Genomic DNA, 115,343 nt, shown 5'->3' with positions numbered 1-115,343 from the left:
TGGCACTGGATAAAGATCTCATCCTGCGCCGTTTCAAACACGACCCTAAGAGTTTTGAGTCGGCCAAACAGGCATTTATAAAAGGCTTAAACGATTTCCCGCAGGTCCTTTAATACTTCTGTAAAACGTTGCGTTCTATTTCAAACAACCATTTTGCACGTTGTTGTCATGATGTTGCTCGTTTGACTGGGTAAACTAGGCCTAACATTTGTTAATTATGTTAAGGGAAAATGTATGTCGTTAACTGTTATGGATACCCCTATTCGCTACGGAGCGATCAGCCGTTTGCTGCACTGGGGGATGGCGCTGCTGTTTGCGTGGCAATTTACCAGCGCGACGGCGCACTGGCTGTTCCCAGATACCCCCTTTGAAGATTTTTTTTGGGGTACTCACTACCCTATAGGCGTTTTGCTGCTTACGTTAGTCGTGCTGCGTGCTATGTGGACATTAGCCAATGCGTCGCGCCGCCCGTCTTCATTGAGCGTCATGGCGAGGCTGGGACACTTTGCGCTCTACGGCTTAATGATCGCTGTGCCCACCATTGCGCTTATTCGCCAGTACGGTTCAGGTCGTTCGCTTGATGTCTTTGGCATTAATTTAATGACAGGTTTTGAAGGAGAGGAAATTACCTGGATGACGGATCTGGGCGGTTTGCTCCACGGTGAGCTGGGCTGGACACTGCTAGCGCTGATCGTAGGGCACATCGTGATGGCCATTTTGCATCGCAAGCTGACTCACCATGATGTGCTAACGCGTATGGCCAGATAGGCCGACTACTTCTTTGCTAGCTCGCGCATGGCGGTTTCCAGGCCCTCCATGGTCATGGGGTACATGCGGTCATCGATGATCTCGCGAATCAGTTGGGTAGAGTAGGTGTACTCCCAGGCCCGGGGCGGCATCGGGTTAAGCCACGCCAGGCGGGGAAACGTTTCGCATAAACGCTTCAGCCACACGCCACCCGCTTCGTCGTTAAAGTGCTCAACGCTGCCGCCTGGGTGGGTGACTTCATAGGGAGACATGGCCGCATCGCCGACAATCACTACCTGGTAATCCGCACCGTAGGTGTGCAATACATCCATGGTCGGGATGCGTTCATTACCCCGGCGCATGTTGTTACGCCAAACCCCTTCGTAAAGGCAGTTATGAAAGTAGTAGTGCTCCAGATGCTTGAACTCTGAGCGGGCGGCAGAGAACAGCTCTTCGCAGACGCGAATATGGTCATCCATCGAGCCGCCCACATCCAAAAACAGCAGCACCTTCACCGCGTTATGGCGCTCTGGGCGCATCTGCACGTTGAGGAGGCCGGCGTCCTTGGCGGTTTCACGGATGGTGCTATCCACGTCAAACTCATCTAACGCCCCTTGGCGGGCAAACTTGCGCAGGCGGCGCAGCGCCATTTTGATGTTGCGCGTGCCTAACTCCAGAGAATCATCGTAATCACGGAAGCGCCGCTCGTCCCAGACCTTGGTGGCACGGCGGTGACGAGAGCCATCCTGACCAATACGAATGCCCTCCGGGTTGTAACCGTAGGCGCCAAAGGGACTGGTGCCGCCGGTACCGATCCATTTATTGCCCCCCGCGTGGCGCTCTTTTTGCTCCTCCAGGCGTTTTTTAAACGTCTCAATGAGTTCTTCAAGGCCACCCAGAGATTCGATTTTGGCTTTCTCTTCGTCGGTAAGCTGCTTCTCAAATTCCCGGCGTAGCCAGTCATCGGGGATCAGCGCTTCAATGGCGGCGTCCATGTCCTCAAGGCCTTTAAACCAGGCGGCAAAGGCACGATCAAAGCGGTCAAAGTGGCGCTCGTCCTTGACCATCACCGTGCGTGCCACCTGATAGAAGGCCTCCATATCGGCGAACACTACACCTCGCTCCACCACGGCGTGAAGATCCAGTAGCTCGCGTAGCGATACCGGAACGCCCGCACGCTTTAGTGTTTCAAATAGGCCAATAAACATGACTTAGCGGCCTGTGCCTTTCTGGCGACGAATCATAAACGCCAGGCGCTCAAGCAGTTGGGTGTCCTGCTCGTTTTTGACCAAGGCGCCGGCCATGGGCGGAAGTGCTTTGGACGGATCGCGGTTGTAGAGCGCTTCTTGAGCAATATTGTCAGCCATTAGTAGCTTGAGCCAGTCGACTAGTTCAGACGTGGAAGGCTTTTTCTTAAGTCCGGGGGCTTTACGTAGCTCGAAAAATACCTCTAAGGCTTCGCTGACCAGCCGGGGGGCGATATCCGGGAAGTGCACATCGACAATCGCCTGCATGGTCTCGCGGTCGGGGAACTCAATGTAGTGGAAAAAGCAGCGGCGTAGGAACGCGTCCGGTAGCTCTTTTTCATTATTCGAGGTAATAACAATAATCGGGCGCTGTTCGGCGCGAATGGTTTCGCCGGTTTCGTAAACGTGGAACTCCATACGATCCAGCTCTTGAAGCAGGTCGTTGGGGAATTCGATATCGGCCTTGTCGATCTCGTCAATCAGTAGCACCACCCGTTCATTGGCGGTAAACGCTTCCCATAGCTTGCCGGGCTTGATGTAGTTGGCGACATTCTCTACACCTTCAACGCCTAGCTGAGAGTCACGCAGGCGGCTGACGGCATCGTACTCGTATAAACCCTGGGCCGCCTTGGTGCTGGATTTGATATGCCAGGTAATTAACTGAGTATCGAGAGATTCAGCCAACTCTTCAGCCAGCAGGGTTTTGCCAGTGCCTGGCTCGCCTTTGATCAATAGCGGCCGTTCGAGCACCACAGCCGCGTTCACCGCCTGTTTAAGCGCATCGGTTGCGATATAAGAAGAAGTGGATTCAAACGCCATGGGAGAGCCTCGACTTGTCGGAAGCGGGTTTATAAATGGATAAACGGATTCAAACAAGTGTACGTGAGGGGCGCCCTTAAGGCCAAGGGGAGGCTTCTGCCTTTGATCAACTGTCCATTTTATTACTCCTGCCAATTCGGCGGCACTATGCCTTGGCGCTGCATTTGCCGGTATACGGTAGGCCGCGAAACCCCGAGAGCGCGAGCAACGGCGCTAATGTTCCAGTGGTGCTCCTTGAGCATTTCCAACAGTGTGTGATCGCTGTTGCTACCAGCATTTGCAGTCAGGGAAGGTGCCGGCCGCGTGATGCGTTGGCTAAGGCACTGCTCGGGTAGGTCATGGACGGTTATTTCTTCGCTTTCTGAGGTGGCCAGTGCAAAGGCCAGCGCATTTTTTAGCTGGCGGATATTACCGGGCCAAGCGTAAGCGAGTAGGGCGCTAATGGCATCGGCCCGCAGGCGGGGTGATTGCCTGGTGGCGCGTTCGTGGATGATGTCATCAAAGACGCGGCGGATAACGTAGAGCTTATCGGCGCGGTCGCGTAGCGCGGGAAGGCGCAGCTGAGCCCCGTTAAGGCGGTAATAGAGATCTTCGCGGAACTCGCCCTGTTGGATCATCGCGTCGATGTTGCGATGAGTGGCGGTAATCACCCGGATATCAACCTTTTCAGGTTTATTGGCCCCAAGAGGCATCACTTCTCGCTCGGCCAATACGCGCAGCAGGCGGGTTTGCAAGGCCAGTGGCATATCGCCGATTTCATCTAAAAATAGTGTGCCGCCGTGGGCTTGGGGAATCAGCCCGCGCATACCTTTGGCGCGCCCGCCGGTAAAGGCGCCGGGCTCGTAACCAAACAGCTCGCTTTCGATCAGCGCTTCGGGAATGGCGGCACAGTTTACCGCGATAAAGGGGCCCTTAGATCGGTTGCCGCTGTCATGCAGGGCACGGGCAACAACCTCTTTGCCGGTGCCGGTTTCTCCGCTAATCAGTACATTTACGCTGGCTTCGTTGCGCAACCGCTCAGCCAGCTTCTGCACTTTGCGCATGGCGGGGTCGTCGGCACCGAGGCGTACCAGTGGTTCCGGTAGGCTGGAGGCGAGAGGTTGTGCTTGCTGAGCAGGGCGCGGGCGGCGTGGCTCCAGCAGGCTAATAAAGTAAATGGTGTTGTCGACTCTGGCGCGAAAAGCACGCAGTTGATCGTCGGTGGCGCTATTAATGCTGAGCACATCGGCGATCTCGCACTCGAATAGCTCCCCCAGCATGGGGGTGTGATGGGCTGACCAGGGTGGCCAACGGCGCTGGTGTTCACTTATCAGATCACGACCCACTGCATTGGCGGCAATCACCTGTCCGTTCTCTTCCATGGCGATGAGTCCGCGCCCGTTTACATGCACAAACTCTCGCGAGGTATCCAGGCGCACCATCAGGCAGTCACGGTAACGCTGGAGAAAATAGGCGTCCTCGATCATCCGTGCGTAGAGCGTTACCAGCGAGAGGCTGAAATTTTGGCTCTCATGCTGGGTAGGCGATTGCAGCGCGGAGATATCCAGCACGGCCATGACATTGCCCTGGGGGTCGGCGATGGGCGCGGCAGTGCAGGTAAGCGAAATATGTGAGGCGTCGAAGTGCTCCTGGCGGTGGCAAATAATCGCCTGGCGGTCATGCAGGCAGGTGCCCACGGCACAGGTGCCCGTAAAGCGTTCGTCCCAGTCAGCGCCGAGATAGAGGCCCGCTTTGCGCAGTTGCTGGTCTTGGTTGGAGTCGCCACGAAACTCAACGGTTATCCCGCGGTGATCGGTGAGCAGCAGCACGTAGCCTAGTTGCGCAATTTGCTGATAAAGCTGGTCAACCCCGGCTCTTGCCACGTGCAGTAGTTCATCCACGGATTCCCGGTGCTCGATCAGGATTTGTTGAGGCACCACCCGGGCTGGGCGTGGCTGGGTGGGATCGAGCTGGTACTCGTTTAGGCAGCGCAGCCAGGAGCGTCGAATCGTCGGCTGGGCCGGTAGCTGGGGCATTTCCAATCCTTCGCCGAGCTGGAAAATATGCTCGATATGCTGGCGCTGGACGGATTGCAGCCGTGCAGGTAGAGACGATTGAGTGGGCATGGCGTGGTTCACCGTGGGGCTTGTTATTGTCCTTTCAGCCTATGCACTCTGGCGTGGGTGTCAACGCAGCGCGATTACGCCGTTAGTCGTGCGTTACACCTGTAACGTTGTTTACAACTAGATGTGACAGGTGTACGCCTTGTGCAACGCTTAATCGACAACCATTTTTAAAATTTATTTATATTTTTCATATGTTTATGATTTATCTGAAATGATTGGCACGGCGGGTGCTTAGAGTTGGGTGTCTCACCAGCAATTCAACAATAACAAACAATGGAGTACTCGCTATGTCCGAGATATCGGCACAAACCCAGCAAACCGCCACAGCCACTGTCCAAGGGTGGCTGAGTGATTTTGATAAAGCGCTGCAAGCCCAGGATATTCAGCGTGTTTTGTCGTTATTTAATGAGGAGTGCTACTGGCGCGACTTTGTAACCTTTACCTGGAATTTAAAAACCTGTGAGGGAAAAGATGCTATTCAGGCCATGCTCAATGCCACCCTGGAGAACGTGCGTCCTTCGAACTGGCAGCTAGAAGGCGGAGCGACCCAGAACGGCGATACCAGTGAGGCGTGGTTTACCTTTGAGACAGCGGTCGCCAGCGGCAAAGGTTACCTGCGCCTTAAACACGGCAAATGCTGGACGCTGTTAACCACCATGCAGGCATTGCACGACTTCCCCGAGCCGCGTAACCACAACCGCCCAAAAGGGGCCGAGCACGGCGCCAACAAACAGCGTGAAACCTGGCTAGAGTCACGGGAGCGCGAAGAGGCAGAGCTTGGCTATACCCAACAACCTTACTGCGTGATCATCGGCGGAGGCCAAGGTGGAATTGGCCTTGGGGCGCGGCTGAAGCAGATGGGCATGCCGACCATCATCATCGAGCGAAACGAGCGTGCCGGGGACTCCTGGCGCAAACGCTATAAATCCCTCTGCCTCCACGATCCGGTCTGGTACGACCACCTTCCTTATATTCCTTTCCCAGAGAACTGGCCGGTGTTTGCCCCCAAAGACAAGGTGGGCGATTGGCTGGAGATGTACACCAAAGTGATGGAGCTCAATTATTGGAGTTCCACCGAGTGTCAGAATGCGCGCTTCGATGAAGCCGCAGGGGAGTGGGTAGTAAACGTCAAGCGTAACGGCGAAGAGATCACTTTACGGCCCAAGCAACTGGTGATGGCGACAGGGATGTCGGGAATGCCCAACGTGCCGACATTCCCAGGCGCGGAAAGCTTTGAAGGCGAGCAGCAGCACTCCAGCCAGCATCCGGGGCCGGATGCCTACCAAGGTAAAAAGTGCGTCATTGTGGGCTCAAATAACTCTGCTCACGATATTGCCGCGGCACTCTGGGAGCACGATGCCGATGTGACCATGCTGCAACGTTCATCCACCCATATCGTTAAGTCGGATTCATTGATGGAAGAAGTGCTGGGGCCGCTCTATTCCGAAGAGGCGGTGGCAGGTGGGCTGACCCACGAAAAAGCCGATCTGATCTTTGCCTCCATTCCTTACAAGGTATTGCCCGACTTCCAGCGCCCGGCGTTTGAGGCGATCAAACAGCGCGACGCCGAGTTTTATCAGAAGCTGGAGGATGCGGGCTTTCTGCTCGATTTCGGTGACGATGACTCCGGGCTGTTCTTGAAGTATCTGCGCCGGGGCTCAGGTTATTACATTGATGTGGGAGCCTGCGATTTGGTGGCCAACGGCGATATCAAACTGCGCAGCGGTGTGGGCATTGAGCGCATTAACTCACACTCCATCACGCTCACCGATGGCAGCGAGTTGGAGGCAGATTTGATCGTCTACGCCACCGGTTATGGCTCCATGAATGGCTGGGCAGCCAGGCTTATCTCCCAAGAGGTGGCGGATAAAGTCGGCAAATGCTGGGGCTTGGGCTCTGACACCACTAAAGACCCCGGCCCTTGGGAGGGTGAGCTGCGCAATATGTGGAAACCCACCCAGCAAGAGGCGCTGTGGTTCCATGGCGGCAACCTGCATCAGTCGCGGCACTACTCTCACTATTTGGCGCTGCAGTTAAAGGCACGCATGGAGGGGCTGGAAACGCCTGTCTACGGTCTGCAGCCGGTTTACCATACGTCCTAATAGGAAGGGAAAGCCATGAGTCAGGTGACCAATCAGCAAACTATGCAGGCAGCGGTTTGGTACGCAGCAAAAGATTTACGCGTTGAGCAAGTCCCGGTTCCCACTATCAGCGACTCCCATGAAGTGAAGGTGAAAGTGGCTGCTGTGGTATTTGCGGCAGTGACTTACATGAGTATGCCGGCGGGCCGATTTTTATCCCGATGGGCAAGCCGCACCCCATTAGCGGCGAACAGGCGCCGATCATTATGGGCCATGAGTTCGCTGGGGAAGTGGTAGAGGTCGGCGAGAAAGTCACGCGGGTGAAGGTAGGCGACCGCGTGGCGATTGAGCCGATCCTTTCCCCCAACAAGGATGGCGCTTACCAGATGGAGCGCTAGAACCTCACGCCGCTACTCGGCTTTCACGGACTCTCGGGCGGTGGCGGCGGCTTTTCCGCGTTTACCGTGATGGGTGAGCAGATGGTGGATATCGTGGAGAAGGGGCTTTGAGGCGCTGCTAAACGACAAAGCCCAAGTGAAAATCATGTGACCCCCCAACCACTAATCTGAGGATTCCGAAGCGTAAACAAATGCATATGATGCTTTGTGATGCAAAAAGGCCTCAAAGTGCGCAATGCTGGTGCATTTTGTTTGCTGCAGTGCGTCGGAGGTTGATTCTAGAGAGGTGGTTTTTAATTAAATATATGATTTTTAATGATATTTAAAAAAGTGGCACGCAGATCGCAATATATATGGCAAAGGATGAGTGAATAGAGAGGCGCAATTAACCATCTGGCTTCTTTTCCTTCTTCATCCACGTTGCTACCGGCTGGTAGCAACAAACCGAGTGAGCTGGCGTGCTCCACCTAGGTCCCCTCCGGGGGACTTTTTTTATGTCCGTTAAAAATAAGCAAAAACTTATAGCGCCAAATTACTTATATTAATATTTCACAGGCTATTTGGAAACACTGTTTTTATACTATATACTGTACAGGAAAGTTGAATAGTAATACCGCAATCCCAAGCGCAAGGAACTAGCGCTGCCTAGGAGAGGATGACCCTGATGAGTAATATGAAACTAATTTCTGCCGCTGTAATCACTGCTGGTTTCGCACTAGCCAGTCAAGCGGCCCTTGCTTATAACGCTGGCGATGTATTCGTGCGCGGTGGCGTTGCCCAAACGGATACGGGTTCAGGTAACGGTAATGTGGATGGTGATTCACTTAACGTACAGAGTGCCCGCGGCTTCACCTTCGGTGCTGGCTACCTATTTTCCGATAAGATGGGTGTCGAGCTCAACAGCTCAGAGAAATTTGAGCACGACCTGAACACTGCCTCTGAGGGCGATGTAGGCAGTGTTGATCGTTTACCCATTAACCTGCTGGTAAACTATTACCCAATGGGTGGTTTGGATTCACGCGTACAGCCTTATGTGGGCGCTGGTCTTAACTATACGCGTTTCTCCGGTGAGCCAAGCGGCGTGAGCATAGAAGAAAGTTACGGCGCGATTGGTCAAGTGGGTGTTGATTTGGCGGTGACTGACAACGTCATGCTCAATGGGTACGCGAGCTACGCGGATGTTAATGCTGATATCAACGTTGGCGGAGAAGTCGATATTGAACCAGTAACCGTTGGTGGTGGTGTTACTTACCGCTTCTAAATAAAATTAGTTGTTTAATTGTAAATCAACGCCTAGCCATTCGCTAGGCGTTGTTCGTTTGGGGAAGTTGAAAAGAAGTTACCGAGCACTTAGGGCGTTACGTTACTGAAACCGCTTTCTGTCACCACCACATTGTCTTCGATGCGTATGCCGCCGCAAGGTGAGAGCTGGTCGACTAACGCCCAGTTAATAGGCAGTTTAGTGTTACGCAGCGGGGCGAGTAGCATGTCTATAAAGTAAAGTCCCGGTTCAATGGTTACTACCATGCCAGGGCGCAGCGTACGTGTAAGGCGCAGCGCTGGATGGTTTTCGGGTGCAGGCGCTGGGGAGCCGTCGGGATGACGCAGGCCGGCGACATCGTGCACTTGAAGGCCCAACGAATGACCTAATCCGTGAGGGCAAAAAGCCCGTGTAATGCCTTCAGCAACGGCTTGCTCGGCGGTGCCTTTATACATATCGTGGGCCACCAATATCTCACCAAGGTGGCGATGCATTTGCTCGTGCAGGGCGATAAAGCTAACCCCTGGAGCTATGCCTCTGACCAGTTCCTGTTTTAAATCGTGCATTGCCGAGACCAGTTCGCCAAACACAGCGGGGGCATCGGGGCCAGCGTAAGTACGGGTAATATCGGCGCAGTATCCGCGGAAGCGACGACCCGCATCCACTAGCAGGCTATAACGCTGTTTAGGTGCATTAAGGTCGTAATGTTGGTAATGCAGTACGCCAGCATGTTCATTTAAACCAATAATATTTTGGTAGGGCACGTTTGACTCGCGCTGGCGACTCGCTGCTAAGTATGCCAGTTGAATATCCAACTCACCGGAGGCGCCAATAAAAGCGGCTTGCGCTGCTTGGTGTCCCGCTATTGATAAGCGGTTGGCTTCACGGATACAGGCAATCTCATAAGGTGTTTTAAACAGCCGTAACTCATCAAGTGCCCTAACAATATGCTCAGGCTGACATTGTGCCTTCAATGCTTGCTGTGTACTGGCAGCGAGTTGCCCGATATCGCCAATAACGGCGGCATTGCCGACCATGGCGGGTATGGTCTTTTCGTTGCAAAAATGCATATCGAACTCTGCTACCCAAGGTTCTTCCGGCAAATGTGTGGGTAAATGCCAAAAATCGGCAGGCGCATATAAAAACAGTTGGGGGCGTTTTTCCGGCTGAATTATCAGCCAGCTATATTGCACATCGGCTAAGCCTACCCAGTGCATAAAATGCCCATAGGTCTGAAAAGGAGGCGCATGGTCGTCAGCGAAGTATTCGCTGGCATTACCACTGTAAATAGCCAGACTATCAAACTCGTGGTCATTCAAAATCTCTGCATAAGCGCGCTGTAGATGTGCTACATGATCGCGCTGCAGACTAAAGAGGGTGGTTGGCATGCACAGGTGTCCTTTCTTGAGTGCGGGCTAATCTTGATTAATAACTGAGGCTTAAGTATCCGGTCAGGCACGTGGCGGAGCGAGCTCACTCCAGAATCCGTCAAGTTCCGCGTGATGATGGCTTTGGTGACGATATAGACGGAGTTCCATGGGTACATCCCAGCGGCTATCCCCCGCTCTTACTAATGACCCCTGGGCAAGTTCAGCAGCGACGTTGCGCTCAGGCAGCCAGCTCATACCGTAACCAAGAAGCACCAGCTCTTTAATACCCGCCGCGTAGAGGTTTTCGCTTTGAGCCGTTAGATACGTGCTCTCGGGTAATCTGGCTAAGTGAGCCTTAACCGCAGACCCAAGTAGCCCGCGCTTGGGGTAGGCAAGCCAAGGCGCCGGTTGATGGCGTGACCCTGGCAGCAAAGCACAGGGTTCCCCAGCGGCAGTTAGCCCGGTCACGGGAATCAGTCTTTCGTGTCCGATCACACGGTAGGTGCAGGCACTGGTATCGATATCCAGATCGCAGCGCCCTATAGGCCAGTAGCAAATAGCAAGGTCACACTCGGCCCGTGCCAGGGCTTGAAAATAGTCGTTGGCCACCCAGCCAGTGGCCCGCAGGTAGGGCTGTACACGCTCTTGCCAACCGGTAGATGCGAGCCACTCGGGCAAAAAGTGAGGCAAAAGACTTTGCGGCGCAGCCACCATAATACGCCGCAGCTGGCCGGCATTAATTTCTCGAACACGGTCACGGGTCAGCCGCACTCGCTCGGTCACCTGTTCACACAGGGTTAAAAACTCCTCCCCGGCGGGGGTTAGCGAGAGTGGCAGCGTTTGACGATTAATTAACGTCACCCCCATCTCCTCCTCGAGCAATTTAATCCGCCGGGAGAAGGTGGGCTGTGTGACGTTTTGGTCATCTGCTGCACGCGAGAAATGGCGTGTTCTGGCCAGGGCGATAAAGTCTTCTAGCCAGCGTATTTCCATGCTCTACCCCTCAGCGTTGTTTTCCGCTGTGTTGTGAAAAGCGCCCACCTCATAAACGCCCCTCCTCAACAGCGTGACACGCCACACGCGTGCCGTCATCTTGTGTCTGTAATAGGGGTATTTCTTGCTTGCAGCGTGCATTAGCGTATGGGCAGCGGCCATGAAATACGCAACCGCTTGGCAGGTTAACCGGTGTCGGCACCTCGCCAGTAAGACGAATATGCTGTGGGCGATCATCCTTTAATCGCGGAATCGCCGAGAGCAACGCCTGGGTGTAAGGGTGGCGCGGCTTTTCAAACAATGTTGCCGTGGTAGCAATTTCACATACTGTGCCTAAGTACATGACCGCCACGCGGGTGCCAAAGTGCTCCACCACGGCGAGGTCGTGGGTGATGAACAGATAGGTAAGGTTACGCTCTTGCTGGGCTTCCATCAGCAGGTTGAGTACCTGGGCTTGAATCGAGACGTCGAGCGCGGAAATAGGCTCATCGGCAACGATAAACTCAGGATCCACGGCCAATGCCCGGGCAATGGCGATACGCTGGCGCTGACCACCGGAAAATTCATGGCCAAAGCGCTTGCCCCAATCCGGGTCGATACCTACCGAGCGCATGACCTCTTCAACCTTGTCGAGAACCTGCGGCCGTTTCCAATCCGGATGGTGCAGCCGCAGCGGCTCTTCTAACGTTTGCTGAATAGTCATCCGAGGATTGAGCGACGCATAAGGGTTCTGAAAGATCATCTGCATTCGCTTACGATAAGGCAGCAACTGTCGCGAACTTAAGTTATCAATACGCTTGCCGTCGTAGCGAATCTCACCTTCTGACGGCGTTAAGAGCCCCATTACCGTTCGCGCTACAGTGGACTTGCCACAACCCGACTCGCCTACCACACACAGTGCTTCGCCGCGTTTGATGTCCAGGTTAACGCCGTTAATGGCGTGGACGTGCTCTTGGTGACGAACCAGCTTGCCACCTTTAAAGCGCAGCTGGTCGAGAAAATCGCCCGAGAGAGAAAAGCGCTTTTTCAGATCGCGAATCTGCAGCAGTGAATCCGCGCTCTCTTCGTTCTGACGGGGGGTATGGTTAGGAATACGGTTGTCCGTCATGGCCTCAGCGGGGGCATTCATGAGGTTTCCTCCTTCAAACGGCGATCTTCAAGCATTTCAGCCACCATATGACATGCCACACGGCAGTTGCCGGATTCGACAAAGCCAGGCACTTGCTGCGTACAGGCAGGGCGGGGCTGACCATCGGCACGATTGATAAAATCGCAGCGCGGATGAAACGCGCAGCCGCTGGGCAGGTTTGAGAGCGAAGGCATGCTGCCGCGAATCTGATTGAGCTTTTCGCCGGGCGTGGCCATCTGCGGCAGGGCGTTGATTAGCCCTTGAGTATAAGGATGTTGCGGGTCATTAATAATTTCCCGTGTGGGGCCTTGCTCAATCACCCGACCAGCATACATAACCAGCATACGCTGGGTGACCTGGCTTACCACGCCTAGATCATGGGTGATCAGAATAAGGCCCACATTGTGCTGCTCGCAGAGTTCAAGCAGCAGCGCCATGATCTCGGCCTGAATAGTCACGTCGAGCGCTGTGGTAGGCTCGTCAGCAATGATAATGTCCGGGTCGAGAAGCAGGGCTATCGCGATGATAATGCGCTGGCGCATACCGCCTGAAAGCTCATGGGGATACTGATCCAAGCGCGTATCCGGTGAGGGAATCTGCACCTGACGCAGCTTGTCTAACGCAATCGCGCGGGCTTCTTTAGAAGAGATACGCCGGTGGGCTTTTAGGCACTCAACCATTTGCTCGCCAATAGAAAGCACTGGGTTGAGCGTCATCATCGGATCTTGGAAGATCATCGAAATGCGATTGCCACGCACTTTGCGTAGGCCGCGCTCAGACATGCGGTTAAGCACTTGGCCATCAAAGCTAACCGTGCCGCCCGCAATAAAGCCCGGCTTGGATATCAAGTTGAGGAGCGAGAACGCCGCGACCGACTTACCCGCGCCAGATTCTCCGACAATACCCAGGCGTTCACCACGCTCAAGGGTAAAAGTAATGTCCCGCAGGGCGTGGACTTCGCCTTGGCGCAGCGCGAAGCGGACATCGAGATTGTTGACTTCAAGTAGTGCCATGGTGTCCTCAGCCTTTGTAGAGTCGTGGGTTCATGACATCACGCAGCCAATCGCCAAGTAGATTGATCGACAGCACCAGCACGACCAGCACTGCACCCGGAATCAAGGTGATCCACCAGGAGCCAGACTGGATATAGTCAAAGCCAGACTTAATCAGTGAGCCCAATGAGGGATGCGTTTCCGGCATCCCAAGCCCCAGAAATGACAGTGCCGCTTCAGAAATAATGGCGTTGGCAATCTGTACGGTCGAGATAACAAAGATTGGCGACATGGTGTTAGGTAGCACATGGCGGAACATAATGCGCTTGCTGCGCAGCCCCATTACGCGGGCGGCGTCTACGTACTCTTTATTCTTTTCAGCCAGTACCGAGGCGCGCACGGTACGTGCGTACTGCGGCCATTCGGCCAAGCCAATGATCAGGATCAGCATCATCACCGCGTATTGGCTATAAAAGGCGCTGCCCATGGTGGCCTTGACCAGGGCGCCTACCACGATAGCGACCATCAGGGTCGAGAAAGAGAGTTGAATATCCGCCAGGCGCATCAAAATAGTATCGATGCGACCGCCGAGATAGCCCGCCATAAGACCGAAAGTGACCCCTAACAGAGCCTGTAAAATGACCGCGCCAAAGCCGATCAGCAGGGAAACGCGCGTGCCATATAACACGATTGACCACAGATCCCGCCCTTGGGCGTCAGTGCCTAATGAGTAACGCTCATCGGCACCATCAATCCAAAAAGGCGGCAGTTCTGACGCCATGATATCGATTTGGGCCAGGTCGTAAGGGTTGGTTGGCGCCAGCAGCGGGGAGGCAAACGCGGCGATGACCATACAGATAAACACGGCCAAGCAGAGCTGGGCGGTGCGGTCTCGCTTGAAGCTGTACCACATGTAGGAGTCGCGCAGGCGCTCCCAGCGGCTGGGTGAAGCGCTCGCTGGGGAGGAGTTTGTTGAGGTGCTCATGCGGGCTTCCCAGTCAGTTTAACGGTGGGGTTCACTAGACCGTAGATCAAATCTACAATCGTATTGGTGACCACAAAAATAACGCCGACAATCATTAAGTAAGTCACGATTAGCGGAATATCGGCGCGGTTGATCGCATCTAGAAACATCAAACCCATGCCCGGCCATTGGAAAACGGTCTCGGTTAAAATGGTGTAGGCCACCATGGTGCCGATCTGCACACCACCCACGGTAATCACCGGTAGCATGGTGTTTTTAAGCGCATGAACAAAATAGACACGGCGCATTGATATGCCTTTGGCACGTGCATATTTCACATACTCCGACTGCAGGACCTCCATCATTTCGGCGCGAATCAGGCGGATAAATAGCGGTAACATGATGGAGGCCAACGAGATAGCCGGCAGTACTAAATGCTGTAAACCGTTCCAGGTCGCTAGGTTGGTGTCCCAATTGCCCATCACGTTGACCAGATCATAGCCACGGCCAAAGGAGGGCATATTGCCTTCCGTCGAGAAGAAATCATTCAGCCAAGTGCCCCAGCCGGTACTTTCGGGAAACAGCGTGACCGTCACGCCGATCGCAAAAATTTGAATGAGGACAATGGCAGTCAGAAATACCGGGATTGAGATGCCAATAATTGATACGCCCATAAATAGGCGTGAAATCGGTGAGCGCGGTTTGATCGCGCTATAGACGCCAATGGGTACCGAAAACAGCACAATAATCAGTGTCGCGGCAAACACCAACTCCAGGGTGGCTGGCAAATGGCGAGCAATCACTTCTAACGCCGGTTCGCGGTAAAAATAAGAGTAGCCAAAATCACCTTGAACGGCATTTTTAGCAAAGCGCGCGTACTGCACCAGGAAAGGGTCATTCAGGCCTAAACGCTCACGAATTTCTTCACGTTCACTTTCGGGCACTGACTGGCCAACCATCTGCTGCACGGGGTCACCCAGGTTATCCTGAATGGCGAAGGCCAGCACGCTGATGACAAACATCACCAAAATCGCGTGCATCAGCCGCTTGATTAAAAAGGCAATCATGGCGTACGCCACCTATAATATGAAGGGTTCAACAAAGGAAGTAGGGGCATGTTAAGCAGTGTTCTTACAGACTCGAACCGCCAAACAAAAGGCTTCGCTCCCTAAGCGCTTAGGGAGCGAAGCATCCTTGCGGCTAACTCTCTTGCAATTAATGCTGCAGTGATTGTAATTAATCGACGATGGCGTTCTTAGTTGTCGTTGCGATTAATGACCAAGTCACCCAGGTAGGGGAAGTCAATAGCGTTGACCACCGGCTCGATATCAACACCATCGGCGGCGGCATAAGCCAGGTTCTGCCAATGCAGCGTAATAAAACCAACGTCTTCATACAGCATGGCTTCAGCTTCGCGGAGCATCTCAGCACGCTTCTCAAGGTCGGTTTCGCTATCGGCCTCGGTTACTAGCGCGTCGATCTCTTCGTTGCAGTAGTTGCCGTAGTTGTACTGGCCAGCACCGGTTTCTTCATCGTTACAGAAAGTGAGGTACTGGAAGAAGTTGGCGCTGTCTTCGGTATCGGCGTGCCAGCCGACCATTGCGATGTCCGAGGCACGTTCGTCATATTCCGGCCAGTACTGGGCCAGCGGCATAGTGCGCAGGTTCACGTTGATATTGATTTGAGCCAGCATATTAGACACCGCTTGAGCGATTTGGGCATCGTTCACGTAGCGGTTATTCGGCGCGATCATTTCAACGCTAAAGCCATCTTCATAGCCGGCTTCGGCCATCAACTCTTTGGCGCGTTCGATGTCGTAGCGTGGCGTTAAATCAGGGTTGTAACCTGCATATCCTTCAGGGGAGAGCTGTCCTGCTGGAGTGGCAAATCCACGCATCAGGCGGTCGGCAATGCCTTCCTGGTTGATGGCAAGGTCAACGGCCTGGCGTACGCGGGCGTCCTGGAAAGCCTCAACGCGATCTTCATTAAGCTGGAAGCCAATGATGCGCGTGCCGGGTACTTCAATGAGATTGACGTCTTGCGCTTCACGAACCCGGTCCAAGTCGTTAGGTGGCACTGCGTCGATAAAGTCTACCCCGCCTGACAGAAGGGCGGCTACGCGGGAGGCGTTTTCTGAAATTGGGGTCAGCACGATTTCACTGACGTTACCTTCAGATTCCGTGTCCCAGTAATCCTCAAACCGTTTAAAGTCGACGCGCACACCCTGTCGGCGGTCGGTAACAATAAACGGACCGGTACCTGATACGTTGCGCGAGGCGTAAGAGTTGCCAGCCTTAACGATCTCTGATTTATCATTACCGTTGTCGGTTTCACCGCTATAAAACTTGCTATCCATGGGGAAGATGTAGGTAGCAAGGTTGAGCAGCAGTGGGTAAGGTTCGGTAGTAACGATTTCAACGGTATAGTCGTCGATTGCTTCGGCGCTAGCAATCGGCTCGAAAATCGCCTTATAGTCTGGGCTCTCTTTCAAACGTTCTATAGTCCATACCACGTCTTCTGCGGTGAACTCATTACCGGAATGGAAGGTAACGCCTTCACGCAAGGTCATTCGCGTAGTGGTTTCGTCTACCTGCTCCCACTCGGTGGCTAAGCGCGGCTCAAACTGAAAGTCTTTGGTCCAGCGAATGAGCGGGTCAAATGCCAGGTGGGAAAAGCGCAGCATACCGCCGGAAAGCTGTTCATGAATATCAAGCGTTTCCGGGTCTGCAGCGTAACCAATACGCAGCGTTTCCGCGCTAGCGGTCATCGGCAGTAATGTTGTACCCGCAACCACTGCACCGATAACGGAAGCCAGTAGGGTCTTCTTGAGCGTCATATTCGTTCCCTTGGGTCATTGTTTATTGTTCGTTTTACCACTGTTTTCTTGGTTCAAAACATTCGTAAAAACAAGAAAACGTCAGTAAAACAGACACGGTCAGCTCGTAAGCTATTCTTACAACTAGTTTGTTTTCACCACTAGTCTGATCCTACAACCAAACTGTTATTACAACATAGGCTAACAACATAGAGAGTAGCTATTGCGTCATACAATCGAAATAATGACAGGCATCATTCGTCTGCTGAATGATGAGGCTAATAACGGCATGTAGTCGATTTTGTTTTAGACGAAAGTAGCAGTTTAAAAGTGCCTTAAAATTTAATGGAATAGCCCTATGTGGAAGAAAATTGGAATATTGGCGATAACGTTGTGGCTGCCGATCAGCGGTTTTGCCATTGAGCAAGCTACGCCTGAAAAAGTGCTTCCGGGATTATCTGGGTCGCTGGATGGTGAACCACGTGAGTGGTTTATTTTAAGCTATGGCAATGACTCAAATGCGTCGTTCGTTGAACGGGGCGACGACATTGATATTGATATCACTGGGTTTGTTGATGAAGAGGTTTGGGAAGCCCAGGAAGCCCTCTCGGTTAGCCTGACCATGCGCGAAGAGCAGTTGATCAATACGGTTGTTATTCATCCCCTGGGAGCATCGATGGCTCCGCCGCTTTATACATCTGAAGGGGGAGACGTAGTCGTAACGTTGACGGCCTATGAACGTACCAACCAATGGGTACACGTGGTTGGCAGGATACAAGGAGTGCTGGCGCTGCAAATTGAATTAGGGGAACCGCCGAGCCGGGAGGAGGGCATCGAAATAGATGTGATGTTTGATGTAAAGGCACAAAAAATAGAGTTCTAATCCCCGCGGCCGGCTTCTGCCGACCTCGGTTAAAGTATGCGCGGGTTGCGCCCTACTGGCATTGCTTAGTCAAATTGCTTGTGTAGCCAAGCATTAATCGTATCAGATTCATACATCCACTCTTCCCGCCCGTCGTCGTGGATGATTTTCAGGCAGGGCACTTTGACTTTTCCACCGCCTTCCAATAGGGCTTGCTTATGCTCGGGGTCGAGCTGGGCATCGCGCAGCTCAATGTTCAAACCCAGTCGTGCAATTTCTTTACGTACCTTGATACAAAAGGGGCAGGTACGAAACTGATACAGCGCAAGTCGCTGAGATGTTAGGTCAATATTGGCTTGCTCTTCGGGTGAGCGCTCAACAGCTTTGGGCGTGGATAGCTTTTCCGAAATCAGCATAAACGGGGCAAGCACCACGCGAAGGCCACGAAAAAAGTAGCGAATTAAAATGCGCATCGGAAGGCTCCTTTCGCTGAGGTTTAGGCTTACAACAGCGTGACGAGTGAGAAGAGAGTAATAGCTAACCTTGATAAACGGTGGCCGCATCCTGCAACAACTGAACGGATTTGTCACTTGGTGGACGCTCCGCCGCTACTAATTGCGGTTAGTGGCGATGAGTAGATGAGCAAATCGAGTCAGCATGCTAGGCTATTTGACTATTTTTACGCCATTTTTTTGGCTTTTTCATGATTTAGTTTACTGGCGATTAACGGGGCGAGAGCCATGCATCTGCACATTATAGGTATCTGCGGCACCTTCATGGGGAGCCTGGCGCTGCTGGCGCGTGAGTTGGGGCATCAGGTAAGTGGCTCTGATCAGCATGTTTATCCGCCCATGAGCACTCAACTTGCTGAGGCAGGCATTACCTTGATGGAAGGCTACCGCGCACAGCATCTTTCGCCAGCGCCGGACCGGGTGCCAGACCTTGTGATAGTTGGCAACGCTATGTCACGAGGCAATCAAGAAGTTGAGGCGCTGCTCAATAGCGGTCTGCCTTATACCTCGGGTGCACAGTGGCTAGCGGAACACGTGCTGCCTGGGCGGCGTGTCATTGCCGTGGCGGGCACTCATGGGAAGACGACAACGGCGAGCATATTAGCTTGGCTATTGGAAAGTGCTGGTTTAGCGCCGGGCTTTTTAATCGGCGGTGTACCCCGTAATTTTGGTGTGTCGGCACGTTTGGGTGCGCCTGATGCGCCGTTTGTGGTGGAAGCCGACGAGTACGACACGGCCTTTTTCGATAAGCGTTCCAAGTTTGTTCACTATCGCCCACATATTGCCATACTCAATAACCTTGAGTTTGATCATGCCGACATTTTTCCCGATCTCGACGCTATTGAGCGCCAGTTCCATCATTTGGTGCGTACCGTGCCAAGCCAAGGTTCTTTGTTAGTGGCCGATGAGCAGCCCGCCCTTGAGCGGGTGCTCGGCCAGGGCGTTTGGACACCGGTGGCGCATTTCGGCGACCAGGCCGCGAGCGAATGGCGGTTTATACTAGAGCGCGCCGACGCGAGCCGCTTCCAGGTAATTTATGGCGGTGGCGATGGCCAGGGTAGCGCTCAGGAAGAAGATGGCGTCGTTGAGTGGACACTGACAGGTGAATATAACGCACGCAATGCCCTGGCAGCGCTGGCGGCGGCGCATTTGTGTGGGGTTGATCTAGCGCGTGGCTGTGCGGCGCTGGCGCGTTTTGAAACCCCTAGGCGGCGCCAGGAAGTGCGCGGTGAGGTTAACGGCATTCAGGTAATTGACGACTTTGCCCATCACCCCACGGCCATAGCGGCCACGCTTAAAGGGCTACGTGCGGCCACCACCAAAGGGCGCCTGTTGGCCGTCATCGAACCGCGCTCCAACACCATGCGGTTAGGCGCATTACGAGAACGCCTGGTCGAAAGTGTAGCTGACGCTGACAGTGTCTTTTGGTTTCAGCCAGCAGGGTTAGATTGGTCAATGGAAGAACTCGTCGCCACACAAGGGGCGCATGCTCAGCTGTATAGCGATATTGATACGCTGGTATCGGCAGTGGTCACTCAAGCGTCACCATTAGACCGTATTGTGGTGATGTCTAACGGCGGTTTTGAAGGTGTTCATGAGCGCTTGCTTGCCGCTTTAACGACTGCCCATAAAGCCGATGCTGACGAGGGCCAAGTGTGACCAATCAAACTGAACGGTTATTTAAAAAGCCTATTACCGTCGCCCTTACCGGTGCATCTGGCGCGCAGTACGGGCTGCGTCTGATTGATGTATTGGTAGCGGCAGGCCACGAAGTATGGGTAATGGTTTCAAAAGCTGCGCACATGGTAATTGCCACTGAAACAGAGTGCGAATTGCCCGCACAGCCCCAGCGCTTAGCGCAGGCGTTAAGCGAGCGTAGCGGCGCACAACCGGGGCAAATACGTTGTTTCGGGCGTGAGGACTGGATGGCGCCGGTAGCGTCAGGCTCTGGCGCACCATCGGCTATGGTGGTGTGCCCCTGCTCAACAGGGACACTCTCAGCCGTGGCCACAGGGGCCAGCAATAATTTGATTGAGCGAGCGGCGGACGTGGCGATTAAAGAGCGGCGAACGTTGGTGCTGGTGCCGCGAGAAAGCCCGTTTTCGCCGATTCACTTGGAGCACATGCTGACATTGAGCCGCTTGGGCGTAGTCATCTTACCGGCAGCCCCAGGGTTTTATCACTGCCCGCAAAGTATTGCTGATCTGATTGATTTTATTGTGGCGCGCATCCTCAACCAGTTAGGAATCGAGCACTCGCTGATGCCTCGCTGGGGAGAGATCGGAGATAAGGATGAGTGATCTATGATGTCGTGGGCCACGCTGTCGGTTTTTGTGCCGACGTTTCTATTTGTTTCGCTGACTCCTGGTATGTGCATGACGCTTGCCATGGTGCTGGGAATGACCCAAGGCGTTAAGCGCACGCTGTGGATGATGGTGGGCGAGCTGCTGGGCGTTGGCTTAGTGGCTGCCGCCGCTGGCGCTGGGGTGGCTGCATTGATGCTGCGCCAGCCAGAGCTGTTTGTGTTGTTTAAATGGGTGGGTGGCGCTTACCTGGGCTATTTAGGCATTATGATGTGGCGCTCCCGTGGGCGCATGGCGATTCCTAGCGAGCTGGACGCTGGCCCACCCGCAAGCCCTCTGCAGTTAGCCATGCAAGGCTTCGTCACTGCAGTAGCAAACCCCAAAGGGTGGGCGTTTTTTATGGTACTGCTGCCGCCTTTTTTGGACAGTAATCGTCCATTACCAGGGCAGCTTAGCCTGCTGATCGCGGTGATTTTAACTATCGAGTTCGCCAGTATGCTGGTGTATGCCACCGGCGGTAAAACGTTACGCAATGCACTTGGCAAGAGTGGCAATGTGCGCTTGCTTAACCGCATCGCCGGAACGCTAATGATAGGCGTCGGCCTTTGGCTTGCCTTCGGCTAATAAAGCTGAAATCTAACTCTAAACGGGTGGCAGAAACCCCACGCGAGCGCTAATTAACACTAATGACGTGATGCTTAGCAGAAGCCATGGGCAGGGGCGTAATGGTGGCCGTGGTTGTTGTTGCCAGTGCAAAAATGTGAGCGCACAAACGACCAAGCCTAATAACGCGCCACCCACTAAGTCGCTAAACCAGTGCACGCCAACTACCAGCCGCGATAAAGCCATGGGGAGTGCAAGCGCTAGCGCCATCCAATAGGCCCAAAAACGCTTTTGGCGTGGCATTTCGGCCGCAATAAAGGCTGCCGCTAAGCCAAATAGTACGACAGCGGTTGAAGTATGGGCGCTAGGGTAGGAGAACGATCCCGTAAGGTAGTCGGGGGTATCGGGGCGGGCACGCCCAAACAGCGCTTTGCCTAAAATGTTTAGCACTGCTACGCCAGCAAAAGCACCACACCAGTGCAAGAGTGCATCCCATCGCTTACCTATTAGCATCCATACTGCCCAAGGCAGCGTTATAGCGATAATGCCGAGGGTGTCTCCGATTCGCGCAAAAACATTACCGACTATGTAAGAAAAATCACTCTGTAGGCTTATAACTAGGCGTTGTACAAACAGGTCAAGTTCCAGTGGCGTATCGTGAGCGATGACCAGCAGTGTCCAGCCAGACAAGCTGCCCAGGGCTAACACCAGAAGCAGCAGGGAGGCTAATGGCACATCGCCAGTTTGACTCATGGCTAGCCAGGGCCTGCGTAGCAGCGGCAAACGGCGAATACTGCCAGCTATCATTCGGTAAAGTCGGCCATGCCGTGTCGCTTGATGTCGGCCCCAGGAAAAAATAACGGCGAGCAGGATAATAATGGCGGCGAGCAAGAGTAAAGCTGTCTCTAGGCCGGGCGGTAAATTTAAATGGTGCTGCCAGGTGCGGCCTAATAAGTAGCCAGGCAGTGTGTATGCAGGCGCCCAAAGCGCCGCTGAGGTGATGTTGGCCCAAATGAAAGTGCGTGGTGGCATCCGCATCATACCCGCTACTAATGGGATGATCGGCCGCACGGGACCCACAAAACGACCGATAAAAACCGACCATATGCCATAGCGCTCGAAGAAACGCGCCCCTCGCCCCAGCCATTCTGGATGCTGTGACAGTGGCCACCGCTGAGTGACCTGCTCGCGATGTTTAAAGCCCAGTGAAAAGCTGATGCCATCGCCTAAAATGGCGCCTATAAACGCTGCACCGAGCAACCACGCCAAAGCGATGTCTTGATGTCCTGCCAGCGAGGCCGCCGTGGTGATTAACACCACACCGGGCACTAGTAATCCCACCAAGGCAAGTGATTCCACTAATGAAATTACCAGCACCAAGCAAAGTAAGAGCGGGGGTGAGGGAGTTAACGAGAGGAGCGTATCGGCTAACGGCACAGCCTTCTCCGGCAAAAAGGTGAAAGTGTTAGTACTGTTAGGCTAAACGTTGGCGAGCGTAGCGCCACGTGCTTCAAGACGCTTAACGTAGTGGTCAAAGCACTCCGTTCGATTGGGCAAGCAGGCTGCAATGCGCGCTTCTAGTTGACCGGTTTCTACCAGTACACACCGAGAGAGTGCTCGCTGTAATCGCTCGCGTACCAGTAGGGCTCCACTTTCACTCGTATCCGGCAAAACAAGCCAAAAAGTGGCGTTATCCGCTCGACCAAGTACGTCATGATCACGACACCGACTGTTCACTTCGCTGCACAATGCCCCTAGCAGCGCCGTTTGTGCACGATGTCCAAACTGTTCTCCCGCCATGTCCAGCTGTGGTAGGTGTAATACCAGTAACGCTAGTTGCTGATTAAGCATGGCCGCGCGTTGAAACTCGCTCTGTAAGCGCTCTTTTAGTGTATCAATATGATAGGCGTTGCAGTCACTGTCATTGGGATCGGTAGCACGCAGTAGTGCACGACGTCGAGCATGTTCCCAGCGGGGAAGAGCGAGCAGCAGCGTAAAGGCAACATAGCCAACAATAAAAGCCGGTGGGGCAGAGGCGACTGAAGAGAACAACCACCACAAGGGCCCTGCAGTGATATTAATCAAGAGTGCAGCCCACAGCGGCAATAGTAGAAAAGCGGCAGTAATCGGCAGGCCTAGCCAAATCGGCGAAACCTGTTCCTGGTAATGGAAGGTGCTAAGCACTACTAAGTAGGTGCAGCACAGCAGAACAATGCGCGGCAGGCAGCTTTTAAGCCCAGGCCCGATGTGCATTAGCAGTGCCGACATTAGCAATAACGTCATAAAGGCGGGGATTAGCAGGTCGCTATAGTCTCCCATGGCATAAAGCCACAACGAATAGCCCGCCATTAGTAAAATACTGCCGCTATAGGCGAGCGTCATCAATCGCTTGGAAATATGGTGCTCGGTCATATAGTCTCCTGCACCTGCTCAGTCGGTAGTTTACTCATCTCAAAAACCGAGAGCGTTGCTGGATCGATATTGATTAATTCAAGATGCTCACTGTGAATGTTGTCAGGTAGATCGGCGAGCAGTTGGTTGCGTCGTTGTGCGGCTTCTTTTGGTGAGCGTGAAAGCATTAGTGTGGCCAGCGTTGTGCTATCTAAGCGGTAAACGTTTTCGAAGTCATAGGTTAGCTCGCACAGCTTCTGAGCCGTTGGCCAAAGCTGATGGCGTTTTACATGAAGAATAAATACTTCCGCATGAACACCTTCACGCTCACAACGCGTTTGTTCACGAGTGATATCGCGTAACAGTTGCTCAGCGGCCCATAGATTAAGACCTGGAATTAATCGCAAGCGATGACGAATAGAGCCGTTCATATCGATCAGCTGCTGTGCACTGGATAAAGCAAGTAAGCCAAGTATCAGCAGTGCACAAATCAGTAGAATAAATTCAGAACCGTCCAATAACGGCGCTATCATTACCGAGCTAATCAGCGCTGCGCTGAGATTAAAGGCGGCCACCCAGCTATTTTGTGGCAACATCATCAACGCGGCCCAAGCCCAAATTAAAATACCGTGTCGTTCTGGCGCGGCGGCAATTAAGCTTAGCAGTAGCACGCCGGGCACCATCTGCCATGGCAACCCCCGAGAACGGCGGTGGCTAAAATCGAGCATTAACGCAGTAATGAATAGCCACCCGACTGAAAGCCATAACACGAGAGCCGCCGCAGGGGGAGTGGCGGGGGTCCATAATGCCAAGGCAACGGCAGCGGCTAACAGGTTGGCACGTAGTAGGCGGATTTTGTACTTGCTTTGCATGGTGACTTACTATTCGTCCTGAATAACCAGATGTATCCGAGCAAGTGGGTGCGTGTAGGATGACAAACGTACACAGCACACGTTAGCGCCTTAATCGCCCATAGTATAACGTTGAAATGGCATAACATAAGTACAAACATGTAAACGGCTTTGCTTGAGTGCTTGCCAATCGCAGAGGGCCCTGTCAAAGCCTATCTGCTCGGGCACCGTATAGTTGGAATGCCTTTAAAAAGTAACGATTGAATACCTTAAACTTAGTATGCGCGACGACGCACGGAGACAGCATGAGTGTTTCGACACCGTTCCAAGACGAAGCCCATCAGCACTTATCAGCCGGTAATGTGCCCGCCTATATGCAGGCATTGGGACAGGCGGCACGTCGCGCCGCCAGCGAACTGCGCCGGGCGGATACAGGATTGAAAAACCGTACACTGTTGGCCATTGCGCAGCGTTTGGCAGAAGCGCGGGCGCGCATACTGAACGCCAACGATGAAGATTTACAACGGGGTCGCGAGAATGGTTTGGACAGTGCATTGCTCGACCGTTTAGCTCTCAGCGATGCGCGTATTGACGCAATGATTGAAGGTTTGCAGCAGGTAGCTGGCTTGCCGGACCCCGTGGGCGAGATTGGCGATATGCGCTATCGGCCTAGCGGTATTCAAGTGGGTAAAATGCGTGTACCACTGGGCGTGATCGGCATTATTTATGAGTCGCGTCCGAATGTGACATTGGAAGCTGCCAGTCTGTGTTTGAAATCGGGCAACGCCTGCATTTTACGCGGCGGGTCGGAAGCCAGTGCATCAAATGCAGCCATTAGTAGCTGTATTCAAGCGGGGCTTGCCGATGTGGGGCTGCCTGAAGGTAGTGTCCAAGTGGTGGCCACCACCGACCGAGCGGCGGTGGGGGAATTAATCAGTATGCCGGAATATGTTGATGTCATTATTCCGCGGGGCGGTAAGTCACTTATAGAGCGTATATCGCGTGACGCACGGGTGCCGGTCATTAAGCACCTTGATGGTGTTTGCCATGTTTATATCGATACCACCGCCGACCCTGCCAAAGCGTTAGCCATCGCTGTCAATGCAAAAACGCATCGTTACGGTACCTGCAATACAATGGAAACACTGCTGATCGACGCACCGATTGCGGATCTATTGTTACCTGAACTGGTTCGCGCTTATGCCGTACATGATGTGGAATTGCGTGGCTGTCAGCGTACTCAAGCACTCCTACCCCAGGTGACGGCAGCGGTAGAGGCGGATTGGTATGCTGAGTATTTGGCGCCTGTGCTGGCGATCAAAGTTGTCGAGGGCATCGATGAAGCCATTGCCCATATCGAACAATATGGCTCTCATCATACGGATGCGATTGTTACCCAGGATTACTCATTGGCGCGGCGCTTCATGGCGGAAGTCGACTCCAGCTCCGTGATCGTTAATGCGTCTACCCGTTTTGCAGATGGTTTTGAGTACGGGCTGGGCGCAGAAATTGGGATTTCAACCGACAAACTTCATGCCCGTGGGCCTGTAGGGCTTGAGGGACTAACCACTCAAAAGTATGTCGTGTTTGGTGATGGCCAGGTGCGCGAATAAGGGGGTGGTATGAGTCAGTCAGGGCAACGTATCGGTATGTTAGGCGGCACTTTTGACCCTGTACATCTAGGTCATTTGCGCAGCGCGCTAGAAGTGCATGAAGCGCTGTCGTTAGATCGGCTGCATATGATACTCGCTCAACAGCCGCCATTACGCGGCCAACCTCAGGTCTCAGCACAACAACGATTGGCGCTTTTAAAAGCGGGTATTGGCGACACGCCTGGGCTGGTCGCAGATGATCGTGAACTGAAGCGGGAAGGCCCCTCGTATAGCGCCGATACGCTTGCCGAATTGCGGGCTGAATACGGTTATCAGTCCCGTCTAGTGATGGTCATCGGCTTTGATGCCTTCTTACGTCTAACGCAATGGCACCAGCCTGAACGCCTGTTTGAGCTCGCTCATCTGGTAGTGATTGCCAGGCCTGACTACAACGATCCGCTACCAGTATCGTTAATGGAACTGGTGGAGCATCGTAGAGTCGATAGTGTAGAAAAGTTGATGCAGCGGCCCTGTGGGGGCTATTTGCCGCTGCAACTGCCATCGCAAATGACGATTTCTGCAACCTACATTCGTCAGTGTTTGGTAGAGAAGAAAAGTGTGCGCTATTTAGTGCCAGCCCCCGTCGAAGAGGCCATTGAGTACGGTAGACTCTATCAACAGCGCGATTAGCGCTGGCAGTCATCAAAGAAGCCGTTACAATGGCCGGCTTTATCGACCGATTACCCAATGAGGTTGTCTTTAGGAGTCATGCACATCGATACATTGAAAAATTTAGCGGTTGACGCGCTAGAAGAACTGAAAGCACGTGACATTACCCAATTGGATGTTGCCAAACTAACTGAGGTTACCGACCTCATGCTGATTGCCAGCGGCACTTCGACACGTCATGTGGCCGCGCTGGCACAAAATGTAGTAGAAAAAGCTAAAGCCGCAGGGCTTGGTCCTTTAGGCGTGGAGGGTGGCGATAACGCTGATTGGGTGCTGGTTGACCTGGGTGATGTGGTGGTGCACATCATGATGCCCGAGGCCCGGACTCTCTACGACTTAGAGCGGCTATGGGCCGATCTGCCGAGTGATTCGGGTTCTATTGGAGAGTCGCTTGAGCGTTTTCAAGAGCGAGCCAGCATGTCATGAGGATCCGGCTGTTAGCGGTGGGAAGCAAAATGCCATCTTGGGTTGAAGAGGGCGTCGAAACTTACCGCAAGCGGCTGCCGAGAGATTTCAACCTTGAGATAGAAGAAATAGCGCTCGGCCAGCGGGGTAAAAATGCAGATATCGCAAAAGCGCGCGCCCAAGAGGCGCAGCGTATTCGCGATAAGCTGCGTGGCGACGAATATGTGGTGGCGTTGGAAGTCAAGGGCAAGCCATGGACAACGGAGCAGCTGGCTCAGGAAGCTGATGCCTGGCGAATGGCTGGGCGAGAGGTCGTGTTGCTTGTCGGCGGACCCGATGGTCTTGAACCTTCGCTTTCGGCGATGGCCAATACAAAGTGGTCGATCTCACCGCTGACGCTGCCTCATCCGCTAGTACGAATTATGCTGGCTGAGCAGCTTTACCGTGCCTGGACACTACTGGTAGGTCATCCTTATCACCGCTAATGGCTGAATGGTGAGTAATCACTGTTTGCGGCCTGTTGCGCCCTTTGTTTGATTTAATTGTTTGATTTGAGAGTCATTGTTGCCATGCTCAAGCGCCCCAATACGCTAAAAAACTCTGAACAAGAATTGCGTATTTTTCGTGTTAGAGCGCTGCTCGCCGTTTTAGTCGTGTTAACTCTTGCAAGCCTGTTGATGGGACGCCTCGTCTATTTACAAATCGTCCAACATGATATGTATAGCACGCGCTCCGAAAATAACCGGGTTCGTGTTGAGCCGCTACCCCCTAACCGTGGGTTGATCTATGACCGTAATGGCGTGCTATTGGCTGAAAACCGCCCAACGTACAACCTAACGCTCGTCCGTGAGCGTGTCGATAACCTGGATGAAACGCTAGCGCTACTGGTAGAGCTGCTTGAGCTACCTGAAGAAGAGATTGAGGCGTTCAATGTTCGATCACGCCAACGCCAGCGCCCCTTCCAGCCTGCTCTGCTGACCAGCGACTTAAGCGAAGACCAGATTGCCCGCTTGGCGGTTAATCGCCATCGCTTGCCTGGTGTTGAGATAGAAGCCCAGCCACTGCGATTTTATCCCGATGCAGAAATAATGGCACACGCTCTGGGCTATGTTGGTCGTATCAACGCCGAAGAGTTGGAAGCACTGGATGCGGGACGCTATGCAGGTACCCACTTTATCGGTAAAACGGGGATTGAGCGGTTTTACGAAGAGGAGCTGCACGGTCAGGCAGGCTTGCGTAAAGTAGAAACTAATGCCCGTGGCCGGGTATTGCGTGAGCTTGATCGAACCGATCCTGTGCCAGGGGAGAACTTGACCCTAACGTTGGATAAGTCGCTTCAGATGTTAGCCTATGAGCTACTTAATGGTCGCCGCGGCTCTATTGTGGCCATTGTGCCTGCAACAGGCGAGATCCTTGCCATGGTGTCGACACCTGGGTTCGACAGTAACCAGTTTGTCACCGGGATTGACGTTGCTTCTTATCGTGGGTTGCAGGAAGATCTTGATCTGCCTCTCTTTAATCGTGCTATTCGCGGCCACTACCCCCCCGGTTCTACGATTAAGCCTTTTCTGGCCTTGGCCGGTTTGGTCGAAGGGGTGATCACTCCTGATAGCACGATTAATGACCCTGGGTATTATCAACTTCCTAACGACTCCCGCCGCTACCGCAACTGGTTGCGCTGGGGGCATGGTCGTGTCGATATGGAACGCTCTCTCGCCGTTTCCAATAACACTTACTATTACACCTTGGCGCATGATTTAGGCATTGATAATTTACATGACCGGATGAGCAATTTTGGTTTTGGCCAGCGCGTGGCCCATGACGTGCAAGGTGAGAGCAACGCTTTGATGCCTTCTCGCGATTGGAAGCGCGGGCGCTTTAACCAGCCGTGGTACCCTGGTGAAACGCTTTCAGTGGGTATTGGACAGGGGTATTGGCAAGTGACACCTCTTCAGCTTGCTAGTGCCACTGCGACGTTGGCAAATCGCGGCCATTGGGTGAAACCCAGGTTGGCCCGTCAGATTGGCGATACCCCCGTGCCACAAGACCTGCCGGATACGCTGGATGATATTCAGCTAGCCAACGATAACTGGTGGGATAGGGTGTTCAGCGGTATGGAGAAAGTAATCAGCGGTAGTGAAGGCACTGCCCGTAGAACTGGCGTGGGCCTTGAATACCGTATGGGGGGCAAATCAGGCACCGCACAAGTATTTTCATTGGGCCAGGACCAGCGCTACAACGCTGACGAGTTAGCGGAGCGCCTTCGCGACCATGCTTTATTTATGGCCTTTGCACCGTTAGAAGACCCTCAAATTGCCGTATCCGTCATTGTCGAGAATGCCGGGGGCGGCAGTACCCATGCTGCCCACTTAGCACGTGCCATGACCGATGCTTGGCTGTTGAAAGATGACGCCCCCGATGCAGAGGAAGTGCGTGAAGTGCTTGAGGAAGATAATGCCAATGTGGAGGGTAACTAAACCATGCCTTGGCAGTATATAACTCGTTCCATGCGTGGTTATCCTGTACGCCCGCCCGAAAGCGGAATCGCCCGGCGTAAAAGTATCTGGGAAAGAATCCATCTCGACCCCTGGTTGCTTGGCTTGCTTCTATTATTGATGAGTAGCGGTTTGATCGTTCTTTACAGCGCTTCAGGGCAATCCATGGACGCCGTCATTGCTCAAAGCGTGCGTTTTTGCATCGCATTGGTAGGGATGGTGATTATCGCTCAATTCTCACCTTCTACTTTTTTACGTTTTGCTCCGCTAGCCTATGGCGTCGGCGTTGCCATGCTGATTGCCGTTGATGTGGTGGGTGATGTTGGCATGGGGGCCAAACGCTGGCTTGAGATTCCTGGCGTGATACGCTTTCAACCATCGGAAATGATGAAGCTGGCAGCCCCGTTAATGGTAGCGGCCTATCTTAACCGCTGTGAGCTGCCGCCGCGGCTGCGCGACATTGTAGTGTGCGGAATTATTATCGGCGTACCCGTTGTATTAACAGCGATCCAGCCTGATTTGGGTACATCATTGTTAGTATCCAGTGCTGCCCTAATTGTGGTTCTGCTAGCGGGTTTATCATGGCGTTTGATCGGTTTCATTGCGGCACTGGGAGCTGCGGGCGTGCCCGTGCTCTGGATGAACATGCACAATTACCAGCGTCAGCGGGTGTTGACGTTTTTAAACCCTGAAAGCGACCCGCTTGGTTCGGGTTGGAACATTATTCAATCCACCACCGCCATTGGTAGCGGTGGGCTATGGGGGAAAGGTTGGCTGCAAGGTACCCAGTCCCAACTAGAGTTCTTGCCGGAGCGGCATACGGATTTCATTATTGCTGTCTTGGGTGAAGAGTTTGGTTTGGTGGGAATGTTGGCGTTGCTGTTCCTGTATCTATTAATTGTGAGCCGCGGCTTATGGATGGCAAGTGCTGCTCAAGATACGTTTGGGCGTTTAGTCGCGGGTAGTATTATTTTAACCTTTTTTATCTATGTGTTTGTCAACATGGGGATGGTGAGTGGCATTCTACCTGTGGTGGGAGTGCCGTTGCCGTTGGTTAGTTTTGGTGGCACCTCCAGCGTGACCTTATTAGCGGGTTTCGGTATTCTCATGTCCATACATGCCCATCGTCGGTTGCTATCCCGCTAGTTGAAATTTGGCCAGTTCGACGCGTGAGCTGCTCATAAATGTAAGCTTCAGGAATGAATAGTTCCGGAATGGATGGTTTGAGTGTGGATAGTTCTGGAATTTAGAGTTCTGGAATTAATAGTTCTGGAATTTATTGTTCGCGAGTGGAGAGCCAATGAGCAAGGTTCAAGGAAAGACGAGCAGCTTTATGCTAGCAACGTTGATGTGCTGGGTAGCGCCAATGGTATTGGCCGGTGAGCCTTCTCAGGGTAGTCAACACGCCGCTTCCCAGCACTTTGCGCCCCAGCAGAATGCTGAAAGCCAAGCGTTGATGAAAGAGCTGATGGAAGAAGGGCTGCCACAAGCGTGGTTAGAAGAAGCCTTGGGGCAGGCGAATTATACCCAGAGTGTGCTAGATGCTATGGAAGGGGCTGCTGAGCGGCGTCTAAAGTGGCATGAGTACCGCGCGATTTTCCTAACCCAGCAGCGCATTGAAGAAGGCGTTGAGTTTATCGATGAGCATGCTGATGCCCTGGCGCGAGCCGAAGCCACTTATGGTGTGCCCGAGGAAGTTATTACCGCCATTATTGGCGTAGAAACTTATTATGGTCGGCATAAAGGCCAGCATCGTGTGCTAGATTCGCTAGCCACCCTGGCTTTTCATCATCCGGCCAGAGGCACTTTTTTTCGTGGTGAGCTAGCAGCGTTTTTACAAATAGCCTACGAGCAGCAAGTTGATCCCACTGAGTTACGCGGCTCTTATGCGGGCGCTATGGGGTATCCGCAATTTATTCCCACCAGTTATCAAGCCTATGCCGTGGATTTTGATGACGATGGGCGCCGCGATCTTTGGGAAAATCCGGTCGATGCTATTGGCAGTGTCGCCAATTATTTTGCCGAGCACCGCTGGCAGCCGGGCGCTGATATTTACCATCAAGCCAGTGGTCCAGCTGTATTGCCGGTAGAGCTAATGCAAGAACTCTCGTTTAACCAAACGTCACCGCCTGAGGTGAGTGTTGCTGAGCTTGAGGCGCACGGGTTTGAGCCGCGCAAGCAGCTCGATGATAATTTATTGGTCGTACCGTTAGCGCTTGAATACGCCGATGGACAGACCCAATACCGGTTTGGTGAGTACAATTTTTACGTGATTACCCGCTACAACCACAGCCACCTTTATGCTATGGCCATAGCTGAGTTGGCAGAAGCGATTGCCGAGCTGAACAAGGACGAGACATGAATAGCAAACTTTCCAAGTCCCGTTTTGCGAAGCCCCGTTTTACAAAGCCCTGTTTTGCAAAGCTGTGGTTGAAAAGCTCCCCGGTCACAGTGTCCCAGCGGGCAGGTGGCTTGCTCGCCTTGCTTACGCTGGTCAGTGGCTGTGCCAGTCACGAAACTCAGCGAGTGGATGCGCCCAGTGCTGCCAGCCAATCGGCTCATGCTGCTTCTCAGGCGGGCGGCACCAGCGGTGGTCGCTATGCCATGAGTGGTGATGCCTACCCAGTTGAGCCGCCGGATGTTACCAAAGTGCCTGACGCAGAACCGCGCATTGAGCAACCATCCCGAGCAGGCAATCGTTCTAGCTATGAAGTGTGGGGTAAAACCTATCACGTGCTGCCTGATGCAACTGGCTATGAGAAGCGCGGTACAGCCTCTTGGTATGGCGAAAAATTTCATGGCTACGCAACGTCTAACGGTGAGATCTACGACATGTATAAAATGTCGGCGGCGCATCGTTCGCTACCGTTACCTACCTTCGCACGGATTACTAGTTTGGATAATGGGCGGTCAGTGATTGTCAGGGTAAACGATCGTGGCCCCTTTCATAGTGATCGTGAAATCGATCTCTCCTACGCAGCTGCGGCAAGGCTTGGGTTCCTCGATAATGGTACTGGCTCCGTCAAAGTGGAAGCGATAAATCCCGAGCAGTGGTTGGCCGAGCGCGGCAAGGGCGGTAACGACACTGGGCAGGCAAGAGCACCTGAAAGAGCACCTGAAGCTCCCAGTGATGCTTCAAATGCCTCTCCCGCACTTGCTGGGCAAGCGCAGGGTACGCAAGTGCCTGCTTCACAACCATTGCACTCGCCCAGCCAGGGTAAGGTAGACGATGCGGTTTATCTCCAGATTGCGGCATTAGGCAATCCAGAAGGTGCCCAGCAGTTACAGCAACGTTTGCAAACTGAACAGCCACACGCAGTGCGGATTATGAGTGACGCTGACGTGTATCGCGTTCAAGTGGGGCCCATTACGCCGGGGCAAGAGTCCCAGGCTCGCGAAACACTGCGTCAAGCAGGGTTCCCCCAGGTCTTTGTTGTGCGATAATCCCTCCCCTATTTATTCCTTGTGGCGCGTCTTACGCGCCGCCCTGTTTTAAAAATAAGCTTTGCTAGTAAGCTTTCAAGTAAGTGAGACTGACGTTATGAACGTGTTTACATCCATTGGTCGCTCTGCGCGCCTGTGCCTTTTTGCTGCGATGGCGACGGTTGCCGTCCCTGCCTCTGCTCAGGTCATTCCGCAGCCGCAGACAATTATTCCTTCTCCTCCCCAGTTAGCGGCGAGTTCTTGGATACTCATGGATGCTAACAGCGGGCGAATTTTGGCAGAGCATAATTCAGATGAGCGACTTCCGCCTGCGAGCCTGACCAAGCTGATGACTGCCTATTTGGTTGAGCGCGAGCTGGATCGCGGTACGATCAATTTGACCGATATGATTAACATTAGTGAGAACGCATGGCGTACAGGCGGCTCAAAAATGTTTATTGAAGTGGGCGATCAAGTCTCGGTAGATGATCTGCTCCACGGTATCATTATTGTTTCTGGTAACGATGCCAGTGTCGCCATGGCAGAGCATTTAGCGGGTGGTGAAGCGCCGTTTGCAGATCTAATGAATCAGCATGCAACGCGTTTGGGCATGAATAATACTAACTTCCAGAACGCCACCGGCTTGCCGGGCGAGAATCATTACTCGACGGCCCATGACATGGCGCGTCTATCCCAGCACATCATTAATGATTACCCCGATCACTACGAAATATACTCGCAGCGTACTTTTTCTTACGGCGGTATTGATCAGCCTAACCGTAACCGCCTGCTGTGGCGTGACCCCTCAGTAGATGGCCTGAAAACGGGCTGGACAACAGAAGCGGGTTTCTGCTTGGTGTCGTCGGCTAAGCGCGATGATATGCGCTTGATTTCCGTCGTAATGGGCACTAATTCTGACGAGGCTCGCGCTCAGGAAACTCAAAAGCTGCTCAGCTATGGTTTCCGTTTTTTCGAGACGATGAAACTGTATGAACGGGGTGCCGTATTGGCAACGCCGCGTGTTTGGGGGGGCGATATTAACGAGCTGCGAGTTGGTGTGGACGAAGAAGTCTTTATGACACTGCCACGCAACCGCAATGAAGAATTGCGCGCACGCCTTAACCTTAACTCAGACTTACAGGCGCCGATTGCTATTGGCGATGAAGTCGGCACGCTGGAAGTTCACTTGGGTGAAGAAGTGGTCGGTGAGCGTCGTCTAGTGGCGTTGGAAAACATTGAAGAGGGCGGTCTCTTCAAGCGCCTGTTTGATCAGGTGCAGCGTTTCTTTAGTGGTCTGGTTAGTCGCTTTACCGATTAACCTTTGCGTAAGACGAGACCGGTGATTTTGTATCTGTAACGATGGGTTTGCTATGAAAAAAGGTACTCCTCAGGGACTGCGCGATTTACGCCAACCAGCGGCTCAAGAACCCCCTAAAATCACTTTTCCCTGTGATTACTCGTTAAAAGTCGTCGGTGATGCCGCCGAGGACTTTCCGGCTTGTGTGTGTCAGGTGATTGTCCGCCACGCGCCCGACTTTGACGCCACAACAATGCAAGTGGTAGATAGCCGAAAAGGACGTTTCCAGTCGGTTCGTGTGGTGATTAGGGCGACCGGAGAGCAGCATATTAAAGCGCTTTTTGATGACCTCAAGGCCACCGGTCGTGTTCATATGGTGGTGTAATCGTGGACGATACCACGCCGATTAGGCTGCATGATTTGGGGCGCCAAGCGTATTTGCCAGTTTGGGAGGCGATGCGCGCACTGACCGATACGCGCGATGCGCAAACACCGGATCAATTCTGGTTAGTAGAGCATGAACCGGTGTTTACCCAAGGGCAGGCTGGCAAGCCAGAACATTTACTGCTGCCTGGTGATATTCCGGTCGTGCACACCGACCGGGGCGGGCAAGTTACTTATCACGGACCTGGACAAGTCGTGCTATACCCATTGCTGGACGTGCGGCGAGGTAAAATTGGTGTGCGTGATTTAGTCACTGCGCTTGAGAACGCGGTGATTGATGTTTTAAGCAATTATGGCGTTAGCGCTCGTGCGCGTCCTGATGCACCCGGTGTCTACGTTACAACAGCGTCAGGTGAGGCGAAAATTGCCTCCCTCGGACTACGTATACGGCGTGGTGCGAGCTTCCATGGGGTGGCGTTAAATGTAGATGGTGACTTGGCGCCTTTTTCTCGCATTAACCCTTGCGGCTATGCCGGTATGCCTATGGCAAGGCTGGCCGATTTCGTGTCTCTATCAAGCGATCATGGGGTAGGGCGGCAATTGGCTGACGCGTTAGCCGTACAGCTAAAACGCGGCTTGGTCAGTATTGATAGCTCGCCATTATAAAGATTGCATTGTGCTCTCATAGAGCACAATTTTTCTTATCTCAATAGCGGCAAGCCATCTGCCGATAAATTTTTTAGCCGACGTTCAACGCGGGAATAAGGTTTGGATCTACAGCTTGGTCCTGTCCCGGAATAGCTGCCGGTGAGGCTAGGCCCAAGTTGTTTTTCTCGAATACACGGTCAGCGCGGTAACTGGAGCGCACTAGTGGGCCAGAAGGTACTTCCATAAAGCCTTTGCCCAAGCCAATGACCCGATAGCGATCGAATTCTTCCGGTGTCACCCAGCGCTCTACCGCCAAGTGATTTTTGGTCGGGCGCAGATACTGGCCAAGTGTCACAATATCCACACCAATTTCACGAAGATCATCAAACGTTTGTAGGATCTCTTCATCCGTTTCACCCAATCCCAGCATCAGGCTGGTTTTGGTGATGATATCAGGACGGTAGCGTTTCGCATGGGCAAGCACATCAAGTGTTTTGCGATAACCTGCCCGCCGGTCACGCACACGGCCTGTTAGACGTTCGACCGTTTCCACATTTTGGGCAAATACTTCCAGACCAGAATCGACAACACGCTCGACAGCCGCGAGTTCACCATCAAAGTCAGGCGTTAGGGCCTCAACGACGACTTCCGGCGTGCGGGCTTTAATGGCACGAATGCAGTTAGCGTAGTGCGTTGCGCCGCCATCATCGAGATCGTCACGATCTACTGAGGTGAGCACAATGTAGCGAAGCCCCATTAACTCCACCGATTTTGCGGTATTTTCAGGCTCCTCATGATCTAGCCAGCCCTTAGGGTTGCCGGTGTCCACCGCACAGAAACGACAGGCGCGGGTACATACCGAGCCCATCAGCATGATCGTTGCTGTGCCGTTGCTCCAGCATTCGCCCATATTGGGGCAATGAGATTCTGCGCAAACGGTGCTTAGTCGGTGGGTAGCGACGTTTTTCTTGACCGCCTCAAAGCGCTCCCCTCCGGGGATCTGGGCTCGCAGCCATTTGGGCTTGCGTTCAAGTGAAGGGGCTTCTGCCTGCGCTTTGCGCTGCTTCATGCCATCCTTGATCGCCGCCGTGCCATGTTCGTTACGGTATTTTTCACCACTAGACACGCGCTGCGAGGGGTTATTGCTCATAGGGACAGAGCCTCTCTTTTGTGCGGTAGGCCGGGTTCGTAAGCGGGTGGAAAACCCCTATATGGCCTGCCGACTGATAGGTGGTACGACCAATATTTTATCGTGCTAATAGTGACTAATATAACATATCTCGCTGTCAACGGGACACACCGTGGGACATCGCAGCACCCTAGGGTACAAGCATGGGGAGGCAGGCGACACCGTGGCTGGGTAGCGGGCTGGAAGGCGCTTGAAAATGGCGGCGGTAGTCGGGTAAATGCTCACGGATAAAACTCAGGAAGAGCTCAGCAACCGGCGTAGGAAGCCGTTCGCGGGTGTATACAGTGCACCAGGAACGGTGGATAGGGAAGTCAGGCAATCCCAGCTCAAAAAGTAACCCTTGCTCAAGTTCAAGCTGTACCGCCAAGCGTGGTAGTACCGCGACACCTAAGTGCGCCATTACACCGCCTTTAATCGCCTCATTGGTCCCTAGTTCAATACAGTGGGATAACGCGACCTGCTGATTGGCAGCCATTTGCTCAAAGGCGTTACGTACACCAGAACCGGGCTCACGCATAAGGACATAGTGACGGGCGAAGTCTGCCAGCGAGGGTTCGGGCATTGAAAGCAGCGGGTGCTCCGGCCAGACAACAGCGATTAGTTCGTTATCAAGGATCGGCATTACCACTAAGCGGTCGTCTTCAGGGACCATTGCCATAATGACAAGATCGTCTTGCTGTTCAGACAATCTTTCAAGTGCCTGGCTACGGTTACATACCTTCAGTCGAACGTGTACATCTGGATAATGCGCACGGAAACGGGCGAGCAGGTAAGGCACTACATATTGGGCCGAGGACACCGCTGCGATATTAAGTTCGCCGCTCATTTTGCCGTTAATATCGGATAGGTTCATTTGCAGGCGTGACAGTTGCCCAAAAATTTCTCTTGTCGAATGGGCGAGGGTATCGGCAGCAGGGAGTGAATGGAGCGTTTTGCCTGCGTATCTAAACAATGGCTGCCCTAGCGTCAGCTCAAGTTGGCGCATTTGTGCACTTACCGCTGGTTGGGTAAGCCCCAATTGCTCAGCCGCGCGTGAGTATGAGCGTTGACGGTGCACCGCCTGGAAAACCTGTAGTTGCCGAAATGTGAGGCGATTGAGCAGGTTAGGGGACGACATAGCAACCTCATGGTGAGCACTATTTACTGGCGATAGGAGAAATAACAACATCAGGCGTCATCGCCAGGGCAACGCATGCTATCACCGAATTTTTAACACTGCTTAAAATGGACTCTATTAATTGTATATTTGGTAATTTTCAGGGTTAAAGATCGACGCCATGCGCGTAGTGGCCTAAACTATATTGCATTGCAGCATCGTTTTGCAGAATCATTGTTTTCGGGTCTGAGGCCGGTGCATCAACCCAATGGGAGAACCTATGAATTTTCTTGCCAACCCACTCGCCAATAGTATGTTTCCTGCTAGCGCTTTTGCTGGTGAATGGCTGGAGCAACAAAATGGTTCCACAAGCGCACCAGGTAGTGAAGCGCTCGCTTCTTTTTTCGATCCCTTCGGGTTTGGTCGCGCGGCGTTTGGTTATTGGCGCGATAGTGTAGAGCGAAGTGTTTTGTATTGGGATGTTATGCGCGAGCGTGGCAACCAGTACCTTGAACATATGGAGCAAACCAAGCCCAATGTGTTGGGGTTTAATACCGAAGTGCTGGTGGATGGACGGACGCTACCGCGGCCAACCAACTATGAGTTACTACGCGTGCTACCTCACGAAGGGACTGAAATCGATCTTCAAAAACGTCCTTTTGTCGTAGTCGATCCGCGCGCGGGGCATGGGCCAGGGATTGGTGGATTTAAACCTGACAGCGAGTTGGGTGTGGCTCTCAAAGCAGGGCACCCCTGCTACTTCATTGGCTTTTTGCCATTTCCTGAGCCGGGCCAAACGGTAGAGGATGTGGTTGAGTCGGAAATAGCGTTTCTTCGTCACGTCATTGAGCTACATCCCGAGACCACCGAAAAGCCGATGGTGGTGGGCAATTGCCAGGCGGGCTGGCAACTAATGATGGCCGCAGCCCTAGAACCGGAAGTGTTTGGTCCTATTCTGATTGCCGGTGCACCGCTCTCTTACTGGGCCGGCGAACACGGCAAAGCGCCTATGCGTTATACCGGTGGTATGACGGGAGGAAGCTGGGTTACCGCGCTCACTACGGATATTGGTAATGGTCTGTTTGATGGTGCCTGGTTGGTTCAGAACTTTGAGCGTCTTAACCCAGCCAATACGTATTGGAAAAAGCAGTATCATCTTTATGACAATATCGACACAGAAGCGGGCCGCTACCTTGAGTTCGAGCGCTGGTGGGGCGGTCACGTTGTACTAGGCGGTGAAGAGATTCAATACATTGTCGATAACTTATTCATTGGCAATCGTCTCTCTACGGCACAACTGGTGACCAGTGATGGGCGTCGAATTGATCTTCGCAATGTACGTTCCCCTGTTGTGGTGTTCTGCTCGCGTGGTGATGACATTACGCCACCGCCTCAAGCGTTGGGTTGGATCCGTGATTTATACGAAGATGTAGACGATATCATTGCTCATGACCAGACCATCGTCTATTGCCAGCACGATACGACTGGCCATTTAGGTATTTTTGTATCGGGAAGTGTTTCGCGTAAAGAACATACCGAGTTCACCGCGAACATGGATTACATTGATGTATTACCGCCAGGCTTATACGAAACGGCGATAACGCCTGCCGAGGAAGGCGAAGACCCTGAACTGTACGAGCGTGAATACCTGCTTGAATTCATGTCACGTGATTTCACTGAGCTGGATAGCGCCGTCAAGCACAAGCCCGAGGATGATCGTCGTTTTGCTACCGTGGCCCGTATTTCAGAAATTAATCTAGGGATGTATCGGCTGTTTATACAGCCCTGGCTAAAAGCCACAATGACTCCCGAGGCGGCTCGCTTGATTCGTCGCATGCACCCGATCCGCCTGGGTTACAAATTGCTCTCTGATCGCAACCCCCTTTCCGTTCCGTTACCGGTCATGGCGGATGCAGTGCGCAAAAATCGCCACCCGGTGTCACAGGACAATCTGTTTAAAGCGTTTGAAAACATGGGGTCTGACCAATTGGTCGCTAGTCTCAATGCGATGCGTGATCTGCGCGATAGCAGTACCGAAAAAATGTTCATGGATATCTATGGCCAGCCGCTATTACAAGCCGCCGTAGGCCTTTACGGAGATGCACATGTACATCGCCGTCGTCCTGGAGCTGAACCTGAACATCGTCGCTTTGTTGAGCAGCGTCAAGAAGCATTACGTGAAAAAATCGCTCATGGCAGTGCCCATGAAGCGGTCATGCGTTCGCTCATTTATGTAATGGGCGGTGCTCCGGCGACAGATGAGCGTAACTTCAAACGTCTGCGCGCCTCGCGTGCTGAGCTTGAGCCTGGCATTGAGCTGAGCGAGTTTAAGCGCTTAGTACGTGAGCAGTTCTTTATCTTAAAATTGGATCGTGAAGCAGCATTGAGTTCACTGCCTAATCTGCTGGCTGGAAAAAGCAACGACGATATTGACGGCTATATTAGCCATCTTGAGCATGTATTCGCCGCCAGTGGTGAGCTTTCAGAGCATGCTGCTGAGCGCTTTGCTCAAATTAAAGCACTGTTTAACAAGGCAAGGCCCAGAAAAGCCGAGGCGATTGCTAAACCCAAAGGCGCCAAGGAAGAAGCAACGGCAGCGGCTACGCCTTCACCAGCGGCAGAAGAACCAAAGCCGACATCGGATAACGCTAGCAAATCGGGCTCTGAATCATCTGAATCAACAGCTAAGCCCAAGCGTGCTGCTGAGCGTCGAAAGACACCGCGTGACCGCTAAAACAATGCTTTAGCTTACAGCGCCCCCGCCTATTTGGTGGGGGCGTTTTGTTTGTCTTAGTACTTTTTGGGTTGCTGTAATGCTGGTGGCAGTCTAGTGTCTAGCTACTCTTTATCTGAAATCTAAGGAAACTCTCTGCTACTTGGTTGCTACTAGCGCTTAGCCAAAGGCTGGGGTAGGGTAGGCGCATTTTTTCATCCGTATCTTTTTTATAGACTGGTTCATTCCAGCGATACGGCACCGAATTCAGAGCACGCGCAGACAGTCCGTGCATTAGGAAAGTGGAGCACTATGGGCAAGTCACTGGTCATCGTCGAGTCGCCGGCTAAAGCGAAGACGATTAATAAATATCTCGGCAACGATTTCATCGTCAAGTCGAGCGTGGGTCACATTCGTGACCTGCCGACCAGCGGCTCAGGTAAGGCAGCCTCCGACCCTAAGGAGCGCGCGCGCCAGGCCGCAGCGACACGCAAGATGTCGGCGGAAGAGAAAGCAGAATATAAAAAGCGTAAAAGCCAAGATCAGCTAATTCGGCGGATGGGGATTGACCCCGATAATGGCTGGGAAGCTCGCTATGAGGTGCTGCCCGGAAAAGAAAAGGTCGTGGCCGAGCTACAAAAGTTGGCTGAGAAAGCCGACGCTGTCTATCTCGCAACGGATTTGGACCGCGAAGGGGAAGCCATTGCTTGGCACCTGCGCGAGACTATCGGTGGTGACGACAGCCGCTACAAGCGCGTGGTGTTTAATGAAATCACCAAAAACGCTATTCAGGATGCGTTCAAGGCGCCTGGTGCGCTGAATATACCCCGCGTAGAAGCACAGCAGGCGCGACGTTTTCTGGATCGTGTGGTGGGCTTTATGCTCTCGCCCCTATTATGGGCGAAAGTAGCGCGTGGGCTGTCAGCGGGCCGTGTGCAGTCAGTCGCGGTTCGGTTGATTGTCGAGCGTGAGCGTGAAATTCGTGCCTTTATCCCCGAGGAGTTTTGGGATGTACACGCGGATTTAGCCTCACCAGAAGGGGAGCTGGTGCGTTTTGCCCTGGTTCGTCAGGATGGCAAAGCCTTTAAGCCCACCTCCGAAAAAGACACTCTGGCGCGTATTGAACAGCTTAGAAAAGTCAAGCTGGCGATTACCTCACGGGAAGACAAGCCCACCAGTTCAAAGCCCACGGCACCCTTTATCACCTCGACGTTGCAGCAGGCGGCGAGTGGCCGGTTAGGCTTTTCTGTCAAGAAAACCATGACCATGGCCCAGCGCCTTTATGAGGCGGGCTACATCACCTATATGCGCACCGACTCCACCAATCTTTCGAAAGATGCAGTAGAAAGCGTGCGTAGTTACATTGGTGATGAGTTCGGTAAGCGCTATCTGCCAGAAGCGCCTAATCGTTACAGTAGCAAAGAGAGCGCCCAAGAGGCTCACGAAGCCATTCGTCCGTCTAGCGTTGAGCGTAAAGCGTCGGATCTGGCCGGTATGGAACGCGATGCAGAACGCCTTTATGAGCTGATCTGGCGTCAGTTTGTGGCTTGTCAGATGACTCCCGCTGAGTATTTGTCTAGTACGCTCACCGTCGAGGTCGATGGTTATGAGTTGCGTGCTAAAGGCCGCGTGCTGAAATTTGATGGTTATACCCGGGTGATGAAACCCAGCGGTAAAAATGAAGACCAGAGCTTGCCTGATTTGCCTCAAGGCACTTCCATGGCGCTGGAGGCGCTCGACCCTCAACAGCATTTTACTAAACCCGCACCGCGTTACACTGAAGCAAGCCTAGTTAAAGAACTCGAAAAGCAGGGGATTGGTCGCCCCTCCACCTACGCATCAATCATCTCCACGATCCAGGATCGCGGTTACGTAAAGTTGGAAAATCGCCGTTTTTATGCGGAGAAACTGGGCGACATCGTTACTGAGCGGTTGAAGGAGTCCTTCCCTGATTTAATGGACTTTTCGTTCACTGCTCGTATGGAAGATAGTCTGGATGAAGTCGCAGAAGGTGAGCGTAACTGGCAGGCCTTGCTAGATGCTTTCTATGGTGAGTTCCGTGACGAGCTTGCTAAAGCTGAAAGCGACGATGGCATGCGTCCCAATCAGCCGGTGCCCACCAATATCGATTGCCCAAAGTGTGGCCGCCATATGCAAATTCGCACGGCTTCTACAGGCGTGTTCTTGGGCTGTAGCGGCTATAATTTGCCACCCAAGGAGCGTTGCAAAACCACTATTGACTTGATTCCCGGTGAAGAGTCGGTAGCCGAAGATGCGGGTGAAGAGGCTGAAACTGATGCACTGCGGGCCAAGCGTCGTTGCCCCAAGTGTGGTACAGCGATGGACAACTACCTGATTGATGAAACTCGCAAGCTGCATATTTGTGGTAACAGCCCCGATTGTGACGGCTACGAAGTGGAAAGCGGCAAATTCAAGATTAAGGGCTACGATGGCCCGGTGATTGAGTGCGATAAGTGCGGCTCTGAAATGCAGTTGAAGTCAGGTCGCTTTGGCAAGTATTTTGGGTGCACCAATAGCGAGTGTAAAAACACACGCAAATTGTTGAGGAGCGGTGAAGTGGCTCCGCCGAAAATGGACCCCATCCCTATGCCGGAGTTGGCCTGTCAAAATGTGGACGACCATTACGTGCTGCGCGATGGGGCAAGCGGCTTATTTTTGGCGGCGAGCAAATTTCCTAAAAATCGCGAAACGCGGCCGCCACTGGTGAAAGAACTGAAAGCGCATGCTGATGAGTTGCCTGAGAAATATCACTTTATTCTCAAAGCGCCCAGTGAAGATCCAGATGGCCGACCCGCTCAAATCCGTTATTCACGTAAGAGCAAAGAGCAGTACGTGATGACAGATGAAGAGGGTAAAGCTACCGGTTGGAAAGCCATGTTTGAAGCCGGTAAATGGCACGTGGAGGATAAGCGTAAGTGAATGCACGGTCTCGAACCAACCAGTTGCTCTATCAGGCGGAGCTACTAGCCACTTCCTCAGTGGGAGAAGATGAGCATACTCCCTCACGTCAGATGGCGTTGGAGGAAGGCGCTTTGGCTCTCTTTGAGCTGGCATTAGAGTCGCTTTTGCGCGAAGTCACCGAACATGCGCGCTTGTCAGAACACCGCTGGAATGTGTTGCTGGCAAGTGATGGCCCGGCCTTGGCAGAGCTGCAGCGCCTGCGCGACTTAAAGGCTGAGCCGGAGAGTTGGTTGAATTGGCTGGCTGGCCAGCTTGAGCGCCTGCATAGTGATGAAGGTGCTGCGCGGCGCGCATCGCATAATCCCGCTATGATTACAGTGGGTGGTCAAGCGAATTTACGTCAACAATTGTTGGATAAGCTTCAGGATGCCAAGCGCGAAATAGAAGCTCTGCGCGAAACCAGCCTAGAGTGGTAAGAGACTTATTGCTCAATGGTCAAGTAAGCACCACGAAAAGGAGATCATGATGCGCTATAACCAAATTAAAGATTTAGTCGAATGGGCGGCAGGTTTTCATGCGCGGATGGCGCGTCAGTACAGTGAGGCCGCTGATAAGGCAGATAATGAGCGCTTAAAAATGGGGTTGGATTACTTAGCTAGCCGCGAATTGCAAATGAAAACGGGGCTTGAAGACCTGTTTAACGACGGTACCGACCATTCTAAGATATTAGAAACGTGGTTCGATGAATCAAGTGAATTTCCTGAGCCGCCCGAATTGGATCGAATAGCAGAGGAAACTGTTTTAGGTTCTCTCGAAGATGCGATGAAAACTGCCACCATCGCCCATGAGCGCTTACAAGCGATGTATGAGCATCGTGCTTTACGTTCGAGAATTAAACCCGAAGCAGAGTTCTTTGATTCGCTAGCCGAAGGGCATAATTCAGAAATACGCCATATGATGGCCAGTATGGAAGAGTTGCAAAGCATTTAATGCCAGAGATGACGAAATCACTAACAGCCGGTATGGGAATAGGGTATAACAGCCTCCAGATGCGCCTAATCGGACTTGTAACGGCCAATTTGTTTCGAGAAATACCATGATTCCTGTAAATCGCCGTCGTTTTTTAGCCATGGCGCTGAGCTGGCCTGCAGTTGCCAGCGCAGCTGTTAATGCACCTAGCCAAGCTGGCCCTTCTGATCTTATCGAAACAATGCTTACTCGCGCTCATTTACCGCGCCATAGTAACGAGCTTTGGGTATTGGTTGATGATAAAGAGGCAACGCTTAGCGTATTTCGTGGAAGTGCGCTGGTTGAGCGTTTTATGCCTATTTCTCTAGGGCGTTCTGGGGCGAAGACCCAGCGGGTTCGCGGTGATAACGTGACCCCAAAGGGTGAGTTTCGTATCAATCGTTTTAATTATCAAAGCCAATGGCGCACTTTTATGGGCATTGATTTTCCAACACCGCCCCATGCACGAATGGCGTTAGAAAAGGGAATTTATTCCCAAGCAGATTATGAAAATTACTTCGATTACTACCGTCGTAACGGACATCCGCCGCAAGATACGGTCCTAGGTGGGGCGATTGGTATCCATGGTCTGGGTAGTGCCGATCCCGATATACATGGGCGTTTTCACTGGACCCAAGGGTGTGTGGCCGTTACTAACGAGCAAATTGACCGCTTAACAGATTTGGTGGGTGTTGGCACCCGGGTAGTGATCCGTTAAGCTATTGCCGTTGAAGGAAGTTCGAGGTTTTAAACAAGTGGCTATAGACAACCGCTGTGGTCTATTATAAAACGGCGTTTGGCTTGCGTGCTTTATGGCACAAGTCATTGTAAAGAACCTGCACCGCAGGTAGACAAATTTAAGCTTAGCTTTTAGTCTTATTTTTGTCATACCCTAAACGTAGTACCCAAGGACGACTCAAGGAGAACATTATGACTTTGAAAACTACTCTGAAGATGACTGCTGCTGCCGCTTCACTGGCAATCCTAGCTGGCTGTGCTTCTACCAGCGCACTGGAAGAAGTTCGCATGACTGCAGAATCTGCACAGGCTGACGCAGCAGAAGCACGCAGCATGGCTTCACAAGCTATGAACACTGCTAATCAAGCACAGCGCGATGCGCAGGCTGCTCTGCAGATGTCTGAGCAGAACCGTGAAGAAATGAGCCGTCAATTCCAGCGTTCCATGCAGAAGTAATTCTGCTTGGGCTATTGAGAATGTCCTAGACTATCTTGGTAGCTGCTGGAGGATGGTGTAGTTAGTATGGCGTAAGTAAGTTAAAATGTTAGGCAAGCTTCTTTTGCCGCTAGCTACGCAAAAAACCCCGCCTCGGCGGGGTTTTTTGTTGCTGCAATTTTGTCTAGGCGTCTTTATCAGCGGCGGGGGTGGCGCTTAGTTCAATCTCATCGATCAGTTCAACGGGTTCAGGTTCGGGTTCAGGTGCCTGAGGCCCATAGAGTGCAACAAATTGGCCGTCCGGCGTTTCGACGGCGCGTTGTATCTGTTCGGCGTCGATTTCAATATCTTCGTCAGTAAGCTCATTGACCCGCTCAATGGCGATGAGCAGTGGCTCAAAGCCTTCCGCGTTTTCTTCCAGTTGAGGAAATGATTGCACGAACAGCGTGCCATCGGCTGTCCAGCCTGCTTTGAATGGAGCGTCTATCAGATTAACTTGAGTGCCACTCGGTAAACGCTCATAAAGCGATTCAATGTCTTCTGGGTACATACGAATACAGCCACGGCTTACGCGCATTCCGACACCATCAGGGCGGTTGGTGCCGTGAATCAAGTAGCTCGGCATGGCCAGCAGGATCGCGTGCTCGCCTAACGGATTGTCAGGGCCGGGCGGTACTACGGAAGGGGCTGGTTCGCCGCGTTCGGCCGCTTCGCGACGCATGGAAGCAGGCGGCGCCCAGGCGGGGTCTTTAACTTTAACCGTGGTGCGAGTTATACCTACGGGTGTGGCGAACTCTTCACGACCTACGCTCACCGGATAAGTTTCGACAATGCCGGGCTTGTCCGCAGGATAATAGTAAAGCCGCAGCTCAGAGAGGTTCACAACAACGCCTTCGCGCGGGGCAGGCGGCAATATGTACTGAGCGGGGATCACTACTTCGGTACCTACACCGGGTACCCATAGGCTGACATCGGGGTTGGCCATGCGGATCTCTTCATAGCCAATATTATGTCGACGGGCGATATCAATCAGTGTTTGCTCGGGGTCTTCGACAACGACGGTATAACGCTTCCCAATCACGTCACCGCTTTCAGGAAGGCGGAAGTGGCCACGGGGCAGTTCATTCTGATCAGACACCTGAACGGCGCTGTCGACGGCGTCGATGCTGATTTCCTGTGCCTGGCTATCGGCTTTCTCGTCAGTCGGTTGCGCAAAAGCGGGGCTCGCTAAGCTTGCGGCTAATAAAACTGCCAAGCTGGTAGGGCCCCAGAGGGTAAAAGTATCGCGTATATTCATGGTCGTTCCTAATATGTTAATCACTGCTGATGCGCGTTGTGAACCATTAAGGCATGGCTAGTGGCAAGTTTGCCCCAAGGTTCACGCCGCCGCTACTTTTTGATTAAGCGTGCTGAGTAAGTTTTCGAGCTGCTGGAAGCGCTTGTCGACACTTTCCATAGGCAATTCAAATCTTAACGTGTCAGAACCGTCTAAACGGTAATGCTTCGGAGATGTCTGAATAAGGGTGACTAGCGTTAAAGGGTCGACTTGGGTGCTGCCATCAAACAGCACCCGCCCACGGGTCTCTCCAGCCTCAATCTTGCTGATGCCTAATTGCTCAGCACGATGGCGAAGCTTGGTTTGGCGAATTAGATTTTTTAGCGGTGCGGGCAGCAATCCAAACCGGTCAATCAGCTCAACCTGCAGCTCTTTAAGCTCACTATCGCTTTGAGTATTGGCAATCCGCTTATACATGACGAGCCGTTGTTGCACATCGTGAATATAATCATTCGGAATCAGTGCTGGCAGATTAAGGCTAATTTCCACGCCGGTATTGAAAGGTGCATCGATGTTAGGTGTTTTACCAGCACGTATGGCTTTCACAGCACGATCCAGCATCTCCATGTAGAGTGTGTAACCGATGGTTTCCATCTGGCCGCTCTGCTCATCACCCAACAGTTCGCCAGCCCCGCGGATTTCCATATCGTGGCTGGCCAAGGTGAAGCCAGCGCCTAAATCATCTGAGGCGCTGATCGCTTCCAGGCGTTTGATAGCATCACGTGTCATGGCTTTGGGGGGGGGCGTTAATAGGTAAGCGTAAGCCTGATGGTGGCTGCGGCCAACGCGACCCCGTAATTGGTGCAGCTGTGCCAGGCCAAACTTATCGGCACGTTCAATAATAATCGTATTGGCGCTAGGTACGTCAATGCCGGTTTCAATAATGGTTGAGCACACCAGCACATTAAAGCGACGGTGGTAGAAGTCTGACATGATACGTTCTAGGCTGCGCTCGGGGAGCTGGCCATGGGCTACCGCCACCCGGGCTTCGGGAATTAATTCTCGGATCTTTTCTGCGCTGTTCTCAATCGTTTTAACCTCGTTATGCAGCACATAGACCTGGCCACCGCGGAGGATTTCACGCAATAATGCTTCTTTAATAATGCTGGTGTCGTGCTGCTGGACGAAGGTTTTGACTGATAGGCGGCGAGCGGGGGGCGTTGCGATAATTGAAAGATCGCGGATACCGCTCATGGCCATATTCAGTGTGCGCGGAATGGGCGTCGCCGTTAATGTCAAAATATCGACTTCAGCGCGCAGTGTTTTAAGCTTCTCTTTTTGTGCCACGCCAAAGCGGTGCTCTTCATCAATGATCAGTAAGCCCATCTTGGGTAGCTCAACGCTCTTGGAGAGCAGTTTATGGGTGCCAATAACGATATCAGTTTGGCCGCTTTTGATGCTCTCCAGTGTTTGGTTGGCGTCTTTTCCGCTGGTAAAGCGGGAGATCAAACCAATGTTGACGGCGGTGTCGGCAAAACGGTCGCGGAAGTTCTCAAAATGCTGGCGTGCCAATAGCGTTGTGGGTACCAGTACTACCACTTGGCGACCGGATTGCACGGCCAGGAAAGCCGCCCGCATGGCGACTTCGGTTTTGCCGAAGCCCACGTCGCCGCAAACAACGCGATCCATTGGCTGTGGCGATGTCATGTCGCTGATAACAGCCTCAATCGCTGCATGCTGGTCGGCGGTCTCTTCAAACGGGAAGTTGCTCGCAAAACGAACATATTCATCGCCTGGCGCTTCGTAGACAACGCCTTGCTGGGCTTCCCGGCGGGCGTAGACATCTAGCAGTTCAGCAGCAGTATCGCGGATCTTCTCCGCGGCTTTGCGGCGGGCTTTTTCCCATTGATCCGAACCAAGTTTGTGTAGCGGCGCCAGTTCGTCATCGGCTCCGCTATAGCGAGAAATGAGGTGCAGGCTATCAACGGGCACATAAAGTTTGGCGCCATCGGCGTAGGAGAGTGCCAGAAACTCACTCGCCTGGCCGCCTGCCTCTAGCGTTTCCAAGCCCAAATAGCGACCCACACCGTGGGCCTGGTGAACCACCGGGGCGCCTTCGCGCAGTTCTGATAGGTGACGAACCGCAAGCTCGTTATCATCGGTGGCTTTTTCGCGCCGACGGCTTTGGCGTACCACATCACCAAACAGCTCGGTTTCGCTAATCACCGCAACGCTGGGGTTGTTCAACCATAGGCCACTATCAACCAAACCTTCAGTAATTGCATAGGTATGCTTGCTGGCTAGAAAGTCGTGAAAGCTATCAATGTGGGGGAGGGCAAGCCCAAGAGGCGCTAATATTTCTTCCAGCGCTTCGCGGCGCCCTCTGGACTCCGCCACAAAAAGCATGCGGGTCTGGTCGTGAGATTTCAGAAACGCAGCTAGTTCGCCTAACGGTTGTTTGGCGCGGGCATTGATAGATAGCGTGGGAAGCGGCAAAGCTTCGGGATGTTGGGCATGGCGCTGTTCGCTATCGTCGGTCAGTTCTATGCGCGGCCGGGCTTTAATTGCCGAAAATACATCATTAACAGGAAAAAATGCCCGATGCGGAGGCAGGAGGGGGCGGGTTGGGTCAACGCCTAAATTAACGTAGCGGGCATCAATTGACCGCCAGTGCTGCTCGGCCGCATCAAAAACGCCCGGCAGAAGTGCCACCCGGGTATCATCGGTCAGGTGATCAAACAGCGAGGCGGTTTGATCAAAAAACAACGGTAAGTAATGTTCGAGGCCCGGCGATGGAATGCCTTTTAGCGCATCGTTGTAAAGTGGGCACTGGCGCGGATCGACATCAAACAGGGTTTCAAACTGTTCACGAAAACAGGCGATAGCGCTGCGGCTCAGCGAGTATTCGTGGGCAGGCAATAATTCCAATGCATCCAGTTTATCTGTCGAGCGCTGACTGCCTGGATCGAAATGGCGCAGCGTGTCAATTTCATCATCAAACAGGTCGATGCGAATCGGCTCATCCATACCCATCGCAAACAGGTCGATCAGCGCGCCGCGCATGGCGTATTCGCCGGGTTCGTATACCGTTTCAACGGCGCGGTAGCCCGCCCTGGAAAGTGATTCACGAAATGCTTCACGATTTAAACGCTCGCCGGTTTTCAGCGTCATTACCCGGCCAGCGATATATTCAACCGGTGGTAATCGTTGCATCAACGTATTGATGGGCACCAAAACAATACCGCGAACGCCATCCTGTAGTTGACGCAGCGTGCGTAGCCTTGCTGAAACAATATCCTGGTGTGGGGAGAAACTATCGTAAGGCAGTGTTTCCCAGTCGGGAAAGGGTAAAACCGGCACATCGCTATAAAAGTAGAGATCTTGTTCCAGGCGCTGTGCACTGGCCGTACTGGGGGTGATCACTAAGAGGGGAGCATGAGCCGCAACGCGGGAAAGTGCCAGCACAGTCGCACTGCCCGGCGGCGCTGTCCAGTAAAGTGTGTCGCGTGTCCCTTGAGGCTGGGGCGGTTCGAGCAAAGAGAAGGTCGGCATAAGCAAGATATCGTTTTTGCGCTGAAACGGAAAACAGATCATACACGATCACCCGTTTCAGTTAGAGTGCCGCGGCTTAAGGTAGCGGCTGAATCTTTTAGGATCGTTCTTTTTTGTAGTGAGATCGACGATTCTGTAATACCCCTACATGTTGTGCGACTATCCATTCATTGCGACCACTGCGCTTGCCCCGGATAATAAGCATCAATTGATTGGTCTACGACCCCGTTCCCACTTCCTGTTTCCACTACCTGATGAGGCCGCACGTGAGTCAGCAAGCGCTCGAAAACGTTTTTCAAGAATGGCAGGGCAACGAAGCCTTGGCGGAGCAAATGATCCCGTTAGTTGGGCAGCTCTATCGTCAGAACAATGTCGTTGCCACCATGTTTGGACGTTCGCTGATCAAACGGTCAGTCATCCGGATTCTTAAAGATCACCGCTTCGTGCGCAAACTGGAGGGAACCGAACTTTCCGTCGAGGATACTTACCCTATTCTCAAGAGCATGGTTGCGCTAAACCTTGGGCCTGCGCACGTGGATGTGGGCAAGTTAGGGGTAATGTTTAAGCGCCAGGGTGGCGGCGATGTTGACGCCTTCCTGCGTAAAGAGCTGGGCGAAATCATTGACGGCTACCAGCCTGGCGCCAGTACCGGCGAGCCGCAAGATGTGGTGCTCTATGGTTTTGGCCGTATCGGTCGTTTGCTGGCGCGGGTGATGGTTGAGAAAGCCGGTGGCGGTAATCTGCTGCGTTTACGCGCTATCGTCGTTCGTGGCCGCGGCGATGTAGCAAAAGACCTTGAGAAACGCGCTAGCCTGCTGCGCCGTGATTCCGTCCATGGTCCGTTTGACGGCACTATCATGGTCGATGCAGAGGCGCGTTCTTTAATAGTTAATGGCAATGTCATTCAGGTCATTTACGCAGATTCACCCAGCGAGATTGATTATACCGAGTACGATATTCATAACGCGGTGATTGTCGATAACACCGGTATTTGGCGCGATGAAGCAGGCCTAGGGCAACATCTGCAGTGCAAGGGCGCTGCTAAGGCGCTGCTGACAGCCCCGGGTAAAGGCGATATTAAAAATATTGTCTATGGCATTAACCATGAGTCCATTGGTGATGACGACCTTATCGTGTCGGCTGCTTCGTGTACCACTAACGCTATCGTGCCTGTACTCAAAGTGCTGAATGATGAGTATGGTGTGGTAAATGGTCACGTGGAAACCGTGCATGCGTACACTAATGACCAGAACCTTATCGATAACTACCATAAAGGCGATCGTCGTGGCCGTAGTGCAGCACTGAATATGGTGTTGACCGAGACTGGTGCAGCGAAAGCTGTCGCTAAGGCGTTGCCAGAGCTTGAAGGTAAACTGACCGGTAACGCGATTCGTGTGCCCATCCCGAATGTTTCTATGGCCATTCTTAACCTGACCCTGGACAAAACCACCGATGCCGCTGCGCTAAATGACTACTTGCGCCGGATGTCGATTGATTCTGCTTACCAGAAGCAAATTGACTTTGTCGACTCCGCCGAGGTGGTTTCGTCGGACTTCGTGGGTAATCGTCATGCCGGTATTGTTGATGCCAAAGCCACCATCGCCAACGGTCATCATGCTGTTGTTTACATGTGGTACGACAACGAATTTGGTTATAGCTGCCAAGTCGTGCGAATTTTACAGCAAATGTCTAATGTGCGGTTTCTAAAGCTGCCGCGCTAAATAATGGCGCTCGCTTAGCTTCGTAGGCGGGCTGTCAGGCTAAATTGAGATGCAGCGTCACCTTCGGGTGGCGCTGTTTTTATTTTTGTAAAGCCTCTTAGCCAAAGTATATAGCACCTTTTGCGACCTTAAGGGATGTGGTCATTGGACGCGCTTGTCTTTATAATACGGTGGATTTTTCGGGGTGGTTCAAGTGCTACTTGGGCCGGACTGGTAACAATCTGAGCAGAAAATAAGCATTCGCTGAGCAGAAAATAAGCATTCGAACCCCTTACCTTCGTATATCCGATCCAACAACTGGGCGAGACTATGATCGAAGTCAAAAAAGGCCTGGATCTCCCCATCGCGGGAGCGCCCGAGCAGCGTATTGAAGATGCGCGGCCTGTGCGCCACGTGGCAATCCTGGGTACCGACTATGTTGGCATGAAGCCAACAATGGAGGTCCAGGAAGGGGATAAGGTCAAACTAGGCCAATTGCTCTTCACCGATAAGAAAATTGATGGTGTGCGCTATACAGCGCCCGCTGCCGGTGAAGTGCTTGCAATAAACCGTGGCGAAAAACGTCGTTTACTATCTGTCGTGATCAAAGTCGACGAAACTGAGGAAGCGGTTGAATTCGCTGCTCATGATCGTAATGCCTTAGCGCAGCTTGAACGTCAGGTCGTTGTTGACCAACTGGTGGAGTCGGGACTCTGGACGGCGCTACGTACCCGTCCCTTTTCGCGTACTCCGGCCATTGACAGCACCCCGGCCGATATTTTTGTAACTGCTATGGATACCCATCCACTTAGCCCTGATCCTGAACTGATCATTAATGAACAGTCGCAGGCATTCGAGGACGGCCTCAAGGTGTTAGCGTGCCTGACCGAGGGCAACGTCTTCTTATGTACGGGTGAAAATGCCTCGATTCCGGGCGGCGATATTGACGGCGTAAAAACCGAAAGCTTTGTTGGGCCGCACCCTGCCGGGCTTGTAGGTACGCATATCCATTTCCTTTCTCCTGTCGCACTGCATAGAAAGGTGTGGCACATCGGCTATCAGGACGTTATCGCGTTCGGTAAGTTCTTTGTAGAAGGTAAGCTGGATATGAGCCGTGTGGTCGCCATTGGAGGGCCGCGTGCTGAAAAACCTCGCCTGGTGCGAACGCGTGTCGGTGCTAGCACAGAGGAACTCCTGGCAGAAGAAGTCATCAAACCCGATGACACTCGCGTGATTTCTGGTTCTGTGTTCTCTGGCTTTACTGCCGAAGGCAAGCTTACCTACCTGGGGCGTTTTAACAATCAAGTTAGTCTGATTGAAGAAGGTAATAAGCGTATCTTAATGGGCTGGCTGTCGTTGGGCGCAGATCGACATTCGGTTCTGGGTATTTACCTTTCCAGATTCAAAGGTTTGCGTAACTACGCACCAACCACATCAACCAATGGCTCAGAGCGCGCCATGGTGCCCGTTGGTTCTTATGAAACGGTGATGCCGTTGGATATTATGCCGACTCAGCTACTGCGTTCGCTGATCGTGGGTGACATTGAGGTTGCCATGCAGCTTGGGTGTTTGGAGCTGGACGAAGAGGATCTGGCGCTGTGCACGTATGTTTGTCCTGGCAAATACGAATATGGCCCCATCCTGCGTGACAATCTCACCATGATCGAGAAAGAGGCCTGATGATGGGTATTCAACAGACACTCCAAAATATCGAGCCGCACTTCCACAAAGGCGGAAAGTACGAAAAGTTCTATCCGTTATTTGAAGCGGTCGATACCATTTTTTACACGCCGCCGAGCGTTGCTAAGACCACTGCTCATGTGCGTGATGGTATTGATCTCAAACGCATCATGATCACGGTATGGTTGTGTACTTTCCCGGCCATGTTCTTTGGTATGTGGAATGCTGGCTGGCAAGCTAACACGGCTATTGACGCGGGATACGCCTCAATGGGAGGTTGGCGCGAAGCGATTTTGATGACATTGGCGTCTGGACACGATCCCAGCAGCCTATGGGCGAACTTTGTCTTAGGGGCTACCTACTTCTTACCTATCTATTTGGTAACGTTTGTAGTGGGTGGTTTCTGGGAAGTACTGTTTGCCATCAAACGCGGTCACGAAGTTAATGAAGGCTTTTTCGTCACATCGGTACTGTTCGCGTTAATACTGCCCGCGACGATTCCGCTTTGGCAAGTTGCTTTAGGTATTACCTTCGGTGTTGTCATTGGTAAAGAAATCTTCGGTGGCACGGGTAAGAACTTCCTGAACCCTGCGCTGACCGGACGTGCTTTTCTATACTTTGCTTACCCCGCGCAAATATCCGGCGATGCCGTTTGGGTTGCAGCGGATGGCTATACCGGGGCTACTCCTCTCTCGCTTGCTTTCCAAGAAAGTATGGCAGAAATGACGAGTACCTATAGCTGGTGGGACGCTTTCCTTGGCTTTGTTCCCGGCTCTGTCGGTGAAGTCTCAACTCTGGCGATCTTGATCGGTTTAGCGGTACTGTTGTGGACACGTATTGCTTCATGGCGAATCGTGCTCGGCGTCTTCCTGGGGATGGTGGCGACCAGTGCACTGTTTAATCTGGTTGGTTCTGACACCAACCCGATGTTTGCCATGCCATGGTATTGGCACTTGGTCATTGGTGGTTTCGCCTTCGGTATGGTGTTCATGGCGACCGACCCGGTGTCAGCCTCAATGACCAATCAGGGGCGGCTGCTATTTGGTGCGCTGATTGGTGTAATGACTGTCTTGATTCGCGTTGTAAACCCGGCTTTCCCGGAAGGCATCATGCTGGCGATCCTCTTCGCTAACCTGTTTGCACCGCTGATTGACCATTTCTTCGTCCAGGCCAATATCAAACGTCGCGTGAAGCGTACCGGCGTTCCGGCCGAGGAGACCGCCTAATGGCACAAGGTAATAACTCCATCAAGAAAGTCCTGATTGTGGCGTTTGCATTGTGTATTGTGTGCTCCGTCATTGTCTCGACTGCGGCGGTCGCTTTGCGACCAATGCAGCAGCTTAATCAGGAGCTCGACCGTAAAACCAACATCTTAAACGTTGCCAAGCTGTATGAGCCGGGCATGGATGTTGAAGAGGTATTTAACGAGGAAATTACCGCTCGGGTCGTTGATCTGGATAGCGGTGAATACTCTGATGAGTTTGATCCCGATACGTATGACAGTTTCGAGGCCGCTAGTGACCCAGCCTCTGGTCGTACATTATCGGGTGATCAGGACATCGCGGGCCTGTCACGGGTTGAAAACTATGCCACAGTGTATTTGATTGGCAATGAAGATGACCCGGAACAGATCGTGCTACCTATTCGGGGCCAAGGTCTTTGGGGACTCATGCGTGGCTTCCTGGCAGTAGAAGGTGATGGCAATACTATTGTCAGTATCACCTACTACGAGCACAGCGAAACGCCAGGCCTGGGTGCTGAAGTTAACAATCCGCGCTGGCAGGCTCAGTGGGAAGGGAAGAAAATTTACGATGAAGAGGGTGACCTCTCACCGGAGATTCACCTGACCAAAGGCGGTGCTAGCGACGAATACGAAGTAGATGCGCTATCTGGCGCGACGCTAACCAGTAACGGCGTAACCAACATGCTGCAGTTCTGGTTAAGCGAAGAGGCTTTCGGTCCCTATTTGGCAAGATTCCGTAGTGGTACTGAGCCGGAAGACGCCGAAGAGACCGATACCAACTTCGAAGATGTTGAGGGGGCCTAATCATGGCGGACGTAAATGCAAAAGGCGTTTTAACGGCGCCGATTTTCCAGAACAACCCCATTGCGCTGCAAATATTGGGGATCTGTTCGGCGCTTGCGGTAACCACCAGCATGAGCGTATCGCTCGTTATGGCACTGGCGGTTATCTTCGTAACGGCATTTTCTAATCTATTCGTATCGTTGATCAGGAATCACATTCCTTCTTCGATTCGTATCATCGTACAGATGACCATTATTGCCTCACTGGTTATCGTGGTAGATCAGATTCTGAAAGCGTACGCATACGAAATGTCTAAACAGCTTTCCGTATTTGTGGGTTTGATCATTACCAACTGTATCGTTATGGGACGTGCAGAAGGCTTTGCGATGTCTAACACGCCTGGCATGTCGTTTTTGGATGGTGTCGGCAATGGCTTAGGCTATGGCTTCGTTCTCATGGTGGTCGGTTTCGTACGGGAATTGCTTGGCTCGGGTAGCGTGTTTGGTTTTACTATCCTTCAGCCCATTCAAGATGGTGGTTGGTACGTCCCCAACGGCTTGCTGTTACTGCCGCCTTCGGCGTTCTTCATTATTGGTCTGCTCATCTGGGTGCTACGTTCCGTTAACCCTGAGCAGGTTGAAGATAATGAGTTCAAAATGAAGGAAAATACCCAGCCCAAGGAGGCCGTGTAACATGGAACATTATCTGAGTCTTTTTGTTGCCTCGGTATTTGTTGAGAACATGGCACTAGCCTTCTTTCTGGGGATGTGTACTTTCTTGGCAGTGTCCAAAAAAGTATCGTCAGCGATTGGTTTGGGTATTGCGGTTATCGTTGTATTAACCGTTACCGTGCCGGTAAATAACTTGGTATTCACCTACTTGCTTCAGGAAGGTGCTCTGACCTGGACCGGTATTAGTGGTACTGAAAATATAGATCTTTCTTTCCTTGGCCTGCTCTCATACATCGGCGTTATTGCGGCGCTGGTACAAATCATGGAGATGTTCCTTGATAAGTATGTGCCGTCGCTCTACAACGCGCTGGGGGTATTCTTACCGCTTATTACCGTTAACTGCGCCATCCTGGGTGGCGTACTGTTCATGGTAGAGCGTAGCTATAACTTCGGTGAGGCCGTTGTCTATGGCTTTGGTGCGGGTACCGGCTGGGCGCTGGCAATTGCCGCGCTGGCAGGTATTCGTGAAAGGCTGAAGTACAGCGATGTGCCAGCTGGCCTTCAAGGACTGGGCATTACTTTCATCACCGTGGGGCTAATGTCGTTGGGCTTTATGTCCTTCTCGGGCATTCAGCTTTAATCGGAGCCGGTTTTTCCCAGCGGTGCCAAACGCAGCGCTGGGTAACAGGAAACCTTCAGCAATAGGAAACCGACATGGTTGATACAACAGTCATCTTGCTCGGTGTTGTCATGTTCACGATCATCGTTATTAGCTTAACGGCGATCATTCTGGCAGCGCGCAGTAAGCTTGTGAGTAGCGGGGATGTGACCATTGAGGTCAACAACGACCCCGAACACACTTTGAAGACCCAGGCTGGCGGTAAGCTGCTAAATACGCTTGCTGCTAACGGTATTTTCCTCTCCTCCGCATGTGGTGGCGGTGGTTCTTGTGCCCAGTGTAAGTGCCGGGTAGAAGAAGGTGGTGGCTCAATCCTGCCAACGGAAGAGTCGCACTTCACCATGCGTGAGAAGAAAGAGGGTTGGCGCCTCTCTTGTCAGGTACCTGTGAAACAGGACATGAAAGTAGAAGTGCCTGAAGAAGTGTTTGGGGTGAAGAAGTGGGAATGTGAGGTAATTGCTAACCCCAACGTTGCCACCTTTATCAAAGAGCTGAACCTGAAGCTGCCTGAAGGGGAAGAAGTTGCCTTCCGTGCCGGTGGCTATGTGCAGCTTGTAGCACCGCCTTACGATATCAAGTTCTCAGACTTCGATATTGAAGAGGAGTACCGGGGTGATTGGGAAAAATTTGATATGTTCAAAATTTCCCACAAGAACAATGAGGAAGTGATTCGTGCTTACTCTATGGCGAACTACCCCGATGAAAAGGGTATTCTCAAGTTCAATATCCGTATCGCGACGCCGCCTCCTGGTACTAACCATCCGCCAGGCTTGATGTCGACTTACGTCTTTAGCTTGAAAGAAGGCGATAAGGTGACGGTTATGGGTCCGTTCGGTGAGTTCTTTGCCCGTGATACAGACGCCGAAATGATCTTTATCGGTGGTGGTGCGGGTATGGCGCCGATGCGTAGCCATATCTTCGATCAGTTGAAGCGTTTGAAGTCTGATCGCAAGATCACCTTCTGGTACGGCGCGCGCTCCTGGCGTGAAACGTTCTATAACGAAGAGTATGACCAGTTAGCCGAAGAGTTCCCCAACTTTGAGTGGCACTTAGCGCTTTCTGATCCTCAGCCTGAAGATAACTGGGAAGGGCCGACAGGCTTTATCCATAACGTGCTGTACGAAAACTATCTGAAGGATCACCCAGCACCTGAAGATTGCGAGTACTACATGTGTGGGCCGCCAATGATGAACGCCTCGGTTATCAAGTTGCTACTTGATATGGGCGTTGAGCCGGAAAATATCCTGTTGGATGATTTCGGTGGCTAAGCAGTCGGAGTAAGTCGATAGTAGTGTTAAGCGGGGCTGGCCTATTGGGCTGGCCCCGTTTGTTTATAAACGCTTGTGAAAGGAATGACCCATCACTGCGCTGATAAGAGGTGCTCGGCTAAGGTATAATCAGTTTAATGATGAATGACCGTGAGGCACTTATCCCTACGACTGTTGTCGTCAGGTAAGGCCAATAATTTAAAGCTAGGCAATGTGATGCTGGGAGGTTGATATGACTATTTGGCTACTGGTATTCGGTTTCATGGCACTGATTATGGGTGCGATGGCTGTAGGGGTCATTATGGGCCGCAAACCGATTGCCGGTTCTTGCGGCGGTTTGAATCAAATCGGCATGAAAGATGGCTGCGATATCTGCGGTGGCAAAGACGAGGTTTGTGAAGAAGAGAACCGAAAGCGCGGTGGCGTGCGCCGCCGTAGCGATGAAAGCCGTGGTGCCGATTTGGGCTACGATGCTACACGTCGCTAACAAGACTGCGTTAGCAACGGGATGATGATTGATCAAAAATAGCAAAGGGACGCAGAGAGCATGGCGGTTCACAATTACGATGTTGTGGTGATCGGTACGGGGCCTGCAGGGGAAAGCGCTGCTATCAACGCTGCAAAGCATGGCAAGCGTGTCGCGATTATTGAGAGGCAGGCTCAGGTAGGTGGCAACTGTACCCACTGGGGTACCATTCCTTCCAAAGCCTTACGCCATCAGGTCAAACAGATCATGGCGTTCAATACCAACCGTATGTTTCGCGATATTGGTGAGCCACGCTGGTTTTCTTTTCCTAAAGTGATGGAGCGTTCACGCGGCACTATCGACAAGCAAGTCGAGATGCGTACGACGTTTTATGCTCGTAACCGCATCGACCTATTTCATGGCGTTGCTCGCTTTAAAGATGAACACACGTTGCTGGTGCGAGACCGCCAAGAAGGCATGGAAGAATTGGTGGCTAAGAAAATTGTGATTGCCACCGGTTCACGCCCCTATCGTCCGGCTGATATTAACTTTCGACATCCGCGCATTTATTGCTCGGACACGATATTGAGCCTCTCGCACACTCCGCGCACCCTAGTCATTTTCGGGGCTGGCGTCATTGGCTGTGAGTACGCATCGATATTTTCGGGGTTAGGCGTCAAGGTCGATTTGATCAACAATCGCGACAGCCTGCTGTCCTTTTTGGACGATGAAATCAGCGATGCGCTCTCGTACCACCTGCGCAAGCACGGTGTGCTGGTTCGTCATAACGAAGAGTATGAAAGTGTCGAGGGGGATGAATCAGGCGTTGTCGTGCGTCTAAAATCAGGCAAGAAAATTCGCGCTGACGCCTTTCTATGGGCCAACGGGCGCACGGGCAATACTGACAGCCTGGGGCTCGAAAACATTGGCTTGAAGGCAAATGGCCGGGGCCAGCTAAGTGTTGATGAGCATTACCGTACCGAAGTGCCCCATGTTTATGCTGCAGGTGATGTTATCGGCTGGCCGAGTTTGGCAAGCGCAGCTTACGATCAAGGCTTAAATTCGTGTAATGAGCTACTCGAAAAAGAGTACCGATTTGTCAGCGATGTACCCACAGGAATTTATACAATCCCTGAGATCAGCTCCTTCGGCCCGAATGAGCGTGAACTGACGGAAGCAAAAGTACCATATGAAGTAGGCAAAGCCTTTTTCAAAGATACCGCCCGGGCGCAGATAACCGGTGATACCGTAGGTATGCTTAAAATCCTTTTCCACCAGGATACCTTGGAAATACTCGGCATTCACTGTTTTGGCGACCAAGCGTCTGAGATTTTGCATATCGGTCAAGCCATCATGCAGCAGAAGGGCGAAGCTAATACACTTAACTACTTTGTGAACACTACCTTCAATTACCCCACCATGGCTGAGGCGTACAGAGTGGCTGCCCAAAATGGTTTAAACCGTGTTTTTTGACATTGGCTTTCATTCGAGAACAGTTAAATAGACAACGGCTTAGCTGATAAGTGATTGCATATATGCTTTATCGGTGTTCTCTGATGATGAGGTGATGGGGGGTAACATGCTTTCTACCCGGTTGCGCCCCAGCGCTTTGGCTTGATAAAGCGCTTTATCGGCAAAGGAGTACAGTTGTTCAAACGTAAGAGTACCTCCATTACCCGTCGTCACCCCGATGCTGATGGTCGGGTTGTCGTGCGGATCTAGGTCGCTTAGTTTATTTGCCTCAATCTCTCGGCGCAGCCGATCCGCCACCTGGAGCGCATCATGGGTGGAAGTATTCGGCATCAGTAAACAAAATTCTTCTCCGCCAATTCTCGCTAATGTATCGGATGGGCGACTTAGCTGACGTAGTTTTATACTGACTTGGCGCAGCACCTCATCGCCGCTAGGGTGCCCATATTTATCGTTGATTTGCTTGAAGTGATCAAGGTCGAGTAATAACAAGCTCAGGGGTGCTTTATCCCGCTGCGCTTGGGTCAGCGCTGCGAATGCTACTTCTACCAAATGGCGCCGGTTATATAACCCCGTTAATTCATCCGTTAGCATCAGCTGATACATTAAGTTGCGCTGACGGTGAAGATGAATAACCGCCAAGCATAACGTAATAGCTGCGCTAACCATTAATACCAAGAGCACACTAACGGCGATAGAGAGCCGCTGCATTACCAAGCGCTGTTGAAGGGAAATAGCGTGGATTTTTTCAAGCAATTGGTTATAAAACCACGCCTGGGAACCTCTGATCTCCATAGCATCACGCAGCAACGGCTCAATAAGCTCTGGGCGTTGCTGCGCCTCAAGAGCCTGCTGGCTTAATATCGATAGGCGGCTATCAAGTTCAATGAAGTGATGAGTAAGGTATTGGACATCTGAGGTGAGATAACGATGGCGTTCAATAGTTGTTTGTATGTTATGGAGATGCTGTTTAGACAGTGAAACAAAGTAATCAATATATTCATTATATTCGCTGCTAGGTTGGTGGCTTGCTTCTTCCAGTGCGGTTCGTAGCTGTGGTGTCGCTTGCTGAGCCAATATAATGTCACTCACCAATTTGGTGTAGTCGGCATTGGCTTTTTGGCAAGCGCTGTAAACGTAGCTGCCCATAACTGCCGACATCGAACAGAGGATGATGGCAAAAATGGCCGCTAGGCGGCCGCGCGGCTGGCCGAGAAAGCGTTGTATCATCACAAGGTAATCAGCGAGATGAAAGGGATGATGTCCCTTTCTCCTAATTCCTGAGTACAAGAGTGAGTACACGAAAAGGCATCGGATGAATAAACATGATCATCAAAAGAGTGCTTCCATAGCAAAGGGCAGTTCTGCATGACACCTCTCCCGACAATGGTTAGGTAGTCCAACGAACAGCTTGAAGACATTATCCTTATACAACTTAAGCACTCACTTGCAATGTATGCCATCCGACAACTTTACTAATTACAGGACCATACTTTTGCTCGTTATTATTAATGTATATTTTAAGTTACTGATTTCTAATTCTTATCAATTCCTCCTAAAGCTAAGCGTGCTTTATCCTGCCAAGTTCCTTCAAGCGAGGCAGCTTGTGTCAGAGCCTCCCGTGCGGCATCAAGTGCATCTTGCTGAAGCAGTATAAGCCCTAGATTTAACCATGCCGCGCCCATCGTCCCATCTAGTTTTGTTGCCCGCTTAAAGGCATTACGAGCCTCATCAGGCTGTTGGTTGGCGTAACGCGCGTTGCCTAATGCGAATTGTCCCATCGCGTTGGCTGGGTAGCGGGCTACAAACGCTTGCCAGCTTGAAAGCGCTGCTTTCGGCCCATGGGTTTCCTCGTAGGCGCTAATCGCTTCCAATGCGTTACGGGCGGTAATACCCAGAGGTAGAGTGCCCGGTTCGGCCACCACAAAACCCCACCGCTCCGTGCGGGCCCAGGTCGCATCGAAGCGGCTAAACGACATCGTATGACGTTCAATTTCGCCACTGCGTAGAATTAATGTCTCATTGGGCAGGTCGTAGCCAATGGCGACGGCGTAGTGCCACATAGGGTAAATCGGCAGCGACAAATTCTGCATGACTACTACCGGATCGCCTGCTGCTAAGTGACCTAACAGGGTATCCATGGTTCCGCGAATGGGATAAGCGAGTTGATCATAACGTCGTACAGTCGCAAGCATTTCTGGCTGTACGCTGCCATCCCGCTCAGGTAAAAAAACTTGTGGGATCAGTTGCTTAACGTCTGTCTCGACATCCTGATGGTTGAGCACCATCGCAAGCGTAGCAGGGCCGCATTGAAACTCTGTTTGGGCGTAAAACGGCACGCTGGTGATTTCGGTATGGGGAGGTAGCGCTTGATAGGTACTTTGTAGCAGGACCGGACTGCGTGCACAGCCGCTAAGCAGTAACAGGATAATAAAAACGCCCGCTAAGCGGGCGTTAAGAAATTCAATGGTCATGAGCTGCCTATCAACGCGTGAACGGATAAACGTCGGTTAGGCCAAGAATGTCGGTAATCAGCAGGATGATGAAGACAGCAAATAATGCGCCCACTACGCCACCGCCAGCACCGGCCGGTAGTTGCTCAAGCTGTTCGGCCATTTGTTGAGCTTCACTGTCACTCAGTGCCGCAACACGGGCCTCGACTTCGTCCAGGTCAACACCCTGTTTTAGGAGCTGATCTTGTACGTCAGCGCGGGCCAGTATCTCGTTAATGCGCTCACGGTCAGCGCCGGCACGATCAGCTGACAAAACAGATTGAGTAGAGACTAAATCCATTGGCTGAGGCGCAGCGGGAGCTGCTGCAACGGGCAAACTGGTAATCACGAGCGCCGCAATCAGCAGGGTAGAGAGGTAGGCACGCAATGTTTTCATCGTCTTCTTCCTTATAGACTAGTCGAGGTAGGACAAGCGTTTTTAGCTTGATCTATAGTTACACGCACAATACTGGCATGAACCTGAAGTATAGAAACAAATGGGTTGTTTTTTAAGTCTAATGTGCAAAGTGCTAATTGTTTGCACTAATACGATAGGTCCACGCTGACTCCGAAAGTAACCCACGCCCACCAGCCATGGTCATCGCCAAATCATGCAGGCCGGGCCACAGCGGCACTGGCGCCGCCCCTTTAACGGCTAAATCAAGCCGCTGTGCCATTAACAGTAATTTATGTAGACGCTTCATTGGCAAGCGGCCAATCGCTTTTTGATAGGCCGGGCGTCGCTTGTCAAAAATCATCGGTTTTTGGCTCTTGCAGGCGTGTTCAAAGCTTTGCCCCTGATCAAGGTGCTGATGAAGCGAGAGCAGGGTGCGCAGCTCTCGGCTTAGCGCCCATAGAACAATGGGCGCCTCGACGCCTTCGCTGCGTAACCCATTCACTATACGTGAGGCGCGGCTGGTTTCGCCTTTCAAGCAGGCATCGGCCAGATTGAAAACATCAAAGCGTGTGCTGTCCTCTACTCCCTGGGCGATGCCGTCGACATCCAAACGTGTGCCTTGAGGATGAATTAACGCCAGCTTTTGCAGCTCCTGATCGGCAGCCAGAAGATTGCCTTCGGTGCGCTCACCCAACAGGCGGGCCGCATCCAAATCAATTTGTAAGCCGTGTAGTGTGGCGCGGTCTCGCAGCCAGTAACCCAAGCGGGAGATATCCACTGGCCACACCGGAACGAACAGCCCGTGCTTATCCAGCGTTTTGAACCAAGCGCTCTTTTGCTGCTTGGCATCTAACTTGCCCATGCTGATAAGCAAAACGTCTTCGCTGTTATCCAGGGTTTCAGCGTACTGCGCTAACGCTTTGCTACCTTCCTGGCCTAGCTTGTGATTGCCAAGTCGCAATTCCAGCAGCTTGCTAGTCCCAAATAAAGAAAGGTTGCTGGACATTTCCATCAAGCGACCCCAAGCAAAGTTGGGCTCTACATCCAGGACCTCGCGTTCTTCAACGCCGGCTTGGCGGGCGGCGGCTCTTACAGCATCGCAGGCATCGCGATGCTGTAAAGGTTCGTCGCCCGCCACAATCACCACGCGTGGAAGCTTTTTTGCTAACGCAGCGGGTAGCTGATCAGCAAATACCTTCACTGCATGCCCTCAACGTACGAAAGGCGATCAATGATTTGCTGAGACAGTTGCTGAGTAAGTGTCTGCTCGGCTTCCCTCATCAATGTTTCGCGGTTGAGTAGATCATCTTCGCTAACGCGAATCCGCGTGCTTGTCGAAAGCGCTTCGTTATTGATGTGATAGGCATTGGTCGCCCGTTCCTGTACCGAGAACCTTATACTAAGCGTTAGTTCGTGCTCGCGGCTTGCCCTGCCATCACCGCCCAAACGCCGTTCGGTTAACACTGGCGTACCCAACGTTACACGCCATGGTGCGTTCGCTGTTACCTCGGTCCCTAACTGTTGAAGACGTGAAGTAACCTGCAGAGCAACCGCGCTATTGGTATCGCCTTCTAAGGTAAGTGCAGGCATCGACGGCAGTGGTTTACTGCCGCGCAGTTGAAACCCACAGGCGCTGAGCAACATTGCCGACGAGGCGGCAAAGCTAGCGGTTAGAAATGTGCGTCGATTCATCCGCTCACCACGATGTTGACCAATTTGCCGGGTACCACGATCACTTTACGTACGGTGTTACCTTCAATATAGCGCTGAACATTTTCGTGTTCCATGGCGAGCTTTTCGATTACTGCCTTATCAGCGTTTGCGGACACCTCAAGGCGTGCGCGCAGCTTACCGTTAACTTGTACCACCAGCTCGATGCTATCGCGGGTAAGGGCTGATTCATCCACCACCGGCCAGGTCGCTTCGATGGCAGGGCCTGAGTGACCAAGCGCTTCCCAGAGGCTATGGCACAGGTGCGGTGTAATCGGCGAGAGCAGCAGTACGCAGGCTTCCAGCGCTTCGCGGCTCACTGCCAAACCACGTTCAGAGCTATCGTCGAACTTACCGATGGCGTTAGAGAGCTCCATTACCGCGGCAATCGCAGTATTAAAGGTAGTGCGGCGACCGATGTCATCGCTGGCTTTCTTAATGGTCTCATGGGTTTTGCGGCGAAGTGCCTTTTGATCGTCGTTGAGTGCATTGACGTCCAGCGTGCCGGGCGTGCCCGCCGCCAAATGCTCATTCACCTGACGCCACAGGCGCTTGAGGAAGCGGTGGGCACCTTCAACGCCGGAGTCGGACCACTCTAATGACTGTTCGGGCGGTGCGGCGAACATCATAAACAGGCGCACGGTATCGGCACCGAACTTGTCGATCATCGACTGCGGATCAACGCCGTTGTTTTTCGACTTGGACATTTTCTCGATGCCGCCCATCTCGACCGGCTCGCCGTCACTCATCAGAATGGCGCTGAGCGGGCGACCCTTCTCGTCGCGCTTCACTTCAACATCGGCGGGGTTAAACCACTGCTTGCCGCCGTTATCAGTAGGGCGGTAGAAGGTTTCCGCGATGACCATGCCTTGGGTCAGCAGCTGCTGGAACGGCTCGTCGGATTCGACTAAACCGAAGTCGCGCATCAGCTTGTGGAAGAAGCGCGCGTAAAGCAGGTGCAGAATGGCGTGCTCGATACCGCCAATATAAAGATCCACCGGCAGCCAGTAGTTGGCGCGCTCGTCCAGCATGGCCTCAGTATTATCGGCACAGCAGAAGCGCGCGTAGTACCAGGACGACTCCATGAAGGTGTCGAAGGTGTCGGTTTCCCGGGTCCAGCCATCGCCCAGATCAGAGAACGCCGGCATTTTCTTCAGCGGCGAGCCCGAGGCATCGACAGTGACTTCCATCGGCAACGAGACCGGCAGTTCGTCATCGGTGAGCGGTACGGTTTGACCTTCCGGGCCGTATTTGACCGGAATCGGCGCGCCCCAATAGCGCTGGCGGGCAACACCCCAATCGCGTAGGCGATAGTTGGTTTTTACCTCTCCACGGCCAAGTTCAGCTAATTTGGCGGCGATGGCATCGAAGGCTTGGTCAAAGCCCAGCCCATCAAACTCACCAGAATTCACTACCGTGCCGTATTCTGCGTAGGCCGCCTCAGAAACATCGGCAGGCTGGCCGCTTTCATCGGCGATGACCGGTTTGATGGCAATACCGTACTTGGTGGCAAACTCCCAGTCGCGCTGGTCGTGGCCGGGTACCGCCATCACTGCGCCGGTACCAAACTCCATCAGCACGAAATTAGCCACGTAAACCGGCATTTCATCGCCGGTTAGCGGGTGAACCGCTCTATGGCCGGTGAGCATGCCTTTTTTCTCTTTGGTAGCCATCTCTGCTTCAGAGGTGCCGCCTTTGGCGCACTCATCGCAAAAGGCCGCCAGCTCGCTGTTCTGCTCAGTCGCCTGCTTGGCCAGCGGGTGGCCTGCGGCAACCGCCACATAGGTCACGCCTAACAGCGTATCCGGGCGAGTGGTATAAACTGCTAACGTGTCGCAGGCACTGCCGTCTTTTGCCTTGATATCAAAAGTAAGCTCAACGCCACGGGATTTGCCAATCCAGTTGCGCTGCATGGTTTTGACCTGCTCCGGCCATTCAACCTTATCCAGGTCAGCCAGCAGTTCATCGGCGTAATCGGTAATCTTCAAGAACCACAGTGGGATCTCTTTACGCTCAACCAGCGCACCGGAACGCCAGCCGCGGCCTTCGATAACCTGCTCATTGGCGAGAACGGTTTGGTCGACCGGGTCCCAGTTGACCGTCGACATCTTCTTATACACCAAGCCTTTCTCGACCAGCTTGGTGAAGAACCACTGCTCCCAGCGGTAATAGCTGGTATCGCAGGTGGCGAACTCGCGGCTCCAGTCGTAGGCAAAGCCCAGCGCCTTCAACTGATTGCGCATGTAGTCGATGTTTTGGTAGGTCCACTTGGCAGGGGGCACTTGATTCTGAATAGCGGCGTTTTCAGCTGGCATACCAAAGGCATCCCAGCCCATGGGCTGCATGACATTTTTGCCCTGCATACGTTGATAACGCGACACCACGTCCCCGATAGTATAATTACGCACATGGCCCATATGTAGCTTACCGCTGGGGTAGGGGAACATGGAGAGGCAGTAATACTTCTCGCGGTTCGCGTCCTCTACGGCTTTAAAGCACTTATGTTTGTCCCAGTACTGCTGGGCGTCGCGTTCGATATCACGAGGGCTGTAGTGTGCGTCCATCGGTTTATTAATGCCTTGGCGTATTCGCCCAAAAGGGGCGCAAAGTGAATGTGAGATGACATCTGTCAGATAAGTGAGGTCGATTGTATCCTATGCGGGTGTATCCTTGAACGGTAAGCCGATGATAGGTAACTGTACGCGTCGACAAAAGGAGAGGCACGATGAGTGAACAACAGAATGATAATCGCTTACGCGAAGGCTACGAACGCTTGCTAGAGCGGATGCAGGGGGGCGCCAACGAGCTAACCTGGGAAAACTTGCAGAAGGATTTGGACGACGCGGTTGAATTTGAGTCGGAGCTTGAAGAGTACACCAAAGACGAGCTAGCCCTGCTGCGCGCCTGGGTAGAACGCGACCTGAAAGATATGCGTTACTACATGGCCGATACGGGCAAGCAGGTCGCCAGCTGGCTGGGGATTGATATCGACGGGCTTTCTCGCCGAGTGGCGGAGTCGCTGCTTTCAGTTGCCGATCGCAGCATCGTCGACCGGGAGCGTTTTGAGGACGACCTGGAAGCAGCCCGTGCCGACTATTGCGAAGGCGAAATGGCTGCGCCGGGCTTAATGGCGTGTACCCATTGTGATGCGCAGGTGATGCTGCCTACCGTTGCACGTCTGGAACCCTGCCATCAGTGCGGCCATCGCTACTTCTACCGCTTCCCCAGCAAAATCATTGAGACCTGATTCACTCGAACACCAGTAAACTGACGCCTGCGATCGCTCCCAGCGAAAGCAGGCTCATGATCGCCGCATACAGCAGGTTATTTTTCATCATGCGATAACCGCTTACCCCGTAGCGCCCCTGCAGGGAAAGGTTGATCCCCGAAAGCGGACCCACACTGGTGCCTACTGCCCACGAGCTTAGTGCCACAAACGCAAACAGTGTCTGCTCGCCGTTTTGCAGATTAAGTATCGACGCCAACACCGACACGCCAATAATGGGGTGTAGTCCCGCTAATGCACTTAGCGTAATGGCGGCAAAGCTGATCATGGCTTGCGGCGTGCCAAAGCGGGTGAACAGCGTCCAATCGCTGCCGGCGGCAGCCGTGACCAGTGTCGAAAGGCCAATCGTCAAAAGCCCCGCCGCTAAAAACAGCGATATTTCCCCGCGCATGGCGGGCAGTCGCGTGGTAGTGTGTTGATGAACACGTCGCAGTGTAAAGCGAGGCCCATGGGGTAGATTGCTCAACATTGCTACGCTTGGCAGTAGAAAGGTAATAATGCTGACAATGGTGAGGGTAGGGGTGAGCACGAAGTGAAACAGCATTACCAACGCTGCCATACCTACTGGCATCAATAGACTGCGCGGCGCAAGTGAATAGCCATCCACTTCGCTAAGATCAAACCGGTGACGCAACTCCAGCGTGGTCAACAGCCCCGACAGCACCGCGATGGGAAAGCCCACTACGGCAATTTGCGCGTACTCAACCTTCGGCACCAGCGCGATCACTACACCCATAGAAGCAAAAAATGGCGACCACAGCGCCGCGCTGGAAAGCCCACGATTAAGCGCCAGCAGTTGCGGTGTGGTCAACGGCCCTCGCCGGGCCAGCTTATCGCCCACCATAAATACGGTAGAGAGATTTAAAATCGTGCCCAGGAAGTGAACTCCCAACCAGGTACTCATCACGCCGCTGGCACCGGTAACACGCTTACCTGACGCACCCTTAGTACCTTGCTTACCAATCAGCGATATAAAGCTAACGCCCACCAGCATCGCCGCCACAAACGAATTGCCCTGCAACATCGCAGGCCAATCCACCTCGGCGTCATACACAAAACGCGCCACCAGCAGCATGCCCCCACCCAGCCAAATCAATACACCTGCTTGTATGCGCGAGCGCTTGGGAATATCCCGCCACAGCAGCATCACCGTCGCCCACAGCAAATAGCTCACCGCATGGGCAGTGCCCAACCAGCCGGTAAAACCAATAATTTGCGCGATCAAACCAAGCAGAATCAGCACGCCCGCCAAGCGCTGCCGAGGAGTCGTCTCTTGCATGCCAAACCCTTAATAGTGAATTAGCAGGCTAATCGGATTTGTAGAGGAAGGCCAGCAGTAAGCTAAGAGTTAGGGGGAGGAGCTTTTCGTAACGCCGCGGTGCCCGCCCTTGCACCGCGGCCTGATAAAGTTGTGGGAGGGCGCTTCAGCGCGCGAAGATTAAGCCAGTATGCTGGCGGTGTTTCTGAAATGTAAGAAAGCACGCTTGTAGCGCGTGGTAACGAATCTGCGAGGAACGAGCAAATAAGGCACCCGCGAAAGCATCGCGCAGTTGTGCCAAGACACAACCAAGTCAGTCATTAAACTTAAATACAACGCTCTTTCTCGCTACGGTACGTGACGTGAGATGGGTATTTGAATAAAGTATGATTAACAAGGTAAATGCGGTCGCAATCGGAGCGTTTTAACATAGCCGAGATGCACCTGGGGGTAGTGTGCTTTTATTTTGACTAGCCTAGATGGTCTAGAAGCTTTTACATGCTTCGAATAGCCGTACCTTGGAGGTAGCGGTAGGTGAACTTGACCATGAGAAGTCGATACTCAAGCCGTTACTTAGCGTTGGCAATTTAATTATGTAACGGTGTAATGCATGAAGATGGGAGTAACGTCTTTCTAACTTTATCCCCCTTGCCAGCCCTGACTGTGATGGCTTGACGAGAGAAATTGATGTCTTTACTTACAAACAGAAATTTTGCCCTTATAAGTTCAATGGGTTTCTATGAGAGAAACCTTAAACGCCCATTTTGTACTTGGGATGAAGATTCTAAGCTCATATCAAAACAGTTAGCGTAAGAGCAACTTACCCTCGGCTATTGCCTTCCTGATGGCCATTCTCAGAATTTGCAACCACGCGTATTACGAAGAGACATTATCTTAGTGTCGATCAACCTTCTGCGGCACGACCATTCTGTGGTGTCGGGGCGGAGTTTTAAATAATGAAGGGAATACATTAAAGATGGGGAGTCAGAAATGAACGAAGTAATAGCGAGTGAAACTGTCGAGGCCGACCCACTGAGTCCTTTGGAGCGTGCACGCTCTGATTTCGTGCGTGATATGGTACAGCGGCGTGAACCAAATCCGCTCGGCTCTGCAACGTGGTCCGCTGCCACCCCCAAACGTATTGTGCAGTTCTGGGACGATTTGCAGCGATTACCGCAAGATGTCGAAGCTTGCATGAGTTCATGGAAGCAGTTGGAGCGAAGTGGATTTACGTTAGAGGTGTTCGATAAAAGATCGGCCAGTGCTTTCATTCGAAGCCGCTTAGGGGCTCGCTATGAGGACGCATTTAATAGGTGCTACCACCCCTCAATGATGTCGGACTACTTCCGTTACTCGTATGTGTTTGTGGAGGGGGGATTCTACATCGATGCCGACGATGTTTACCACGGAACACCTATTGAACAACTCTTCGTTGATGGAAGGCTTAAGCTTCAACCGTTCTGCTACGACATTGCAACGTCTCAAATGGTGGATCCGTCCATATTTACCAAGCCTGGGGCTAATCAGCCTGGATGGATTTTCTACTTCAATACCACCCCGCTTATCGCGTCCGCCCGTCACCCCATAGTTGAAAGAGCGCTGATGAATGCCACGGTATCTCTAGAAGCCGACAGTAAAAGCGAGTTGCCTGAGGTCCAGGCTACGACGGGGCCAGGTAATCTCACAAGGTCGGTCTTCGAAGTACTTAGCGAAGGTTGTTCCCCTGACGCAATGATGGTCGTGCACGATTGGGAACTAATATCCACCAGCCAGTGGCCATTGAGCTATCGAGACGACTCAAGGAACTGGAGGCTGTCCAATCAGCAAACGTATTGTGCCCCTTCGCGTCTGGAAGTGCGATGAATCCGGTACGCCCATACCTGGCCGTTCTTCGTTGGGCATTTCGTCTGGGGCACGGCCTTCGCAGGGTCCTTCCGATGCAGACTTCCGTCGCATTTGGGACTCCGCAGAGCCCGAGGGCGCGGACAATTGAAAAGATTTACGTGATCAATCTCGATCGTGAGTCAGGTCGGTGGGCTCGCGTGAAACAGGAACTAGGACGTATACGGGATAGACTTGGTGATGATCTTCTCAGCCTCACAGAACGCCACGCCGCTGTGGATGCGAGATGTTTTTTGCAGGATCCCTCCAAAGATTCAGAGGTAGATCCTTACTATACATTGGCGGATCAACTATTTGTTGAGCCTCAGCCTCTGACTCTTCCGACGAGTTATGAGCTTGACGCACCAATCCGAATGAGTAGGGCAGAGGTGGCTGTTGCCAAATCGCATATTGAGGTATGGAAACGAGTTGCGCAGGGGCCGCAAGAGTATGTTCTTATTTTAGAAGATGACGTCTGGTTTCATCCAGGTTTCGCGCGCCATCTAGACCAGGCTTGGAAGAACTTCAAGGCCGATGATCAGCAGAGCAGTTTCGACGTTCTTTACGTTTCTTATATGGAAGTGAAACATGGCGCTCCAAAGTCGCTGGTGTCGAACCATGTTTTCCGGCCGGTGCGTGGGCTGTGGTTTTTGTCTGGATACATCCTTTCCAAAAAGGGGGCAGAGAAACTTCTTAGCATGTTGCCGTGTCGCGGCCCGGTTGATCTATGGATAAACCATCAGTTCCGTGCTCTAGAAGTGTACGCAACCAAACGTAGCATTATCCTTCAAAGGACAGACACAACCTCAACAAATTCGTACTCGATTCTTCCGGCCCTTTCTACGATTGGCGCGATCAACAGCGAGGAGGCAGCCTTGTTCAACACTCGACCGACGCAGTTTCCTGTTTTTACGTTTGGCCCGGCCAACTCGGGACAGTCATCCATTGGGATGGCACTGTTGATGCTTGGTTACCGATGCTGTAGTGATCTAAAAGATTTGCCGATCGAAGAGTTGAAAAGGCTTCGAGAGGGTAATGTTGATCGGGTTTTCAATGCGTATGTCAATATTGGATGCATCGAGTCGATGATAGGGGATCTTCGACATAGTTACCCCCAGGCCAAGTTCATCGTAACAACCGACGCTGCCGGGCAAACTGCTTGCGGCGTTTTAGCCGACCTTGAAGGTGCGGACGTCGTCGTGCTTGATTGCGACGATGTCGGTGCTTGGCGGACTCTCTGTGAGCATCTACGGTGCGCGCCACCTTTGTGCTCATTCCCAAAACTGGACGATCTGGGGCAACGACATATCGGGGAAACTCCTAGCCAACCTGCTCTCACCCAGAAGAGTGCGATAGCGGAGCGGGATCGATCTCCATGGGTCGTTGAGTCAAGTCACCGCGCTTGGTCAGGTATTCGAGTCATACCGCAGTCGCTGGTGCGCGAGGATGATTGGGTAGACGCCTACGATACCTCTGGTAGGCTCGACTCGCGGCGGTGGACTGCTCGGTCAGACACATTCACCGGTAACTTAGCGTTGTTCCGCCCCCAGAACATTGAATTCGACGAAGATGAAGGCGCGACGATTCACGTCCGACGGGAAGAGATGGGCGCTCGACAATACAGTGCAGGCGCGCTAACCAGCCATACCAGCTACCTGTTTGGGAGGTTCGAATCAACCTTCCAGGCATCTAGCGTGCCAGGGATCGTCACTGGGTTCTTTCTTCACCGTAACTCTCCGCATCAGGAGATTGACATCGAGATTGCCGGTAACTTGCCAAATCGTCTTCTTGTAAATGTCTTCTACAACCCGGGCGACGAAGGTGCACAGTTCGACTACGGCTATCGGGGCGCTCCTAGCTACATCGAATTGGGCTTCGACGCTTCAAAAGGTATGCATCGGTATGCTATCGAATGGACCCCGTGGGAGATTCGATGGTTTGTGGATGACCTCCTGATTCATCGACGTGTGCTTTGGGATCCAACCCCGATTCCCCATTTGCCGATGAAACTGCACTTCAACACGTGGCCTACTCGATCCGCTCAACTCGCGGGGCGTCTAAATGCACGCCGGCTGCCGACAGTGGCAAATGTGCAGTCAATTCGCGCGCTTGCGCACAGAGCATCAGTACACGAACCGAAAGCCAGGGTGCTCCATAACCTGGTCGGGACAGTTATCAAAGGAGTTCAAGATGAAGATACTCTCTTACAACCCGGGCCATGATGGCGCATTTGCATATATTGAGAACGGGCGTTTGGTGTTTTCTATTGAGGCTGAGAAAAGTTCGAAATACCGACATTCATCACTATCTGTTCCCGATACATTCGACGCCCTTACCGAGCTTCATGACATTCCTGACGTGATCTGTAAAGGAGGATGGTGGCCTGGTGACTCTCCGCACGAAGGGGAGGCGGTGGCGGAATATCGCGGCAGCGATCACGGGCAGGTGATTGTCAGCAAGAAGCAGTTATTGGGAAAGTCCATTGACTTGTTCTCATCATCCCACGAGCGCTCGCACCTTCTATGTGCGTTTGGGATGTCTAGCCTACCGCAGGGCACCCCGTGTTACGCGTTGCTCTGGGAGGGCGTTATTGGGGCGTTCTACGAGATCGATCCGGAATTGAATGTGACGAAGGTGGCCGATGTGATGCCAGAGCCTGGCCATCGCTATGCCATGCTCTTCGCACTAGCAGATCCTACCTTCGACAAAAGTACCGCTGAATTCTCCCGGTTGTCTGACGCCGGGAAGCTGATGGCGCTGGCTTCTTTTTCGAAAAGAAGACAGCCAACGGCTGAGGAAGAGGCAATCATGTCTTTCCTGTTTCAAGATTGCGAGCACCTTAAGCCCCGCGACTGTGAAGCCTTGAAAGGATTTCGCCATTACAATGTGGGAGTGGAGGATCCGGAGTTCTGCAACTTTGCTGGCATCTTCAGCAATCGCCTGTTCGACCGTTTCCACCAGTTTGCTGAGGTGAATCTGAAACGGGGCATGCCATTATTAATAGTGGGGGGATGCGGGCTTAACTGCGATTGGAACACTAAATGGAAAGATTCTGGATTGTTCAGCGATGTGTTCGTCCCACCAGTCGCTAACGATTCAGGTTCAGCTATTGGAACAGCCATCGACGCGCAGTTTCATTTTACCGGCGACCCAAAGATAAAGTGGGATGTCTACTCTGGTTTGCAATTTCTCTTTGACGAACCCGTCGATAGTTCCTTGTACGACGAATGGGAAGCGAGTAATGCCACTGTAGCCGCAATGCTGGCCGACGACTTGATCTTAGGGTGGGTAAGCGGCCGCTATGAGATCGGGCCACGCGCGCTCGGCAATCGTTCCATCTTGGCTGCGCCTTTTAACGCCAGCACCAGAGAGCGGCTGAACATCATCAAGCAGCGGGAGCAGTTTCGTCCAATCGCTCCCGTCTGCCTGGAGGAGGAGGCAAGAAAATGGTTTGGATGTAGCCAACCTAGCCCATTCATGCTTTACACCTATCAGGCCACCACTGACGTACTGGCAGCGGTGACCCATGTTAACGGGACTGCGCGTATTCAAACGGTATCCACAGTGAGCAATCTTCCTTTGTTTGACTTACTGACTGCCTTCAAAACGCAAACAGGTTATGGGGTACTGTGCAATACGTCTCTGAACTTCAAAACTAAGGGTTTCATTAACACGATGTCCGATATGTCGGCCTACACGTTGCAACATGAACTTGACGGATTTGTAGTCGAGGGACGTGTCTATATGCTGAAATCGTCGGTGGCTTATCAGAACTATTTGCGCAGCCACAGGTGAACTCCCGCTCTTTGAAGATGCATGCTCAAATGGCGAGATGATCGTATTTGTGGCGTCGCGAGGAGCCGTTGACATGAAGTCCCTCTTTGTATGAGGGCGCACAAGATAATGACAGAAGCCAACAGGAACGATGCTCAGCAGGATCTTCGGCAATGGGAGCACGATGCGGATCTCTGGCCAGAAGCGGCGGATGAACTTGACCCGCAGTGCCAGGATGGCCCGACTGTGTCGGGCGCCATCAATGTTGCTCGGGTGTAAATAGCTCACCAATAGATGAACATTTATTATCCGTAAAAGCGCATAACAAAACGATGCACCGGATGCCAAAACTTCTGCTTTGCTTCGGTTTTGTAGCTGGTGATGGTAGGCGTTGAGGATGTATAAAAACTCTTAAAACTAAGTTTTGCTAGGGTCGTAAAAAAGGACAAGGCATGCTCAGCACGCCTCGCTTAAAGCCCTATAACCAAGACCAAAAACCATGATGGTGATCAACTATCAAGATCAGCTCAAGCCAAGCACCTTTGAAAACACAGTGCACTACCGAACCAAGAACAAGCTAGACTTATCTTTTAGCCATCCCCGGCGATGTGCTTATCTCAGCGTAAAGTCCCGGCAAACTCCGCATAATCATACCCCACCCCAGTAATGCCTCACATAAATGTCCAAGCCAATACCCTCGTAACCTTATTTCCCTGCCTCATCTCTATTTCCCGACTATCTACTGCACCAAGCTTACCAATCAACTTCTTGGCAGGCTTAACATTGTCGGCTTTTGAAACCAGGCTGCTAAACCAGCGGCATTGCGTTGAATATACTTGGCTTTCTCTGATTAGCTTTTTAAGAAACAGCTGTTCGCCGCCCTTACACCAGAGTTCAGCTCCTAGCCCGCCAAAATTCAGCGTAGGTGATTGGGTTTGTGCTTTTTGTTCACCGCGATTTCGCGCAAGGTTATTGAGTTTACGCTGACTGCCTTTCAGGGCTTCATCGAGCGAGGCGTGAAAGGGTGGGTTGCACACGCTGACGTCAAAGAACTCCCCAGGTTGAATGATGCCTTCAAAAATATGGTTTTTATCGTGCTGCGTGCGTAGCGTGAAGCGCTCTTTGAGCGTGGGGTTGTTGGTAATAATCGTGGCCACGTTCTCAAGCGACTGAGCGTTAATGTCACTCCCCACACACTGCCAGCCGTAAATTTGGCAGGCCAGTAGCGGATAGATGCCATTGGCTCCCGTCCCTATATCGAGCAGCTTGATGCTGCGTTGTTCATGTCCAAGCCCAACTACGTCAGCCATGTAATGGATATAGTCGGCTCTGCCTGGGATGGGAGGGCAAAGCGCGCCCTCTGGAATATCCCAATCGACAATGTTGTAGTATCTATTTAATAACGCGGCGTTGAGCGTTTTTACGGCCAGTGGGTCAGCGAAATCGATGGAAAGGTCGCCATAAGCATTCGGTTTCACATAGAGGGCTAGTGCTGGGTGGCTCTTTACAAGCGCTGAGAAGTCATAGCCTTGGTTGTGTAGATTCTTCGGATGCAAGCCTTTGCGAACAGGCGTGCCTCGGCTTTTGTCACTTCGATGGTGGGTGTTCACAGTCATAGGCCTGAGGCTTGGCGTTTAAATACTTGGTCTTTAATAGCTGAGTGGGTTTGGCTTAGCCTGTGATTATAACCTTAATGGTCGTTTGGCTGAAAAGTTAGCAAATGCGTTACTAAGGATGTGCTATAGGATGAAAGGCAACATACCGCTCTGGCTCAAAATCAGTTACACCATCATGGTTCTGGTGATTATTCCGGTGTATTGGCGTGACCTGGGGCCTGCTAATTTTCTGTGGTTTTCCGACATTGCGCTCTTTTCTTTGGTGGCTGCTTTGTGGTTTGAGAACCGACTAATCAATAGCACGATGGCGGTGGCGGTATTCTTTCTCGAGTCAGCTTGGGTGCTTGATTTTCTAACGGGCGGCAACCTGATCCAGATAAGTGCCTATATGTTTGATCCTAACACCGCGATGCATATCCGCATTATTTCAGGGCTTTTTCACATCACATTACCGCCGGTACTGCTGTACCTGCTGGTAAAGCTGGGATACGACAAGCGAGCCCTGTTGCTGCAAACTATCATTGCTCTGGTGGTGTTGCCGGTCACCTATTGGGTAACCGAGCCGGAGAATAATGTTAACTGGGTGTTTGGGCCGGCAGGACAGCAAAACGTACTACCTGATTATCTTTATTTGGTGATACTTGCCACCGTTCTGATCGTGTTTCTTTATATCCCTTCTCATCTGCTTTTCAAGCGCTTATTTATTCACAAATAATGTTCCGCCAGTAAAAGCGAGTAAGTCTTCAAGGCTGAAAACGTACGGGAACCGTGTTGGGCGAAATGCGTGAAGCCGGGGCGATTATTGATATGTCTTAATAGGTGGAGGTGCAGTGATTATGAGCAATAAGAGCAAAATTAGCGTGCAGTGCGTGGTGGGCGATATTGCCCAACAGCCCGATGTAGACGCAGTGATCAATGCCGCCAATGCGCAGTTGCGAACCGGTGGTGGTGTCGCCGGGGCGCTTCATCGTGCCGCCGGGCCGGGCCTGGCCGAAGAAGGCCAGTCAATGGCACCCATTACTCCAGGCCAAGCGGTACTCACCGGCGGCCATGAACTGCCTAACCGCTGGGTAATTCACTGCCTGGGTCCGGTATACGGCATCGACAAACCCGCGGATCAACTGCTGGCGGACTGTTACCGCAATGCGCTGACATTGGCCGATGAGCACGGTATTGAGCGGCTGGCTTTCCCGGCACTGTCTACTGGCGCTTTTGGCTACCCGGCGGAAGAGGCTGCCGAAGTGTGTGCAGCTACCCTTGAAGCAATACTGCAGAGCTTGCATAAAGTGCGCCTGATCCGCTTTGTGCTGTTCGATGAAGCGGCCCGGCATACTCTCCATCAAGCACTGGCTCAACGCTTTACCATCGACCCCGCAGGCTAACTGCCGGGCCTCTTATTGACATGGATAGCGAGTTTTAGGCTATCTAGCGGCTTCAAGCTCTTCAATCATCCTGCGCGCTGCATTAGAAAGCGTTCGATTGGTATGCACCAAATAGCCCAGTGGTCGGTAAATCGGCGGGGTGTCTACCCTAAGCTCCACCAGTTCACTGTCGATCATCTTTTCCGGAAGCAGGCTCCAGCCTAATCCTACACTGCACATCATTTTTAGTGTTTCTAAATAATTGGTCGCCATGCTCACAGGTAGTTGCAGGCCTGCTTCGTTAAAGCGCGTTGCGATAAGCGATCCTGTGAAGGTTTTTGCTCCCGGCATAACACAGTTGTAGTTGCATAGATCAGCCAACGACAGCAGGCTTTGAGAAGCGGTGGTTTGGGTGGCCAGCGGGTGGTCGTTTGCGCAGGTAAAACAGAGCCGGTCGCGCCAAAGTTCAACAACCTGCAACTGCTCGTGGGGGTGTGGCGCGAGGGTTACCACGGCCATTTCCAGTGTGCCGTCCAACACACCTTGGTAGGCCAATTCTGAATCCAGAAAGTGCAGGTCTAACTCTACTTCTGGATGACGCAGCGTGTACTGCTTTAACAATGGTGGTAAGCGGTGCAGTCCAATGTGGTGGCTAGTGGCCAGGGTGAGTTTACCGCCTACTTGGCCAGAAAGATTGGCGAGTGCTCGGCGGCTGTCCTCAACGGTAAACAGAATACGCTGCGCTTGTGGCAGCAGCACATTACCGGCTTCGGTTAGCGCAATACGCCGCCCTATTCGGTCAAACAAGCGTGCGCCCACCTGAGACTCCAAGGTGGCGATGCGTTTGCTAACGGCGGGCTGGGTAAGATAAAGCTGTTCCGCCGCCCGCGAGAAACTTTGGGTCTCAGCAACGGCCAGAAAGGCTTGTAGGCTCTGGGTATCCACTGACGCATCCTTGAATAAGTATTCCTATATGGAATCCAATCTATGAATAACATGAATTGCTTTTATGTACGAGTCGCGTAACACTCTTGCTATCGAAATATAAGCAGCACACAGAAGCTGCCATACCGAACTAGCAGGGCAATCGCCCAGGAGAGCCACATGTCAGGTCAAACCCTTTACGACAAGCTTTGGAACCAGCACTTGGTCAAGCAGCGCGATGACGGCACCGCGTTGATCTACATCGACCGCCAACTGCTGCACGAAGTGACTTCACCGCAAGCGTTTGAAGGCCTGCGTTTAGCTAATCGTAAGCCGTGGCGTTTAGATGCCAACTTAGCCACGCCTGACCATAACGTGCCGACGACCATTAAAGAGCGCGCCGAGGGCAACAGCGGCATTAAAGACCCGGTATCGCTGATTCAGGTACAAACCCTGGACGACAACTGTCTGGAATACGGCATTGAAGAATTCAAAATCAACGATCCGCGCCAGGGTATTGTGCACGTGGTTGGTCCAGAGCAGGGTGCAACGCTGCCCGGCATGACCGTGGTGTGTGGCGACTCCCATACCGCCACCCACGGCGCATTCGGCGCCTTGGCCCACGGTATCGGTACCTCGGAAGTCGAGCACGTGATGGCGACCCAGTGTCTGCTGGCGCAAAAAATGAAGAACATGCAGGTGCGCGTGGAAGGCGAGCTGGGCTTGGGTGTAACGGCCAAAGACGTTGTGCTGGCGATTATCGGCAAGATCGGTACCGCTGGCGGCACTGGTTATGCCATTGAGTTTGCCGGTAGTGCGATTGCTTCGCTCTCTATGGAAGGGCGCATGACGGTGTGCAACATGGCTATTGAAGCGGGTGCACGGGTAGGTTTGATCGCGGTCGACGACACCACCATTGATTACCTTGGCAAGCGTCCTTTCGCGCCTACGGCAGAGCAGTGGGAAGCCGCAGTCGCTGACTGGCGCAATCTGGTCTCTGATGACGATGCGCAGTTCGATAAGGTCGTTACCCTGAAAGCGGAAGAGATTGAACCGCAGGTAAGCTGGGGCACCAGCCCGGAAATGGTCAGCGGTATTTCCGGCCAAGTGCCCGATCCGTTCGCCGCGCTAGATGAAACCGTGCAGCGCAGCCATACCCGCGCACTGGAATACATGGGGCTGCAGGCCAACCAGAAAATTACTGATATCAAGTTGGATAAAATCTTTATCGGGTCTTGCACGAACTCGCGTATCGAAGATTTACGTGAGGCCGCCAAAGTCGCCAAGGGCAACAAAGTCGCTGATTCTATCAAGCTGGCCATGGTGGTGCCGGGGTCTGGCTTGGTGAAACGCCAAGCCGAAGCGGAAGGTTTGGATAAAATCTTTATTGAAGCGGGCTTTGAGTGGCGTGAGCCTGGCTGCTCCATGTGTTTGGCCATGAACGCAGATAAGTTGGGCGCCGGTGAACACTGCGCGTCTACGTCTAACCGTAATTTTGAAGGGCGCCAGGGCTACGGCGGCCGCACTCACTTGGTCAGCCCGGCCATGGCAGCGGCAGCGGCGATCGCCGGTCACTTTGTAGATGTTCGCACCTTGCCCGCCAACGATGCCACTCATGCGCAGGAGGCCTAAACCATGAAAAAGTTTACCCGTTTTGAAGGCGTAGTAGCGCCCCTTGATCGCGCCAACGTCGACACAGATTTGATTATCCCGAAGCAGTTTTTGAAGTCGATCAAGCGTACCGGCTTCGGCGTTAACCTGTTTGACGAACTGCGCTACTTGGATGAAGGTCAGCCGGGGCAGGATTGCTCACAGCGGCCGCTAAACCCAGACTTTGTCTTAAATCAATCGCGCTACAGCGGCGCTGAAATACTGTTGACGCGGCGCAACTTTGGCTGCGGCAGCTCTCGTGAGCACGCGCCTTGGGCACTAGAGGATTTCGGTTTCAAAGTGGTGATTGCGCCCAGTTTTGCCGATATCTTCTATAACAACTCATTCAAGAACGGCATATTGCTGATCACTTTTCCGGAAGACGTGATTGATCGCCTGTTTGCCGAGGTAGACGTTAACGAAGGCTACCAGCTGGATGTGGATTTGGATAATCAGCGGGTCATTACCCCCAGCGGCGAGATTTTAGAATTTGAAGTGGATGAGTTCCGCAAGCACTGCCTGCTAGAAGGGCTTGACGATATTGGTCTGACGTTAAAAGACGAAGACGCCATTCGTGCTTTTGAACAGAAGCATAAAGCCGCACGTCCTTGGCTATTTCGTCAGTCTGCGTAAGCCAGTCTTCAACTATTAAATGCTAAGGATTCAGCATGACGCATAAGGTTTTATTGCTGCCGGGTGATGGTATTGGCCCTGAGATTGCCGCCCAGGCGGCACGGTTGTTGAAAGCGTGCCAAGAAGCAGGCTTGGATATTGAAGTAGAAGAAGGCTTGGTAGGCGGCTCCGCTTATGATGTTCTCGGCGAACCGCTGCCCGCGGAAACACTGGAAAAAGCCAAAGCGGCTAGCGCTATTTTGCTGGGTGCCGTGGGTGGCCCCAAGTGGGATAAAATTGAAGATCTCTCCAAGCGCCCTGAAAAAGGCCTGCTCGGCCTGCGTAAAAACCTGGGTTTGTTCGGCAATTTGCGACCGGCAATGCTTTACCCGCAGTTGGCCAGCGCCTCAAGCCTGAAGCCAGAGCTGGTCGCTGGGCTGGATATAATGATCGTTCGCGAACTTACCGGTGGCATCTACTTCGGCCAGCCGCGTGGCATTGAAGTACGCAACGGCGAGCGGGTCGGTTTTAACACCTACATCTACTCCGAGAGCGAAATTGAGCGTATTGGGCGCGTGGCGTTTGACATGGCACAGAAGCGTGGCAAGAAGCTCTGCTCGGTGGATAAAGCCAACGTACTGGAAGTCACCATTCTGTGGCGTGAAGTGATGGAGCGTTTGGCGCCAGAGTACCCGGACGTTGAGTTAACGCACATGTACGTGGATAACGCCGCCATGCAGTTGGTGCGCGCGCCCAAGCAGTTTGATGTGGTGGTCACCGGCAATATGTTCGGCGATATTCTCTCCGACGCCGCCGCCATGCTTACCGGCTCCATCGGTATGTTGCCGTCTGCTTCGCTGAACGAAAGCGGGCAGGGCATGTACGAGCCGTGCCACGGTAGTGCGCCGGATATCGCCGGTCAAAATGTGGCTAACCCGCTGGCCATGATGCTTTCGGTGGCCATGATGCTGCGCTATTCACTGAATGAAAATGCCATGGCAGAGCGCATTGAAGCTGCCGTAGGCAGCGTATTGGATGAGGGGCTGCGCACCGCGGATATCGCCTCAGAGGGTATGCAAACCATCGGTACTGATGCAATGGGGAATGCAGTGCTGGCAGCGTTTGCAAAGCAGTAAGAGCGGTTTCAAAATCAGCGTAAAGAAGTGTGTATAATAGAGGCACTCATTCTTTACAGGAGGACTTCATATGTTGAAAGTCGGTTTCGTGGGATGGCGCGGTATGGTTGGCTCAGTGCTGATGCAGCGCATGCAGGAAGATGGGGATTTTAACGGTATTGAGCCGGTATTCTTCACCACTTCCCAGGTTGGTCAGCCTGGCCCCGATATCGGTGTGGACGTCCCTCCGCTGAAAGACGCCTATGATATCGAAGCGCTTAAAGCGCTGGATGTCGTCGTCACCTGCCAAGGCGGTGATTACACCAAACCGGTCTATAAAGATCTGCGTAGCGCAGGCTGGAAAGGCTACTGGATCGACGCCGCCAGTACCCTGCGTATGGAAGATGAAGCAACGATCGTGCTGGACCCGGTTAACCGCAAGGTAATCGACGATCAGCTGGCCAAAGGGGCTAAAACGTTTGTCGGTGGTAACTGCACCGTCAGCCTGATGCTAATGGGCCTTGGCGGTCTGTTTGAAGCCGACATGGTCGAGTGGATGACCTCCATGACCTATCAGGCAGCTTCTGGCTCGGGCGCTAAGCACATGCGTGAATTACTCAACCAAATGGGGCAGCTGCGCGACAGTGTTAGCGAAGAGTTACAGGATACCTCTAGCGCGATCCTGGATATTGATCGTAAAGTCACCGCCGCTATGCGGGGAGGCGACTTCCCGATTGACAACTTTGCTGCGCCGCTTGCCGGTGGCCTGCTGCCATGGATTGATAGCAAGCTCGAAAATGGCCAGAGCCGCGAAGAATGGAAAGGCAGTGTTGAGACCAATAAAATTCTTGGTCTTGGTGATAACCCGATTCCCATTGATGGTCTGTGTGTCCGTATCGGCGCGATGCGCTCGCATAGCCAGGCGTTCACGATCAAGCTGAAGCAGGATGTGCCGATAGACGAGATCGAAGAGCGTATTGCTAAGCACAATGAGTGGGTCAAGCTAATCCCCAATGATAAAGATGCCACCATCGCTGGGCTAACGCCGTCTGCCGTAACGGGTACGCTGCAGGTACCGGTTGGCCGCCTGCGTAAGCTGCAAATGGGTGGTGAATATCTCTCTGCATTTAGCGTAGGTGACCAATTGCTGTGGGGCGCTGCAGAGCCGCTCAAGCGGATGCTGAAGATTCTACGCGAACAGTAAAAAGTTTGTGTAGTACGCCCATCGAAAACGGGAAGCTGTATGCAGCTTCCCGTTTTTTACGTCTTTATTAATCACAGTAGTGGGAAAAGTGGCGCTATTTCGTTAAGTTATAATTAAATTGGAGTAATACAATAAGATTGCTTCATCGGTTAAAGAGTATGTGGCGTCACCAGGGAACATTCATGAAAAATACACTGACATGGATTACGTGGCTCTCGCTGAGTGCAGTTAGTCCTTTTGCGCTGGCCGTTGGGTTGGGGCAGGCGAATGTCAGCTCCTATTTGGATGCGCCTTTAGACGCCTCAATACCTCTGCTGGAAAGCAGCGATTACACGCCTGATGAAATTCATGTCAGCGTTGCCGAACCGACAGATTTTGCCGCAGCAGGACTTGAATGGACGCCGTTAGCAGCCAGTGTGCGCACTCGGGTTCAAGAGCAGCAAGGCCGCCGTCAAGTGCGCTTAAGTTCACAGCAGGCGATGGAGGAACCATGGCTGGAGCTACTATTAACTATTGAATATCCTGGTGGGCAGCAGGCGCATGATGTGACCCTTTTGTTCGACCCTCAGGGCTATGCGCAAACCGCTTCTACTGCCCAAGTCGCCGCTGCCACCGCGCAAAATACCACTGCTACGATGCCAGCGGTCGCAACCAGCCCGACAACGCCACCGCGTGTAAGCGAACCTGACAAGGGCCGTAGTGCCTATGTGGGCAGTGGCGATACGCTTTGGGGGGTCGCAGAACGCGTCAAGCCGGCACAGTCTAGCGTTCAACAGATGATGGTGGCGCTGTTGGAAGCCAACCCCGATATTTTTCCGACCGGGAATATACATGACATGCGTGCAGGCCAGACGCTGCGCATACCCGATCGTGAGCGTATTCTGGCGTACTCTCATCGCGATGCGGATGCGGCGATTAAAGCGATGAATGAAGCATGGCGCGCCCGCCGCAATGGCACACTGCAGGCGACGCCGTTTCCCGAAAATGAAGCTGTCGCTGTTTCAGACATCGCTGTAGACGCTACCCAAACCCTTCATGAGGAAGGTGATGAGGCAAGTGTTGAGGAAAGTGGTGAAGCAAGTAGCACGTTTAAGCCCGACAGTGCACTGGCTGCGGGCGGGACTGAACCAAGTGAGCCTGACGCGGACGAGCCCAAAATAAACGATCAAGCAGTGCTAGAAGAGGCAACCAATGAGCCCGAGGCGCTAACCCGGGCAGAACTAACCGAGCAATTGCGCTTAAGCCAAACGACACTTCAGCAAGTACTGGAAGAGCGTGCATTAATGCGCGCCGAACTTAACGAGCTTAGGGGCGAAGTCGCCTCGCTGACGCAGGCGTTAAGCGAAGCGTTGACTGCCCGTGAGCAAGGGCCAGCCCCGCGCGCCGCCAGTATGGGTGAGGACCAGAGTGTGTCTGCCTTGATGGCACGCTACCAGTGGCCTCTGGCGTTAGTTGCCATCGCACTGTTGGTGGCGCTGTTGGTATGGTTACGCAAACGCCGGGAAGAGACCTGGGAAGATAGCTCATTTGCTGAGCCAGTGGTAAAGCCGGCGGTTTCTCCTCGCGCAACAGCCGAGGCAAGAGTTATGCATGAGGCTGCCCCCGTCATTTATCCCGCGCAATCGAATGATGCTGACGTTGACGCGCAGCAGAATGGGACCGAGAAAAAAACAGCCATTAAGGAAGAGCACGAGTTCGAGACCAAGCCCGAATTCAATAAGCCCGTTACTCAATCAGTTTCGTCGCTCAATCCCGATCAATGGCTGGTCAATGATCAAGAGCAGGCGTTTGAGTATGAAGGCACGCTCAGCTATGAAAAGAGCTATGAAAAGAGCCAGGCAGCCGGTTTGGCGGAGCAGGGGCGCCGGCAGCGTTTAGGGCTGGAGGTTAACAGGTCTGAAAACGTTTCCTTATCACCGCCGCCCAGCGCTGTGTCCATGCGTCAAATGCTGGCTTCTCTCAATGCCGATTTAGGGCCGACTGAGCGAGAGGCCGCGGTTCAGGTACAGCCAACAGAGCTAGGCTACGAAGCGTCTGACGATGCTAGGCATCGCTCTGTCGATTACCACCCACCTAGCTTGAATGGCGCCGTAAAAAGCAGTGTGGAGCAACGTGGCGAAAACCTACTGCAACCGACGGTGGAGTTTACTACCGAAAGTCCCCCGCCCACGGTTAAAAAGCCACGTCGGCCGATTGAAGAAGAGTGGGAAATTGAAGAGGTAGCATTCAAGCCTCGAGGGCTGGATAATAGCGAACCTTCAAAATCTTCAAAATGACGTGGCTTGATGACGCTGTTCTATCACTTCGATGAGAAAATTCCGCTCACTGGTCGGCTGGCAATGGGTATTGAGTATGATGGTACCCGTTACTGCGGCTTTCAGCGCCTTAAGCACGCTGCCTCTGTTCAGGCTTCCTTAGAGGATGCGCTGGCCAAGGTGGCCAACGAGCCTATCCAGGTTCACGCCAGTGGGCGCACCGATTCTGGCGTGCATGCCACCCGTCAAGTAGTACATTTTGACCCGCCAGTAGGGCGCTCTGAAAAGGCCTGGATCTTTGGCGCCAACACCCATTTGCCAAGAGATGTTGCCGTGCGTTGGGTTAAGCCTGTAGGCGATGACTTTCATTCTCGGCTGTGCGCATTGGGCCGGCGTTATCGCTATGTACTGCTGAATCAAATAAGCCGCCCGGTATTGGAGCGCGCCAATGTGACCTGGTGTCGTGATCCACTAGACGCCGATGCCATGCATCGAGCCGCCCAGGCGTTGGTAGGCGAGCATGATTTTTCAAGCTTTCGTGCTGCTGGATGTCAATCGAAAACGCCTTGGCGACATCTGCACTTTATTGATGTCAAACGCTACGGACAGCTAGTCATGATCGATATTCAAGGCAACGCGTTCTTACATCATATGATCCGTAATATTGCTGGGGCCTTGGTCAGTGTTGGGCGGGGAGCACAAAGCGAAGCCTATATAGGCGAGCTGCTGGCGCTTAAAAACCGCCGCAAAGGAGATGTGACGGCGCCTGCTTGCGGGCTGCATTTTGTTGACTCGGTTTATGACGAGCGCTTTGACTTGCCCAAAGAGCCGCTGGGACCGCATTTGCTATCATTTACGGGTGAATGGACGGGGGAGCGTGAGCTGCCTGATACGCCTCGCGTCGCGTACCGACGCAGTCGTTCGCTCAGTAACAGGGCAGCTAACCCTGAACAGGAGGCATCGTCATGAGTCATCTATCGCTAACCCGCACCCGAATTAAGTTCTGTGGGCTTACCCGCGCCGAGGATATTGACCTTGCTGTGTCGCTGGGGGTAGACGCATTAGGCTTTGTGATGTGGCCTAACAGTAAACGTGGACTGTCTATTGAACAGTTGGCGAGCCTATCTGGCCGGGTTCCTGCTTTTGTGACTCGTGTAGGACTCTTTGTTGATCAACCGGCGGAGTTTATTGAGCGCTGTTTACCCTATTTGGATATGCTGCAATTTCATGGCAACGAAACGCCCGAGGAGTGCCAGCGCTACTCGCTGCCCTGGATGAAGGCGCTTCGCATGCACGAAGAAATAGACTTGGTGCATGAAACTGAACGCTATGGGTTAGCTCAAGCACTGCTATTGGATGCTTACCGACCGGGCGTGCCGGGCGGTACAGGGGAAACGTTTGATTGGTCGAGAATCCCCGCAAAACTAGCAAAACCTGTTATCCTCGCCGGTGGGCTGACTGCTGATAACATCGCTGACGCTGTGCGCCAAGTAGGGCCCTATGCCGTGGATGTGTCCGGCGGTATTGAAACCTCTTACGGTTGTAAAGATGCTAATAAAATGGCCTCTTTCGTCCGTCATGTAGCGCTAGCTAACGCGCACTAGAGCACGCCCGGTGTTGGCTTGTATGGCTTATGGGTATTTTATCGAGCGACGTTTTTAAGTTAATTCATTTATTGTTTGCCTGTTCTGGCGATCTTGTGAGGTATCTCTGTGACTGATTCTGCGACGCCTACTCCAAAGACGAAGTTCAGCGACCTGACCCGAATGCCGGATGCTCGTGGTCATTTTGGCCCCTATGGCGGCCGGTTCGTGTCAGAAACCCTCAGCTTTGCGTTGGAAGAGCTGGAGAAAACGTACTTAAGCCTGCGTGACGATCCCGATTTTCAGGCTGAATTCGACTATGACTTAGCCCATTATGTAGGTCGTCCATCTCCGCTTTACCATGCTGAGCGTTGGTCGAACAGCCTTGGGGGCGCCCAGATCTGGTTAAAACGTGAAGACCTAAACCATACGGGTGCTCACAAGGTTAATAACACTATTGGTCAGGCGCTGCTGGCAAAAAAAGCCGGTAAGCCTCGCATTATTGCCGAGACAGGCGCAGGTCAGCATGGCGTTGCCTCGGCCACCGTGGCTGCTCGCTTGGGTCTTGAGTGCGATGTCTATATGGGCGCTGATGACGTTCAACGCCAGAAGCTGAACGTTTACCGGATGCATTTGCTCGGCGCACGCGTAATTCCGGTCGAATCAGGCACGCGTACGCTCAAAGATGCCATGAACGAAGCGCTGCGTGACTGGGTCACCAACGTTGATACTACTTTCTATATCATCGGTACGGTGGCTGGACCGCATCCTTATCCGCTGCTTGTACGTGATTTCAATGCGGTAGTCGGGCGTGAAGCGCGTCGTCAGTCGTTGGAGCAGATCGGACGTCTCCCTGATGCGCTGATCGCCTGCGTTGGCGGTGGTTCAAATGCGTTGGGCTTGTTCTACCCCTTTGTGGAAGATGACGACGTCGCTATGTATGGCGTTGAAGCAGGTGGTGATGGCGTTGAAACGGGCCGCCATGCAGCGCCTCTGTCATCTAACGCGCCTCGTGGGGTATTGCATGGCAACCGCACTTATTTAATGTCAGACGACGCTGGCCAAGTGTCGGATACTCACTCCATTTCAGCCGGCCTGGATTATCCCGGGGTAGGGCCTGAGCACTCGCTCTGGAAAGACGTAGGGCGGGTTAGCTATGTGACAGCCAATGATAAAGAAGTGTTGGAAGCGTTCCGCGAGTTGACACGGATGGAAGGCATTATGCCCGCTTTGGAGTCGGCACACGCCCTGGCCCATGCCAAGGTATTGGCGCCTACGATGCGTCCTGACCAACATATTGTGGTCAACCTTTCGGGACGCGGCGATAAAGACATCATGACGGTGGCCAACATTGATGGCATTGAATTTTAAGGGCAGCTTTTTTAAGGGTAAGCATGAACCGTATTGATCAGCGTTTCAGTGAACTTAAACAGCAGGGCCGCAAGGCCCTGATCCCTTACATCACCGCAGGGGATCCAGCGCCGCACTATACAGTGGGCTTTATGCACGCCCTGGTAGACGCCGGTGCCGATGTCATTGAGCTCGGCGTCCCTTTTTCCGACCCGATGGCCGATGGTCCCGTTATTCAAAAAGCCTGTGAACGTGCGTTAAAGCAAGGCACACGGCTTGTTGACCTAATGCAGATGGTCAAAGAGTTTCGCCAAACCGATACCACGACACCGGTTGTTCTAATGGGGTACTTAAATCCCATTGAGCGCATTGGTTATGAGAACTTTGCCGACCAAGCCGCCAGTGTAGGCGTGGATGGTGTATTGATCGTGGATATGCCGCCGGAGGAAGCCGATGAGATCGGGCCGCTATTGAAATCACGTGATTTAGCAGCAATTTTTCTTGTTGCGCCTACCACTTCCCATCAGCGTGCCGCTACAATATGCGCCCATGGCGAGGGCTATCTATACTATGTTTCGCTGAAAGGCGTGACAGGCGCCGCCACCTTAAATGCAGATGATGTGGCTGAGCACCTAGCACCGCTGCGCGGCATGACTGATTTGCCGCTTTGTGTTGGTTTTGGTATCCGCGATGGCGTGACCGCCGCGGAAGTGGCTAAAGTCGCTGATGGTGTGATCGTAGGCAGCGCTTTGGTTAACCGTATCGCAGAAAGTCTCGATGCACCTGAAACCATCGCGGGCCAGTTGAAAAGTGTATTAGCAGAAATGCGTACGGCGATGGATGCCTAAAGCGAAATGCTTTATCGCCTATTTTTAATAGATTGATATCACTCATCAAGCCTGGTTTTGCCAGGCGTTGACGTATAATGGAAGCCTTTTTGATATGAGCTGGTTAGACAAGATCGTACCCTCCATGGGTCGTATCCAGCGTAAAGACCGTCGCGCTAGCGTGCCCGACGGCCTCTGGCGTAAATGTCCCAAGTGCGAAGCGGTTCTCTATCTCCCTGAGCTAGAAAAACACAATAGCGTCTGCCCCAAGTGCGACCATCACTTGCGCTTGACGGCGCGTAAGCGCTTGGACTGGTTCTTGGATAAACCAGGCCGCGAAGAGATCGCAGCGGAAATCGAACCCAATGATCGATTGAAATTTCGTGACTCAAAAAAATATAAAGACCGCCTGACTGCAGCGCAAAAAGATACCGGCGAGAAGGATGCGTTGGTAGCGATGCGAGGTGAGTTAGACGGTTTGCCGGTGGTCGCTGTTGCTTTTGAGTTTACCTTTATGGGTGGCTCAATGGGGGCGGTCGTCGGCGAGAAATTTGTTCGTGCCGCCACAGTCGCTTTGGAAGAAAATATCCCGCTGGTGTGCTTTGCTGCCTCGGGAGGGGCGCGCATGCAGGAAGCGCTTTTCTCGCTAATGCAGATGGCCAAGACATCCGCCGCACTTGAAAAGCTCAAGCAACATGGCGTGCCGTATATTTCGGTATTGACCGATCCTGTCTTTGGCGGTGTTTCGGCCTCGCTAGCCATGCTGGGCGATCTAAATATTGCCGAGCCCAACGCTCTGATTGGTTTTGCTGGCCCGCGGGTCATCGAGCAAACAGTGCGTGAAACCTTGCCAGAAGGGTTCCAGCGCAGCGAATTTCTGCTTGAACATGGCACTGTCGATATGATTGTTCATCGGCATGAAATGCGTGCCCGCGTGGGCAGTGTGTTGCGTAAGTTAACGCACCACGCCGCAACGCCGGTGAGTTCGACCAATCCTGATGATGCTGACGTTGTTGAGCCTATCGTTGAGGAAGATAACTTGGCGGAAACCGCTGACGTCACGTTTGAGAAGGTTGAGGAGCCGAAGAAGGACACCACTACCGCTAAGAGTGATGACCATTCACGCAATGCCTGATTCTTTGCCGTCTAACTCCTTGCCTACATTGTCCTTAGACCAATGGCTTCACCATTTGGAAACGCTGCATCCGGTCGGGATCGATATGGGCTTGGAGCGTGTTTCGCAAGTGGCCAAACGTATGGGGCTATTTTTACGTCCTATCGCCCCCTGCGTTATTACCGTGGCAGGTACAAATGGCAAAGGCTCAACCCTTGCCATGATCGAAAGCGTAACTCGTGCCCATGGGCAGCGAGTGGGCACCTATACCTCTCCCCATTTGTTGCGCTATAACGAACGCGTCAAAGTTGATGGGCAGGAAGCCGACGATCAACTGCTCATAAAAGGGTTTGAGCATGTTGAGCGTGCGCGCTTACAGGATGCCGAAATCAGCCTGACCTATTTTGAGGCAGGCACACTGTGTGGCCTGTGGTGTTTATCCCAGGCCGAGCTTGATATTGCAGTGCTTGAAGTAGGCCTGGGCGGTCGGCTTGATGCGGTCAATATCATTGATGCAGATGTGGCTATTGTCACCACCATCGCTCAGGACCATGCTAACTTTCTGGGCACCGATTTAGCCCAGATTGGGCGTGAAAAAGCTGGTATTTTCCGTTCCGGAAAGCCTGCTGTATTAGGCAGTCAAACGCTGCCTGCAAGCGTCGCCGAGTACGCCCAGACGCTGGCAGCGCCCACCTGGGTACTGGGTCAGCAATTTTCACATCATATGAAGGCCAACGAGCGTTCTAAATGGTGCTGGCAGGGGCAGCAAGCGAATGGTGAGCATATCGTTATCGACGATCTTCCCGACCCTGGACTCCCAATCGATAATGCGGCTACTGCGTTACAGGCGCTCGTGCTCGCCGGGCTGGCGTTAGAAAAAGCCGCTGTGCAAACGGCGCTAAGTACGGTGCAACTGGCTGGGCGAATGCAGTGGATTGGGCCGTGGTGTCTTGATGTAGGGCATAACCCACATGCCGCTGAGTACGTTGCTCACCATTTGCCGCTTGCGCCACAAGGTGGTCGCCAGTGGGGGCTTATCGGCATGCTGAATGATAAAGATCTGGATGGGGTTATAAAGGCATTAGTGACTCGCATCAGCGATTGGGTCTGTGTGTCACTAACCGGTGAGCGGGGTTGCCCGGCCAGCGAGTTATCGCAGCGTATTCTGGCTCATGGTGGGCGGGTGCACTTCTGCGCTGATACCCCAGAAGCTGGCGCCGATTGGCTTGCCAATGTATTAGCGCCCAATGATCGTGTCTTGGCCACCGGGTCGTTCTTTACAGTAGCGGCATTGTTAGCTGGGCCACTGCCAACAGGCGTTGCGCTGCTTGAGGGAGACGGAAATGAAATACGGTAAAACGGAACGCATTAGCGGTATTGTTATTTTACTCGCGCTGCTGGCGATCTTTGTGCCGTGGCTAATGAGTGATCCTGCACCGCGGGAAGATCGCCCTCAACCGAATTTTGTGATTGAACAGCCGATTGAAGTGGAGCGCCGAGATGTACCGGCTCCTGAAAGGCCTTCAACTATTGACGAACCGTCATTATCGTCAGTACCCCGTCGTGATGACGAGATCCCTATTGACGCCAATCCGAGATTGCCGGAAACCGATCAGATTGCTGCTAATCAGTCGCCCTCCAGTCCCGAGGCGGCGGGATCCAGTGAACCCGATGAAGCACCGTCAATCTCTGATAGCGACCCTATTGCTGACCTGATTGCCAGCAATAGTGGCAGTGCCCAAAGCAGCAGTGAAGGCTCGTCACAAAGTGCTTCGCAAAGTTCTTCACAAAGTTCTTCACAAAGTTCTTCGCAAGGCTCTTCACAAAGTTCATCTCAAAGCTCCTCATCTAGCTCATCCACCCCCTCAGCAAGTGCTCAGGGAGAGTGGGCGGTGCAAGTTGGCAGCTTTGGAGAGCCCGGTAATGCGCAGCGGCTTAGTGAGCAGCTGTCTGATCAGGGATTTGCGGTGTATCAGCGTGAGCGTGAAAATAATATGACAACCGTGTTTGTTGGCCCTTATGCCACCTCTGAAGATGGGGAGTCTGCCATGTCTTCGATTAAGGAGCGGGCGAACGTGCAAGGCCTGCTCGTTCGAGTAAGAGACTAAAACATGGCGTTAACGTGGATTGATGCGGTTTTTTTAGCCGTGCTGGCGCTATCAATGCTGGCCGGTTTCGTAAGAGGGTTTGTGCGCGAAGCGTTGGGTTTGGCCGCCTGGGTGGTCGCGTTAATGGTCGCCCGGGTATTGGCTCAACCGGTGGCCGAGTTAATGAGCGGATTTATTGAAAGCTTTGACGCCCGTTTAGTGCTCGCCTTTGTGCTGGTGATATTTGCCGTTATTTTACTCTGTGGCATTGTGATTCGCTTGGTACACGCTGCAGTAGAGTGGGTCGGCATGGGCTTGCTGAACCGGGTAGTAGGGGCCGCTTTCGGTGTGGCACGCGGTGCGGTCATTTTGCTAGTGGCGACGGTGCTGATTACGTTTACGCCGTTGGCGGAACTTCAGGCGTGGCAGCAAGCTGAGCTGCGACCCACCTTTATGCAGCTGCGTGATTGGGCGGTGAGCCAGTTAAACCAGTGGGACCGCCAACTTCCAGAGGCGCCGTCGTCACTGCGTGACATTTCTTTGCCTGAACTGCGCCTGCCCGGTACGGCAGAGCGTGAAGTAATCCCGACAGGTGATTGACCTGTTACTGAAGTCGATTCTACGAACGTTTGGGCTTGCTTAAAGAGTTAGGTGAGCCATGGCATTAAGCGAGGTAACGTGAATGTGCGGTATAGTGGGCCTTCTGGGCAAACAAGCGGTAAATCAGGGAATCTACGATGCCCTGACCGTACTTCAGCATCGTGGCCAGGACGCTGCCGGCATGATGACATGGAGCGAGGGACGCTTCCTACTGCGCAAGAGTAATGGATTGGTGCGTGACGTCTTCCATACCCGCCATATGGCTCGCCTGAAGGGTAATCTGGGCATTGGCCACGTGCGTTACCCGACAGCAGGCTCTTCAAGTGAAGCCGAATCGCAGCCGTTCTATGTTAACTCACCTTACGGTATTGCCCTGGCGCACAACGGTAACCTGACCAACTCTGAGCAGTTGAAGCAGGAACTGTTCTCTACCGACTTGCGCCATATTAATACCAGCTCCGATTCAGAAGTACTGCTCAACGTGTTTGCCCATGAGCTGGGTAAGCAAGGCCTTCATCTGGAAGCGGAAGACATCTTTGACGCTGTTCGTCGTGTTCACCGTCGCTGTAAAGGCGGCTACGCGGCTGTCGCCATCATCAACGGCTTCGGTATGGTAGCGTTTCGCGACCCCTTCGGTATTCGTCCGGTGGTCTTCGGCACTCGCGAAGAGGAAAATGGCCAGGCAGTGATGATCGCTTCTGAATCCGTGGCGTTGGATGTAGGCGGCTTTGAGCTTGAAAGGGATCTATCGCCAGGCGAAGCTATTTTTGTTGATATCGAAGGCAATATCCATACCCAGGTTTGCGCAGACCGCCCACAGCTACGTTCGTGCATTTTTGAGCATGTTTATTTAGCGCGCCCTGATTCGCTGCTGGACGGCGCCTATGTCTACGGTACCCGTATGCAGATGGGGCGTAAGCTGGGTGACCGCATTCTCAACGAATGGCCAGATCACGATATCGATGTGGTGATCCCGATCCCCGATACGTCACGCACATCTGCTCTCGAAATGGCGCAGCACCTAGGTGTGACCTACCGAGAAGGGTTCATGAAGAACCGCTATATCGGCCGAACCTTTATTATGCCGGGGCAAACCCAGCGTAAAAAATCGGTACGCCAAAAGCTCAATGCCATCGACGTTGAGTTTAAAGGCAAGAATGTGCTGCTCGTAGACGATTCAATCGTACGCGGTACGACTTGTAAGCAGATTATTCAAATGGCCCGCGATGCCGGTGCCCGTAAGGTCTATTTTGCCTCGGCAGCGCCACCGGTACGTTTTCCCAATGTATATGGCATCGACATGCCTGCTGCGTCTGAGTTGATTGCGCATGGCCGTAGCGAAGAGGAAGTCGGTGATCTAATCGGTGCTGACCGAATCTTCTACCAAAATTTGGAAGATCTAAAGGCGGCGTGTCGTGAAGTAAATCCTGACATGGAAGAATTTGATTGCTCCGTATTTGATGGCAACTATGTGACTGGTGATATCGACGACGCTTACCTGGCCGCGCTTGAAGCTAGCCGTAATGATTCCGCCAAGGATCAAAGCGCTGGCGACCATGCTTTGGTCGATATGCACAATCAGGACGATGACCTGGACGATTAGGAGAGAGGCCTTATGTATGATGACAATCATCAGGATGCGTGGTCATTAGAGACACTGGCGATTCGTGCGGGCCATCAGCGCACTTTTGAACAAGAGCACTCTGAGCCTATTTTTCCGACTTCAAGCTTTGTCTACGAGAGCGCTGCAGAAGCGGCGCGTAAATTCGGCGGACAGGAACCGGGCAACGTTTATTCACGCTTTACCAACCCGACGGTGCATACCTTTGAGCGCCGTTTAGCAGCGCTTGAAGGCGGTGAGCGCTGCGTGGCAACCAGCTCGGGCATGTCGGCTATTCTATCGACTGCATTGGCGCTACTTTCAGCCGGGGATGAAATCGTTGCCTCCCGGTCGTTGTTTGGATCCACGGTCAGTCTGTTCGATAAGTACTTGGGCAAATTTGGTATTACCACGCGTTACGTGGAGCTTTCCAGTGCCGCTGCGTGGGAAGCTGCTATTACGCCTAAAACGCGTTTGATGTTTGCCGAAACGCCATCGAATCCGCTGTCTGAAATTGCTGATATCCCGGCGCTGGCAGCGTTGGCAAAACGCCATGATGTATTACTGGCTATTGATAACTGTTTCCTCACTCCAGCACTTCAACAGCCACTGGCGTTAGGCGCTGACTTGGTTATCCATTCGGCGACCAAATACCTGGATGGTCAGGGCCGTGCTATTGGTGGAGCGGTGGTAGGGAGTCATACACTGCTTGAAGAAGTGTTCGGTGTAGTGCGCACTTGCGGACCTTGCCTCAGCCCCTTTAATGCGTGGATTTTTACCAAGGGCCTGGAAACCCTTTCGCTGCGTATGAAAGCCCATTGTGAAAATGCCTTGACTCTGGCGCGCTGGCTGGATGCCCACCCGGCGGTTAAGCATGTGTTTTATAGCGGCCTGGAAGATCACCCCCAGCACGCCTTGGCCAAGCAGCAGCAAAAAGGGTTTGGCGCGGTGCTGGGTTTTGAAGTGAAAGGTGGGCAAGAGGGGGCGTGGCAGGTGATCGATGCAACCCGAATGCTTTCGATAACGGGGAATTTGGGTGACGTTAAATCCACCATTACTCATCCGGCCACCACTACCCATGGGCGTTTGTCTGATGCTCAGAAAGAAGCAGCGGGTATTGCGCCAGGACTGATCCGCGTGGCGGTGGGGCTTGAGAGTCAGCAGGATATCCAGCGCGATCTTGCTCGTGGCCTGGATGTTCTGGCTGGCTAATTGATGCTAAGCAATCCTGTACAGTAACGAAAACCCACCTTTGAAAGGTGGGTTTTTCGTACTCATGAAACCTAATGGGTCATATGCTGGCCCCCTTATTTGTTTCAAGAAGCGTTGCGGTGAGGCAGGTCTGACGGCGAAATCTGGCCTTCATTGCTGGAAGAGTGATTGATGTGAGAGCTCGGAGCAACAACGGTGTTGTTCTTCGCATCGCCGTTGATCAAAGGCAAATCAGCTGGTGTCAGGTGCACGCCGTCAGTGCTGTAATTCGCTGAAGAGCTAGGCTGAATAATCTGGTTAAGCTCGCCAGATCCCTGTTCAGCTAGAACGGCAGTAGAAGTCAATGTCACGGCAATAGCGGTGATAAGGGTCATTTTTTTCATGATTGGCGCTCTCTAATAGAAAGTTTATGTACCGTTTTTCGGTCATTACTGGATGTCTTTTAGGACATGCGTTAATAGTAAGCGTGCAAACAAAATTATAAAATTGACTATATTTGCTTTATTTATTCGATTTTATAGAATGGGTTGGCTTTAACTTTTTAGAAAGGCGAACTGCGTAAAAATTGTTATCTGACTATTCAATGGTTTTTACGAATGAAATATCCTGCTTTTTTCAGCGGTTTTTATTAGCTTCTAGCGGTAAGGTTCTGGGCGTGGACGAATAGCGTAATCCAAGATCTGATAAGCGCGTTGGCTAAGTTGAAGCAGCCATAGATGAAATGAGGAATAGCACAATGTGGCGTAACAGTCGCACCGGTTGGGGATTGATTAGTATTCTGTTTCATTGGCTAAGCGCGCTGACCATTATTGGTCTGTTTGCACTGGGCTGGTGGATGACTGACCTGGGCTATTATGACCCTTGGTATAATCAGGGGCCGTGGGTACATCGCTCGATTGGTATCTTGCTATTGTTTGCCACCTTTGCACGTTTGGTATGGCGTTTCGCCCAGCCGACACCTCACGCTGAGGGTAGCCGATTAGAAACTATTGCTGCCCATCTCGGTCATATTGCTCTCTATGTACTTGTATTAGTGGTCATGGTGAGCGGTTATTTGATCTCTACGGCTGATGGGAGTGGCATTAGTGTGTTTGGTTGGTTTGAGGTGCCTGCATTGCTATACGACTTACCCAACCAAGCAAGCCTTGCAGGCGATATTCATTGGTATAGCGCCTTGGCATTGATGTTTTTAGCGGCAGGTCACGCACTTGCCGCATTTAAGCATCACTGGCTCGACCGGCATTCAACATTGGTACGTATGCTAAACCCAGCGCATAGCCAAGCGGGTGATCACAACGCACCAAGATAATAAAGCTTTCGATTTATATGTTTCACTAAACATCGTGGCTAAGGGGTTTCCTGTCCGCGGTGCCTATCAAGTAAAGCAAGGAGTTATTGACTATGTCTCAACAGAAAGCGTTCAAAAAGAGTGTATTTGCATCCGCGATTGCCGCTGTGGCCCTGGTGCCGTTAAGCCAAGCACAGGCAGCTGATTATCAAATTGATACCGAAGGTCAGCACGCCTTTGTACAATTCAAAATTTCTCACCTGGGCTTCTCCTATATTCTAGGTAGCTTCGAAGAGTTTGAGGGCCAATTCTCTTACGATCCGGAAGATCTCGATGCTTCTTCTGCTGAAATCGAAGTGCAAGTAGATAGCCTGACCAGCAATCACGCGGAGCGTGATCGTCATATCTTGAGCGATGACTTCCTGAACGCCAGCGAGTTTCCTACCGCTACTTTCACTTCTACAGCGTTTGAATCGACGGGAGACAATGAAGGGGTCCTTACTGGCGAGCTGACACTTCACGGTGAAACCCAAGAGATTGAAATGCCGGTGACACTGTTGGGTGAGGGCGAAGACCCGTGGGGCAACTACCGTGCTGGTTTCGAGGGTAGCACTACGCTGACACTGGGCGATTATAGTATTGATATGAGTGATTTTCCCGAATCCATGCATGAGTTAGAGCTGTACGTCACGTTTGAAGGTATTCGTCAGTAAACTTTTACTGTTGTAGAGACGCCACCGCCCTCTAAAGGGTGGTGGCGTTTTCGTTGGGTCGATTAATAGTTAAACCATCAATAAGGAGAACGTGCTTGGCAGCCGTCATGCATCAAAAAGAGTTGGCAATAACCCTATGGCGTCAAACATGGCCAATGGCCATCGGTGTATTGGCGCTATTGGGTTTTCAACTTGTCGATAGTGCTTTTATCGCTCGCTTGGGGACTGCACCGTTAGCCGCGCAGTCGTTTACCTTTCCGCTTTCATTTTTGATAATCGGCATTCAGGTAGGGATGGGGATTGCCATCGCTGCGCTTATTTCGCGCGCATTAGGCGCCGGAGAAGAAGAGCGAGCAAGGCGGTTAAGTAGCTTAGTATTAATGGCTGGTGGCGGGGTGATCGGCCTATTGGCAATCGTTTTATGGGTTCTTCAAACTTCTATTTTTGAACTGCTTGGCGCGGATGAAACCACGCTTTCTTATATCCATATCTACTGGGCTCCTCAACTGCTAGCCGCTTGGTTAGGGGCATTACTCTATTTTAGCTACAGCGTTTCTCGCGCCTACGGCGATACCCGTTTGCCGGGCAAAATGATGGTGCTCAGTAGCCTTATTAACCTTGGGCTTGACCCGTTGCTGATTTTTGGTGTGAGTGATTGGGAAGGCTGGGGACTGCCGGGGGCTGCATGGGCAACCGCCATTGCTTTCTCCGTTGGGCTGCTGATTTCAATGCATAAAATAGTACGCCGCCAGTGGGCATCGCAGCGGGGACTGTGGCGAGAGGCTCAGCAGTCCTGGCGGCCATTTGCGGGCATTGCCGCGCCCGCTATGGTCAGCCAATTAATGCCACCTTTGGCGGCGATGTTGGCGATCTCCGTGGTGGCGGGCCTGGGTGAAAGTGAAGTGGCAGCCTGGGGCTTGGCGAGCCGTTTGGAAACACTCTCTCTGATGGTCATTCTTGCCATGACCATGTCGCTTCCGCCCTGGCTAGGACGTTGCTACGGTGCGGGTGACTGGGGACAGATACATCAGCTTATGGGGTTAGCAATTAAGGTAGCTGTGCTGTGGCAGCTAGGACTTGGCGTGTTATTGGCCCTAGGTGCACCATGGCTTGCCATGGCCTTAGCGGGGAACCCTGACGTACAAAGCGAGCTGTCGCTGCTGATTCGTTTTCTACTGCCAAGCTATGCAGCACTCGGGGTGTGTATGTTGGTGGTTTCTGCGGGCAATGCCTTAGGTTGGCCACTTCGTGCGATGCTGTTATCCAGCGCTCGGTTGTTCATTTGCTATTTACCCTGCTTATGGTTGGGCTCGCAGTTCTTTGGTTGGTGGGGACTGGCTGCGGGCGCGGCATTAGGAAACCTGCTGGCAGGCTTCATGGCGTGGCAAGTCATGCGGCGTATTTTATCCCGCCCGCATCGGCAGGCGGGATTCGTTAATTAACGCAGGCGCCCAGCTTCCTGAAAGGAGAAGTAGATAAACAGCAGCGCCATCCCTAAGTAGCCCATCACGAACTCTGGGGCAGCATTGAGTGACAGCTCGGGGGCGTGCATTAGCCCGACAAAGGAAAAGCCCGCGGCAATGGCAGCGAAGGCCGCCGCGCGTCGGAACTGATGGTCAATTACCGATACTGTCATCGCGCCCAGCAGAATGGCCATAAACATGGCGCCTTGGCCCATGACCACGATGGCACTGGAGATATCGGTCACTACCTCGCCAGCCCCACGATTAAAGCGCGTCATTACGTAGTTAGCGAAGTAGGGCAGCATAGCAAGTGCAACAGCTGGGTAGTAGCGTGTGTCGTTAGCTTGAAACGCGGTGGCAATCATCGACATGCCGACAAAGACCAAAATGGGTGCGACCACCGAAACGGGAATAATCGCCGCCAGCGCAGCGATTAAACCAAACATGGTGGCCAGCGCATATACCGCCCCATTCAGTAGGCTGTAGCCTCGGCCTGCGCCCATCCACTTGGCGCCCACGGTAGCAATATAGACCGTGGTAGGAAAGACACCGCCAAACAGCGCGCCAATCATGGTGCCTGCGCCATCAACCGCCTGGCATTCTCGCACATCGTACTTGTCGCCTGCGGCTTCCATCGCCTCGACGTTGTTCATCGTTTCAATGGCGTTATAGAGTGTAATCGGCAGCACCACGGTGAGTACCGCCAGCATACTGGTCAGCAGCAACCCCAGCCCTTCAAACCAGGCAAGATTGGGCAGTAATGGGTAAAAGCCCAAGTGGGTAAACGCATCGCTAAAACGCTCGGTACCAGCGTCGCCAATCAAATAGGCCATAGCAGTACCCACGATAATGGCGAACAGTGACGTTGGTAGCTTGAAAGGCATGCTGACTCTGGCTACCAAGCCGACGATAATGATCGCCAACACCAGCAAGCCAATAACCGGCATTTCCAGCGTTTTAAACAGCATTTCACCCGCGATAAATGTCAGTGCAACACCGGCAACGGCGCCCAGCATGGCAGCGCGGGGCAGGTGATACTGCACCCAGCGGCCAATTACGCTGATCGCGGCTTCAATGGCGCCGCTGATAAAGCAGGCGGCAACGGCCACTTTCCAGGCCATTTCCGCATCGCCCGTGAGCTGTTTGGCTGGTAGCAGTACGCCGAATAGAAACACAAACATGACCGGCGTTGAGATACCGTAAGAGAGCGCCGTTACATCGGCACGGTTCTCCTTCCGGGCCAGTCTTGCCGCGCTCCACGCATAGTAGAAATTACCGACCATTACCGCGACTGCCGCGCCTGGCAACACTTGCCCATAGACAATGGATGAGGGGAATCCCATGCCCAACATGGTGATCGCGATAATGACAAAGTTGGCAATATTGTTTTGGAACAGGGCGAAGAACGCGTCGGTATCTTCTTTTTTGTACCAGGGGTAGTGGATGCTGGCAGCCGCCATGGTAGGCCTCTTGATTATGGTGTGTTGTATACAAGGCAACGCTGAGTGTGCCGAAGTGTTGACTGATCGGTCAAGTGCTCAGCACACAAAAACGCCCAGGTAGGCCTGGGCGTTTGTAGTACGGCAATGCTTGCTAGCTAGTCGTTGACAGCGGCAATCGCTTTGGCCAGGTAGGGCAGGTTCTCATGGGAGAAGCCCGCTACGTTAGCGCGACCCGAGCGCACCATGTAGATGCCAAACTCGTCGCGCAGACGATCGACCTGTTCCGGCGTTAAGCCGGTGTAGGAGAACATACCACGCTGCTCAGCAACGCAGGCGTACTTCTCGTCCAGGCCATAGGGTTTCAGTGCTTCAACGAAATCGCGACGCAGCGTATTGATACGATCGCGCATTTCGGTGAGCTCTTCGCGCCATAGCGCAGTCAGTTCTGCGTCGTGGAGAATCTCGCTGACGATAGCGCCGCCGTGAGCGGGCGGGTTTGAGTAGTTTTCACGGGCAACAATAGCGACCTGTGAACGGATGTTATCCATCTGCTCGCTATCTTTTGCCACCATGATCAAGCAGCCGGTACGCTCACAATAAATACCGAAGTTCTTGGAGCAGGAGCTGGTGATGATCGCTTCGTCGAGGTTTTCCGCCAGTAGGCGAACCCCATAAGCGTCCTCATCCAGGCCTTCACCAAAACCCTGATAGGCAAAGTCGATCAGCGGCAGTAGCTTGCGCTCGCGCACAATTTCTAACACTTCCTGCCACTGGTCGTGAGAAAGATCAAAACCGGTCGGGTTGTGGCAGCAGGCGTGGAGTACGACTACATCGCCTTCCGGGATATTTTTTAGCGCTGCACGCATACCGTCAAAGTCGAGACGGTTGTCGGGGTCAACGTAGGGGTACTTGTGCAGCTCAATACCCGCGGCGGTAAAAATACCATGATGATTGGGCCATGTCGGGTCGCTTACCCAGATACCCTTGCCTGGCAGCTGTGTGGCAATGAAATCCGCAGCCAAGCGCAGTGCGCCGGTACCGCCAGGTGACTGGGTAGCACTAGCGCGTTTGGCTTTCAGTACTGGGGACTCAGCGCCGAATACCATGGGAAGCACTACTTCACCATAGCTTGGCGAACCGTGAGAACCGATATAGGTCTTCGTCGTTTCGTTCTTGAGCAGGCGAGCTTCTGCTTCCTTGACGGCGCGCATTACCGGTGTGTTGCCTTGGGTATCGCGGTAAACACCGACACCTAAATCCACCTTTTGCGGATTGGTATCTTTCTTGAAAGCTTCGATCAGCCCGAGAATGGCATCTCCTGGGACTCGCTCAATATGCTCAAACATTTATTCGGCTACCTCGTCGGTTCTGGCGGCAAGAATGAAGTCATTTAAGTGCAGGCCTTTAATGGCATGAGACCACCACGTGACGGTGGCTTTGCCCCACTCGGTCACGATAACGGGGTGGTGGCCGGCCTGCTCTGCAATATCGCCAACGCCCTGGGTAAACGCCAATGCGCTGGCAAAGTCACGGAATTTAAAACTTCGCGACAGCTTCATGATGCCATCGTGCTCAACAATCTGCCACTGGTTGAGACTTTTTAGCCGCTCTTTGGCTTCCTTTTCGCTTAGCGGCTGAGCATTTTTACTGCAAGGTTCGCACACTTGTTCGGCGAGCGTTGTCATCGGTATTCTCCTGCTAGTTAGGTATTACTCTCTAGCGTAGAAAGCAAACGCAGTCGCGGCCAACGTCCTTGGCACTATAAAGCGCTTGATCGGCCCGCTCGATTAAGCTTGTAAGGGGTTCACCGCAGCGGTATTCGGCAACCCCAATACTCAGCGTTACCTGGCCTGGTCCCATACCGAAGTCTCGTACACTGATGGCTTGGCGGAATCGGTCGGCAAGTTTATGGCATTGCTGCAGCGGTGTGAGCGGCAGCACTACCATAAACTCTTCTCCTCCTAAACGGGCAATCATGTCTTCACAGCGTAGTAGCGTTTGAGCTTGCGCCGCTAGTTGCTTGAGCACCTCATCCCCATGCAGGTGGCCCCAGCGGTCATTCAGGCGTTTAAAATGATCAATATCGATCATCATAATAGAGAGTGGCGTGCCGTGACGCGTGCTGAGTGAGGCGACATTCGTCAGATGCACCATTAATTTTCGCCGATTGGGTAACTCAGTTAGGTGGTCTGTATCGCACAGTTTACGAAGCCGCTGCTCTTCGGATACTTGATCGCTTATATCCATCATTATGCCGTTCCACTGGACACCGTCCTGAGCCGACTCTGGCTGTGCGCTAACGGCGATCCATCGAGGCTTTCCGGTGGGGATGGGTAACCTAAAACGTGTTGTAAGAGGCAGCATACAGCGTGCGGAATGTTCAATCGCCGACATTACTTTAGGATGATCGTTGCCAGTTAGCTGCTCAACGAGTTGCCCTGCATTACGAGCGAGAACATCACGATCAACATATTTGAGAGCCATGCCACCGCCCTCAAGGTAGGGGAAGCGCATATGCCCGTTATGACTACGGTGGAATTGAAAGATTACGCCAGGAATGCGTGGAACTAAAGTATCTACACTGACTCGCTGTGGTGCGTCTATATCATTCACGAGCATGCGTGAATCTCCAAGCAAATGCCAAGTTAAATTTGACCGTGAAGATTAGCGCTAAATTGGCATTCAAGATGTAAGCCATTGCAGACAAGGTCACCCATGTTTATATTTTTTTAGAATATGTTTGTTCTATTAATGTATGCATTTATTTGATTTCTCTGCAATAGATAAGGTGCAGTTGGCATTTAGTGATAAAATTAATTACTTATTGTTGACCAAAATCTTTTATTTCTGGGGTGATTTCTTGGAAGAAGGACAAGAGCAAACGTCTCAGCCATATGGCTTGGTCAGTTTAGTGGGGGCAGGCCCGGGCGACCCAGAGTTATTGACGCTGAAAGCTTACAAACGGTTGCAGACAGCCGAAGTAGTGCTCTATGACCGCTTGGTGAGTGATGAGATTATTGCGTATATACCCTCCCATGCGCAGCGATTTTATGTAGGAAAAGCCCGTTCACTGCACAGCGTTCCCCAAGATGGCATTAATCAAGCGTTAGTGAAGTGGGCTCAGCAGGGTAAGCGTGTCGTGCGTCTAAAAGGCGGCGATCCATTTATTTTTGGGCGCGGCGGAGAAGAGTTAGAGACATTGGTAGCCGCGCAAGTGAGCGTGGAAGTAATCCCCGGAGTGACAGCTGCGTCGGGGTGTGCTGCTTACGCCGGTATTCCTTTGACCCATCGCGATCATGCGCAATCGGTGCGTTTTGTGACCGGCCATTTACAGCAGGGTGAGTGCGAGCTTGATTGGGATGCCTTAGCAAGGCCAGGGCAGACGTTAGTGTTTTATATGGGCTTGGGAAGTGTAAAAGTGATTAGCCAGGCGCTCATTAAAAACGGCTTAGCGCCTGATACCCCGCTAGCGTTAATTGAACAGGGTACAACCCGCCAACAGCAAACGCATGTTGGTTCGCTTTCGACGTTGCCAGATGCTTTCTTGGCGGGACACATTAAACCGCCTACGCTGCTTATAGTGGGTAGTGTGGTGTCGCTACATACCTCACTTGCATGGTTTGACGCTCTTGATGGACAAGCGTCAGGCTTCAACGAAGGTAAACATCCACCGTCGTCAAAAAATGTTTAGCTTTGCTGATTTTGTAGTTACATTATAGAAACATTTATACACGTTTTTACAAACAGGCTGGCTAGATACAGTGAGCTGTGTATGCTGAGAGGGGAGATCAATCACAGTTAGCACATTAATAATGTAGTTGATTATGTGCAACTGATCATCGCTAGCTTGGGCAAACGTGAGCTTAGACTATAGAGGAACGCATAATGTCAGACGCAAATAACTCGGATCATCAGTCGCCAGCCAACAAGCCGGAACCGGCAAAAAAACAGAGTATGAAAACCCTCTTTCAAGATAACCGGGTAAAAGCGATTGCTGGTATCGCTGCCATTGCGGTCATCTGGGCGATTATGGCGCAATCTAATGCAGGTTCTCGCCAAGAGCGGGTTGATAGCTTAGAAGAACAGCTTGCCAGCGCTGAGCAAGACAATAGCCAAATGAGCCGGCGTATCGCTGAAATTGAAGAAGCCGAGACTAGCTTAGCCGCGCTGCAGGAAGAAATGGCCTCTTTGCAAGCGCAGCAGGAAGAGGCCCGCTCGTCGCTTGAAAATGCCCAAGGCAATGTCAGTGATGTTCAATCAAGTCTAGAAGCGCTTGAATCCGAGCGCAGTGCGTTAGAAGAAGAGGTGGCTTCTCTTAACGAGCAGCTTACAAACGCAGAAGATGAGATGACTGCGTTGCGTGAAGAGCGTGATGAGATAACCAGTACGCGTGACGAGGCTGAAAGTGCCCTTCAGCAAGTAGAAGAAGCACGTCAGAGTGCTGAAGAAGCCCGTCAGGAAGCCGAAGCCGCGCGTCAGGAAGCTGAGCAGCAGCGCCAGCAGGCCGTTGAAGAGTTGAGTAACACTGAAGAAGAGCTTTCCTCGCTTGAAGAGCAGATTAGCCAAGCCAACGAGCAGCTAAGCGGCTTAGAAGAGGAAACTTCGACTGTCCAAAGCGAGTTGGATGAGTTAAAAAATGAGCGTGAATCACTTACCAGTGAGCGCGATGAACTTCAAAATGATGTTGATTCGCTAACAGCGTTACGCGAAGAGGAAGAGCAGAGTTTAAGCCAAGTGCGTGGCGAACTGGATGACGTCATGGTCGCTCTGGATATGGGGCGTGAAGAAGTGGCAAAGGTTGAGAGTGATATTGAAGAGCGTGAAAACCAGTTGGAGCGTTTAGAGAGCCAACTGGGTGAATGGCGCGATGAGCTTTCGGCGCTAGATAGCCGCTTGGCTGATGCAGAACAAGAAGTGAGTGATACCACTTCATCTTCGCAGAGCAGTTCTTCTCAGAGCAGTGCTTCACAGAGCGGCTCTTCACAGAGCGGTTCTTCGCAGGGCAGTGACTCTGAAGAAGGCTCAGCAGAGGAGAATTCTTCAAGTACGGACTCTTCAAATTCAAATTCGAATTCACCCGATGAAAGTGCCAATGATAGCGATGGTGGCAGTGAGCAAGAGCAGCAAAACGCTGGCTAAGAGCTCAGTCGATAATGCGGTAACGTTAAGATGATGAGGGCGGATGTCAGGAAGCTGGCATCCGCTTTCTTGTCGTTGGTTTATGATTGCAGTCCCGAGGAGTATCATTCACTCAACGTTAATTCAGTCACTAAGCGCTTAAACGAGGAGTGCCGTTAAATGGATGGGGTTAAGCATATAATTGCAGTGGCATCGGGCAAGGGGGGCGTGGGTAAGTCCACCGTCACCGTGAACTTGGCGTTGGCGCTGTCGGCACAAGGTTACCGCGTGGGTGTCCTTGATGCAGATATCTATGGGCCTAGCCAGGCACAGATGCTCGGCGTTAAAGAGGGTGTGCGTCCACAAGCGGCAGGGAATGACAAATTCCTGCCACTTCAGGCCCATGGCATTCAAGCCATGTCGATGGCGTTTATGGTCAATACCCGCGAGCCCATGGTTTGGCGAGGCCCAATGGTGGTGGGGGCTTTTCAGCAAATGTTAACCCAAACCCAGTGGGATAATCTCGATTTCCTACTGATCGATATGCCCCCAGGCACCGGTGATATTCAACTTACGTTGGCCCAAAAAGTGCCGGTATCAGGTGCCGTGATTGTAACGACGCCACAGGATATTGCGCTATTAGATGCCCGTAAAGGGATCGAAATGTTCCGCAAGGTCAACGTGCCGGTGCTCGGCGTGGTTGAAAATATGAGCCTCTATCACTGCGAGAATTGTGGTCATGAAGCCGCTATTTTTGGCACTGGCGGTGGTGATAGCATCGCGCAAGAATATGAGACACAAGTGCTTGGGCGGTTGCCGTTGACGCTCTCAATTCGCGAGCTGACGGATTCCGGTCGCCCTAGCGTGGTGTCTGAACCTGATGGGGCGGTAAGCCAAACCTTTGCTACGATTGCTCAAAAAGTCGCTGAAGCGGTAAGTGCGAGCCAAGGCGATGGTCCTACTATTTCCTTTAGCGAGTGATAACGAAATAAATGAGTATCAAATCTGATAATTGGATTCGTCGTATGGCTAAAAGCGACGCAATGATTGAGCCGTTTGAAGCCGAGCAAGTGCGCTATGTGAATGATCAGCGCGTTATTTCTTACGGCACTTCAAGTTATGGCTACGACGTGCGCTGCTCGGATGAATTCAAAGTCTTCACTAATATTCACTCGGCGATTGTTGACCCCAAAGCGTTTGATGCAAAAAGTTTCGTCGATATAAAAGGCGATGTATGCATCATTCCGCCAAATTCTTTCGCATTGGCGCGTACCGTAGAGTACTTTCGTATTCCACGTAACGTGCTCACTATTTGCCTGGGGAAATCCACCTACGCTCGTTGTGGCATTATTGTTAATGTCACCCCACTAGAGCCGGAGTGGGAAGGGCACGTGACATTGGAGTTCTCTAACACCACCAATCTGCCCGCGAAAATCTATGCCCATGAAGGCGTCGCGCAAATGCTGTTTTTAGAATCCGATGAAGTGTGCGAAACCTCGTATAAAGACCGAGGTGGAAAGTACATGGGGCAGCGCGGTGTCACTTTGCCGCGTACCTAAGCCATTAGCTGCTTGTACTTAATTGAGATCAACTGAGATTGAGGTCAGCTGAGGTTGCGGTCAATTGAAAAAGCCTGACGGTATTGTAAACACCGTCAGGCTTTTTTGCTTCAGACTGTCATAGTTACTTATAAAGTGCTGTTAATCTTGAAGTTCGTCATCCAGATCTTCGTCAAGCTCTTCAGCGGCATCGGCGTGAGAAAGGCGCATTCCATATTCAGGCAGCAAATGGCCGTCCATCTTCGCGCCTTCGGCGCTAAACTGCAGCCTTCCTTCTAAAAACCATTGCACAGCAATCGGATAGATCAGGTGTTCGCGAGAGCGAACTTTTTCTTGCAGTGTTTCCACTGTGTCGTCAGGGCTGACCTGCAGCTCAGCTTGCAGCACTACTGGGCCGCCATCCAACTCTTCCGTTACAAAGTGGACGCTGCAACCGTGACTTGTGACTCCCGCTGCCAGAGCACGGGCGTGCGTATTTAGCCCCTGATACTCCGGTAGCAGAGAAGGGTGGATATTCAGCATGCGACCCAAGAAGCGCTGCACAAAGCGAGGCGTCAAAATACGCATAAAGCCTGCCAGGACAATAAGGTCTGGTTCATGACGTTCGATGACCTTGATCAGTGCACCATCATAGGCTTCGCGGCTATCATACTCGTTATGGGGTAAGGCTACTGCCTCAATGCCTGCTTCGTGGGCGCGCTTTAATCCGTAGGCATCAACGACATTGGAGATAACTGCGACAATTTCACCGCCGCCTAAACGGTCATGTGACTGGGCATCAATTAGCGCTTGTAGATTACTGCCGTTACCTGAAACAAGCACCACGATGCGACGTGCACCGAGAGGCTCTGGCGTCACGTCCTTAATAGTATCGCTTTGGTAGTCCGTATTGGTCATGCCGGGAGGTTCTCCAAAATAACGGATTCCTCTTGGCGCTTGATGATCTGGCCAAGGCGGTAAACAGATTCGCCTTCTGCTTCCAGGTGAGCCATTGCCTGCTCAGCTTGATGTTGCGGCACCACCACCACCATGCCAATACCGCAGTTAAGCACGCGGTGCATTTCGGTTTCATTGACATTGCCATGGGTTTGTAACCAATCAAACACGGCAGGTCGCTGCCAGCTGCTAATATCAATATGGGCAGCGAGATCATCCGGCAGTACGCGGGGTATATTTTCAAGCAAGCCCCCACCGGTAATATGCGATAGCGCGTGTACGGTAATATCGCTTCCGCGCATTAAGGAGAGCAGTGATTTGACATAGATCCGAGTAGGCGCCATGAGTGCATCACCAAGGGTCTTGCCGGCAATATCCGTCTCCAGAGAGGCATTGCTGACCTCGAGAATTTTACGAATCAACGAATAGCCGTTCGAGTGCGGTCCCGATGATGCAAGCCCCAGTATTACGTCACCTTCGGCTACTTTGCTGCCATCTAAAATATCTGCTTTTTCAACGACTCCAACGCAGAACCCTGCTAAATCATAGTCGCTGCCTTCGTACATACCCGGCATTTCTGCGGTTTCGCCACCTACTAGGGCGCAGCCAGCCAGTTCACAACCTGCGCCAATGCCGGTGACTACGTCGGCAGCAATATCCACATCGAGCTTACCCGTGGCATAGTAGTCAAGAAACAGCAGCGGTTCGGCGCCGGCCACGATCAAGTCGTTGACACACATAGCGACTAAATCAATACCAATCGTGTCGTGCTTACCCAGATCCATCGCGAGACGCAGCTTGGTGCCGACGCCATCGGTACCCGAGACAAGGACGGGTTGCCGATAGCCCGCCGGTATTTCACATAGTGCACCGAATCCGCCAAGTCCGCCCATTACTTCCGGGCGAGTCGTGCGTTTGGCAACGTGTTTAATGCGGTCAACCAGGGCGTTACCGGCATCAATATCGACGCCTGCGTCCTTATAGCTGAGGGAAGGAGTAGCCGAAGAAGAGGAGGTCTCGGTCATGACAGATCCTGTGAAGCAAATAGCGGTGCTGATAGTGCTGGCGACATGGCCAGTGCTGGGCGATAACTGAAGCGGATTGTAACACTCAGCGGCGCAGGCCGCATCGCCGTCAAACATGATGAAAAGCTTACGAGCGAATTTTGCTTATATCCGGCATAGTAGGGATTAGTAAAACCAATAGTAATGAGAAAGCCAGCAACGATAAGTGAAAATAGCCGGGTTAAATCCACGTTTGAGAGAGAACTATGCGTAATTCTTGGTGGGGTGTCCTATTTTTGGTGGTGATAGGCGGTTTAATTTATTTGTTAGACGCGGTACTAATGCCTTTTATTGCCGGGATGATTCTCGCTTATTTAGCCGACCCGCTAACCAACCAGTTTCAGCGCTGGGGTATGAATCGGCCGCTTGCGGTGAGTAGCGTATTTTTAGTACTACTAATTGTTCTCGTGGTGAGCTTGCTGATACTGATTCCACTGCTCGTCCAGCAACTTAAACAACTGGGAGAGGCCATCCCTGGGATTTTTAATTGGGTAGAAAATACACTCGCTCCCCAGGTTGAAGTATGGACAGGTTATGATTTGACCATTGAGTTAACCAACGCGCGTGAGACGCTGGTCGAAAACTGGCGCGATGCTGGCGGCTACTTAGCCCAGGCGCTTGGCCAAATTGGCCGTTCCGGCATGGCTTTTGTATCCTGGATCACCTACGTTGCGCTGATACCCGTCGTCACCTTTTATTTGTTGTTGGACTGGAATCGTCTGCTCGATAATATTGCCAACTTAGTACCGCGTCAGTGGGCTGACGATACTTTTCGCTTAGCACGCCGCTGCGATGAAGTACTGTCATCGTTTTTGCGCGGGCAATTGTTGGTAATGTTGTGTTTAGGAATTATTTATGCGGTAGGTTTGACGCTCATGGGGCTTAATTTTGGTCTGTTGATTGGTTTTGTATCAGGATTAGTGAGTATTGTACCTTTCTTAGGCTTTATCGTTGGCTTGGCGATTGCACTTGTTGTGGCCCTGTTCCAATACGCGACTTGGTGGGCAGTGCTAGGGGTCATCGTGGTATTTAGTATTGGTCAAATGGCCGAGAGTGTGATTCTGCAGCCAAAATTACTGGGCGATAAAATTGGCCTACACCCGGTCGCGGTCATTTTTGCTGTGCTAGCGGGCGGGAATTTGTTTGGATTAACGGGTGTGTTGCTGGCGCTGCCAGTTGCCGCCGTGATCCTCGTGCTGCTTAAAGAAGTAAAAATTCGCTATCAGCACAGTGACCTGTATAACGACCAAAATAGCGATAAGCAAACGACAATAATTGAAGTCGGTTCTACGTACCGTGATGAGCTAGGTCAGGATGAGCATAGTCGTAGAGATCTAGGGGAGTCATCATGAGCCGAGTACCGGCACAACTTCCATTGGGGATAGGTCTACGTGACGACGCAACCTTCGATAATTACTTTGTGGCACGGACAAATGCACCGCTGTTAGAACGGATCACCCAGCAATTAAGCGCTGAGGGGGAGCAGTTTATTTACTTATGGGGTGCCCCTGGCGTGGGCCGTAGTCATCTGCTTCAAGCGGCCTGCCACGCAGCGTCAGACGCTGACAAGCGCGCACTTTATTTACCGCTGAATGACTTAGGCCACTTTCCGCCGTTAATGCTGGAAGATATCGAGCGCTTGGACCTTGTCGCCATTGACGATTTAGAGTGCGTCATTGGGCGTAAACGCTGGGAAGAGGCGCTGTTTCACGCATTTAACCGATTAAGGGATGCGGGCAAGAAATTGGTGATTGCCGCCAGTGCTTCGCCACGCCAATTAAACGTGGTGCTGCCTGACTTAGCGTCGCGCTTAACTTGGGGCGTTACCTTCCATGTTCACCCTTTAGAAGATGACAATGAACGCTTGGCAGCCTTAAAGTTGCGCGCCAGCGTGAGAGGAATGCAACTACCCGATGATGTTGGACGTTATATTTTGCATCGTGGCCCGCGCGAATTAGGCGAGCTATGCCGAGCAGTGGAAATACTTGATAAAGCGTCACTGTCGGCCAAGCGTAAGCTGACAATTCCTTTTGTAAAATCTGCTCTTAACTGGTAGAACGTTTGCTAAAAAGCCACCGCTGGCAGGGCCAGCGGTGGCTTTTTTTGCATGCTTACCAGCTTGCTTTCTTAATAAGTAATTAAGCTGTTTTGCTCATTTTGCTAGCTGCAGTTTGTGCTTGCTTGACGTTATCTTCAGTGATTTTTTGGCTTTTCTGGATAAAATCCTGCTGCAGTGAAACAACTTTATCTGCATCGCCTTTTGCACGCTCAGCCAATTCCTTCGCTACTTTTTGCTGGCTTTCCATATAGCTGCGTAGGCCTTCTGCATCTTTAACGTTCATTACCTGACGCATCTGGGCAACACCCGTATCGAAATAGGCTTTGCTAGCGTCCATTTGAGCATTGATCATTTTTTCAGTGTAATCAACGCTCAAAGCCATATAGGCACGTGCAGGTGCTATAAACATATTATCAAACTGCTGTGTCATTTCGTTAGTATTTAAAGTACGCATTTATATACCCTCCAGGGTTGCATCAATTATTGGCAAAAACCGTGTTTTCAAAACCTTATTTTCAAAAACGTATTTTCAAAAACCGTGTTGCCAGAAGCAGCTATCCTGTGATGGGTGCTGCTTGTTGAATAACGAGCTTTTTTTAAGCTATCTTGCGGTGCAGCATAGCAGCTGTTTTTGTGCAGTGCAACATTACGCTTTTTTGCTTTTATTGATATATGACTTGGCTGGCTTATGGCGGCTAATAGCTCACAGGCCGAGCGATCGCATTTACCCTAGTGTCCGAACCGACTAACTTGAAGGTAGCAACGTTATCGTTAGCGACGATAGGGCGGCGGTGCGCTCAGAGAAGTAGCGCTATTTTTCCTTAATAGGAGTAACAGCAATGGCAACACGGATGGAACGCGACAGTATGGGCGAACTGGAAGTGCCGGCAGATGCCCTTTACGGCGCGCAGACGCAACGGGCAATTAATAATTTTCCTGTCTCGCATTCGCCTATGCCCCCGGCATTTATTCATGCGGTTGCTCGCATCAAACTAGCGGCTGCACGCGCCAACCAGACGTTAGGAGGGCTTGATAGCGAGCGCGGCGAAGCAATCCAAAAAGCGGCCCGTGAAGTATTGACGGGTAAGCATGACCATCACTTTCCTATTGACGTATTTCAAACCGGATCGGGCACCTCCACTAACATGAACGTTAATGAGGTGCTGGCAACGTTGGCTAGCCGTGAGGGCGTAGAGGTGACGCCGAATGACCACGTTAATATGGGGCAATCCAGCAATGATGTGATCCCGACGGCGATTCACCTCTCGGCAGCGATTGCGCTACACGAGTCCCTACGTCCTGCCCTGGTTCACCTGCGTGACACTATTGATCAGCGTGCCAGCGAACTTAGTCATGTGGTTAAAACCGGTCGTACCCATTTGATGGATGCTATGCCGCTGCGCATGGATCAAGAGCTGGGCGCTTGGTCGAGCCAAATTAATCAAGCCATAGAGCGTTTTGACAGTGTAATGAAAAGGCTGTGCCGACTAGCGCAGGGCGGAACCGCCGTGGGCACCGGTATTAATGCGCCTAGTGGTTTTGCTGAGCAGGTTGCCCAGGAATTGAGTGAGCAGACGGGGTTAATGTTCACGCCTAATGATAGCTTCTTTGCCAGTCTTTCTTCCCAAGATGCTGCGGTAGAGCTGTCAGGGCAATTGAAAGGTCTAGCCTGTGTGGTTATGAAAATCGCTAATGACTTGCGCTGGATGAACTCTGGGCCATTGGCTGGGTTAGGAGAAATTGAGCTTGAAGCATTGCAGCCCGGTAGTTCGATTATGCCGGGAAAAGTCAATCCTGTGATTCCTGAGTCAGCTGCCCAAGCGGCTGCACAAGTGATTGGTATGGACACGGCGATTACAATTGCCGGGCAAAGCGGCAATTTTCAGCTGAATGTAATGCTGCCGCTGGTGGCTACCAACCTCCTTACCTCTATTAGCTTGATGAGTAATACCGCTCGGCTGTTGGCTGATCGCGCAATTGCTACTTTTAAAGTTCGTGAAGAAAATCTGAAAGGGCCGCTAGCTAAGAACCCCATTTTAGTAACGGCATTAAATGGGGTGATTGGTTATAACGCCGCTGCAGCAATTGCTAAAGAGGCGTATCAGGCAGGGCGTCCTATTATTGACGTAGCGGAGGAGAAGACCGATCTAGATCGAGAAACGTTAGAGCGATTGTTAGATCCAGCTGTGCTAACTCAAGGAGGAGTCCCTGAGTAGCACGGAAAAGAGATCAGGTCTCTTGCTTTTCAATTTTACCTTCTTGGATCGTTTCACTTGCCTCGCTACGCTCTTCAGCATTGGCTTCGGGCGTTTCATGTTCGTCTTTGCGCGAGGGGCGATAACAAAAGGTTGCCAAGATAGGGAAGTGGTCTGAACCGAAGTAGTTAAGCCGCTGCATGCCGACTAGGGTGAAGTGCTCGGTCACGAAAATGTGATCAAGAGGCCAGCGCAACACAGGGTACTTGGCATGAAAAGTACTGAACAAGCCACGTCCCCGGCGAGGGTCGAGCATGCCGCTGATGCGACAGAATAGCCGCGTGGTGCGTGACCAGGCCACATCATTCAAGTCTCCAGCCACTAACGTCGGCTGGGGATCTTTGTGTATCTTTTTTCCTACCAGCAACAGCTCAGCGTCTCGCCAAAGTGATTTTTCACTTTCGCTGGGCGCTGGTGGGCGAGGGTGAACGGCAAATAGGCGAATTGAATCGCCATTAGCTAATGTCACTCGAGTATGAATAGAGGGAATGTCGTCTTGGATCAGCCACTCAACAGAGGTGTCAGTAAGCTCCAAGCGCGAGTAAAGGTGCATACCGTAAAGGTTGTCTAGCGGGATTTTAACGCTATTGGGCCATTGCTCTGCTAGCGCTGGATCCAGTTGGTCTTGCCACCACTGGTCAGACTCAAGTGTTAATACAATATCAGGCTGATGCTTTTTGATCATATCGATCAAGGATTGCGCTTGCCTATTAGGGGTCAACACATTGGCGATCAGCAGCGTAATCGCTTTATCTTCGTCTTTACTTTTTGCCTTCTTCACCTGTAATGGCCACAGCGGCGTAAAGGGCAAGATGTAGTAGCCTTGAACCAAAAAAGTGACACCTGAAGCAAGCAACGCTACCCATCGCCAAGTACCTGCTTCAGCCAATACAGCGGCAAAAAGACAAGTAATTAGTGCCAGGCAAGCAATTTGTAGGCGTGGAAATTCAAAGCTGCGGATCCACCACCAATGTAATTCAATGCGTGCAATCAGTGTCGCTAACAATAAACCGATGGCTATGCTTCCTAGCAAAATATCCAGCATGGTTTACCACCTTTATTAAAAATCAGGAATATCTAAGTACCTAGCCTAGCGTCATAAATATTATAAATAAATATATGTTATACAAATGTTTTCTGTTACAGGTTGAAGGTTACGAATACGTTCGCCAGCTGCGGTAAAAGAGCTTGCAATTCAGTGATAAACGCGTAAGATACGCATCCGTTGCTCGG

At 52.4% G+C, this 115,343-nt stretch carries 103 protein-coding genes (1 of these 103 only partly in view); 67 read left to right on the top strand and 36 right to left on the bottom strand.

The window, feature by feature from the left end; genetic code table 11:
• Together ACUVOF_RS17645 and ACUVOF_RS17640 are read left to right on the top strand one after the other, a co-directional pair.
• A protein-coding gene (locus ACUVOF_RS17645) for a hypothetical protein (protein ID WP_447045569.1) crosses the window boundary here: on the top strand, positions 1–113 show its final stretch. The gene continues 451 nt to the left of window position 1, outside the view; only the last 113 of its 564 coding nucleotides appear in the window; its start codon lies off the left edge, out of view; it ends in the stop codon at positions 111–113.
• Between the two features lie 121 nt (positions 114–234).
• Positions 235–768, top strand: coding sequence for a cytochrome b (locus ACUVOF_RS17640; RefSeq protein WP_447045568.1), 534 nt, complete (start codon positions 235–237; stop codon positions 766–768).
• A 5-nt stretch (positions 769–773) separates the two neighbouring features.
• On the opposite strand, the gene ACUVOF_RS17635 is transcribed toward ACUVOF_RS17640, so the two are convergent.
• From ACUVOF_RS17635 to ACUVOF_RS17625, 3 genes are all read right to left on the bottom strand, one after another.
• Positions 774–1,955 carry a vWA domain-containing protein gene (locus tag ACUVOF_RS17635; protein ID WP_009287016.1) on the bottom strand — a complete coding sequence of 394 codons (1,182 nt, stop codon included), beginning with the start codon at positions 1,953–1,955 and terminating at the stop codon, positions 774–776.
• A gap of 3 nt (positions 1,956–1,958) precedes the next feature.
• Positions 1,959–2,813 (bottom strand): AAA family ATPase, encoded by an 855-nt coding sequence (locus tag ACUVOF_RS17630; RefSeq protein ID WP_447045567.1) that lies wholly within the window; start codon positions 2,811–2,813, stop codon positions 1,959–1,961.
• Positions 2,814–2,935: 122 nt separating this feature from the next.
• Positions 2,936–4,918, bottom strand: coding sequence for a sigma-54-dependent Fis family transcriptional regulator (locus ACUVOF_RS17625; RefSeq protein WP_447045566.1), 1,983 nt, complete (start codon positions 4,916–4,918; stop codon positions 2,936–2,938).
• Positions 4,919–5,205: 287 nt separating this feature from the next.
• Between ACUVOF_RS17625 and ACUVOF_RS17620 the strand changes: the two genes are divergently transcribed.
• From ACUVOF_RS17620 to ACUVOF_RS17610, 3 genes are all read left to right on the top strand, one after another.
• The gene (locus ACUVOF_RS17620; RefSeq protein WP_447045565.1) at positions 5,206–7,020 is read left to right on the top strand and encodes an NAD(P)/FAD-dependent oxidoreductase; all 1,815 of its coding nucleotides are present in this window, start codon (positions 5,206–5,208) and stop codon (positions 7,018–7,020) included.
• Positions 7,021–7,220: 200 nt separating this feature from the next.
• Positions 7,221–7,397 carry an alcohol dehydrogenase catalytic domain-containing protein gene (locus tag ACUVOF_RS17615; protein WP_447045564.1) on the top strand — a complete coding sequence of 59 codons (177 nt, stop codon included), beginning with the start codon at positions 7,221–7,223 and terminating at the stop codon, positions 7,395–7,397.
• A gap of 664 nt (positions 7,398–8,061) precedes the next feature.
• Positions 8,062–8,658 carry an OmpW/AlkL family protein gene (locus ACUVOF_RS17610; protein WP_447045563.1) on the top strand — a complete coding sequence of 199 codons (597 nt, stop codon included), beginning with the start codon at positions 8,062–8,064 and terminating at the stop codon, positions 8,656–8,658.
• 89 nt (positions 8,659–8,747) lie between these two features.
• Here ACUVOF_RS17610 and pepQ read toward each other — a convergent pair whose 3' ends face one another.
• From pepQ to ACUVOF_RS17575, 7 genes are all read right to left on the bottom strand, one after another.
• Complete coding sequence (gene pepQ / locus ACUVOF_RS17605; protein ID WP_447045562.1) at positions 8,748–10,046, bottom strand: Xaa-Pro dipeptidase; 1,299 nt, start codon at positions 10,044–10,046, stop codon at positions 8,748–8,750.
• Between the two features lie 63 nt (positions 10,047–10,109).
• On the bottom strand, positions 10,110–11,021 hold the full coding sequence (locus tag ACUVOF_RS17600) for a LysR family transcriptional regulator (protein ID WP_447045561.1): 912 nt from the start codon (positions 11,019–11,021) through the stop codon (positions 10,110–10,112).
• A 49-nt stretch (positions 11,022–11,070) separates the two neighbouring features.
• Positions 11,071–12,129: an ABC transporter ATP-binding protein gene (locus tag ACUVOF_RS17595; protein ID WP_447045685.1), complete on the bottom strand. Its 1,059-nt coding sequence runs from the start codon at positions 12,127–12,129 to the stop codon at positions 11,071–11,073.
• A 17-nt stretch (positions 12,130–12,146) separates the two neighbouring features.
• Complete coding sequence (locus ACUVOF_RS17590; protein WP_447045560.1) at positions 12,147–13,163, bottom strand: ABC transporter ATP-binding protein; 1,017 nt, start codon at positions 13,161–13,163, stop codon at positions 12,147–12,149.
• A gap of 7 nt (positions 13,164–13,170) precedes the next feature.
• A complete protein-coding gene (locus ACUVOF_RS17585; protein WP_445532463.1) occupies positions 13,171–14,127 on the bottom strand; it encodes an ABC transporter permease in 957 nt (318 codons plus the stop codon).
• Positions 14,124–15,173: an ABC transporter permease gene (locus ACUVOF_RS17580; protein ID WP_447045559.1), complete on the bottom strand. Its 1,050-nt coding sequence runs from the start codon at positions 15,171–15,173 to the stop codon at positions 14,124–14,126. Before ACUVOF_RS17580 ends, ACUVOF_RS17585 begins: the two co-directional genes overlap by 4 nt.
• A 188-nt stretch (positions 15,174–15,361) precedes the next feature.
• Positions 15,362–16,942 carry an ABC transporter substrate-binding protein gene (locus ACUVOF_RS17575; protein WP_447045558.1) on the bottom strand — a complete coding sequence of 527 codons (1,581 nt, stop codon included), beginning with the start codon at positions 16,940–16,942 and terminating at the stop codon, positions 15,362–15,364.
• A 337-nt stretch (positions 16,943–17,279) separates the two neighbouring features.
• Here ACUVOF_RS17575 and ACUVOF_RS17570 point away from each other — a divergent pair, with 337 nt between their 5' ends.
• On the top strand, positions 17,280–17,804 hold the full coding sequence (locus ACUVOF_RS17570) for a hypothetical protein (RefSeq protein ID WP_447045557.1): 525 nt from the start codon (positions 17,280–17,282) through the stop codon (positions 17,802–17,804).
• A gap of 65 nt (positions 17,805–17,869) precedes the next feature.
• On the opposite strand, the gene ACUVOF_RS17565 is transcribed toward ACUVOF_RS17570, so the two are convergent.
• Complete coding sequence (locus ACUVOF_RS17565) at positions 17,870–18,256, bottom strand: glutaredoxin family protein (protein ID WP_447045556.1); 387 nt, start codon at positions 18,254–18,256, stop codon at positions 17,870–17,872.
• A 267-nt stretch (positions 18,257–18,523) separates the two neighbouring features.
• On the opposite strand from ACUVOF_RS17565, the gene mpl reads away from it, so the two are divergent.
• The 3 genes from mpl to ACUVOF_RS17550 are packed head-to-tail and all read left to right on the top strand — an operon-like array spanning position 18,524 to position 21,222.
• On the top strand, positions 18,524–19,954 hold the full coding sequence (gene mpl / locus ACUVOF_RS17560; protein ID WP_447045555.1) for a UDP-N-acetylmuramate:L-alanyl-gamma-D-glutamyl-meso-diaminopimelate ligase: 1,431 nt from the start codon (positions 18,524–18,526) through the stop codon (positions 19,952–19,954).
• Positions 19,951–20,595 carry a flavin prenyltransferase UbiX gene (locus ACUVOF_RS17555; RefSeq protein WP_447045554.1) on the top strand — a complete coding sequence of 215 codons (645 nt, stop codon included), beginning with the start codon at positions 19,951–19,953 and terminating at the stop codon, positions 20,593–20,595. Before mpl ends, ACUVOF_RS17555 begins: the two co-directional genes overlap by 4 nt.
• A 3-nt stretch (positions 20,596–20,598) precedes the next feature.
• The gene (locus ACUVOF_RS17550) at positions 20,599–21,222 is read left to right on the top strand and encodes a LysE family translocator (RefSeq protein WP_447045553.1); all 624 of its coding nucleotides are present in this window, start codon (positions 20,599–20,601) and stop codon (positions 21,220–21,222) included.
• An 18-nt stretch (positions 21,223–21,240) separates the two neighbouring features.
• On the opposite strand, the gene ACUVOF_RS17545 is transcribed toward ACUVOF_RS17550, so the two are convergent.
• The 3 genes from ACUVOF_RS17545 to ACUVOF_RS17535 are packed head-to-tail and all read right to left on the bottom strand — an operon-like array spanning position 21,241 to position 24,464.
• Positions 21,241–22,638, bottom strand: a complete 1,398-nt coding sequence (locus ACUVOF_RS17545; RefSeq protein WP_447045552.1) for a bifunctional DedA family/phosphatase PAP2 family protein — start codon at positions 22,636–22,638, stop codon at positions 21,241–21,243.
• Between the two features lie 42 nt (positions 22,639–22,680).
• Positions 22,681–23,613, bottom strand: coding sequence for a GGDEF domain-containing protein (locus tag ACUVOF_RS17540; RefSeq protein WP_447045551.1), 933 nt, complete (start codon positions 23,611–23,613; stop codon positions 22,681–22,683).
• On the bottom strand, positions 23,610–24,464 hold the full coding sequence (locus ACUVOF_RS17535) for a hypothetical protein (protein WP_447045550.1): 855 nt from the start codon (positions 24,462–24,464) through the stop codon (positions 23,610–23,612). The genes ACUVOF_RS17540 and ACUVOF_RS17535 overlap by 4 nt, the downstream gene beginning before the upstream one ends.
• A 284-nt stretch (positions 24,465–24,748) precedes the next feature.
• Between ACUVOF_RS17535 and ACUVOF_RS17530 the strand changes: the two genes are divergently transcribed.
• The 11 genes from ACUVOF_RS17530 to lipB all read left to right on the top strand — a co-directional run bounded on the left by ACUVOF_RS17530 (position 24,749) and on the right by lipB (position 35,434).
• Positions 24,749–26,056, top strand: a complete 1,308-nt coding sequence (locus tag ACUVOF_RS17530; protein WP_447045549.1) for a glutamate-5-semialdehyde dehydrogenase — start codon at positions 24,749–24,751, stop codon at positions 26,054–26,056.
• 9 nt (positions 26,057–26,065) lie between these two features.
• Positions 26,066–26,725 carry a nicotinate-nucleotide adenylyltransferase gene (nadD, locus tag ACUVOF_RS17525; RefSeq protein WP_447045548.1) on the top strand — a complete coding sequence of 220 codons (660 nt, stop codon included), beginning with the start codon at positions 26,066–26,068 and terminating at the stop codon, positions 26,723–26,725.
• 78 nt (positions 26,726–26,803) lie between these two features.
• Positions 26,804–27,190 (top strand): ribosome silencing factor, encoded by a 387-nt coding sequence (gene rsfS, locus ACUVOF_RS17520; protein ID WP_447045547.1) that lies wholly within the window; start codon positions 26,804–26,806, stop codon positions 27,188–27,190.
• Positions 27,187–27,654, top strand: coding sequence for a 23S rRNA (pseudouridine(1915)-N(3))-methyltransferase RlmH (gene rlmH, locus ACUVOF_RS17515; RefSeq protein WP_447045546.1), 468 nt, complete (start codon positions 27,187–27,189; stop codon positions 27,652–27,654). The genes rsfS and rlmH overlap by 4 nt, the downstream gene beginning before the upstream one ends.
• Before the next feature lie 84 nt (positions 27,655–27,738).
• A complete protein-coding gene (gene mrdA / locus ACUVOF_RS17510) occupies positions 27,739–29,646 on the top strand; it encodes a penicillin-binding protein 2 (RefSeq protein WP_447045545.1) in 1,908 nt (635 codons plus the stop codon).
• A gap of 3 nt (positions 29,647–29,649) precedes the next feature.
• Positions 29,650–30,810 carry a rod shape-determining protein RodA gene (gene rodA, locus ACUVOF_RS17505; RefSeq protein ID WP_447045544.1) on the top strand — a complete coding sequence of 387 codons (1,161 nt, stop codon included), beginning with the start codon at positions 29,650–29,652 and terminating at the stop codon, positions 30,808–30,810.
• Positions 30,811–30,964: 154 nt separating this feature from the next.
• Positions 30,965–32,026 (top strand): lytic murein transglycosylase B, encoded by a 1,062-nt coding sequence (gene mltB / locus ACUVOF_RS17500; protein WP_447045543.1) that lies wholly within the window; start codon positions 30,965–30,967, stop codon positions 32,024–32,026.
• A complete protein-coding gene (locus ACUVOF_RS17495) occupies positions 32,023–33,108 on the top strand; it encodes a septal ring lytic transglycosylase RlpA family protein (RefSeq protein ID WP_447045542.1) in 1,086 nt (361 codons plus the stop codon). The genes mltB and ACUVOF_RS17495 overlap by 4 nt, the downstream gene beginning before the upstream one ends.
• Positions 33,109–33,205: 97 nt before the next feature.
• Positions 33,206–34,405: a D-alanyl-D-alanine carboxypeptidase family protein gene (locus ACUVOF_RS17490; protein ID WP_447045540.1), complete on the top strand. Its 1,200-nt coding sequence runs from the start codon at positions 33,206–33,208 to the stop codon at positions 34,403–34,405.
• A 52-nt stretch (positions 34,406–34,457) separates the two neighbouring features.
• Positions 34,458–34,769, top strand: a complete 312-nt coding sequence (locus ACUVOF_RS17485) for an HP0495 family protein (protein WP_113269596.1) — start codon at positions 34,458–34,460, stop codon at positions 34,767–34,769.
• A 2-nt stretch (positions 34,770–34,771) separates the two neighbouring features.
• Positions 34,772–35,434 carry a lipoyl(octanoyl) transferase LipB gene (gene lipB / locus ACUVOF_RS17480; RefSeq protein ID WP_447045539.1) on the top strand — a complete coding sequence of 221 codons (663 nt, stop codon included), beginning with the start codon at positions 34,772–34,774 and terminating at the stop codon, positions 35,432–35,434.
• 73 nt (positions 35,435–35,507) lie between these two features.
• Here the strand turns inward: lipB and lipA are convergent, their stop codons facing one another.
• Positions 35,508–36,566, bottom strand: a complete 1,059-nt coding sequence (lipA, locus tag ACUVOF_RS17475; RefSeq protein WP_447045538.1) for a lipoyl synthase — start codon at positions 36,564–36,566, stop codon at positions 35,508–35,510.
• A 169-nt stretch (positions 36,567–36,735) separates the two neighbouring features.
• Positions 36,736–37,722: a LysR family transcriptional regulator gene (locus ACUVOF_RS17470; protein WP_447045537.1), complete on the bottom strand. Its 987-nt coding sequence runs from the start codon at positions 37,720–37,722 to the stop codon at positions 36,736–36,738.
• Positions 37,723–37,981: 259 nt separating this feature from the next.
• Between ACUVOF_RS17470 and ACUVOF_RS17465 the strand changes: the two genes are divergently transcribed.
• From ACUVOF_RS17465 to ACUVOF_RS17440, 6 genes are all read left to right on the top strand, one after another.
• Positions 37,982–40,435 (top strand): DUF3141 domain-containing protein, encoded by a 2,454-nt coding sequence (locus tag ACUVOF_RS17465; protein ID WP_447045536.1) that lies wholly within the window; start codon positions 37,982–37,984, stop codon positions 40,433–40,435.
• 291 nt (positions 40,436–40,726) lie between these two features.
• Entirely contained in the window at positions 40,727–43,354 is a 2,628-nt protein-coding gene (topA, locus tag ACUVOF_RS17460) for a type I DNA topoisomerase (RefSeq protein WP_447045535.1), read from the top strand.
• Positions 43,351–43,812 carry a DUF6586 family protein gene (locus ACUVOF_RS17455; protein ID WP_447045534.1) on the top strand — a complete coding sequence of 154 codons (462 nt, stop codon included), beginning with the start codon at positions 43,351–43,353 and terminating at the stop codon, positions 43,810–43,812. Before topA ends, ACUVOF_RS17455 begins: the two co-directional genes overlap by 4 nt.
• A 49-nt stretch (positions 43,813–43,861) precedes the next feature.
• On the top strand, positions 43,862–44,326 hold the full coding sequence (locus tag ACUVOF_RS17450) for a 2-hydroxyacyl-CoA dehydratase (protein ID WP_447045533.1): 465 nt from the start codon (positions 43,862–43,864) through the stop codon (positions 44,324–44,326).
• 106 nt (positions 44,327–44,432) lie between these two features.
• On the top strand, positions 44,433–45,062 hold the full coding sequence (locus ACUVOF_RS17445; RefSeq protein WP_447045532.1) for a L,D-transpeptidase family protein: 630 nt from the start codon (positions 44,433–44,435) through the stop codon (positions 45,060–45,062).
• A 212-nt stretch (positions 45,063–45,274) separates the two neighbouring features.
• A complete protein-coding gene (locus ACUVOF_RS17440; protein ID WP_447045531.1) occupies positions 45,275–45,538 on the top strand; it encodes an Lpp/OprI family alanine-zipper lipoprotein in 264 nt (87 codons plus the stop codon).
• Between the two features lie 163 nt (positions 45,539–45,701).
• On the opposite strand, the gene ACUVOF_RS17435 is transcribed toward ACUVOF_RS17440, so the two are convergent.
• The gene (locus ACUVOF_RS17435; RefSeq protein WP_447045530.1) at positions 45,702–46,814 is read right to left on the bottom strand and encodes a L,D-transpeptidase family protein; all 1,113 of its coding nucleotides are present in this window, start codon (positions 46,812–46,814) and stop codon (positions 45,702–45,704) included.
• Positions 46,815–46,895: 81 nt separating this feature from the next.
• A complete protein-coding gene (mfd, locus tag ACUVOF_RS17430; RefSeq protein WP_447045683.1) occupies positions 46,896–50,345 on the bottom strand; it encodes a transcription-repair coupling factor in 3,450 nt (1,149 codons plus the stop codon).
• A gap of 266 nt (positions 50,346–50,611) precedes the next feature.
• On the opposite strand from mfd, the gene ACUVOF_RS17425 reads away from it, so the two are divergent.
• The 9 genes from ACUVOF_RS17425 to sthA all read left to right on the top strand — a co-directional run bounded on the left by ACUVOF_RS17425 (position 50,612) and on the right by sthA (position 60,308).
• Positions 50,612–52,066 (top strand): glyceraldehyde-3-phosphate dehydrogenase, encoded by a 1,455-nt coding sequence (locus ACUVOF_RS17425; protein WP_447045529.1) that lies wholly within the window; start codon positions 50,612–50,614, stop codon positions 52,064–52,066.
• Between the two features lie 309 nt (positions 52,067–52,375).
• Entirely contained in the window at positions 52,376–53,725 is a 1,350-nt protein-coding gene (locus tag ACUVOF_RS17420; RefSeq protein ID WP_447045528.1) for a Na(+)-translocating NADH-quinone reductase subunit A, read from the top strand.
• Complete coding sequence (locus tag ACUVOF_RS17415) at positions 53,725–54,951, top strand: NADH:ubiquinone reductase (Na(+)-transporting) subunit B (protein ID WP_113269609.1); 1,227 nt, start codon at positions 53,725–53,727, stop codon at positions 54,949–54,951. The genes ACUVOF_RS17420 and ACUVOF_RS17415 overlap by 1 nt, the downstream gene beginning before the upstream one ends.
• Positions 54,951–55,772: a Na(+)-translocating NADH-quinone reductase subunit C gene (locus ACUVOF_RS17410; RefSeq protein ID WP_447045527.1), complete on the top strand. Its 822-nt coding sequence runs from the start codon at positions 54,951–54,953 to the stop codon at positions 55,770–55,772. The genes ACUVOF_RS17415 and ACUVOF_RS17410 overlap by 1 nt, the downstream gene beginning before the upstream one ends.
• 2 nt (positions 55,773–55,774) lie before the next feature.
• On the top strand, positions 55,775–56,443 hold the full coding sequence (locus ACUVOF_RS17405) for an NADH:ubiquinone reductase (Na(+)-transporting) subunit D (protein WP_113269611.1): 669 nt from the start codon (positions 55,775–55,777) through the stop codon (positions 56,441–56,443).
• A 1-nt stretch (position 56,444) separates the two neighbouring features.
• Positions 56,445–57,062 (top strand): NADH:ubiquinone reductase (Na(+)-transporting) subunit E, encoded by a 618-nt coding sequence (nqrE, locus tag ACUVOF_RS17400; RefSeq protein WP_447045526.1) that lies wholly within the window; start codon positions 56,445–56,447, stop codon positions 57,060–57,062.
• A gap of 74 nt (positions 57,063–57,136) precedes the next feature.
• Positions 57,137–58,369, top strand: coding sequence for an NADH:ubiquinone reductase (Na(+)-transporting) subunit F (nqrF, locus tag ACUVOF_RS17395; RefSeq protein ID WP_447045525.1), 1,233 nt, complete (start codon positions 57,137–57,139; stop codon positions 58,367–58,369).
• A 232-nt stretch (positions 58,370–58,601) separates the two neighbouring features.
• Positions 58,602–58,856, top strand: a complete 255-nt coding sequence (gene nqrM, locus ACUVOF_RS17390; RefSeq protein ID WP_022523176.1) for a (Na+)-NQR maturation NqrM — start codon at positions 58,602–58,604, stop codon at positions 58,854–58,856.
• A gap of 60 nt (positions 58,857–58,916) precedes the next feature.
• Entirely contained in the window at positions 58,917–60,308 is a 1,392-nt protein-coding gene (gene sthA, locus ACUVOF_RS17385; protein ID WP_447045524.1) for a Si-specific NAD(P)(+) transhydrogenase, read from the top strand.
• Between the two features lie 39 nt (positions 60,309–60,347).
• Here sthA and ACUVOF_RS17380 read toward each other — a convergent pair whose 3' ends face one another.
• The 6 genes from ACUVOF_RS17380 to leuS form a co-directional block, all read right to left on the bottom strand.
• Complete coding sequence (locus ACUVOF_RS17380) at positions 60,348–61,535, bottom strand: GGDEF domain-containing protein (protein ID WP_447045681.1); 1,188 nt, start codon at positions 61,533–61,535, stop codon at positions 60,348–60,350.
• Positions 61,536–61,840: 305 nt separating this feature from the next.
• Positions 61,841–62,779: a PA2778 family cysteine peptidase gene (locus ACUVOF_RS17375; protein ID WP_447045523.1), complete on the bottom strand. Its 939-nt coding sequence runs from the start codon at positions 62,777–62,779 to the stop codon at positions 61,841–61,843.
• Positions 62,780–62,789: 10 nt separating this feature from the next.
• Positions 62,790–63,194 (bottom strand): PA2779 family protein, encoded by a 405-nt coding sequence (locus tag ACUVOF_RS17370; RefSeq protein ID WP_447045522.1) that lies wholly within the window; start codon positions 63,192–63,194, stop codon positions 62,790–62,792.
• A 133-nt stretch (positions 63,195–63,327) separates the two neighbouring features.
• Positions 63,328–64,395, bottom strand: a complete 1,068-nt coding sequence (gene holA, locus ACUVOF_RS17365) for a DNA polymerase III subunit delta (protein ID WP_447045521.1) — start codon at positions 64,393–64,395, stop codon at positions 63,328–63,330.
• Positions 64,392–64,886, bottom strand: coding sequence for an LPS-assembly lipoprotein LptE (locus tag ACUVOF_RS17360; protein ID WP_447045520.1), 495 nt, complete (start codon positions 64,884–64,886; stop codon positions 64,392–64,394). The genes holA and ACUVOF_RS17360 overlap by 4 nt, the downstream gene beginning before the upstream one ends.
• Entirely contained in the window at positions 64,883–67,468 is a 2,586-nt protein-coding gene (gene leuS, locus ACUVOF_RS17355) for a leucine--tRNA ligase (RefSeq protein ID WP_447045519.1), read from the bottom strand. Before leuS ends, ACUVOF_RS17360 begins: the two co-directional genes overlap by 4 nt.
• Positions 67,469–67,629: 161 nt before the next feature.
• Between leuS and ACUVOF_RS17350 the strand changes: the two genes are divergently transcribed.
• On the top strand, positions 67,630–68,151 hold the full coding sequence (locus tag ACUVOF_RS17350) for a zinc ribbon-containing protein (RefSeq protein WP_113269622.1): 522 nt from the start codon (positions 67,630–67,632) through the stop codon (positions 68,149–68,151).
• A gap of 1 nt (position 68,152) precedes the next feature.
• Here the strand turns inward: ACUVOF_RS17350 and ACUVOF_RS17345 are convergent, their stop codons facing one another.
• Positions 68,153–69,469, bottom strand: a complete 1,317-nt coding sequence (locus tag ACUVOF_RS17345) for a hypothetical protein (RefSeq protein ID WP_447045518.1) — start codon at positions 69,467–69,469, stop codon at positions 68,153–68,155.
• Positions 69,470–70,438: 969 nt separating this feature from the next.
• Between ACUVOF_RS17345 and ACUVOF_RS17340 the strand changes: the two genes are divergently transcribed.
• The 4 genes from ACUVOF_RS17340 (at position 70,439) to ACUVOF_RS17325 (ending at position 75,382) form a co-directional block, all read left to right on the top strand.
• Positions 70,439–71,311: a glycosyltransferase family 32 protein gene (locus tag ACUVOF_RS17340; protein ID WP_447045517.1), complete on the top strand. Its 873-nt coding sequence runs from the start codon at positions 70,439–70,441 to the stop codon at positions 71,309–71,311.
• A complete protein-coding gene (locus ACUVOF_RS17335) occupies positions 71,308–73,551 on the top strand; it encodes a family 16 glycosylhydrolase (protein ID WP_447045516.1) in 2,244 nt (747 codons plus the stop codon). Before ACUVOF_RS17340 ends, ACUVOF_RS17335 begins: the two co-directional genes overlap by 4 nt.
• On the top strand, positions 73,520–75,124 hold the full coding sequence (locus tag ACUVOF_RS17330; RefSeq protein WP_447045515.1) for a carbamoyltransferase C-terminal domain-containing protein: 1,605 nt from the start codon (positions 73,520–73,522) through the stop codon (positions 75,122–75,124). The genes ACUVOF_RS17335 and ACUVOF_RS17330 overlap by 32 nt, the downstream gene beginning before the upstream one ends.
• 108 nt (positions 75,125–75,232) lie before the next feature.
• Positions 75,233–75,382, top strand: a complete 150-nt coding sequence (locus ACUVOF_RS17325) for a hypothetical protein (RefSeq protein ID WP_447045690.1) — start codon at positions 75,233–75,235, stop codon at positions 75,380–75,382.
• A 392-nt stretch (positions 75,383–75,774) separates the two neighbouring features.
• Here ACUVOF_RS17325 and rlmF read toward each other — a convergent pair whose 3' ends face one another.
• A complete protein-coding gene (rlmF, locus tag ACUVOF_RS17320; RefSeq protein ID WP_447045514.1) occupies positions 75,775–76,719 on the bottom strand; it encodes a 23S rRNA (adenine(1618)-N(6))-methyltransferase RlmF in 945 nt (314 codons plus the stop codon).
• Between the two features lie 130 nt (positions 76,720–76,849).
• Between rlmF and ACUVOF_RS17315 the strand changes: the two genes are divergently transcribed.
• Together ACUVOF_RS17315 and ACUVOF_RS17310 are read left to right on the top strand one after the other, a co-directional pair.
• A complete protein-coding gene (locus ACUVOF_RS17315; RefSeq protein WP_447045513.1) occupies positions 76,850–77,434 on the top strand; it encodes a hypothetical protein in 585 nt (194 codons plus the stop codon).
• 121 nt (positions 77,435–77,555) lie between these two features.
• Positions 77,556–78,101, top strand: a complete 546-nt coding sequence (locus ACUVOF_RS17310) for a macro domain-containing protein (RefSeq protein WP_447045512.1) — start codon at positions 77,556–77,558, stop codon at positions 78,099–78,101.
• Between the two features lie 39 nt (positions 78,102–78,140).
• Here the strand turns inward: ACUVOF_RS17310 and ACUVOF_RS17305 are convergent, their stop codons facing one another.
• Positions 78,141–79,025 carry a LysR family transcriptional regulator gene (locus tag ACUVOF_RS17305; protein ID WP_447045511.1) on the bottom strand — a complete coding sequence of 295 codons (885 nt, stop codon included), beginning with the start codon at positions 79,023–79,025 and terminating at the stop codon, positions 78,141–78,143.
• Positions 79,026–79,184: 159 nt separating this feature from the next.
• On the opposite strand from ACUVOF_RS17305, the gene leuC reads away from it, so the two are divergent.
• The 15 genes from leuC to ACUVOF_RS17230 all read left to right on the top strand — a co-directional run bounded on the left by leuC (position 79,185) and on the right by ACUVOF_RS17230 (position 96,213).
• Positions 79,185–80,636 (top strand): 3-isopropylmalate dehydratase large subunit, encoded by a 1,452-nt coding sequence (leuC, locus tag ACUVOF_RS17300; RefSeq protein ID WP_447045510.1) that lies wholly within the window; start codon positions 79,185–79,187, stop codon positions 80,634–80,636.
• Positions 80,637–80,639: 3 nt separating this feature from the next.
• Positions 80,640–81,287 (top strand): 3-isopropylmalate dehydratase small subunit, encoded by a 648-nt coding sequence (gene leuD / locus ACUVOF_RS17295; RefSeq protein ID WP_447045509.1) that lies wholly within the window; start codon positions 80,640–80,642, stop codon positions 81,285–81,287.
• 35 nt (positions 81,288–81,322) lie between these two features.
• The gene (leuB, locus tag ACUVOF_RS17290) at positions 81,323–82,402 is read left to right on the top strand and encodes a 3-isopropylmalate dehydrogenase (protein ID WP_447045508.1); all 1,080 of its coding nucleotides are present in this window, start codon (positions 81,323–81,325) and stop codon (positions 82,400–82,402) included.
• A gap of 70 nt (positions 82,403–82,472) precedes the next feature.
• Positions 82,473–83,585 (top strand): aspartate-semialdehyde dehydrogenase, encoded by a 1,113-nt coding sequence (asd, locus tag ACUVOF_RS17285; protein ID WP_447045507.1) that lies wholly within the window; start codon positions 82,473–82,475, stop codon positions 83,583–83,585.
• A gap of 182 nt (positions 83,586–83,767) precedes the next feature.
• Positions 83,768–85,861: a type IV pilus assembly protein FimV gene (locus ACUVOF_RS17280; protein WP_447045506.1), complete on the top strand. Its 2,094-nt coding sequence runs from the start codon at positions 83,768–83,770 to the stop codon at positions 85,859–85,861.
• A 9-nt stretch (positions 85,862–85,870) separates the two neighbouring features.
• Positions 85,871–86,809, top strand: a complete 939-nt coding sequence (gene truA, locus ACUVOF_RS17275) for a tRNA pseudouridine(38-40) synthase TruA (RefSeq protein WP_447045505.1) — start codon at positions 85,871–85,873, stop codon at positions 86,807–86,809.
• Positions 86,806–87,444, top strand: coding sequence for a phosphoribosylanthranilate isomerase (locus ACUVOF_RS17270; protein WP_447045504.1), 639 nt, complete (start codon positions 86,806–86,808; stop codon positions 87,442–87,444). Before truA ends, ACUVOF_RS17270 begins: the two co-directional genes overlap by 4 nt.
• Before the next feature lie 162 nt (positions 87,445–87,606).
• Positions 87,607–88,794 carry a tryptophan synthase subunit beta gene (trpB, locus tag ACUVOF_RS17265; RefSeq protein ID WP_447045680.1) on the top strand — a complete coding sequence of 396 codons (1,188 nt, stop codon included), beginning with the start codon at positions 87,607–87,609 and terminating at the stop codon, positions 88,792–88,794.
• Positions 88,795–88,817: 23 nt separating this feature from the next.
• Positions 88,818–89,621, top strand: coding sequence for a tryptophan synthase subunit alpha (gene trpA / locus ACUVOF_RS17260; RefSeq protein WP_447045503.1), 804 nt, complete (start codon positions 88,818–88,820; stop codon positions 89,619–89,621).
• 94 nt (positions 89,622–89,715) lie between these two features.
• Positions 89,716–90,735 carry an acetyl-CoA carboxylase, carboxyltransferase subunit beta gene (gene accD / locus ACUVOF_RS17255; protein ID WP_113269637.1) on the top strand — a complete coding sequence of 340 codons (1,020 nt, stop codon included), beginning with the start codon at positions 89,716–89,718 and terminating at the stop codon, positions 90,733–90,735.
• A complete protein-coding gene (gene folC, locus ACUVOF_RS17250) occupies positions 90,713–92,071 on the top strand; it encodes a bifunctional tetrahydrofolate synthase/dihydrofolate synthase (protein ID WP_447045502.1) in 1,359 nt (452 codons plus the stop codon). Before accD ends, folC begins: the two co-directional genes overlap by 23 nt.
• Positions 92,058–92,822: an SPOR domain-containing protein gene (locus tag ACUVOF_RS17245; protein WP_447045501.1), complete on the top strand. Its 765-nt coding sequence runs from the start codon at positions 92,058–92,060 to the stop codon at positions 92,820–92,822. The genes folC and ACUVOF_RS17245 overlap by 14 nt, the downstream gene beginning before the upstream one ends.
• A 3-nt stretch (positions 92,823–92,825) precedes the next feature.
• The gene (locus ACUVOF_RS17240; protein ID WP_447045500.1) at positions 92,826–93,401 is read left to right on the top strand and encodes a CvpA family protein; all 576 of its coding nucleotides are present in this window, start codon (positions 92,826–92,828) and stop codon (positions 93,399–93,401) included.
• An 82-nt stretch (positions 93,402–93,483) separates the two neighbouring features.
• The gene (gene purF / locus ACUVOF_RS17235) at positions 93,484–95,004 is read left to right on the top strand and encodes an amidophosphoribosyltransferase (protein ID WP_113269640.1); all 1,521 of its coding nucleotides are present in this window, start codon (positions 93,484–93,486) and stop codon (positions 95,002–95,004) included.
• 12 nt (positions 95,005–95,016) lie between these two features.
• Entirely contained in the window at positions 95,017–96,213 is a 1,197-nt protein-coding gene (locus tag ACUVOF_RS17230; RefSeq protein WP_447045499.1) for an O-succinylhomoserine sulfhydrylase, read from the top strand.
• Between the two features lie 104 nt (positions 96,214–96,317).
• Here ACUVOF_RS17230 and ACUVOF_RS17225 read toward each other — a convergent pair whose 3' ends face one another.
• The gene (locus ACUVOF_RS17225) at positions 96,318–96,596 is read right to left on the bottom strand and encodes a hypothetical protein (protein ID WP_447045498.1); all 279 of its coding nucleotides are present in this window, start codon (positions 96,594–96,596) and stop codon (positions 96,318–96,320) included.
• A gap of 353 nt (positions 96,597–96,949) precedes the next feature.
• On the opposite strand from ACUVOF_RS17225, the gene ACUVOF_RS17220 reads away from it, so the two are divergent.
• From ACUVOF_RS17220 to ACUVOF_RS17210, 3 genes are all read left to right on the top strand, one after another.
• Positions 96,950–97,522: a cytochrome b gene (locus ACUVOF_RS17220; RefSeq protein ID WP_447045497.1), complete on the top strand. Its 573-nt coding sequence runs from the start codon at positions 96,950–96,952 to the stop codon at positions 97,520–97,522.
• A 92-nt stretch (positions 97,523–97,614) separates the two neighbouring features.
• A complete protein-coding gene (locus ACUVOF_RS17215; RefSeq protein WP_447045496.1) occupies positions 97,615–98,214 on the top strand; it encodes a YceI family protein in 600 nt (199 codons plus the stop codon).
• Between the two features lie 107 nt (positions 98,215–98,321).
• Positions 98,322–99,656, top strand: a complete 1,335-nt coding sequence (locus tag ACUVOF_RS17210) for an MATE family efflux transporter (protein WP_447045679.1) — start codon at positions 98,322–98,324, stop codon at positions 99,654–99,656.
• On the opposite strand, the gene ACUVOF_RS17205 is transcribed toward ACUVOF_RS17210, so the two are convergent.
• The 4 genes from ACUVOF_RS17205 to ACUVOF_RS17190 all read right to left on the bottom strand — a co-directional run bounded on the left by ACUVOF_RS17205 (position 99,653) and on the right by ACUVOF_RS17190 (position 103,738).
• The gene (locus ACUVOF_RS17205; RefSeq protein WP_447045495.1) at positions 99,653–101,137 is read right to left on the bottom strand and encodes an NCS2 family permease; all 1,485 of its coding nucleotides are present in this window, start codon (positions 101,135–101,137) and stop codon (positions 99,653–99,655) included. The genes ACUVOF_RS17210 and ACUVOF_RS17205 overlap by 4 nt on opposite strands.
• A gap of 137 nt (positions 101,138–101,274) precedes the next feature.
• Positions 101,275–102,465: an amino acid aminotransferase gene (locus ACUVOF_RS17200; RefSeq protein ID WP_447045494.1), complete on the bottom strand. Its 1,191-nt coding sequence runs from the start codon at positions 102,463–102,465 to the stop codon at positions 101,275–101,277.
• The gene (locus tag ACUVOF_RS17195; RefSeq protein WP_447045493.1) at positions 102,466–102,804 is read right to left on the bottom strand and encodes a 4a-hydroxytetrahydrobiopterin dehydratase; all 339 of its coding nucleotides are present in this window, start codon (positions 102,802–102,804) and stop codon (positions 102,466–102,468) included.
• A 31-nt stretch (positions 102,805–102,835) separates the two neighbouring features.
• A complete protein-coding gene (locus tag ACUVOF_RS17190; protein WP_447045492.1) occupies positions 102,836–103,738 on the bottom strand; it encodes a sensor domain-containing diguanylate cyclase in 903 nt (300 codons plus the stop codon).
• 241 nt (positions 103,739–103,979) lie between these two features.
• On the opposite strand from ACUVOF_RS17190, the gene cobA reads away from it, so the two are divergent.
• The 4 genes from cobA to dcd all read left to right on the top strand — a co-directional run bounded on the left by cobA (position 103,980) and on the right by dcd (position 107,796).
• The gene (gene cobA, locus ACUVOF_RS17185) at positions 103,980–104,810 is read left to right on the top strand and encodes a uroporphyrinogen-III C-methyltransferase (protein ID WP_447045491.1); all 831 of its coding nucleotides are present in this window, start codon (positions 103,980–103,982) and stop codon (positions 104,808–104,810) included.
• Positions 104,811–105,004: 194 nt separating this feature from the next.
• The gene (locus ACUVOF_RS17180; protein WP_447045490.1) at positions 105,005–106,258 is read left to right on the top strand and encodes a kinesin; all 1,254 of its coding nucleotides are present in this window, start codon (positions 105,005–105,007) and stop codon (positions 106,256–106,258) included.
• A 159-nt stretch (positions 106,259–106,417) separates the two neighbouring features.
• On the top strand, positions 106,418–107,218 hold the full coding sequence (gene apbC, locus ACUVOF_RS17175) for an iron-sulfur cluster carrier protein ApbC (protein WP_447045489.1): 801 nt from the start codon (positions 106,418–106,420) through the stop codon (positions 107,216–107,218).
• An 11-nt stretch (positions 107,219–107,229) separates the two neighbouring features.
• Positions 107,230–107,796: a dCTP deaminase gene (gene dcd, locus ACUVOF_RS17170; protein WP_035579668.1), complete on the top strand. Its 567-nt coding sequence runs from the start codon at positions 107,230–107,232 to the stop codon at positions 107,794–107,796.
• 141 nt (positions 107,797–107,937) lie between these two features.
• On the opposite strand, the gene purN is transcribed toward dcd, so the two are convergent.
• Both purN and purM read right to left on the bottom strand, forming a co-directional pair.
• Positions 107,938–108,693, bottom strand: a complete 756-nt coding sequence (purN, locus tag ACUVOF_RS17165; protein ID WP_113269651.1) for a phosphoribosylglycinamide formyltransferase — start codon at positions 108,691–108,693, stop codon at positions 107,938–107,940.
• On the bottom strand, positions 108,690–109,757 hold the full coding sequence (gene purM, locus ACUVOF_RS17160; RefSeq protein WP_447045488.1) for a phosphoribosylformylglycinamidine cyclo-ligase: 1,068 nt from the start codon (positions 109,755–109,757) through the stop codon (positions 108,690–108,692). Before purM ends, purN begins: the two co-directional genes overlap by 4 nt.
• Before the next feature lie 245 nt (positions 109,758–110,002).
• Here purM and ACUVOF_RS17155 point away from each other — a divergent pair, with 245 nt between their 5' ends.
• Positions 110,003–111,148, top strand: a complete 1,146-nt coding sequence (locus tag ACUVOF_RS17155; protein ID WP_447045487.1) for an AI-2E family transporter — start codon at positions 110,003–110,005, stop codon at positions 111,146–111,148.
• Positions 111,145–111,852: a DnaA regulatory inactivator Hda gene (hda, locus tag ACUVOF_RS17150; protein WP_447045486.1), complete on the top strand. Its 708-nt coding sequence runs from the start codon at positions 111,145–111,147 to the stop codon at positions 111,850–111,852. The genes ACUVOF_RS17155 and hda overlap by 4 nt, the downstream gene beginning before the upstream one ends.
• Positions 111,853–111,934: 82 nt before the next feature.
• On the opposite strand, the gene ACUVOF_RS17145 is transcribed toward hda, so the two are convergent.
• Complete coding sequence (locus tag ACUVOF_RS17145; protein WP_447045485.1) at positions 111,935–112,309, bottom strand: phasin family protein; 375 nt, start codon at positions 112,307–112,309, stop codon at positions 111,935–111,937.
• 385 nt (positions 112,310–112,694) lie between these two features.
• On the opposite strand from ACUVOF_RS17145, the gene ACUVOF_RS17140 reads away from it, so the two are divergent.
• The gene (locus tag ACUVOF_RS17140) at positions 112,695–114,071 is read left to right on the top strand and encodes a class II fumarate hydratase (protein ID WP_447045484.1); all 1,377 of its coding nucleotides are present in this window, start codon (positions 112,695–112,697) and stop codon (positions 114,069–114,071) included.
• A 13-nt stretch (positions 114,072–114,084) separates the two neighbouring features.
• Here the strand turns inward: ACUVOF_RS17140 and ACUVOF_RS17135 are convergent, their stop codons facing one another.
• Positions 114,085–115,155, bottom strand: a complete 1,071-nt coding sequence (locus tag ACUVOF_RS17135; protein ID WP_447045483.1) for an endonuclease/exonuclease/phosphatase family protein — start codon at positions 115,153–115,155, stop codon at positions 114,085–114,087.
• Positions 115,156–115,343 lie beyond the last annotated feature (188 nt).

It is taken from the genome of Vreelandella sp. H-I2 (genome assembly GCF_052959335.1).
The sequence above is the reverse complement of the archived record's forward strand: the minus strand, read 5'-3'. Positions and strand labels throughout refer to the sequence as shown.

What these genes read in the sequence shown, in the direction of transcription:
- ACUVOF_RS17405 (WP_113269611.1), top strand. Translation starts at nt 55,775, where the DNA reads ATGGCGGACGTAAATGCAAAAGGCGTTTTAACGGCGCCGATTTTCCAG.
- ACUVOF_RS17345 (WP_447045518.1), bottom strand. Translation starts at nt 69,469, where the DNA reads ATGCAAGAGACGACTCCTCGGCAGCGCTTGGCGGGCGTGCTGATTCTG.
- sthA (WP_447045524.1), top strand. Translation starts at nt 58,917, where the DNA reads ATGGCGGTTCACAATTACGATGTTGTGGTGATCGGTACGGGGCCTGCA.
- ACUVOF_RS17630 (WP_447045567.1), bottom strand. Translation starts at nt 2,813, where the DNA reads ATGGCGTTTGAATCCACTTCTTCTTATATCGCAACCGATGCGCTTAAA.
- ACUVOF_RS17635 (WP_009287016.1), bottom strand. Translation starts at nt 1,955, where the DNA reads ATGTTTATTGGCCTATTTGAAACACTAAAGCGTGCGGGCGTTCCGGTA.
- ACUVOF_RS17245 (WP_447045501.1), top strand. Translation starts at nt 92,058, where the DNA reads ATGAAATACGGTAAAACGGAACGCATTAGCGGTATTGTTATTTTACTC.
- ACUVOF_RS17590 (WP_447045560.1), bottom strand. Translation starts at nt 13,163, where the DNA reads ATGGCACTACTTGAAGTCAACAATCTCGATGTCCGCTTCGCGCTGCGC.
- apbC (WP_447045489.1), top strand. Translation starts at nt 106,418, where the DNA reads ATGGATGGGGTTAAGCATATAATTGCAGTGGCATCGGGCAAGGGGGGC.
- ACUVOF_RS17135 (WP_447045483.1), bottom strand. Translation starts at nt 115,155, where the DNA reads ATGCTGGATATTTTGCTAGGAAGCATAGCCATCGGTTTATTGTTAGCG.
- trpB (WP_447045680.1), top strand. Translation starts at nt 87,607, where the DNA reads ATGCCGGATGCTCGTGGTCATTTTGGCCCCTATGGCGGCCGGTTCGTG.
- ACUVOF_RS17230 (WP_447045499.1), top strand. Translation starts at nt 95,017, where the DNA reads ATGTATGATGACAATCATCAGGATGCGTGGTCATTAGAGACACTGGCG.
- truA (WP_447045505.1), top strand. Translation starts at nt 85,871, where the DNA reads ATGACGCTGTTCTATCACTTCGATGAGAAAATTCCGCTCACTGGTCGG.
- ACUVOF_RS17410 (WP_447045527.1), top strand. Translation starts at nt 54,951, where the DNA reads ATGGCACAAGGTAATAACTCCATCAAGAAAGTCCTGATTGTGGCGTTT.
- ACUVOF_RS17495 (WP_447045542.1), top strand. Translation starts at nt 32,023, where the DNA reads ATGAATAGCAAACTTTCCAAGTCCCGTTTTGCGAAGCCCCGTTTTACA.
- lipA (WP_447045538.1), bottom strand. Translation starts at nt 36,566, where the DNA reads ATGAGCAATAACCCCTCGCAGCGCGTGTCTAGTGGTGAAAAATACCGT.
- ACUVOF_RS17370 (WP_447045522.1), bottom strand. Translation starts at nt 63,194, where the DNA reads ATGAAAACATTGCGTGCCTACCTCTCTACCCTGCTGATTGCGGCGCTC.
- ACUVOF_RS17550 (WP_447045553.1), top strand. Translation starts at nt 20,599, where the DNA reads ATGATGTCGTGGGCCACGCTGTCGGTTTTTGTGCCGACGTTTCTATTT.
- ACUVOF_RS17465 (WP_447045536.1), top strand. Translation starts at nt 37,982, where the DNA reads ATGAATTTTCTTGCCAACCCACTCGCCAATAGTATGTTTCCTGCTAGC.
- ACUVOF_RS17415 (WP_113269609.1), top strand. Translation starts at nt 53,725, where the DNA reads ATGATGGGTATTCAACAGACACTCCAAAATATCGAGCCGCACTTCCAC.
- ACUVOF_RS17420 (WP_447045528.1), top strand. Translation starts at nt 52,376, where the DNA reads ATGATCGAAGTCAAAAAAGGCCTGGATCTCCCCATCGCGGGAGCGCCC.
- ACUVOF_RS17190 (WP_447045492.1), bottom strand. Translation starts at nt 103,738, where the DNA reads ATGCTCGTGAATGATATAGACGCACCACAGCGAGTCAGTGTAGATACT.
- pepQ (WP_447045562.1), bottom strand. Translation starts at nt 10,046, where the DNA reads ATGCCAACCACCCTCTTTAGTCTGCAGCGCGATCATGTAGCACATCTA.
- ACUVOF_RS17595 (WP_447045685.1), bottom strand. Translation starts at nt 12,129, where the DNA reads ATGACGGACAACCGTATTCCTAACCATACCCCCCGTCAGAACGAAGAG.
- ACUVOF_RS17200 (WP_447045494.1), bottom strand. Translation starts at nt 102,465, where the DNA reads ATGTTTGAGCATATTGAGCGAGTCCCAGGAGATGCCATTCTCGGGCTG.
- ACUVOF_RS17215 (WP_447045496.1), top strand. Translation starts at nt 97,615, where the DNA reads ATGTCTCAACAGAAAGCGTTCAAAAAGAGTGTATTTGCATCCGCGATT.
- ACUVOF_RS17640 (WP_447045568.1), top strand. Translation starts at nt 235, where the DNA reads ATGTCGTTAACTGTTATGGATACCCCTATTCGCTACGGAGCGATCAGC.
- ACUVOF_RS17315 (WP_447045513.1), top strand. Translation starts at nt 76,850, where the DNA reads ATGAAAGGCAACATACCGCTCTGGCTCAAAATCAGTTACACCATCATG.
- ACUVOF_RS17490 (WP_447045540.1), top strand. Translation starts at nt 33,206, where the DNA reads ATGAACGTGTTTACATCCATTGGTCGCTCTGCGCGCCTGTGCCTTTTT.
- nqrM (WP_022523176.1), top strand. Translation starts at nt 58,602, where the DNA reads ATGACTATTTGGCTACTGGTATTCGGTTTCATGGCACTGATTATGGGT.
- ACUVOF_RS17540 (WP_447045551.1), bottom strand. Translation starts at nt 23,613, where the DNA reads ATGACCGAGCACCATATTTCCAAGCGATTGATGACGCTCGCCTATAGC.
- purN (WP_113269651.1), bottom strand. Translation starts at nt 108,693, where the DNA reads ATGACCAATACGGACTACCAAAGCGATACTATTAAGGACGTGACGCCA.
- ACUVOF_RS17530 (WP_447045549.1), top strand. Translation starts at nt 24,749, where the DNA reads ATGAGTGTTTCGACACCGTTCCAAGACGAAGCCCATCAGCACTTATCA.
- purM (WP_447045488.1), bottom strand. Translation starts at nt 109,757, where the DNA reads ATGACCGAGACCTCCTCTTCTTCGGCTACTCCTTCCCTCAGCTATAAG.
- ACUVOF_RS17220 (WP_447045497.1), top strand. Translation starts at nt 96,950, where the DNA reads ATGTGGCGTAACAGTCGCACCGGTTGGGGATTGATTAGTATTCTGTTT.
- nadD (WP_447045548.1), top strand. Translation starts at nt 26,066, where the DNA reads ATGAGTCAGTCAGGGCAACGTATCGGTATGTTAGGCGGCACTTTTGAC.
- ACUVOF_RS17575 (WP_447045558.1), bottom strand. Translation starts at nt 16,942, where the DNA reads ATGACGCTCAAGAAGACCCTACTGGCTTCCGTTATCGGTGCAGTGGTT.
- ACUVOF_RS17600 (WP_447045561.1), bottom strand. Translation starts at nt 11,021, where the DNA reads ATGGAAATACGCTGGCTAGAAGACTTTATCGCCCTGGCCAGAACACGC.
- ACUVOF_RS17435 (WP_447045530.1), bottom strand. Translation starts at nt 46,814, where the DNA reads ATGAATATACGCGATACTTTTACCCTCTGGGGCCCTACCAGCTTGGCA.
- ACUVOF_RS17225 (WP_447045498.1), bottom strand. Translation starts at nt 96,596, where the DNA reads ATGAAAAAAATGACCCTTATCACCGCTATTGCCGTGACATTGACTTCT.
- mrdA (WP_447045545.1), top strand. Translation starts at nt 27,739, where the DNA reads ATGCTCAAGCGCCCCAATACGCTAAAAAACTCTGAACAAGAATTGCGT.
- trpA (WP_447045503.1), top strand. Translation starts at nt 88,818, where the DNA reads ATGAACCGTATTGATCAGCGTTTCAGTGAACTTAAACAGCAGGGCCGC.
- ACUVOF_RS17240 (WP_447045500.1), top strand. Translation starts at nt 92,826, where the DNA reads ATGGCGTTAACGTGGATTGATGCGGTTTTTTTAGCCGTGCTGGCGCTA.
- ACUVOF_RS17445 (WP_447045532.1), top strand. Translation starts at nt 44,433, where the DNA reads ATGATTCCTGTAAATCGCCGTCGTTTTTTAGCCATGGCGCTGAGCTGG.
- rlmH (WP_447045546.1), top strand. Translation starts at nt 27,187, where the DNA reads ATGAGGATCCGGCTGTTAGCGGTGGGAAGCAAAATGCCATCTTGGGTT.
- ACUVOF_RS17585 (WP_445532463.1), bottom strand. Translation starts at nt 14,127, where the DNA reads ATGAGCACCTCAACAAACTCCTCCCCAGCGAGCGCTTCACCCAGCCGC.
- ACUVOF_RS17335 (WP_447045516.1), top strand. Translation starts at nt 71,308, where the DNA reads ATGAATCCGGTACGCCCATACCTGGCCGTTCTTCGTTGGGCATTTCGT.
- ACUVOF_RS17140 (WP_447045484.1), top strand. Translation starts at nt 112,695, where the DNA reads ATGGCAACACGGATGGAACGCGACAGTATGGGCGAACTGGAAGTGCCG.
- folC (WP_447045502.1), top strand. Translation starts at nt 90,713, where the DNA reads ATGACCATTCACGCAATGCCTGATTCTTTGCCGTCTAACTCCTTGCCT.
- ACUVOF_RS17330 (WP_447045515.1), top strand. Translation starts at nt 73,520, where the DNA reads ATGAAGATACTCTCTTACAACCCGGGCCATGATGGCGCATTTGCATAT.
- ACUVOF_RS17450 (WP_447045533.1), top strand. Translation starts at nt 43,862, where the DNA reads ATGCGCTATAACCAAATTAAAGATTTAGTCGAATGGGCGGCAGGTTTT.
- ACUVOF_RS17280 (WP_447045506.1), top strand. Translation starts at nt 83,768, where the DNA reads ATGAAAAATACACTGACATGGATTACGTGGCTCTCGCTGAGTGCAGTT.
- ACUVOF_RS17570 (WP_447045557.1), top strand. Translation starts at nt 17,280, where the DNA reads ATGTGGAAGAAAATTGGAATATTGGCGATAACGTTGTGGCTGCCGATC.
- dcd (WP_035579668.1), top strand. Translation starts at nt 107,230, where the DNA reads ATGAGTATCAAATCTGATAATTGGATTCGTCGTATGGCTAAAAGCGAC.
- ACUVOF_RS17340 (WP_447045517.1), top strand. Translation starts at nt 70,439, where the DNA reads ATGAACGAAGTAATAGCGAGTGAAACTGTCGAGGCCGACCCACTGAGT.
- ACUVOF_RS17380 (WP_447045681.1), bottom strand. Translation starts at nt 61,535, where the DNA reads ATGATACAACGCTTTCTCGGCCAGCCGCGCGGCCGCCTAGCGGCCATT.
- rsfS (WP_447045547.1), top strand. Translation starts at nt 26,804, where the DNA reads ATGCACATCGATACATTGAAAAATTTAGCGGTTGACGCGCTAGAAGAA.
- leuC (WP_447045510.1), top strand. Translation starts at nt 79,185, where the DNA reads ATGTCAGGTCAAACCCTTTACGACAAGCTTTGGAACCAGCACTTGGTC.
- nqrF (WP_447045525.1), top strand. Translation starts at nt 57,137, where the DNA reads ATGGTTGATACAACAGTCATCTTGCTCGGTGTTGTCATGTTCACGATC.
- ACUVOF_RS17615 (WP_447045564.1), top strand. Translation starts at nt 7,221, where the DNA reads ATGGGCAAGCCGCACCCCATTAGCGGCGAACAGGCGCCGATCATTATG.
- nqrE (WP_447045526.1), top strand. Translation starts at nt 56,445, where the DNA reads ATGGAACATTATCTGAGTCTTTTTGTTGCCTCGGTATTTGTTGAGAAC.
- asd (WP_447045507.1), top strand. Translation starts at nt 82,473, where the DNA reads ATGTTGAAAGTCGGTTTCGTGGGATGGCGCGGTATGGTTGGCTCAGTG.
- mfd (WP_447045683.1), bottom strand. Translation starts at nt 50,345, where the DNA reads ATGCCGACCTTCTCTTTGCTCGAACCGCCCCAGCCTCAAGGGACACGC.
- ACUVOF_RS17610 (WP_447045563.1), top strand. Translation starts at nt 8,062, where the DNA reads ATGAGTAATATGAAACTAATTTCTGCCGCTGTAATCACTGCTGGTTTC.
- ACUVOF_RS17580 (WP_447045559.1), bottom strand. Translation starts at nt 15,173, where the DNA reads ATGATTGCCTTTTTAATCAAGCGGCTGATGCACGCGATTTTGGTGATG.
- hda (WP_447045486.1), top strand. Translation starts at nt 111,145, where the DNA reads ATGAGCCGAGTACCGGCACAACTTCCATTGGGGATAGGTCTACGTGAC.
- ACUVOF_RS17360 (WP_447045520.1), bottom strand. Translation starts at nt 64,886, where the DNA reads ATGAATCGACGCACATTTCTAACCGCTAGCTTTGCCGCCTCGTCGGCA.
- leuD (WP_447045509.1), top strand. Translation starts at nt 80,640, where the DNA reads ATGAAAAAGTTTACCCGTTTTGAAGGCGTAGTAGCGCCCCTTGATCGC.
- ACUVOF_RS17350 (WP_113269622.1), top strand. Translation starts at nt 67,630, where the DNA reads ATGAGTGAACAACAGAATGATAATCGCTTACGCGAAGGCTACGAACGC.
- ACUVOF_RS17180 (WP_447045490.1), top strand. Translation starts at nt 105,005, where the DNA reads ATGTCAGACGCAAATAACTCGGATCATCAGTCGCCAGCCAACAAGCCG.
- ACUVOF_RS17620 (WP_447045565.1), top strand. Translation starts at nt 5,206, where the DNA reads ATGTCCGAGATATCGGCACAAACCCAGCAAACCGCCACAGCCACTGTC.
- ACUVOF_RS17440 (WP_447045531.1), top strand. Translation starts at nt 45,275, where the DNA reads ATGACTTTGAAAACTACTCTGAAGATGACTGCTGCTGCCGCTTCACTG.
- ACUVOF_RS17470 (WP_447045537.1), bottom strand. Translation starts at nt 37,722, where the DNA reads ATGTCGTCCCCTAACCTGCTCAATCGCCTCACATTTCGGCAACTACAG.
- ACUVOF_RS17195 (WP_447045493.1), bottom strand. Translation starts at nt 102,804, where the DNA reads ATGACAACGCTCGCCGAACAAGTGTGCGAACCTTGCAGTAAAAATGCT.
- ACUVOF_RS17485 (WP_113269596.1), top strand. Translation starts at nt 34,458, where the DNA reads ATGAAAAAAGGTACTCCTCAGGGACTGCGCGATTTACGCCAACCAGCG.
- mltB (WP_447045543.1), top strand. Translation starts at nt 30,965, where the DNA reads ATGAGCAAGGTTCAAGGAAAGACGAGCAGCTTTATGCTAGCAACGTTG.
- ACUVOF_RS17565 (WP_447045556.1), bottom strand. Translation starts at nt 18,256, where the DNA reads ATGCGCATTTTAATTCGCTACTTTTTTCGTGGCCTTCGCGTGGTGCTT.
- ACUVOF_RS17310 (WP_447045512.1), top strand. Translation starts at nt 77,556, where the DNA reads ATGAGCAATAAGAGCAAAATTAGCGTGCAGTGCGTGGTGGGCGATATT.
- leuS (WP_447045519.1), bottom strand. Translation starts at nt 67,468, where the DNA reads ATGGACGCACACTACAGCCCTCGTGATATCGAACGCGACGCCCAGCAG.
- accD (WP_113269637.1), top strand. Translation starts at nt 89,716, where the DNA reads ATGAGCTGGTTAGACAAGATCGTACCCTCCATGGGTCGTATCCAGCGT.
- ACUVOF_RS17155 (WP_447045487.1), top strand. Translation starts at nt 110,003, where the DNA reads ATGCGTAATTCTTGGTGGGGTGTCCTATTTTTGGTGGTGATAGGCGGT.
- ACUVOF_RS17625 (WP_447045566.1), bottom strand. Translation starts at nt 4,918, where the DNA reads ATGCCCACTCAATCGTCTCTACCTGCACGGCTGCAATCCGTCCAGCGC.
- rodA (WP_447045544.1), top strand. Translation starts at nt 29,650, where the DNA reads ATGCCTTGGCAGTATATAACTCGTTCCATGCGTGGTTATCCTGTACGC.
- leuB (WP_447045508.1), top strand. Translation starts at nt 81,323, where the DNA reads ATGACGCATAAGGTTTTATTGCTGCCGGGTGATGGTATTGGCCCTGAG.
- topA (WP_447045535.1), top strand. Translation starts at nt 40,727, where the DNA reads ATGGGCAAGTCACTGGTCATCGTCGAGTCGCCGGCTAAAGCGAAGACG.
- rlmF (WP_447045514.1), bottom strand. Translation starts at nt 76,719, where the DNA reads ATGACTGTGAACACCCACCATCGAAGTGACAAAAGCCGAGGCACGCCT.
- mpl (WP_447045555.1), top strand. Translation starts at nt 18,524, where the DNA reads ATGCATCTGCACATTATAGGTATCTGCGGCACCTTCATGGGGAGCCTG.
- ACUVOF_RS17145 (WP_447045485.1), bottom strand. Translation starts at nt 112,309, where the DNA reads ATGCGTACTTTAAATACTAACGAAATGACACAGCAGTTTGATAATATG.
- ACUVOF_RS17325 (WP_447045690.1), top strand. Translation starts at nt 75,233, where the DNA reads ATGACAGAAGCCAACAGGAACGATGCTCAGCAGGATCTTCGGCAATGG.
- ACUVOF_RS17375 (WP_447045523.1), bottom strand. Translation starts at nt 62,779, where the DNA reads ATGACCATTGAATTTCTTAACGCCCGCTTAGCGGGCGTTTTTATTATC.
- purF (WP_113269640.1), top strand. Translation starts at nt 93,484, where the DNA reads ATGTGCGGTATAGTGGGCCTTCTGGGCAAACAAGCGGTAAATCAGGGA.
- ACUVOF_RS17270 (WP_447045504.1), top strand. Translation starts at nt 86,806, where the DNA reads ATGAGTCATCTATCGCTAACCCGCACCCGAATTAAGTTCTGTGGGCTT.
- ACUVOF_RS17535 (WP_447045550.1), bottom strand. Translation starts at nt 24,464, where the DNA reads ATGCAAAGCAAGTACAAAATCCGCCTACTACGTGCCAACCTGTTAGCC.
- ACUVOF_RS17205 (WP_447045495.1), bottom strand. Translation starts at nt 101,137, where the DNA reads ATGGCGGCTGCCAGCATCCACTACCCCTGGTACAAAAAAGAAGATACC.
- ACUVOF_RS17210 (WP_447045679.1), top strand. Translation starts at nt 98,322, where the DNA reads ATGCATCAAAAAGAGTTGGCAATAACCCTATGGCGTCAAACATGGCCA.